The organism is uncultured Roseobacter sp., from assembly GCF_947499265.1.
GTDB lineage: Bacteria > Pseudomonadota > Alphaproteobacteria > Rhodobacterales > Rhodobacteraceae > Roseobacter.
In genome coordinates this window covers 57082-169918 of the sequence record NZ_CANMNK010000004.1, presented here as the reverse complement: position 1 = coordinate 169918, position 112837 = coordinate 57082, and the positions used below count along the sequence as shown (strand labels likewise).

Genomic DNA, 112837 nt, shown 5'->3' with positions numbered 1-112837 from the left:
CCTGATTGATCTCCAGAACCTGGCCGTCATCAAACCCGGCCGCGCGCAAGCTTTGAACGTCCGTGATTTCCATGTCACCGGGCGTGCACGTCAGCTTTTGTGCATAGCGCAGCGCGGCCCGCTGGCCTGTATCAAGCGGCGCGGCCTCAACATCAGCTGCGGAAATCGCTGACCGGATCGCATCTGCGCGCGCATCATCGCCCAGCAAGCGCTTCATGCCCGCAAAATGGTGGTTTTCGCAGTAGTCGCACTTGTTCAGCGCGGAGACCCAGACCCCCAGCACTTCCAGAAACCATTTTGGGACCGTATTGCCCGAATGGTGCAGCACATGTTTGTAGATCGCCATATGCCCCTCCATCGTGTGGGGCCGCAGGCTATGCGCCATCATGATGTTGTCCACGTTGTTGCCCGGCCCGGTGATGCGCTCATAAAGCCGCTTCAGTTTGCCGGTGGCCTGCTCAAAGGGAACGGTTGCGATCCAGGTCATTTCTTCACACTTCGTTAAGGGATGTCACCCTGCATGAGAGCCCAGGTGGCCAGGAAAGGAAAGAGGCACACGCCATGCGCGCAGCCCTTTCCCCGCCCTGCCCGCTCTGCCATACTCAGGCGCAATCAAGACAAAGAGGTTCGAGCACGATGCCCAATGATCTGCTGTCCAATACCGATGCCCCCGCCTATGACGCCTCTTCCATCGAGGTGCTCGAAGGGCTTGAGCCCGTGCGCAAACGCCCCGGCATGTACATCGGCGGCACCGACGAGCGCGCCCTGCACCACCTCGTGGCGGAGGTTCTCGACAATTCCATGGACGAGGCCGTTGCCGGTCACGCCAACAGGATCGAGGTGGAACTGCATGAGGATTACGCCATCACCATCCGCGACAACGGGCGCGGCATCCCCATTGATCCGCACCCGAAATTCCCTGACAAATCAGCGCTGGAGGTGATCCTCTGCACCCTGCACGCGGGCGGCAAATTCTCCGGCAAAGCCTATGAAACCTCGGGCGGTCTGCACGGCGTTGGCGCCTCGGTGGTCAATGCGCTGTCGGATTCCATGGTCGTGCAGGTCGCGCGCGACAGGCAGGTCTTCGAACAACGCTTCTCGCGCGGGATCCCGCTGGGTCCGGTCGAAAAGGTCGGCAGCGCCCCCAACCGTCGCGGCACCACCGTGACCTTCCACGCCGATGCGGAAATCTTCGGCTCGCACCGCTTCAAACCCGCGCGGCTTTTCAAATCCATCCGCTCCAAGGCCTACCTCTTCTCCGGCGTCGAAATCCGCTGGAAATCCGCGATTGCCGATGGCGAAACCCCACAGGAAGCGACCTTCCACTTCCCCGGCGGCCTGTCGGACTACCTGCGCGAAACACTGGGGTCGGCAACCACCTACGCAGACAACCCTTTCTCCGGCTCGGTTGATTTCAAAGAGAAATTCGGCGCAGCGGGCAAGGTGGAATGGGCCATTAACTGGACCCCTTCACGCGACGGTTTCATCCAGTCCTATTGCAACACCGTGCCCACGCCCGAGGGCGGCACCCATGTGGCAGGTTTCTGGGCGGCGATCCTCAAGGGCATCAAGGCTTACGGCGAGTTGGCGAACAACAAGAAAGCCGGCCAGATCACACGGGAAGACCTGATCTCAGGCGGCTGTGCACTGGTGTCCTGTTTCATCGCGGAGCCCGCCTTCGTCGGTCAGACCAAGGACCGCCTCTCAACCGAGGCGGCGGCAAAGATGACCGAAGGTGCGGTGCGCGACCACTTTGACAACTGGCTGGCGGCGGATACGAAATCCGCGGGCGCCATCCTCGATTTCCTCGTGTTGCGCGCCGAGGAGCGCCTGCGCCGCCGTCAGGAAAAGGAAACGGCCCGCAAATCAGCCACCAAGAAACTGCGCCTGCCCGGCAAACTGACCGACTGCACGTCGAAGTCCCGCGAAGGCACTGAGCTTTTCATCGTGGAGGGCGATTCCGCTGGCGGTTCCGGCAAGGGCGCGCGCAACCGCAACACGCAGGCCCTGCTGCCCCTCAAGGGCAAAATCCTCAATGTGCTGGGGGCTGCCTCGTCCAAACTGGGCACAAACGCGGAGATCAGCGATCTCTGCGAGGCGCTTGGCTGCGGCATGGGCACCAAGTTCAACCTTGACGATCTGCGCTATGACAAGATCATCATCATGACCGACGCCGACGTGGACGGCGCGCATATCGCCTCGCTGCTGATGACGTTTTTCTTCACCCAGATGCGGCCCTTGATCGACGCAGGGCACCTCTATCTGGCCTGCCCGCCGCTCTTCCGCCTGACCCAGGGCGCCAAACGGGTCTATTGCCTCGATGAGATCGAGAAGAACGAGTGGCTCGAAAAAGGTTTGGGCGGCAAGGGCAAGATTGACGTGTCGCGGTTCAAGGGTCTGGGCGAAATGGACGCGAAGGACCTCAAAGAGACCACCATGGACCCGGCAACACGCAAGCTGATCCGCGTGTCGATTGATGAGGACATGCCCGGTGAGACGGGGGATCTGGTCGAACGGTTGATGGGAAAAAAGCCCGAGCTGCGCTATCAATACATTCAGGAGAACGCGAAGTTCGTGGAGGAGTTGGATGTTTGAGTGAAAATGCCAATACTTCGGTCTCCAATCTTCAAAATGCCGTCGAAGAAATTATCACTCCCACGGCGAATGGAAGACTTACCAGAAGAGAATCCAGAACCTTAGAATTCAAGGAACAATTCAACTTCGCGGCCTTGGCCGATTACTTCAGAGATTTCGCAGCATTCGCAAACAACGTGGGTGGATTGTTGGTTTTTGGGGTTACTGATAGCCCACGAACACCCGCAGGACTTTCCCAAAAATCTCTAAACAGTTTCGAAACCCTCGACGCGGAAAAAATCACCGGATTCTTAAACGATTGCTTTTCTTGCGAAATCGCTTGGGAAGCCGTCTGTTTTCAAAAGGATGCAAAAAGCTTTGCCGCTTTTAGCGTGGAGATTGCCAACGAAAAACCAGTGATTTGCACCAAAGACGAGGGCAAAGACCAAGTACTGAAAAACGGAGCGATCTATTATCGCTATGGGGGGCGCACTCAAGTGGTTAGAGCTCCGGAGCTTCAAGCAATTATTAACTCTCGAATCGAGCAAACGAATGCGGCATGGATTGAACACGTCCAGCAGGTTGGAGTTGCAGGTCCAAACAAGGCAGTTTTGCTGAATGAAGCTGAATTGGCAGCCACCGACGCCGGTTCTCGTTTCGTAGTGGATCGCGATTTGGCAGCAAGGATTAAGTTCGTGAAAGAGGGACATTTAAAGAAAATGCAAGTGCGCAAGCGATGCGACTAATTGGCGAAGTTACTCCTGTTGAAGCGGTCGAAATTGAGAGACTGGTAGAGGAGAATCTTTTCGAGAAATATCCTTACACTGCCAGAGTCTTGGCCTCAGAAGTCGCTGGTCGTGTTCCAGGCGCAACGCAGAATAAGATCTGGAAGGCAATCGCAGACAACGGACTGAAAGGTGATCAAGCCTACTCTGTATACAACTTCCTAAATCCAGCACAAAGAAAGAGGTTTAACGAAACAGGTCAGGTGTCATCTACCGTGCCGGTTCTGTACAATGACACGGCAATAGATTTTTTGGTTACACATTTTTCCGAGTGAATGCCGCCCGAGGCCCCGCCTCGGGCCGCGCCCGACCCTCCCCCCGGGAGGGCGCACTGCGTTTGCCCTGGGCTGCCGCCCGCTCCGGCCTCAAACTGTCCACTGGACAGTTTGCAAGACGGCCTCCGCCCCAGGGTCGGGCGCGGCCCAACTCAACGGTTTCGCATAGGCCTTATAGCGCCCATCCGGGGCTCCGCCCGTTCAGCCCTCAAACTCTCTCCCAGAGAGTTTGCAAGACGGGCTTCACCCTCGTCCACGGGGAGGGCGCGTCCCCTAGCAACTGTTGGGGCAAAAGCCACTGCCTCTGAGACGCCACCCGCGATCACATTTCCAACCCTGCGCAAAAAGTGGCTTGATCCCACCCGAGGATTCAGGCCCACTTAACTCATGCGTCTTGTTCTGATTTCCCTGTTGCTGCTGGCCGCCTGCGGGCGTCCTCTCACCCCCAACGAGACCGCCTTTGCGCGCGCCATTCATGGGGACACGCTCGACACCAGCAAAGTGCGTCTTGTCGACGGCGCGCCTACCCGGGCCGTCACCTTTGAGCGCAAGCCACGTCCGCGCACCACCTGTCGCGAGCGCATCCTGCCGCCGATCAAATCGGAAACCGTCACCTCGAAGCCCGCCGCCGTCGCCGTCTACAACCACATCCTGTTTGATCGGGATTGGTATCTGGACGACTACCTGCCGGAGTATCCCGATAGCATCGGTCTGGTGGCGGCGATGCTATTCGCCCATGAGGTCGTGCACGTCTGGCAATGGCAGAACCGCAAGGAGACGGGATATACGCCGCTGCGCGCGGCCTTCGAGCATGATGGGGCCAGCGACCCCTATCTGTTCGAGCTGGACGCGGACCCGCAGTTCAGCGATTTCGGGTATGAACAGCAGGGCGCGATCATGGAGGAATTTGTCTGCTGCCGGGCGCTCGATCCGACCGCGTCGCGGACACAACGCCTGCATGATCTGATCTCTCAGGCGATGCCCGTCGCCCCCTTGCCAAAGGCGCGCGAATACTCGGTTGGGTTGCCTTGGGACGGTGTTGAGCTGGAAGGCATTTGCAGCTGATCAGGGCCGTTGCAACGCCTGCAGATACAGCAGCAATTCCGCCAGCGGCTCGGTGGTCCGCAAGCGGCCCTCTTCCAATTTGACGCGCCTTTTCTGATCACTCTGAAGTCCGGAAAACCCCGTCATCTGCCGCCCGCGCATCCCGCCCGTGGCGTAGCCTTGCAGCGCCTCCAGCGTGTCGTTGGCCGGAAAGGTGCCACCGTTGCGCGCGCTCAACCGCGTCAGATCTGGCGGCGTTTTGCTGAGCCCCGCGACGCCCGCACCGCCACCGCCCTGCGCATCGCCACCGTGGCACACGGCACAATTGGCCGCATAAAGCGCGGCACCTGTTGCGGCATCGTCACGGCCAAACCCACCGCAGCCCGCGAGCAGCAGAGACATTGCAAAAGCTATCAAACACATACGGTTCACAACGAACCCCTCACGATTTTGACACTACGGCATCATCCCGGGCTCATCAGGCTTGCCGATCACACGGCACATCGCCATGGTCCCGATATGCCTGCGCGACCATAAAGGAGATGTATGAATGGCTCATTACGCCGCGATCATGTTGCTGGCCGGGATCGGCATCCCCCTGCTTGCTGCCCTGAATGCAGCTTTGGGCGTTCGGATCGGTTCCCCCGCTGCGGCGGCAACTGTGCTCTTCGCCGTCGCTTTTCTGACCTGCGCCGTGGTGATGGTACTGACCGGGCCGCAGGCGCTGGTCAAAGTTGCCGCGGCGCCGCGCCATCTCTTCCTTGCCGGGGTCTTGATTGCGTTCTACGTGCTGACAATCACCTATATTGCCCCCACTTTCGGCGTCGGCAACGCGGTGTTTTTCGTCTTGCTGGGGCAATTGATCAGCACCGCCGCGATTGATCACTTCGGCCTCTTCGGCGCGCGCGTCACGCCGATGGAAGCAACAAGGGCGCTTGGCATTGCGCTGATGGCAGCGGGCGTTTTTGTGACCCAAAAAGCCTAAGGGGCGTCGTTGGCAAGCTCCAGCAAGCGCGCCCAGGTCGGCTCGCTCACTTCAACCTCCTCCGCCATACGCCGGTACTGACCGGGCATGCGCGCCCCTTCATCCTGCCCGGCGACGCTGGCCAGGGCGACCAGCCGTGCCCGAAACTCTGTCGATGCGTCGGGATCGATCAGGATGTAATATTGGCCAAGATCATGGGGCGGACCCTGCGGCGCCTTCAACGGTTTGACGTTTTGTGACAGTACCGAGCCGGTCATGCCCGCAGCCAATATCTCCGCCATCAGGCCAAACCCCCAGCCTTTCGCGCCCCCGACGGATTCCAGTGACCCCTGTAAGGCCGCATCCGGATCCGTGGTCGGATTGCCATTTGCATCAAGCGCCCAGCCCAGGGGGATTTTCTCCCCCAGCGCCTTGGCCATCGTGATTTTACCCAGAGCAACCGCGCTGGTGGATTGATCAAACTGCATCGCAAGGCCGCCCTCGCCATCCGGCACGGAGAACGCAATCGGATTGGTGCCGATCACACGGCTCTTGCCACCGGGGGCCGCGACAATCGGCGATGCGTTGGTAAATCCGATCCCGATGCAGCCCGCCTGAGCAATCTGTTCGGTAAAGTATCCCAGGGATGTGCAGGTATGTGCATGACCAACGGCCAGGGTCGCGGTGCCATACTGACGCGCCGCATCGAGCGCCGGAACCAACCCATGTGCAAAAGCCGGTTGCGCAAAACCAAAGCCCGCATCGACATGAACAACCGCGGGGCGGGGCGTCGTAACGACGGGGGTGACATCGCCCTTGACCCGGCCCGACCCCAATTGCAGGCAATAGCTTTCCACGTAGTAGAGACCGCAGATCTTGTTGCCGTATCCTTCCGCAACCCGCACGGCACGGGCGACTTCGGCAGCTGGAAAGGGCGCTGCGCCATGGTTCAACAATGCTTTTTTGGTGAGCGCTTCAATTTCGTCCAGCGTATGGTGAGCCATAAATATCGATCCGAATGTTCATTGCAGATCAGGTTGTTCGATAAAATCGCACGCCGTCAAGCGCGGCTTTCGCATCAGACGGGGACGAGACCGCCCGCATCCAGACGAATCTGACGATCCATGCGCGCGGCAAGCTGCAGGTTATGCGTCGCAATCAAAGCAGAGAGCCCGGTACCGCGCACAAGCTCCATCAACGTCTCAAAGACCTGATCCGATGTTCCGGGGTCGAGGTTGCCGGTGGGCTCATCCGCCAACAACAGTTTCGGTGCATTGGCAAGCGCGCGGCAAAAGGCCACGCGTTGCTGTTCACCACCAGAGAGCGCGGCAGGGCGATGGCTGGCGCGATCTGCCACACCAACACGGCCCAGCAGATCCATTGCGCGGTCCTGCGCCGCGCCCCGCGCCACACCATTGGCAAGCTGGGGCAGCACGATGTTCTCCAGCGCTGAGAATTCCGGCAGCAGGTGATGGAACTGGTAGACGAACCCTACGTCCGAGCGGCGCGCCGCCGTGCGTTTGTTATCGGACAGGTTCGTCATATCCTGACCAGCGATTTCAACCTTGCCCGAATCCGCCGTGTCGAGCAGCCCGGCAATATGCAAAAGCGTGGATTTGCCCGCACCCGACGGGGCCACCAATGCCACTACCTCACCGCGCTGCACCGTCAGATCAACGCCGCGCAAGACGGTGACCTCACTGGCCAAGCCACGGTTGTAGGATTTCTCAATCGCGTTCAACGCCAGCACAGTCTCACTCATACCGCAGCGCCTCAACCGGGTTCATGCGCGCCGCCCGGCGGGCGGGAAAGATGGTCACGACAAAGGACAGCCCCAGCGACAAGGCCATGGCTGAGAGCACATCGCTCAGATGCAATTCGGCGGGCAGCGCGTAGATTCCGCGGATGGATGGGTCCCAGACCCCGCCCCCCATGGCCATGTTCACGAAGCCAAAGATCGGATCAATGTAGAGCGCGAAGAGCGAGCCCAGGATGACACCAAAAAAGGTGCCGAGAATGCCCGTAAACGCGCCGCAGATGAAGAAGACCCGCAGAATGGATCCCTGGCTGAGCCCCATGGTGCGCAGGATGCCAATGTCGCGCCCCTTGTTCTTGACCAGCATGATCAGGCCGGAGACGATGTTCATCGCTGCAATCAGCACAAGGATCGACAGGATGATGAACATCACATTGTCCTCCACCTCCAGCGCCCGCAAAAACCCGCCCGAGGCGTCCTGCCATGTCCAGACCTGCGCCCGCTCTCCCGCCGCCTGCAACAGAGATGGGGACATCGAGCGCACGTTCTCGGGTTCCTCAACCATCACTTCAATTTCATCTGCTATACCCTCGCGGTTAAAGAAGGATTGCGCATCGGAGAATGGCAGATAGGCACGTGTCCGGTCGATGTCATACCGCCCGGCGGTAAAGACATAGGTGACATCATAGGCGTTCACCCGGGGGGAGGTGCCAAAGGCCGTTTTTACCCCGTTGGGGGAGATCAGTTTGATCTTGTCACCGACGCCTACGCCCAACTCGCGGGCAACGCCTGACCCCAAGGCGATGCCCTTTTCAAAGTCGTTGATGTCCCCACGGGCGGTTTCGGGATCGGCAATCCGTGGCAGGGACAACAGGTCCTCAGGCGCGATGCCGTAGATTTCCACGCCGGCGTTTCGCCCCTGATATGCGGCCATGACCTGGCCCCGGACCAGCGGCGCGGCGCGGATTACCCCGGGCACCTCACCGACGCGCTCCGCCAGCGCTTCATAGCCGCTGATGCTGCGATCCACCTGTCCGTTTTCGGCGACCTGCCCAATGGCATAGACCGTCACATGCGCGTTTGAGCCCAGGATGGTGTCAACGAATTCCGCGCGAAACCCCGAGCGCACGGCCAGCGTGGCGATCAGGGCAAAAACGGCGAGCGTGATCCCGATGAGACTGATCCAGGTCATCACGCTGACGCCCCCTTCGGCCCGGCGGGCACGCAGATACCGCCAGGCGATCATCCATTCAAAGGGAGCAAAAGGAGCGGTCGAACGGGCCATGCAGGTTCCTTCTTGAGGCATTGCGCGCAACCTGAGGCTTTGATCCCGGAGGGTCAAGCAGGCAATGATTTACGTCGCAACAGGCCGCGCAGCGCCGCCAGGAACAGGCTGGCACCAGAGGCTGAGAGCAGGAAACCCACCCCGGCAAAAAGCGCGGTAGCGAAGGTCAGCGGCAGCGCGGGTTGAAACGCCTGCCAAGCCCGTTTTGCGATTTCCCCGTCGGTCAAATGGCTGGCATGATAGGCGCGCATGAAGGGCCCGTGCCCCTGCAACGCCAGGAGATCAGCCCGCAAGGCATCATAGCGCCCGATGGCGCGAGTCATATCGGCGCGCCGACGCTCCACAAAGGCGGTGCCCCGCATCTGCGCCAGCGCCTCCTGCCGCGTCAGCCCCACCGCTGCCGCCGAGGCGTCAAAATCGGCGACAACCTGATGCAAGGCGTCCACCGCGCCGCCAAGGCGCTGCATGTATTGCTGTGAATAAGCCGGGAACTGGGCGGCGCCGAAGGCCCCTGCCAGCCCGACGGCCAGCGTAATTGCGCGAAAGATCATACCTGCGCTCCTGCTCGCCCCCCGGCGGCATGGCGCAGACCCTAACAGACTGCGACTTCGCCGCAAAGCCTTAGATATATGTGTGGAACGACCTGTTGCCCATCATCTGAACGTGCTCGCTGGTGTGATGGCCGCTGTAGATTTCTGCGATCTTCTTGACGGCCTGCTCAGGCGGCAGCTCTTCGCTCTCCCCCGTGCGTCGGCTGGTCAGCTCCACGACACCGTTCTTCAGGCCACGCGGGCCGACCGTGATGCGCCACGGTAGCCCGATCAAGTCCATCGTTGCGAATTTACCGCCAGCGCGTTCGTCGCGATCATCATAGAGCGGCTCAAGCCCCAGCGCCTGCAAACCGGCATAGAGGCTTTCGCAGGCAGCATCCGCCTCGGCGTCGCCCTGTTTCAGGTTCACGATCCCGCAGTGATAGGGCGTCACCCCCTCGGGCCAGATGATCCCCTTGTCATCATGGCTGGCCTCGATGATGGCGCCGACAAGGCGACTGACCCCAATGCCGTGGCTGCCCATGTGTACGGGCGTTGGCTTGCCGTCGGGGCCCTGCACCGTGGCGCCCATCGCATCGGAATATTTGGTGCCAAAGTAGAAGATCTGGCCCACCTCAATCCCGCGGGCGGTGCGGCGGCGCTCTTCGGGGACCTGATTGAACAGCGCTTCATCATGGGTCTCATCCGTGCGCGCATATCTGGACGTGAACTCCTCCAGCACGCCTGCGCATTGCTCCACGCTGTCATAGTCAATTTCCCGATCCCCGAACGTCAGATCGGTCACGGCGCTGTCATAGAAGACCTCAGATTCGCCGGTGTCGGCCAGAACCAGAAACTCATGCGTGTCATCCCCGCCAATGGGGCCACTGTCCGCCCGCATTGGGATCGCCTGCAGCCCCATGCGCTCATAGGTGCGCAGATAGCTGACCAGATGCCGGTTGTAGGCGTGCAGCGCGTCTTCCTTTGTCAGATCAAAGTTATACCCGTCTTTCATGAAGAACTCGCGGCCTCGCATCACACCAAACCGCGGGCGCATCTCATCGCGGAATTTCCACTGGATGTGATAGAGCGTCAGCGGCAGATCCTTGTAGCTGCTCACATGGCTGCGGAAGATGTCGGTGATCATCTCCTCATTGGTGGGCCCGTAGAGCATATCGCGGTCCTGCCGGTCCCGGACGCGCAGCAGCTCATCGCCATAGGCATCATAGCGCCCGCTTTCACGCCAGAGGTCAGCCGATTGCAGCGTGGGCATCAACATCCCGATGTGGCCCGCGCGCGCCTGTTCCTCATGCACGATGTTTTCCAGCTTGCGCAGCACTTTGAACCCCAGCGGCAGCCACGAATAGATCCCCGCGGCATTCTGCTTGATCATGCCCGCACGCAGCATCAGCCGGTGGCTCACAATCTGCGCCTCCGCTGGGTTTTCGCGCAGCACGGGCAGGAAATAACGGGTCAAACGCATGGGACGTCCTCTCGAGTTTCGATCCAGCCCTGATTAGGCCAAAGCAAAGGGACCCGCAATCGCGAAACCGGCCCCTTCCAAATCCCCAAGCGGCCAGAAGCGGGCGGCAATTCATGACGTGTGCAAATATTACACGTTTCTCACAAAGCCGCGAGGGCGCTGATCCGGGGGCCCCAACCTGCCGTAAGCTTCACATGTCAGACAGGCATGTATGAACTTCAGCAAAGGGACCACCCATGACACATTTTCGTAAAATCGCAGCCGCCGCTGCAATCGCATTGACCCTCGGCACCGCCGCTCAGGCCGCCGACATTGTTGAGATTGCTTCCGGCGACGAGCGCTTCTCCACGCTGGTGGCAGCGGTTTCCGCAGCAGGTCTGGTGGAAACGCTTCAGGGTCCCGGCCCCTTCACCGTTTACGCGCCGGTCAACGATGCCTTCGCAGCGCTGCCAGAGGGCACGGTTGAAACCCTGCTCAAGCCCGAAAACAAGGGGCAACTAACAGACGTCCTGCTCTACCACGTTGATGACCGCAAGCTGACGGCAGAGATGATCCCGAACGGCTCCACCTACTTCAAACCGGTCTTGGCCTCCCAGCGTCTGTGCATCTCCAAAGGGGCGGATGGCGTCTCCATCGCTGATGGCACAGGCGAAACCGCCACGGTGGTTGTGGCCAACATCGAAGCAGACAACGGTGTGATCCACGTCGTGGACAAGGTGCTGCTGCCAGGGACACGTCCCGACTGCCACTGACCCCAAGGCACAGAAACACATAGGCCTCGCAATGTGCGGGGCCTTTTTCATGCGTTTTAGCGGTGCAGTGATCGCGGGGCCGCAAGCGGCCTGTTCCTTTATTGGCTTGAAACACCCGCACGCATGGGCGATGTCACCAGTATCCCGATCCATGGAGCGCTTATGGCCCTGCCCGTACACAAACAGCTGACCTATTGGGGGATCGCCATGGCGGTCTTTCTGGTGTTGATGTGGTCGCTTGGGCATGTGTTGCTGCCCTTCGTTCTGGGCGGTGCCATCGCCTATTTCCTGGACCCGGTTGCGGACCGGCTGGAAGGTCTGGGACTGAGCCGTATCGCTGCGACAGGTATTATCACCATCGCCTGTATCCTGGTCTTTGTGATGATGGCCCTGCTGGTGATCCCGACACTGACAAATCAGGCGCTGCAGCTGTTCAACGTGGCCCCGGAATACGCCAGAAGCATCAGCACGTTCCTCATCGAACGTTTCCCATCGCTTTTGGACGCAGGCTCGACCCTGCGCCAATCCATCGATACCGTCGGTGAGACCATCAAGAGCCGGGGTGCGGAACTGCTGGAAACCGCTCTTGGGTCGGTCGCGTCGATCCTCAATGTGGTGGTGCTGTTGGTCATCGTTCCTGTGGTCTCGGTCTATCTGCTGCTGGATTGGGACCGCATGGTGGCCCGCATCGATGAGCTTTTGCCGCGCGATCATGCGGCAACGATCCGCCAACTCGCCGGAGAAATCGACAGGACGCTGGCCTCTTTCATCCGCGGCATGGGCACCGTCTGCCTGATCCTCGGCACCTATTATGCGGTCGCCCTGATGATCGTCGGGCTGCAATTCGGGTTGGTTGTGGGCTTCATTGCCGGGTTGGTGACCTTCATCCCCTACCTTGGCGCGCTGATCGGCGGGGCGCTCGCCATCGGGCTTGCGCTCTTCCAGTTCTGGGGGGACTGGCTGTCCATCGGGATGGTCGCCGGGATTTTCGCGATCGGTCAGGTGGTCGAAGGCAATATCCTGACCCCGAAGCTGGTCGGCAATTCCGTCGGGCTGCACCCGGTCTGGCTGATCCTCGCGCTTTCGGTTTTCGGGGCTTTGTTCGGGTTCGTGGGCATGCTGGTGGCGGTGCCCGTCGCCGCCGCAATCGGCGTGATCGCACGGTTTGCGGTCGATCAATACAAGCAATCCCTGCTCTACCGCGGCCTCTCCGGACGCGACGAGGACTGACATGCCTGAGCAACTCGGATTTGATCTGCCAAGCGTCCCGGCGCTGGGGCGCGCCGACTTTATGGTCGCGCCATCAAACGCGATGGCTCTGGCCATGGTCGAAAGCCTGCAGCGCGGCAAGCTGGTGCTGACCGGGCCGGAAGGAGCTGGCAAAACCCACTTGGTTCATGTCTGGGCCAGCCGCATGAACGCCACGATCAGAGCTGCAAAAGACATCCGTGATGAAGACGTACCGCTTTTGTCCCAGAGTGCCGTTGCGGTGGAAGATGTGCCCTTGATCGCCAATGATCCTGCGGCCCAAACCGCGCTTTTTCACCTGCACAATCTGGCGCTGGCAGAAGGCCACGCGCTTTTGTTCACCGGTCGGGCGCCGGTACGTGACTGGGGCCTCACCCTGCCCGATCTGGCAAGCCGCATCGCCGCCGCCCCCACCGCCGCGCTGGAGGCTCCCGATGACACCTTGTTGAGCGCGGTACTGGCCAAACTCTTTGCGGATCGGCAACTCACCCCAAAAGCAGACCTCATTCCCTATCTGATCCGCCGCATGCCCCGGTCTTTTGCCGATGCCCGTGCGCTGGTCGATCAGCTCGACGCAGCCTCATTGGCACAAAAACGCCCAGTATCACGGGCACTTGCAGCCCAGTTGCTGGACAATGACAAGGGGGCCGGTTGATAAATGTCACACAAGTTTCACACAGCACCCCCTAAAAGGCCTGCATGACACAAGCCGATTTTCTGACTGCCGATTTCCCCGCCGCCACCGAGATGCCAGATCTTGATGCCAGCGGACCCGCCCGTTTTTTCAACCGAGAACTCAGTTGGCTGGGGTTCAACTGGCGGGTGGTGCAGGAGGCCGAAAATCCCCGCGTTCCCTTGCTGGAACGGCTGCGGTTTCTGTCGATTTCAGCCACCAATCTGGACGAATTCTATACGGTGCGCGTCGCCGGTCTGCGCGAGCTTGCCCATGCCGGGAACACCACCCCGGCGGCAGACGGGTTGAGCCCGACAGAGCAATTGGCCTTGATTGATGAAAACGCTCGCCAGCTGCTGGAAACACAGCAACGCGTGCTGGTCGCCCTGCTGAAAGAGATGGAAGGCGAAGGCATTTCGCTGCTGCGCAGCGCTGATCTCTCGGCAAAGGATCGCAAATACCTCGAAGAGGTTTTCCTGACGCAGGTTTTTGCAGTCCTGTCACCGCTGGCAATTGATCCCGCGCATCCCTTCCCTTTCATCCCCAACACCGGCTACGCGTTGGCGCTGCAGCTCGAACGCACCTCTGACAAACGCCCGCTGCAGGCGCTTTTGCCGATCCCAGCGCAGATTGACCGTTTCATTGCCCTGCCTGCCGAAGACGGGAACAGCCGCTTTCTACCTCTCGAAGAACTTCTGGTATTGAACATTTCCGGCCTGTTTCCGGGCTACAAGCTCAAGGATTATTTCGAATTCCGCGTCCTTCGGGACAGCGATCTGGAAGTGGAAGAAGAGGCCGAAGACCTCGTGCGGGAGTTCGAAGTGGCCCTGAAACGCCGCCGACGTGGGGAGGTCGTACGGCTGACCCATTCCCCGGGCGCGCCGGAAAAGCTCAAGGCCGTGATCATGGAAGAGCTCGGTGTGGAGCAGAGCGAGGTCATCGAGATCAATGGCATGATCGGCGCGGCGGATCTCAAGGAGCTTGTTCTGGACAGTCGCCCCGATCTTTTGTGGTCGCTGTTCACGCCGCGCGTGCCTGAAAGGGTGACCGACCACGAAGGGGATCTGCTCGCGGCCATCCGATCAAAGGACATGCTGCTGCATCACCCCTATGAAACCTTCGATATGGTGGTGCGGTTTTTGCAGCAAGCCGCCCGGGACCCCAAGGTCGTTGCGATCAAACAGACGCTCTATCGCACCTCACGCGACAGCCCGATTGTCGAGGCGCTCTGCGAGGCGGCGGAGGACGGCAAATCCGTGACCGCGCTGGTAGAACTGAAGGCCCGCTTTGACGAGGCCGCGAACATTCGCCAGTCCCGCAGGTTGGAGCGCGCGGGCGCGCATGTGGTCTACGGCTTTCTCGACCTGAAAACGCACGCCAAGATTTCCACCGTGGTGCGGCGTGAGGGCAACCAGCTTGTCACCTACACCCACTATGGCACCGGCAACTACCACCCGATCACGGCACGGATTTATACCGATCTGTCGCTTTTCACCTGCGACCCGCGTCTGGGGCGGGATGCGACCAAGGTCTTCAACTATCTCTCTGGCTATGCGCTGCCCGAAAGCCTCGACAACCTCGCGATCTCTCCGACGACTCTGAAACCACGTTTGCTGGAGCTGATTGCGGCGGAGGCCGAGCACGCACGCGCAGGCAAACCCGCGGTGATCTGGGCCAAGATGAACTCGCTGATCGACAGCGAAGTCATCGACGCGCTTTATGCCGCCAGCCAGGCGGGGGTGAAAATCAGCCTGGTGATCCGCGGGATTTGCGGCTTGCGGCCCGGTGTCAAAGGTCTGAGCGACAATATCCGGGTGAAATCGATTGTCGGGCGCTTTCTGGAGCATTCCCGCATTGTCTGTTTTGGCAATGGCCACGGTTTGCCGCACAAAAAAGCGCGCGTTTTCATCTCATCCGCGGATTGGATGGGGCGCAACCTGAACCGCCGCGTCGAAACCCTGGTTGAGATCGAAAACGCCACGGTCAAAGCGCAGATTGTCAGCCAGATCATGGCCGCCAACCTCGCCGATGTCGCGCAAAGCTGGGTCATGGGGCCTGATGGTGTCTTCGACCGCCCACCGGTGCCTGAGGGTGCTTTTGCTTTCAACTGCCACCGGTTCTTCATGGAGAACCCCTCGCTTTCCGGGCGGGGGTCTGCGGGCGCGTCCGATGTGCCCAAATTGACCCACACCGAAGACTGATCCGACATCGCCCCTTTGGCGCGGGGTCAGGAACATTGACCCAAGCGCGATTATTGAACAGGGTGTCCCTGCAAAATACCGGATGTCTGCATGACTGAAACCACCACACTTCCCGGACGCGCGGCGTCGCAGACAGACCACCCGGACATGGGATTTTTCGGCAGACCCCTTTTTGATGATCCTAGTGCACGGGCGCTGTCGCGTGTGGGTGTTGTCGATGTCGGATCGAACTCTGTGCGCTTGGTGGTGTTTGATGGCGCGGCGCGGTCGCCAGCCTATTTCTACAACGAAAAGATCATGTGTGCGCTGGGTGCCGGTCTGTCGGAAAGCGGCAAACTGAACCCCGAGGGGCGCGTGCGCGCGCTCAGCGCCCTGCGCCGCTTTCAGCATCTGGCCCAGGGCATGGGCCTGCCGGAGCTGACGGTTGTGGCCACCGCCGCGGTGCGCGACGCCAGCGATGGCGCTGATTTTCGGGAGGAGGTCAGGCGCGAAACCGGGCTGCGGATCTGGGTCATCGACGGTGAAGAAGAAGCGCGCCTGTCCGCGCAAGGCGTCTTGCTGGGCTGGCCCGGCTCCTACGGGCTGGTCTGCGACATCGGCGGATCGTCGATGGAATTGGCCGAAATCTCCGACGGGCGCGTCGGGCGGCGGGTGACATCGTCGCTTGGCCCCTTGAAACTGCGCGAGTTGAAGGGCGGCAAGAAAGGCCGTGCAGCCCATATCAAACAGACCATGACGCAGCTTCAGGATGTCATGGGCAAGCAACGTGACAGGCTGTTTCTGGTGGGGGGCTCCTGGCGCGCCATCGCCCGGATTGACATGTATCGGCGCGGCTACCCCCTGCAAGTTCTGCATGAATACCGCATGACGGCGCGCACGGTTAGCGAGACCGTCAATTTCATCCAAAAGGCCGATCTGGAAGAGCTGCGCAGCGCCTGCGGCATCTCCTCGGCACGGATGAGCCTGGTCCCACTCGCGACCGAAGTTCTGGGGCGCCTGATCAAGAGCTTTCGGCCCAAGGACATCGCGATTTCCAGCTACGGCATCCGTGAGGGCATGCTCTATGAACAAATGCCTCAACGCCTGCGCGACCGGGACCCCCTGATCGAAGCCTGCCGTTTCGCCGAGGCCAAGGACGCGCGCATGCCCGGGTTTGGCAAATCGCTTTATGCCTTCATCCACCCGATTTTCAAATCGGTGCCCCTGCCGCGCCGCCGGTTGATCAAGGCCGCCTGTCTGCTGCATGATGTCAGTTGGCGGGCGCATCCCGATTACCGGGCGGAAACCTGTTTTGACAATGCCACCCGCGCCAATCTGGGCGGTCTGAAACACTCGGAACGGGTCTTTCTCGGGCTGGCGCTGCTGCACCGCTATTCCAACAAACGCGAAGGCACCCGTTTTGCGGATCTCTATGATTTGATTGACGAAAAGTCTCAGCTCGAAGCGGAGATTCTGGGCAAGGCCATGCGGTTCGGCGCGATGTTGTGGATGACGCAGGATGCGGAACGCGGCACGTTGCGCTGGTTTCCCAAGAAAAAGGAACTGCACCTGCGGCTGACACCTGACATGGTGCCGCTTTTCGGGGAGGTCGCCGAGGCAAGGCTGATGTCGCTGGCGTCATCTCTCGGAGCGGACGTTCAGATCAAGAAAGTGCGCTCGGCGCGGAGCTAAAGCTCAATCTGCGGTGGCTCTTCTTCTGGCGATATCTCTTCCGGTTTGCGACGGATGATGATGTCGCCGTTGTCCAATATCTCCGGCGCTTCATAGGCGGACCAGTCTTCGATCTGTCCCATCAGGTCCGCAAAGGCGGGCCCCATTTCATCCATAAAACCACGCATGCTCTCAAATGCCGGTTCCATTTCAAGCAGCAATCCTTCGAGGAATTGCTGCGCCCCGCGTTCCATCATTGACGGCGCGTCCTTGTCCTCTGCCCGCACGGGGTGGACAGCGAAATGCAACACAGCAAGGGCAATTAGAACCTGTTTCATGCGGCCAATATAGCCACCCATGGGCGATTCTTCGAGGTCAGATGTCCAAATCCATCGTGACGGGGAAGTGGTCCGATGCCATGACCAGCGCCTCGCGCAGCTCAACATCGGCCCAGCAGGCTGGATCATCCAGCGGATGCCAGATGCGCCAGGCAGCGCCCCGCTGCCGCAGATCGGGTGTGATCATGATGTAGTCCAACAGCGCTTGCAAATAGCGCTTCTCCGGCTTGATCCAGAAACGCGCGGTCGTCGGCACGGGCCCCAGCCGCGTGGTCAGCGCCCGGCTGGCATGCGGATCAAAAAGCGCGCCCGCCGGCCCGTCCATGACAATTTCAACGGAAGAGCGGCCAAAAAGCCCCTCGAACTCATCCAACCCCGGGCCGTCATTCAGATCGCCCAAAACCACCAGCGGTGTTTTTTCGTTCAGATGTCGGTCGATCCGGGCGCGCAGCCAGACCGCCTGCGCCAATTGTTTGCGTCTGTTGGCAATCGCCAGCTTCATCGCGTGGGCTGGGTTGCGCGCGCCGTGGGGGGCTTTCGATTTCAGATGCGCGCCAATCATCTGAAAGGTGAAACCGGCATTTGTTGTCACCTCCAACTCCAACGGCGGTTTGGAAAACGTGACACTGTCGCGCGTGGCATCGATGTCGAGATCAATCTCGAAGGTGCCATCAAACCGCGGGACATCCGCGGTGCCGGATCGCGGCGCGTGTTTTGCCGTCAGGGCCTCCGGGTCATAGAGCAGCGCAATCTCCTGCTGCGTATCATTCATGAACCCCATCACCGCAGCACGGGTGCGCAACCCGAAATGCGCTGCAAAATCTTCCAGCGCGGGCACGGTTTGTCGTTTGCCACTCGCATCCGGCGCTTCGATGATCATGATCGCATCCGCATCCATCGCGCGGAAAACAACCCCCAGGGCTTCGGCCTGCTCGGCCCGTGTCACGTTATGGCGCGCAGACCATTCACCATTGGGTTCAAGCCGGTTTTCCCGGTCAAAAAGCGTGGTGAACCACTCGACATTATACGTCGCCAGCCGCATCAGCTCATGACACCGGCGATCTCATCCCAGGCGCGGTTGATGTCCGCCATGCGCTTTTGTGCAAGGTGCACAGCCTCTTCAGGCACTCCGCGCGCGATCATCGCGTCCGGGTGATTTTCGCGGACCAGCTTGCGCCAGACTTTACGAATTTCATCGGGTGGCGTGTCCGGCGTCACGCCCAGAACGGTGTAAGGATCCTGATGTGTTTCGGGAGCAAACCGCATGCGCAAGGCCTTGAACTCCGCCTGCGGCAACTCAAAAATTTCGGTCACACGTTCCAGAAAGGCGTCTTCGTTGGGGTGGTAAAACCCATCCGCCATCGCAATGTGAAAAAGCCCTTCCAGCAAATCGCGCAACGTTTCCGGCTCCCCCGAGAACATCGCCTTGATGCGCGCGGCATAGACCTCGAACCCCGCGACGTCCTGACGTGCCAAATTGAAAACCTTTGCGGCGCCCGCTTCGTCCTGGGCGGCAATATGGAAAACCTCGCGAAAGGCCGTGACTTCGTCGCGCGTGACCTGTCCGTCCGCCTTGGCCATCTTGGCCCCCAAGGCAATGACCGCGATGGCAAATGCGACTGATCGTTCACGCGGGCTGCGCAAACGATCAAAGACCTGCGACAGGCTTTCACCCGCAGCAAGGGCCGACAACGCGTCAGAGATGCGGGACCAGATGGACATGGGGCGACCATACCCGTTACCCCGCAGCATGTCAGGTGGCGAAGCGTCGCGTCAGAGAATTTTCTGCATCAAAACAAGATCGAGCCATTGCCCGGCCTTCTGACCGACTTGCGGCATCCGGCCGACTTCGGTGAAACCGAGACGTTTATGAAACTTTTGCGCGCCCGTGTTGGTATTGCTGATCCCGGCAACCATCACGTGACACCCAAACTGGCGCGCAGCCGCCTCAAGCCCTGCCATCAACATCCGCCCGACACCCGCGCCCTGCTGACGCGCATCCACCAGCACGGTGTGCTCCACCGTCGCGATATAGCCGGGACCGGAACGGAACGGGCCAAATGTTGCAAAACCGGCGAATTGCCCCGCCTTTTCAGCAACAAATGAGGTCGCCGCTCTGGTCTCGATCAACGCCTGAACCTCGGCGCGGGATTTTTCGACCGTTGTGAAGGTTGAGAGCGTCTCCCGGATCATGACGTTCCAAAGCGCCGCCACGACGGCAGCGTCCTCCGGAATTGCCGCCCGAACCTTCACGCAATCAGGCGCACGCCATGGGGCGTGTCAAATTCTGCGACCAGACCTTTTTCCCCGGTTTCATATGACACCCGGTCGTCTTGCAACATCGGAGCAAAGAGGTTGTTGATCGCCTCCGCATCGGGGTGCTGAACGGTCAAGCGGCGCAGGCGCACGCCTGAAGCGGGCAGCATCTTAGCGGGATGCAGCGACGTGTCCCACTGAATGAGCGCCGGCGCGCAATTGTCGAAGGGCAGAATGCCATCATCCGGCACAGACATGCGCCATTGCAAGTCGCCACGTTGCAAAGCCACAGGATTTCCCATCTGATCCGGTAGTTTCTCCAGCTCCTCCAACATGTTGTCAGATCGGCAAATCCAGTTTGTCAGGCGGGCGGGACCCACAAAACGGTCCAGATCGAACCAGCGCGCACGAGAGGGCGTCGGCGCATCAGGGTCGATCGCAATCGCCTCTAGGTAGAGGCCATCCTCCAGACCCAGGAGCGCGTTATGGGTTGAAAAGACATCATGCTGACCTCCCGGTTGGAGGCTCATCCCCAGTGCAGCTTCAGCATGCTCTCTCGCCTCTTCCAGTGTTTCACCGGCTATCGCAATGTGATCAAAGTCCACGATATTCTTCTCTTTTCAACTATGAATGCGATCAGGCGCAGCCGCAGCATTGCAAGCCTGATGGCGCAAACATGCGCCGCAAACCCAAGCATGCGCAAGACAGAAGATCGACCAAATTCGAAATAGCTACCCCCGCGAGCGGGCTCGGTCAGGACCGTGCAGCAGAGATGAGTTTGAGAATGTCCTGGGCCGCTTTCGGAATGTTTGTCCCTGGGCCAAAGATCGCCTTCACCCCGGCATCGTAGAGAAACTGGTAATCCTGCTGGGGGATCACCCCACCGCAAATCACCAGAATATCTTCAGCACCGGCGTCTTTCAGCGCCTGAACAAGCTGCGGGGCCAGCGTTTTATGCCCTGCGGCCTGCGAACTGATGCCGATCACATGCACGTCGTTATCGACGGCATCCTGAGCCGCTTCTGCCGGGGTCTGGAACAAAGGCCCGACATCCACATCGAACCCGATATCGGCGAAGGCGGTTGCGATCACCTTGGCGCCCCGGTCGTGCCCATCCTGGCCCATTTTCACGACCAGCATACGGGGCCTGCGGCCTTCTTCCTCGGCAAAGGCTTCGACGGATTTTTGAATGGTCGCAAACCCTTCGTCGCCCTCATAGGCGGCGCCATAGACACCGGCGAGCGTTTTGACTTCCGCACGGTGGCGGCCAAAGGCTTTTTCCATTGCCATACTGATCTCTCCAACTGTCGCACGCGCGCGCGCCGCCTCTACCGCAGCCGCCAGCAAATTGCCGTCCTCTGCCGCGCATTTGGACAGCGCCGCCAAGGCCGCCTCACACGCGGCCTCATCTCGTGTCGCCCGGATTTTGTCCAATCGTGCGATCTGGCTGCCCCGGACGGCGGCATTGTCGATGTCGAGAATGTCGATCGGATCTTCGCTGTCGCGCCGGTATTTATTGACCCCAACAATCACCTCGGTGCCGCGGTCGATCCCCGCCTGGCGCATCGCTGCTGCCTCTTCGATCCGCAGTTTTGGCATGCCTGAGGCCACCGCCTTGGTCATGCCGCCCATCTCTTCAACCTCTTCGATGAGCTTCCAAGCGGCATCGGCCAGATCCGCGGTCAGCTTTTCCACGTAGTAAGACCCAGCCAATGGATCGACCACATTGGTCACCCCGGTTTCTTCCTGCAAAATCAGCTGCGTATTCCGCGCGATGCGGCTGGAATTTTCCGTGGGCAGCGCAATCGCCTCATCCAGGGCATTGGTGTGCAACGACTGGGTGCCGCCCAGAACCGCGCTCATCGCCTCGTAGGCCGTGCGGATCACATTGTTGTAAGGGTCCTGCTCCTGCAGGCTGACGCCGGAGGTCTGGCAATGGGTGCGCAGCATCGAGGATTTGGGGTTCTTCGGCTCGAACTCCTCCATGATCCGGCTCCAAAGCAGCCGTGCCGCGCGCAGCTTGGCCGCTTCCATGAAAAAATTCATGCCGATGGCAAAGAAGAACGACAGCCGCCCGGCGAATTTATCCACATCCATACCGCGCGCGATGGCGGCCCGCACGTATTCGCGCCCATCGGCCAAGGTAAAGGCCAGCTCCTGCACCAGGTTCGCGCCCGCTTCCTGCATGTGATAGCCGGAGATTGAGATCGAATTGAATTTCGGCATGTGATCGGAGGTGTATTCGATGATGTCCGCGATGATCCGCATCGACGGCTCCGGCGGGTAGACATAGGTGTTGCGCACCATGAATTCCTTGAGGATGTCGTTCTGGATCGTGCCCGAAAGCACCGATTTATCGTGCCCCTGCTCTTCTCCTGTCACGATGAAATTCGCAAGGATCGGGATCACCGCGCCGTTCATCGTCATGGAGACGGATACTTTATCCAGAGGAATGCCGTCAAAGAGGATTTTCATATCCTCGACGCTGTCGATGGCAACGCCGGCCTTGCCGACATCACCCTCCACACGGGGATGATCGCTGTCGTATCCCCGGTGGGTGGCCAGATCGAAGGCAACGGAAACCCCCTGTTGTCCGGCCGCAAGCGCCCGGCGGTAAAACGCATTGCTTTCTTCGGCGGTAGAAAAGCCTGCGTATTGACGAATGGTCCAGGGGCGACCGGCATACATGGTCGCTTTGACACCCCGGGTGTAGGGGGCCTCGCCCGGAATCGTACCAAGATGGTCAAGGCCTGCCACATCCTCCGCCGTGTAAAGCGGTTGCACCGCAATCCCCTCAAGGGTCTGCCATGTCAGGTCCTGCAAAGGCTTGCCGCGCAACTCGGCCTCAGCCAGGTCGCGCCACTTGTCTTTCTTCGTGCTCATCTCCATGTCCTTCCGTCTGTGCACCGGCTGGCAGGATTTGTCCTGCTCTTGTCCGGGCGTGATCCTCTGTCAGTGTGGCGATGCCGTCTGCACCGGCGGTGAGCCACATCATGTCGTCTGCATATGTTTCGCGCAGGGCGGCGTGTTCATCGGGGGTAAAGGGGTTCCAGCGTTCCATGCCAAAGGGCAAGACCGCGCCTAACGTGCCACGATCCGCCAGAACACGGCGCAATTCCGGCAAGGTGGGCGTCCGGTTCAACCACGCGCGATCACTGTCTCTGGGCGCCTCGACCCCCGCACCGCGTTCCAGCAGCACTTCAGGTCGACCCGCGTAGTATTCAAACGGCAGCACCTTGATGTCTGCGTCAGGTACCGCACATCCCAGATCGGTGATCACGTCGCGCCAGCCACGGCGCGCGTAGGCAATGCTGCGCAACTTGTCCCGTTCCGGTACCGCGTGTCCACGCGCCACGCCATAAGACAGCGCGGAACTCCAGTAGAGCTCAAGGCTGCGCGGGCTGAACATTAACGTTGTCACCTGCCCCTCGAAGGCGCGTGCAAAGCGGGCCATACGCTCGCCAATCCCGGCATAAAGACTGCCCGCGCTGATGTTGTCGCGCACGGAACCGATCATGCTCTCGTCACTCACCACCAGCGTCTTGAGCCCGCGCGCGCGGGCCGCCGTGAGCTGCAATTGCACCCGCCCCTCGGCGCGCCGCCGCAGATCCCGTCCCTTGGCCACCTCGGGTTTTGGCACGATGCCCGCGAACAACCCGCGCCGCGTGCGACCCGGGCCCCAATAACCGATACCCGCCTCTGCCAAGGGTTCGGCATGGCGATGCATGTAATCCTGAAATGTCTTTGTCCCGGTGCGATGTGCACCTACGTGAAGAATAACGTCCATGACGCGCGTGACCCAATGTTTAACGACCGCCCCTGCCGGTCCGAAGGTTGGGGTGAGCGTCATCATTACACGCAATCCCTTGCCGCAGATTTAATGGTAAATTTGCGTGTATTACCCATCGCATATCCTGCACGCAGCCCTATATTGGTCGTAACAGGAGATACGATGAAACCGATATTACCCCTTGTTTTAGCGTGCTTTTTTGCGACCGGTACGGCAGCGCAGACAGCCGAGGCAGAGCCCCCGAAAACACTGTTTACGACGATGGAAGAGGTGGATTTGAACCAATTTAAGTGGAAAAATCGCCCCATCGTTGTTTTTTCCGACAGTGAAAACAACCCTGCCTTCATCGAACAGATGCGATTGCTGGAGGAGCGTCCCGGCGAATTGCTGGAACGCGACGTGGTTGTGATCACCGATACCGACCCTGACGCGCAATCCGATTTGCGGCGCAGATTGCGCCCACGCGAATTCATGCTTGTCATTCTTGGCAAGGACGGTGAGGTCAAACTGCGCAAACCTTTCCCCTGGGACGTGCGCGAGATCACCCGCAGCATTGACAAGATGCCAATGCGCCAACGCGAAATCCGCGAACAGAAAGAACGCGCCATCACGCGCTGATCCTGCCCTGGGGTATCGCATTCACGCCTGATCATCGGATCATTCGAACTCCATGATGACATCGTCCACGGCCAGGCTATCGCCCGCGGCAGCGTTGATCTTGGACACAACGCCCTTGCGCTCGGCGCGCAGGATGTTCTCCATCTTCATCGCCTCGATTGTGCAGAGCGCCTGCCCGTCCTGCACCTCGTCGCCCACGGCCACGTCCAGTTTCACAACCAGGCCAGGCATTGGGCAGAGCAGCATTTTCGAGGTATCGGGGGGCAGTTTTTCGGGCATTTTGCGCGCCAGTTCCGCCTGAAGCGGCGTGCGCACATGCACTTTCAGGTCGGCCCCGCGCGTTCTGATGCGAAACCCGCCGCTGACCTTTCCCACTTTCAAAACCAATGGCGCATCGGCCACCGTCATCTCTGCTAATTGGTCGCCCGGTGTCCAGGCGCCGCTGACGCGCAATTCCGGGCCATCCTCGAACCGCACGGTCGAGCCCTCCTGATCCGCATCGATGCAGACGTCATAGGATTGCCCCTGCAGGCGTACATTCCAATCGCTGCCAACTTTGCGTTCGTGGTTGTCCATGCGGCCCGACACCCGCGCGCGGCGAATTTCAGCAACCCGGTGCATTGCCGCACAGGCCGCCGCAATCCGGTGCAGCTCACCTTCCACCAGGGTCACGCCCTCGAACCCGTCGGGGTATTCCTCGGCGATGAAGGCCGTTGTCATGTCGCCCGAAACAAATTTGGGGTGATCCATGACCGCCGAGAGGAATGGCAGGTTGTGCCCGATCCCCTCCACCTCGAAGCTGTCCAGCGCCACCCGCATCCGTTCGATCGCTTCGCCCCGCGTCGGCGCCCAGGTGCAGAGCTTGGCGATCATCGGGTCGTAATACATGCTGATCTCGCCGCCCTCGTAAACGCCGGTGTCGTTGCGCACCACATGGCTGGCCTCGGCGACCTCGGCGGGGGGGCGGTACCGGGTCAGGCGGCCAATGGAAGGCAGGAACCCACGGTATGGGTCTTCGGCATAGAGCCGGTTTTCAATCGCCCAGCCGTTCAGTTTCACATCCGCCTGTTCGAGGGTCAGCGCCTCGCCATTGGCAACGCGGATCATCTGTTCCACGAGATCAACGCCGGTGATCAGTTCGGTCACCGGATGCTCCACCTGCAGCCGCGTGTTCATTTCGAGGAAATAGAAATTCTTTTCGCCATCGACGATGAATTCGACCGTACCGGCAGAGGTGTAGCCCACGGCCTGTGCCAGCGCGACCGCCTGTTCACCCATTGCCTTGCGAGTCGCCTCATCCAGAAACGGGCTCGGCGCTTCTTCGACCACCTTCTGGTTCCGGCGCTGGATCGAACACTCACGTTCCCCCAGATAGATTCCATTGCCATGCGCATCACACAGCACCTGGATTTCAATGTGCCGCGGCTGAGTGACGAATTTCTCAATGAAAATACGATCATCGCCAAAGGAATTCGCCGCCTCGTTCTTGGAGGACTGGAAACCTTCGCGCGCTTCCTCATCGTTCCAGGCAATCCGCATGCCCTTGCCGCCACCGCCAGCGGAGGCCTTGAGCATCACCGGATATCCGATTTCATTGGAAATCTTCACGGCTTCATCCGCGTCCTCGATCAGCCCCATATATCCCGGCACCGTGCTGACACCCGCCTCCTGCGCGATTTTCTTGGAGGTGATCTTGTCCCCCATCTTTTCGATCGCACCCTTGGGCGGGCCGACAAAGGCAACACCAGCCTGCGCAAGCGCCTCTGCAAATTTCGCGTTCTCAGACAGAAAGCCATATCCGGGATGGACAGCCTCGGCCCCTGAGGACTTGATCGCCGCCATGACGTTATCAATCACGATGTAGGACTGGTTGGCTGGTGGTGGCCCGATGTGTACGGCCTCATCTGCCATTTGCACATGCAGCGCCTGTTTGTCGGCGTCCGAATAGATCGCAACGGTTTTAATTCCCATCTTCCGGGCAGTCTTGATGACACGGCAGGCGATTTCGCCCCGGTTGGCGACCAGGATCTTGTTAAACATGGGATGTCCTTTTGACTTTCAGGGAATCTGATTGGGTTCCAAAACAAAACCCCCGCAACAGCCATCGCTGTGCGGGAGGTTTGTAGATATATCCGGGAGGATGCACCGTCTGGGCACAAGGCGCCCATGTGCTTTGGGCGCGGTTAGCAATCCGCGAGGTCAGTTTGGCAGGCAAGCACGTTTGCCCCTGCACCGAGGGCCGCGCCGCTGAGCACGCTGCCGCCGGTAAGCACAGATGCGCCCGCGCCGACGGCTGCTCCGCCGACCGCTTGCTGACCCAATGTCGCGCCGCATGCAGCAAGGCTTGCACAGGCTCCCAGTGTAAGAAGTAACTTTTTGACAGGCATGATCTACGTCCTTTCAGGTTCACCGCTGACACCTGAAGAACGTGGGTTGATCCGGTTTGTTCCGAAGGCCCCCACCAGCCCAAGAAAAAGGCGGGCAGTTTAGGCGTATAACCGCCGTACTGCCCGCCAGGGGAAGGGGTACGAATAGTGTATGCAGACACACTGCGGGGATATTCGCGAGTGCCTACCCGAGCACCATTACTCGCAGGGGTTGAACTATCTACCCTTTTAAACCCGCATCGGTGTGAATGAGCCATCTGCCGCCGGTTTGGCGTTGTCACAAGCAAAAAAGCGCCGATCATAGTTCAAATGCCTCAGGAAAGGACTGCCGCGCGACACGTTCGTCGATCCTCAAAATGGCTTCATAATCAGCAGGATCAAAAGGATCGGTCGCAGGTACCACCTCCCGCCCGAACAACCAGGACAAACGGCCAGCGTCCAGATTGCCGCGTTCAAAGGGTTCGGCGCCAAAATGCTCCCATAGGGCTTTGAAAAAGGCGGCATCCGCCCGGCGATCCGCAGGTTTGCGATCCTTGAAACGGGCACGCTCCGTCAGCGGCGTCACGCCACGTGGGTTAAATCTGCGCAGGGTGAAATGGTAGTCTGTGCCCGGCAAGCGGCCCGGGAAACCGCGGTGTTTCAACATGATAGCCCCCTTTGCAGCGGGCGGCCATCTGTCAGGGCAGGCCCGAAAGCCCGCCCTGTAACAGGTTTAGTTGTATTTGCCGGTATAGGTCGGCTCGGTCGAGATCGGCTCGGGATCGACCACAACGAATTCTTCTTGCTGCTCGTTTGCACAAGCGGCCACCAGGGCAACAAAGCCCAGTGTCGCCAGCAATTTGATGCTCTTTGACATCTGTATCTCCTGTCACAATTTCCGCCCGCCAGAAGCATCTGGCCTGAACGGATCTCTGTTTTTTGTGTGAGCCCGCCGAGCGGCGATCCCGCGCGGAGCATAGGCGCCCGCGCTGCGAATGGAAACGCGCGCGGCGCCAATCCGCCGTTCTGTGACGCCAATGCCGCAGGGCGTGTACGCCAGTCGCTTGGCCGCAAAAAGTGATGAGCCGGCATTAAAACCCCTCCCAGACACAAGCGCCGGAGGTGACCCGGAAAAGATCGATGAATTGCGTGGCATCAGGATTGGTGACCCCGAATTCAACAGGCCGGTCCAGCAAGGTCACCGCCACAATCTCCGGGCTGAGATTGAATTCCGCCAGGTAGGGCAAAGCCACCTGCACGCACAAATGCTCCAGATCTGGTTCAGCCTGCGCAAAATCGACGGTACCGGTGTCACGCGCAATCTCCGGTGCCAGAAAACGAAACCGCAGCCATGTTTCAGCGCCGACCTCGTCGATCAATACCTCATAAAGCTCGATTGGTTGGCCGGACGGCACCTCCAGCACGGGCAATGCCACCATATGCGTGGCAAACGCGATGGTGGCCAGCAGGCTCATGGCGCGGCCTCGTCATGGGTGTCAAAACCGGCGGGCGAGATTACCTCCAGCAATTCCAGATCGTCGGAATGGCGCACTTCACGATGCTTGATCCCGGGGGGCTGCAGCACACAGGATCCCGCACGCAGAATGTGCTCGCCCGTGCCTTCATACTCATAGACCACCCAGCCGCGGGTGACATAGACCATCTGAAAATCCAGATCGTGGCTGTGCCAGACAGCAGGGCTTTCCATGCCCGGCACGGCGCGGATGACATGCGCCCCATAGGCGCCTTTGGTCGCCGCGTTTATCCCCAGATCGCGATATTCAAAGAAAGCCCGCAGCCCTGCGCCTTCGAACTTACCCTCATCCGCATGGGCAATTGTGAATGCCTGATTTTTCCAGAGCCGGGTCATTCCGCACCCCTTCGTCGGGCCAGGCAATCGATCTCGACCAACGCCCCTACCGCCAATGCCGTCACGCCAATGGTCGTGCGGGCTGGCAGGCGATCCGCCGGGAAGTAGCTTTTGTAGGCGCTGTTGAAAATATCATAGTCCCGCTCGAATTCGGTCAGATAGCACCGACATTGCACCACATCGCTCAGATCAAGTGCCACGCCTGCGAGCACCGTTTTCAGGTTTTCCATTACTTGCCGCGTCTGCGCCTCGATCCCATCAATCAACGGCGCGTCCGGCGCCCCCGGCACCGTGGGCATCTGCCCGGTCAGCATCACCCAACCGCCCGCCTCCACCGCATGCGAAAAGGGCGCAACATGTGTCGGGGCATCGTCAATGTTATGAAAAACGGGCATTACCGGCGTCGCCTAAAGCGGGATGTTGTTGTGCTTTTTCCACGGCATCTGCGCCTGCTTGTTGCGCAGGGAGGCAAAAGCACGGGCGATCCGTTTGCGGGTGGTGCGCGGCATGATCACCTCGTCCACGAACCCACGTTCCGCCGCCACAAAGGGATTGGCGAAGCGGTCTTCGTAATCCGCGGTGTGTTTGGCGATCTTGTCGGCATCGCCTAGATCGGCACGGTGGATGATTTCCGTGGCGCCCTTGGCCCCCATCACCGCCACCTCGGCCGTGGGCCAGGCATAGTTGAAATCAGCGCGCAGATGCTTGGACGACATCACCACATAGGCACCACCATAGGCCTTGCGCGTGATCACCGTGACCATCGGCACAGTCGCCTCACCATAGGCAAAGAGCAGTTTCGCCCCGTGCTTGATGACACCGCCATATTCCTGGCTGGTACCGGGCAGGAACCCCGGCACGTCGATCAGCGTCAGCAGTGGGATCTCAAAAGCGTCGCAAAAGCGCACAAACCGCGCCGCCTTGCGCGAGCTGTCAATATCCAGACACCCGGCCAATACCATCGGCTGGTTGGCCACCACACCCACCGTGCGCCCCTCAAGGCGGATGAAGCCGGTGATGATGTTCTTGGCAAAATCTTCCTGAATTTCGTAGAAATCGCCCTCATCCGCCAGCTTGAGGATCAACTCCTTCATGTCGTAAGGCGTGTTCGGGTTTTCCGGCACCAAGGTATCCAGGGAGGATTCCACCCGGTTCGGGTCGTCAAAGAACGGGCGCACGGGCGGCCTTTCACGATTGTTCGCGGGCAGGAAATCCACCAGGCGGCGCACTTCGGCCAGCGCTTCGACATCATTTTCGAAGGCGGCATCTGCCACGGAGCTTTTACGGGTATGCGTTGTTGCCCCGCCCAACTCCTCCGCGCTGACCTGTTCGTTGGTCACGGTTTTGACCACATCCGGGCCGGTCACGAACATGTAAGAGCTGTCTTTCACCATGAAGATGAAATCGGTCATTGCCGGGGAGTAAACAGCGCCACCGGCACAGGGGCCCATGATCACGCTGATCTGCGGCACCACGCCGGAGGCCGTGATGTTGCGCTGGAACACCTCGCCATATCCAGCAAGTGAATCCACGCCTTCCTGAATGCGGGCACCGCCTGAATCGTTGATCCCGATCACCGGTGCACCGTTTTGCACCGCCATATCCATGATCTTGCAGATCTTGCGAGCGTGGGTTTCAGAGACCGATCCGCCCAGCACGGTGAAATCCTGGCTGAACACATAGACCAGACGCCCGTTGATCGTGCCCCATCCAGCGACAACCCCATCACCCGCAGGTTTTTGCTGTTCCATGTCAAAGTCGGTGCAGCGGTGGGTCACGAACATATCGAATTCTTCGAAGCTGCCTTCGTCCAACAGCAGGGTCACGCGTTCCCGGGCAGTGAGCTTGCCACGACCATGTTGGGCATCGATCCGTTTCTGACCGCCGCCCATGCGGGCGGTTTCACGGCGTTCTTCCAGCTGCTGCAGAATATCTTTCATGGTGACCCCATTGGTAATTTTGCGCGACCATATCGTTATGTTGCGTCGGATCGAAGGGGAATCTCGCAAATTTGCAAACTCTTTTCAGTAAAGCAGTCGCAAATTGCAAAACTGCAAAATTGCAGTCAGCGCATACCGGCTATGCGTGGACAACAAGGCGGCAAGCACTTACTTCTCGGGGATGCAAAACCCTCCGGTCATTCGATTTCTGGATCGCACGACACCCCCACATATCGTGACGCTGATCCTGCTTGCTGGCATGTCGGCGATGGTCATGAACATGTTCTTGCCCAGTCTGCCCAATATGACCGAGTATTTCCAGGCCGACTACGGATTGATGCAGCTCTCTGTTGGCCTCTATCTCGGGGTCAGCGCGGGGCTGCAAATCCTGATTGGACCAATTTCGGACAAATACGGACGACGTCCAATTGTTCTATGGGGATTGGTCATCTTTTTGGTCGCGACAGTGGGCTGCATCTTTGCACCCACAGCAGAGATTTTCCTGGCGTTCCGGGTCTGTCAGGCGGTCGTGGCCAGCGCCATGGTGCTGAGCCGCGCCGCAGTCCGCGATATGTTCGATCAGGATCAGGCGGCTTCGATGATCGGATATGTCACCATGGGCATGGCAGTCGTCCCGATGATCAGCCCGATGCTGGGGGGGGTGCTGGATGAGCTTTTTGGCTGGCACGCGAATTTCTGGGCGCTTTTCGTGCTCGGCGCAATGACCCTCTGGCTGGCCTGGGCCGACCAGGGTGAAACCGCGCGCAAGAGCGGCAAGACGCTGCCGCAGCAATTCGCTGAATATCCGGCCCTCCTCGTTTCGCCCCGGTTTTGGGGCTACTCGCTGGCGGCCGGGTTCTGTTCTGGCGCGTTTTTTGCCTATCTCGGCGGGGGCCCCTTCGTCGGATCCGTTGTCTTCGGCATGTCCCCCTTCTGGGTCGGCATCTACTTCGGCGCACCGGCACTGGGCTATTTCTTTGGCAACATGGCCACCGGCATGCTGGCGCAACGCGTCGGCATCAACAAGCTGGTGCTCATTGGCAGCCTGATCAACGCCAGCGGTGTGCTGCTGTCGCTGCTGATTTTTGTCGCGGGACACGGATCCGCGTTCAGTTTCTTTGGCCTGATGACATTCGTCGGGTTGGGCAATGGCCTTGTGATCCCGAATGCAACGGCTGGCATGCTCTCGGTGCGCCCGCATCTGGCGGGCTCTGCATCGGGACTTGGGGGCGCGATCATGATTGGCGGTGGCGCCGCGCTCAGCGTGCTGGCAGGCGCCTCGCTCAGCGAAGCGACGGGCGCCTTTCCGCTGCTTTATATCATGCTGGCGACCTCCACTGCCGCCGTGGTCTCGATTTTGATGGTCTACCGGCGCGAACGTCGGATTGCCTTGCAAAACCCCACCATCTGACAGGGACGTTAGGACCGCGTTAACCAAGACCCGGCACCTTGCCCCAGCGGGTTTGCAAAGATAGCGTTTGCGAATCTGCAAAGTTGCAAAGCAACCTGGAAAGGGCGCGGGGGATGGCCACACAAAAACTCTATGCCGGGGCGAAACTGCGCGAATTACGTACCCGGTTGGGTCATACGCAAAAGGATTTCGCGGCCAAGCTTGGCGTGTCCCTGCCTTATCTCAACCAGATGGAAAACAACAACCGCCCGGTTTCGACAACGGTTGTGCTGGCGCTGGCGCAGGAATTCGGGCTCGACGTGACTGAATTGAGCGCGGGTGACAGTGAGCGTCTGGTCAGCGATATGCGCGAGGCCATGGCCGATCCGCTCTTTGCCGACGCGCTGCCCCCCATCGCCGATTTGCGATTGGCGGCCTCAAACGCACCGGCCTTTGCCCATGCCTTTCTGGAACTGCACCGCAGCTACCGGCAAATGCAGGAACGTCTTGCGTCCCTGGACGAGGCGCTTGGCCGAGAAGACGCGCGCGCAACCCCCAGCCCCTGGGAGGAAGTGCGCGACTTCTTTCACTACTGCGACAACTACATCGACGCGGTGGATCGTGCGGCGGAACACTTTGCCAATAAGGAAGGCGGCCACCGCAACATCCGTGTCGCCGCAGTTTCCGCTTTGGGCAACAGCGGAGTGACGGTGGATTTTGCGGATACCGACAAATTGCGAAGGCTGGATCCAGACACGAAGACCCTCACCCTGTCGCGCCGCGCGCCGCCGGAAAGCCAGACCTTTCAATTGCTATTGCAAGTCGCACTGGTCAAGCAGGAGGCCCTGTTGGAGGCAACGCTTGATCTGGCGCGGTTCCACACCGCAGAAGCACGCGCCATCGCAAAGATTGGCCTGGCCAATTACTTCGCCGGGGCCGCCCTCATGCCCTATGGCGCCTTTCAACAAGAGGCCCGCGCCTGCCGACATGACGTAGAAGCCCTGGCCGGACACTTCGGCGCGTCAATCGAACAGGTTGCGCACCGGCTCTCGACCCTGCAACGCCCCGGCGCAAAGGGCATCCCGTTTTTCTTTGTGCGCGTCGATCAGGCCGGAACCATCACCAAACGCCATTCTGCCACCCGCCTGCAATTTGCCCGTTTCGGGGGCGCATGCCCTTTGTGGAATGTGCACCGCGCCTTTGAGCTGCCCGGCCGGTTTTTGCGCCAGCTGGCGGAAACACCCGATGGGGTACGCTACATCAATCTGGCGCGTGACGTCTCAAAACCCGCTGGCCGTTTCGGGGCCCCGGTGCGGCGCTACGCGATTGCACTGGGGTGCGAAGTGCGGCATGCGCGCGATCTGGTTTACGCCGATGGCATGGACCTGGGCCGCGATGGGGCCTTTGAGCCGATTGGCATTTCATGTCGCATTTGCGAGCGCGCCAATTGCCATCAACGGGCGGTCCCGCCTTTGGAGCGCAAACTGCGTGTCGACCCGAACCTGCGTGACCTCCTGCCCTATCAGGTGGACTAACGCTTGGCCGCGCGCCAACCCGCGGATTGCGCGTCTGATATCGTGCAAAACCAGCGTTCGCCTGTTTCGGGGCGTATCCCCGTGCGCTCATAATACAGCTGACCGGGCACATGAAAAATGCGCGTGCCCTTGCTGGAAATGTTGCCTTTGATCTTGCAATTGCGATCAGGTGGGATCCGCCCCACCGCACGGGTCTGGCGAAACTGCGACGGGTTTTGCACGCGGCTCGCGTGTAGGCCGACATCGCGCACAGCAGCTCCTTTTTCGGCAAAGACATAGCGGTCCGAATACTTGCGATAGGCGAAAGCCAGACCAGCGCTCACAATGGCCTCGCCCATATCCCGCCCCCGGACCTCGCACTGCGCAACGATGCGGCCATAGCGGTCCGTGTCCACTGGGACGCAGTGCGCCTGTCTGCCAGCAAAAAGTGTGATGACCTGATCGCTCACCCAGGCGCCACAGGCCCAGGACTGTCCCTGCTCCGTGGTACACATCTGATCCGCCTCTGGCGCGTCGATACCAAAGAGCCTGACACGCGCCCCACCCACATCAAGGGTATCACCGTCAATCACACGCACCGTTCCGGACAAGCCGGGCGCTGCAAACGAAACATTGGGCAGGGCAAGCGCTGCCGCCCATAAACAAAACATGAATACTCGCATGCCCGCGATATGGCCTGATCCATCGGACCACACAAGCGAAATTGTTAACCAAGGTTACCAAGAGGTTAACGTTGCGAGGTCGCCCAGGCCGGATGCACCCAGGGCACGTCATTGGAGCGCGCCAACGGATCGCGGCCCAGCAAATGATCAGAAACCTTTTCGCCAACCATGATCGACGGCGCGTTCAGGTTACCATTGGTGATGCGCGGGAAAATACTGCTGTCGGCGACGCGTAACCCGTCAACACCAATCACCCGCGCCTCCGGATCGACCACGGCATTGGGATCATCCGCGCGGCCCATGCGGCAGGTGCCACAGGGGTGATAGGCGCTCTCCGCATGTTCTTTGATGAAGGCGTCGAGCTCATCATCCGTCTGCACCGCTTGGCCCGGTTGGATCTCACTTTTGACAAAGGGCTTGAAAGCATCCTGCGCGAAAATCTCGCGGGTCAGACGGATGCAGCGCCTGAAATCGACCCAATCTTCCTCCGTGGACATGTAGTTGAAGAAGATTTTCGGCGCCGCGGCGGGATCATTCGATGCCAGCGAAACGGCCCCCCGAGAGGGCGAACGCATCGGCCCCACATGCGCCTGAAACCCGTGACCTTCCGCCGCCACCTTGCCGTCATAGCGCACCGCAATGGGCAGGAAATGGTATTGAATGTCCGGATAGGGCACACCCGGCTGTGAGCGAATGAAAGCGGTGCTTTCAAACTGGTTCGACGCCCCCATACCGGTTTTGGTAAAGAGCCATTGCGCCCCGATCATCGCCTTAGAGATCAGGTTCCAGTGCTTGTAAAGCGTGATCGGCTGGCTGGCCGCCATCTGCAGGTAAAGCTCCAGATGGTCCTGCAGGTTCTGCCCGACGCCTGGGCGATTTGCGGCAATCTCGATCCCATGTTCCGCCAGATGCGCTGCGGGTCCGATGCCTGACAACATCAGCAGTTTGGGCGAGTTGATGGAAGAGGCTGCCAGAACCACTTCGCGGCGCGCCGTGACAATCTCCACACGACCGCCCCGGCGGATTTCCACGCCAGTGGCGCGGCCCTCTTCAATCACGATACGCTGCGCCAACCCGTTGATTAGTTCACAATTTTCGCGTTTCAGTGCCGGACGCAAGTAAGCGTTGGCCGCGGACCACCGCCGACCCTCCCAGACCGTCTGCTCCATCGGTCCGAAACCTTCTTGCTTCTCGCCATTGTAGTCGTCGGTCGCCTCATACCCAGCCTGACGCCCGGCATTCACGAAAGCCTGGTAAAGCGGGTTCTTGCGCGGGCCCCGGCTAACATGCAGCGGGCCATCCGTCCCGCGCCACGCAGGATCACCACCATGGCCACCATCATGCCAGCTCTCCAGGCGCTTGTAATAGGGCAGCACATCCGCATAGGCCCAGCCGTCTGCGCCCTGCTCCGCCCAATGGTCAAAATCCATCGCATGGCCACGCACATAGACCATGCCGTTGATGCTGGAGGATCCCCCGATCACCTTGCCGCGTGGACAGGCAAGACGGCGGTTGTTCAAATGCGGTTCAGGCTCCGATGAAAACCCCCAGTCATACCGCTTCATGTTCATCGGATAGGACAGCGCCGCTGGCATCTGGATGAATGGCCCCACATCGGTACCACCGTGCTCAATGACGATCACGGAGGATCCGGCCTCGGCCAGCCGGTACGCCATCGCGCAGCCCGCGCTTCCCGCGCCCACAATTACAAAATCTGCTTGCATAACTCGTCTCACTTGTCTGGAATGCGCCGCGCGGCACGCGCGTAAATCATGGCGTGCGCGTCAGCGCTCCTTTGGATCACATCTGTTCAGAAGGGGGCTTCCAGATCGCCCATGCGCACGTAAACCGATTTCAACTGGCTATAGTATGCAATTGCGGCCTTGGAGTTTTCCCGCCCGACGCCTGAGGCTTTCGATCCCCCAAAGGGGGCCTCCACCGGTGCGTCATTGTAGGTGTTGATGTAACAGGTGCCCGCCTCAAATCCCGCGGCCACGCGGTGCGCCCGTGCCAGATCCCGGGTGAAAACACCGGCCGCTAGACCAAACTCCGTATCATTTGCACGGGCCATCACCTCCGCCTCATCTGTGAAGTCGAGCACCGCCATCACCGGACCAAAGATTTCCTCGCGGGCGATGATCATCTCATCCTGCACATCCGCAAAAACCGTGGGCTGCAGATAGAAACCCTCGCGGTCCAGGCGTTCACCGCCATAAACCAACCGCGCGCCTTCGGATTTCCCCTTTTCGATGTAGTCCAACACGATGTTCATCTGCCGCTCCGACACCATCGGGCCAAAGCTGGTCTCGGGCTGCATCGGATCGCCGATCACGGCCTTATCCAGCCGGGCGCTCAAGCGCTCCAGGAACGCCTCCTTGATGTCTGCATGCACAAAAACGCGCGTTCCGTTCGAGCAGACCTGACCGGAGGAATAGAAGTTCCCCAGGATCGCGCCACTGACCGCATTTTCGATGTCCGCATCTTCGAAAACGATCATCGGGGATTTGCCCCCCAACTCCATCGTCACATGTTTGATGCCTTGCGCCGCTGCCGCGTAGACCTTGCGGCCCGTGGGCACTGAGCCCGTCAGAGACACCTTGTCCACCCGCGGATCTGTGACCAGCGCGCTGCCAACCTCACCTAGCCCCTGCAACACATTATAAACGCCTGCGGGCAGTCCGGCTTCATGCAGGATCTCTGCAACTTTCAGCGCGCAGAGCGGCGTCGTCTCGGACGGTTTGAAGATCATCGTGTTGCCGCAGGCCAGCGCCGGCGCACCCTTCCAACACGCGATCTGTGTTGGATAGTTCCACGCGCCGATGCCCACACAAAGGCCCAGGGGTTCGCGGCGGGTGTAGACCCAATCTTCGCCCAGTTGAATGTGCTCCCCCGTCAGGGTCGCCGCCATGCCGCCGAAATATTCAAGCGCGTCGGCCCCGCTGGTGGCATCGGCCACACTGGTTTCCTGATAGGGCTTGCCCGTGTCATAGGTTTCCAGCACCGAAAGATCATGGTTGCGCGCGCGCATCATATCCGCCGCGCGCCGCAGAATACGACCCCGTTCCGTGCCGGTCATCGCGGCCCAAGCGGCCTGCGCGGCCTGCGCACTTTCGATGGCGCGCTCAATCAACGCAGGCGTCGCCGCATGCACGGTCGCGATTTTCTCGCCCGTTGCCGGGTAGATCACATCGATCGGGGTGCCGCCCGTGTCTTCGACATATTGCCCGTTGATGAAATGGCTGGCGGTGGGTTGGGTGGGATAGGTCATGTGGGCCTCCGGCGACAAATATGAAGAGGATGAAGGGGGTCAGTCCCCACGGGGGAAACGCTTGGTCTCTTCCAGAACGTTCAGGTCCATGTGGTTGCGCATATATTGCTCGGACGCATCGCGCAGAGGCTGATAATCCCAGGGGTAATAGCCACCCTGCCGCAGCGCATCATAGACAACCCAGCGCCGCGCCTGGCTCTTGCGCACATCTGCGTCAAAGCTTTCGAGATCCCAGCGCGCCTCGGACTTGGCCTTGAGCTGTGCCAGGGTTCCCTGATGGGCCAGCACCTCGGCAAGATTGGTCAATTCATGCGGATCGGCATCCAGATCAAAGAGCTGGTCGGGGTCCAGCACACAGCGGTTGTACTTCCACTTGCCATAACGCAGGGACACCATCGGCGCGTAGGAAGCCTCAGCGGCATATTCCATCGCAACCGGTTCGGTGCGCGCCACCCCCTGCCCTATGGGCACCAGTGAGACGCCCGTTGTCCAGTCCATCACCTCCGCCATGGAGACGCCAGCGAGGTCACAAAGCGTCGGGCAGACGTCGATGTTGGAGACGGGCGTGGTTTGCAGCCCGGGTGTCATTTGCGGTGCTGCGATCATCAAAGGCACGCGCGCAGAGCCTTCAAAAAAGGACATTTTGAACCAGAGCCCGCGCTCACCCAGCATGTCACCATGGTCAGAGACAAAGAGGATGATGGCCTCCTGCCGGGTGTCTTCGAGGGTCTGCAGGATCTCACCGATCTTGTCATCGAGATAGCTGATGTTGGCGAAATAGGCCTGGCGGGACCGGCGAATATCCTCTTCGCTGATGTCAAAACTGCGCCAGTCATTTGCGTCGAAAATGCGCTTGCTGTGCGGGTCCTGGTCGTCGTAGTCGAAGGCGGGCACCTCGGGCAGCAGGTGGTCGCAATCTTCATAGAGGTCCCAGTATTTCTTGCGCGCCACGTAAGGATCATGCGGATGGGTAAAGCTGACCGTCAGGCACCACGGGCGATCATCCGCGCCCCGCGACAGATCATAAAGCTTGCGCGAGGCGTTGAACGCGACCTCATCGTCGTATTCCATCTGATTGGAAATCTCGGCCACACCGGCGCCCGTCACGGACCCCATGTTGTGATACCACCAGTCGATGCGCTCACCCGGTTTGCGATAATCCGGCGTCCAGCCGAAATCGGCGGGGTAGATATCGGTTGTCAGGCGCTCCTCAAAACCGTGCAACTGGTCGGGGCCAACAAAATGCATCTTGCCGGAGAGACAGGTCTGATAGCCAGCGCGGCGCAGGTGGTGGGCGTAGGTGGGCACCGACGATGGGAATTCCGCGGCGTTGTCGTAAACGCCGGTGGCCGAGGGCAGTTGCCCGGACATGAAAGCCGCCCGCCCCGGCGCGCAGAGCGGCGAGGCGGTGTAGGCATTGCGGAACCGCGTCGAACGCGCCGCCAGTTTCTTTAGATTGGGCGCGTGCAACCACTCCGCCGGCCCATCGGGAAAGAGCGTCCCGTTCAGCTGATCCACCATCAGGATGAGAATGTTCGGGCGGCTCATGAGCGGGTCTCCAACAGAATATTCAACGTGTCGAGCGCGGTGCGACGCGCCGCATCCGGGCTTTGCGACCGCGACAGCGCCGCGCGCAGATAGAGCCCATCGATCAGCGCCGCCAGGGTTTCGGCAGCCGTTTCCGGCTGACCCATCAGCGGGCGCAACGCGTGGGTGAGGTTGGAGGCGAGACGCCGCTGGTAGAGCTGCAACAGGCGCAGCATCTCGCGGTTGGTCTGGGCCTGCGCATAAAGTGTCATCCAGGCGCTGACCGTATCGGGCGCAAAGCAGGTCGGTGAAAAGCTCGCCTCGATCAAAGCCACCGCACGGTCCTTGGGGGTGGCCGCATTGGCCAGCCCGCGCCGGACCTCCGCCCCGAAGTCCCGCAGGATCTGGCGCATGGCGGCGAGGAAAATCTGGTCCTTGCCGCCGAAATAGTGATGCGCCAGGGCGGTCGACATGCCCGCGCGTTTGGCGATCTGACCCACGGTGATATCCATGGATCCCTTGGAGGCAAGCTCTGCAATCGTCGCCTCGACCAAGGCCGATCGGCGGATCGGTTCCATTCCAACTTTTGGCACGCGACTCTCCTCTGGCTGCATCGCAGGCCAGATATCGGGTTTTTTATTGATCAGTCAATCAATAAAAAACCCGGCGCTGCACTCACACCTTGGTGGCGTGCACGGTTGGGGTGGTTTCGCCGCGTTTCAGCGCAGCCTCGCGCCAGGTGATGAAGACAACCGAACTCAGGATCACAATGCCGCCCAGAACCACCCAGATGTCGACGGCTTCATCAAAGATCAGATAGCCCAGCAGCACCGCCCAGACGAGTTGGGTGAAGGTCACGGGCTGGGTCACCGTCAGCGGGGCCGCCGCAAAGGCAAGCGTCATCGTGTAGTGTCCAGCGACGGCAAAGCAGGCCACACAGAACAGTAAAACCAGATCACCCGGCGTGGGCGTCACCCACTGCATGATCGCGAAGGGTGCCAGGACGAGGGTCACAAAAATCGACAGCATGGCGACAACGACCGAGGGTTTGACCTCATCCGCCATCACCTTTGCCGTCAGGTAGGATCCGCCAAAGACGATGGCCGCAAAGAGCATCGCCAGATGGCCGCTGCTGACCTCGCGAAACCCCGGGCGCAGGATGATCAGCGCGCCGATCAGAGCAGCGATCACCGCCAAAATGCGCCGGAACGCCAGCTTTTCGCCCAGAAACAGCGCCGCCCCGATGGTCACATAGACCGGCGCGAGGTAGTTCATCGCCGTAACATCGGCGATGGGAATGCGCACCATCGCGTAAAACCACAACATGACACCGCAGCCGTGCACCAGCCCGCGCACCCCAAAAAGCCCCCACTGGCGCTTTGTCAGCCGGGCGTCGCGCAGCGCGCCAATCGCCGGGATCAGAAACACAAGCCCCAGCAGATAGCGCAGAAAGGCCATCTCCACCGGGGGCAACCGTGGCCCCATATATTTGACGAGGGCGGTGACCGCGACAAAACACAGGCCCGTCACCAACATCCAGAAGATGCCAACAACCGGACGATGGGGAGTGCGGGTGACCATGCGCCATAGACACCGCGTTTTACCCCAAACCGCAAGGGGTTATGCCCACAATAATCCCGCCGCGATGGCCCACATGGTGCAGGCGATCAACCCGTCCAACACGCGCCAGCTGGAAGGCCGCGCGAAAAGGGGGGCGAGGACCCGCGCACCATATCCCAAGGCAAAGAAAAAGCTGATGCTGGCCAGAACCGCGCCTGTACCGAAGACCAGCCGATTGTCATATTGCGCGGAGATCGACCCGATCAGGACAACCGTGTCCAGATAGACATGCGGGTTGAACCAGGTGAGCGCCAGCAAGGTCAACAAGGTGGGCATCAACGGTCTGCGCGCGCCTGCATCCGCCTGCAGGGCATGCCCGCCCGCCCAGGCAGAGCGCGCATTGCGCCATCCGTACCACAGCAAGAATAGGGCCCCGCCGTAGCGCATCGCGGTCTCGAACCACGGGACGCGCTCGGCCAATGTGCCGAAACCCGCAACACCCGCCGCAATCAGGATAGCGTCTGAGACCCCGCAGGTCAGGCAGACCCAGAAGACATGCTCACGCCGCAGCCCCTGCCGCAGCACAAAGGCGTTTTGCGCGCCAATGGCCACGATCAGCGAGAGGCTCAGAAAGTAGCCGGGAAGAAAGGTATCAAGCACGCCGTATCTCCGCGAAGGGTGACGCATTGACTAGAGAGGGTCAGATGATTACTCAAATTAAATAAACTGAGGATGATTAAGCATAGCTAATGTCGATTGACCCCAGTCAACTGGCCGCTTTGTCGGCAATCGTGCGTCACGGCAGCTTTGATGCGGCGGCGGCACACCTGAACGTGACGCCCTCTGCCATTTCGCAACGCATCAAGGCGCTGGAAGAACGAATGGGTACCGCACTTGTCAACCGTGGCCAGCCCTGCACCCCGACCGCCGCCGGAACCAAGCTTGCCCGGCATGCGGAGGATATCGCGTTGCTGGAGTCCCATGTCCTGGCCGACATCGCGCCCGGATCGGCCAAGGCCGCGCCGCGTGTGCGCCTTGCGGTGAATGCCGACAGCCTTGCAACATGGTTCGTGCCGGGCCTGATGGGCGCTGGCGACATGCTCTTTGACCTGGTGATTGATGATCAGGACACGTCAACCGACTGGCTGTTGCGGGGGGCGGTCAGCGCGGCGGTGACGGGTGCGGCACAGGCGGTGTCCGGGTGCAATTGTCATCCCTTGGGCGCATTGCGATACATCGCAACCGCAAGCCCCGCGTTTATGTCAACGTGGTTTGGGCAGGGCGTGAACGCCGCCACATTGGCGCGCGCACCAGTGCTGACCTTCAACGCCAAGGACGCACTGCAACATCGGTGGATCACGCAAATCACCGGGGAAAAGCTGACACCGCCGGCGCATCAGCTGCCCTCCACCCACGCGTTCATCGATGCGGCCCGTGCCGGACTGGGGTGGGGGCTCAACCCGCTCCCCCTCGTGCAACAGCAGCTCGATCATGGCACGCTTTGCCCCTTGCTGCCGGATAAACCCTTGGATGTAGACCTTTTTTGGCAAACCAGCCGGCTGATGTCAGACGCTCTTGCGCCCCTCAGCCGCGGCATCCGAGCGGCGGCGGCGAAACACCTTGTTAAAAATTCTCACGCAACTGTTACGAAAGAAATTTAATTCACAGAAATCTTATCCGGGATGATTGGCGTATACCGTTTTACACCCCATATGATGGGAATGGTAAAAAGGATGCGTTTCGAATGTTGGATAACTTGCACAAATTGGGGCTCTCGGAAAAAGACATCGAGTTGATCGAGTCCGCCCTGCACACACAAAAGAAAATTCTGTCGGTTCAAAGTGAAGCGGGCGGCAGTGGCGCGCACCAGAAATTGGTAGATCTCAAGCACCTGATCAAACGCATCAATCGCAGCACGATACGCAAACCTGCGGAGCCGTCACAAAGCTGGTCGAACTTCCTCCGCATGTTGTTTTGCACCGAGTGTAATCAGACCCGTTAAGCGCCCGTCCTCTGACACATCCAAAAGCCGCCCGCGCATCCGGGGCGGCTTTTGCATTTTTAGGCATATCCGGAATTGCCTGCTACGTCTTTTATCCCTTAACGCGCTGAAGCCTATGATTTCCGGCAGCGACAGGTGAGCAAGGTTGTTTTGAAACCGCTATCGCCAAGTCTGCGATTACAGTTCTGCCATAACCTCGTCGGTCGCCTCGAAATTGGTGGTGACGCGCTGCACGTCGTCGTCATCCTCTAGCGCATCGATCAGCTTCATCAGCTTTTGCATGCTGTCGAGGTCCATCTCCGTCGTGGTTGTGGGCCGCCACACCAGCTTGGTGCTCTCGGATTCGCCCAGTTCCGCTTCAAGGGACGTCGCAACTTCATTGAGGTCAGTGTCCGCGCACCAGATCACATGCCCGTCCTCGGTGCTTTCAACGTCCTCTGCGCCCGCCTCGATGGCCGCCATCATAACCGTATCGGCATCGCCGACCTCCGCAGGGTACGTGACCTCACCCTTGCGGTCGAACATGAACCCGACACTGCCCGTTTCGCCCAGATTGCCGCCGTTCTTGGTGAAGGTTGAGCGCACGGTCGATGCCGTCCGGTTCCGGTTGTCCGTCATCGCCTCGACGATGACCGCAACACCGTTGGGACCATAGCCTTCGTAGCGGATTTCTTCGTATTCATCGCCCTCCCCGGCCTGCGACTTCTTGATCGCACGGTCGATATTGTCCTTGGGCATGGATTGCGACTTGGCTTCCTTGACCGCCAGCCGCAACCGCGGGTTCTTATCGGGATCGGGGTCGCCCATCTTGGCGGCCACCGTGATCTCCTTGCTCAGCTTGGAGAAGAGTTTCGCCCGCACGGCGTCCTGGCGCCCTTTGCGGTGCTGGATGTTTGCCCATTTTGAGTGTCCGGCCATTGGCACCCTCCATTCTTTGATTTTGGCGATGTGTATCCGCGACGCGCGGGACGCTCAACCCCTCTGCCTAGCCCGTAAGCATTGCACTCAGGATGAGAAAAGCCCGGATCGCGAGGCCGAGGGTCAGAGCCGCAAGCATGTAGTTGGGCATGACACGGGCAAAATCCTGATAATACCGCGCCTCTTCGCGTTTCAACTGAACTGTGTGATCGTCGACGCCTTGCTCAAGCAGGCGGTCCGCCTCGCGTTCATACCAGCGTGACCGCAACAGAAAGGAACACGCCCAGATGGCCGGGGCCAGGATCAGCGCATCGGAAACCAGACCCGCCTTCGTCACTTTTTAACGGCGTTCAGCTCAATCCGGTACCCAAGCGCCTCGGCAAGGGCAAAAACCTTCCACAAGGTGGGGCCGGTTTTGGACGACCCCCGCGCAATGCGCGACAATGCGGTGTGGTCGAACCCGGATTGCGCGCCAATTTCCCGCATGCTGAGCTCTGATCCATTCAGCATCTGCGCAATCACCTGCGCCCCCAGCGTGCGGGCCAACTCCTCCCCCACATTCCGGAACACCGCGTGTTTCTCCGCCGGGTCCAGCCCATCGAATGCAGCGTCAAATGCGGTTTCATCAAGCGCCGCCAGCGGTGCTTCAGGAGTGGGCGAAGTCCGCGCAGCCTGCCGCGAAACAGCCCGCTTGGATGTTTTGGCCTCCGCGCCTGCGTTGATCTGTACATCAGTCATGGGTCACCGTTCAGGGTTAGCGGTTAAGAAAACTGTTGTCTTGCAAAGCAACACTTAGGTGATAAAACCCCTTCTGTCAAGATTTCACCGTGCGGTGCGCTTGGGCTTTGGCAAGGCGCGCAGGTCAGAAATGACCCGTCTTGCATGGGTTGCCTCCTTCAGCGCCGCCAGCTTCTTGTTGCACTCCGCTAGGGTGCCCACCAACACAAAAGCCAACCGGCGATCTGGCTGTTCAGTGTAGAGAATCACACAGGCCAATTCAAACTTCCGGGACCGAAACCGCGCGAAATACCCCTCTGGATCCGGGTCCTTCAGCCCTTCAATCGACTGAAAAACAAGCGGTTTCTCGATCTCGCAGAGAAACGCGCCGAATTCAGGGGGCGGATATGCCTTTTTGATGTGACGCGCTTCATCCACATGGCTCCAACGCAGATGATCCGGGTCACGCCAGCTGTACTCGATCCCATCGAGATACTTCTTCAGACCAAAAATCCGGGATTTGGACCTTGCTGCCGCGCGCGGTGCCAGCTTGCCGGCCCGGTCCAATGCGTCCAGAAATACATTGGTGGTAAAAAACTTCAAATCAGACATAACGGCAGTTGAGGTAAAACAACTCGCAAAATCAAGAGCGCGGAGCAGGCCCCGGTGACAACAGATCAAATCATTCTTTTCACGCTCTTTGGCGCGGTCTTCGGGCTGCTGCTCTGGGGACGTTTTCGCTATGACATCGTGGCCTTCACCGCCCTGATGATCGGGGTTGTGCTGGGCGTGGTGCCGACCGAAGAGGCCTTCTCCGGATTTGGGCACCCCGCCACCCTTGTTGTGGCGCTGGTTCTGGTCGTTTCTGCCGGGCTGGTGCGGTCGGGGGCGGTTTTCCTGATCACCCGCACGCTGGTGGATGCTTCGCGTTCCTTGGGCGCGCATATCGCCCTGATGGGGGCGATTGGTGGCGTGCTGTCTGCCTTCATGAACAATGTCGCGGCGCTCGCCCTGCTGATGCCCGTGGACATCCAAACCGCCCGCAAGGCCGGACGCCCCCCCGGGCTCAGCCTGATGCCACTCAGCTTTGCAACCATCCTTGGCGGCATGGCCACGTTGATCGGCACACCGCCCAATATCATCATCGCCTCGATCCGGGAGGATGCGCTGGGCGCCCCCTTTGCGATGTTCGATTTCGCACCGGTGGGTGGTGCGGCGGCGCTGGCGGGGATGGTCTTTGTCGCGCTGATCGGCTGGCGACTGATCCCCCAAAGCGCCGAGGCGGGCGCGACCCCGCAAGACATCTCTCAATACATCGCGGAATTGATCATCCCCGATGACAGCAAACAGATTGGCAAACGGGTCGCGGAGTTGGACGACGCCGCAGACAAGGCCGATGTGGCAATCCTTGGCCTGATCCGGGATGGCAAACGGCGCTACGGACAGTCCCGCAATACACCGCTGAAAGCCGGGGACGCCCTTGTGATCGAAGCCTCGCCCGAGGCCTTGGACGAATTCCGCACCAGTCTCAATCTGGCTGTCGCCGACACCCAACGCGAAGAAGCCCTGCGCGCCGACGGCGAAGGCGTCGAAATCATCGAAGTGGTGGTGCCGGATGGCGCACGCATCAACGGTAAAACCGCGCAATCGATTGGCCTGGCATGGCGGCAGCGCTCAGTTTTGCTCGGCGTTTCACGACAAGGCAAGCGGATCACAAAACATCTGCGCAAGACAGAGATCAAGACCGGCGACATCCTGTTGCTGCTGGTGCCCCGCGATACCGGGCCGGATGTCACCGACTGGCTGGGGTGTCTGCCGCTTGCGGATCGCGGCCTGGCGGTCACGGAAAACAGCAAGGTCTGGCTGGCCATCGGTCTTTTTGCTGGTGCGGTCGCGGCGGCAAGTGTTGGGCTGCTCTATCTGCCCATCGCGCTCGGCCTTGTGGTTGTGGCCTATGTCCTGACCCGCATTGTGCCGCTGGGTGAACTCTATGATCACATCAACTGGCCCGTGGTGGTCTTGCTGGGCTCGATGATCCCGCTGGGTGCCGCATTGGAAAGCTCGGGCGGCACGGAGCTGATCGCAGGCGCATTGGTGTCCTGGACCGGTGGACTGCCCGCTTGGGCGGTGCTGACCGTGCTGATGGTGGTGACCATGACTTTGTCAGATGTGCTCAACAACACCGCCACGACAATCGTTGCAGCCCCGGTGGGCATCCAAATGGCGCAGTCCCTTGAGGTCTCGCCCGACCCCTTCCTGATGGCCGTCGCCGTTGCCGCCTCCAGCGCGTTTCTGACCCCGATCGGGCATAAGAACAACACGCTGATCCTGGGCCCCGGGGGATATAAATTCGGCGATTACTGGCGTATGGGCCTGCCCCTGGAAATCATTGTGGTCGCCGTCTCAATCCCGGTCATCCTGATTGTTTGGCCACTTTAGCCCATCACATTAAAAACCCGCGCCCGTCATGCCCAAAATGGACGACGGCGCGGGTTTGGGAATTTCGAGGGCGCCGGGGTGACGCCCGTTTGCCTCAGCGTCCGTAGACGTGAGAATAGGCCACTTGATATGCGTCTTCCGGGAACATCCCCAGATCAATCGCTGTTGCGCGTGGCATATACCGCAGCTCGTGATAGGTGCGGTTGAACTCGGCACGTTTCGCGGCCGCGTTTTTCAGTTGTGTCATGATACTGTTCATATGACTCTCCATTCATCAAAACCAGATGTTCTGATAGCGCCAACATGATATCGAAAAGCTTAACGGACAACGTTCAAAAGTGAAAAGCAGACCTGCAAATGCTGCATAGCGGCATGAGCCTCAGAGCGGCCAGATCAGCGGGATCATCATCGACACGATCACAGCGGTGGACAGGTTCAACGGAATGCCAAGCCGCATGAAATCCGTGAACCGATACCCGCCGGGGCCATAGACCAGCGTATTGGTCTGATAGCCGATGGGCGTGGCAAAAGCGCAGGAGGCCGCGATCATCACCGCCACCACAAGCGGGCGCGGGTCGAGCCCCAGCGCCGCGCCCAACCCGATGGCCAGTGGCGTCATGATCACGGCGACTGCGTTGTTGGACACAACTTCCGTGAGCGTGGAGGTCATCACAAAGACCACCAGCACCACCAGCGTTGGCGGCAGCGTCATCAGCGTCGGCGACACCGCATCGACGATCAGCGCTACGGCCCCGGAGTTTTGCAGGGCTGCGCCCACCGCCAACATGGCAAAGATGAGCGCAAGCAGGCGCCCTTCGACAAAGGAAAACGCCTCATCCGCGTCGATGCAGCCGGTGACAAGAACCAAGGCGACGGCCAGCACTGCCAAGAGTAGGATCGGGGCCACGTTGAACGCCGCTAGCACCACGATGCCCACAAGCGCCAGAATGGCGATCGGGGCATGACTGCGCCGGAAGGCCCGCGCAGAGGGCGTAGAGACGTCGACCATATCCATATCCGCCGCGAGGCGTTGAATGTCCTCGGGCGCGCCTTCGAGCAGCAGGGTATCGCCGATTTTCACTTCCAGATCATCGAGTTGCCGCCCGATGTTCTGATTGCGCCGGTGCACCGCCAGCGGATAGACCCCATACCGCCGCCGCAACCGCATGGCACCCAGCAGCCGCCCCACCATGCGGCAACCGGGCGTGATCAACACTTCCACGGTCGTGGTTTCCACGGCAGAAACCTGATCGACCCGTTTCAGCTCTTTAGTCGCCTGCAGGCTGAGGAGTTCGGTCATCTGCGTGCGCAGGACAACCCGGTCGCCCAGCTGCAGGGTCACACCCTGCAGGTTGCGGCGCAATGAGGCATCGCCGCGGATCACATCAACCAGCCGCACGCCTTCGCGTTTAAACAACTGCACGCTCAGCACTTCGCGCCCGATCAGGTTGCTCTCCGGCGGGATCACCGCTTCGGTGAAGAATTTCATCTTGGACCGATCCGAGAGCATATTCGCCATGCTGTCGCGTTCCGGCAGCAGACGCGGCGCAAGGACGGCCATGTACAACAAGCCCCAAAGGCAGACGACAAGCCCGATGGGCATGATTTCGAAAATCGTGAAAGGGGCAAGCCCCTGTCCGCGCGCCACACCATCGACGAGCAGGTTGGTCGAGGTCCCGATCAGTGTCAGCGAGCCGCCCATAATCGCGGCGTAGCTCAGTGGGATCAGGAATTTGGACGCCTTTGCCCCCAGCGTCTTGCTCAATTGCACCACCACCGGAATCATCACTACGACAACCGGCGTGTTGTTCATAATCGCCGATGCCCCCATCACCGACAGGATCACCCCCACGACAGCAGATTTGGGGTGGGTTTTGGCATAGCGCTCGGCCAGCTGCGTCAACACCTCAAGCGCGCCGGTGCGTACCAGCGCCCCCATCACGATGAACATCGCCGCGATGGTCCAGGGCGCCGGGTTGGACAGCACCGCGAGGGCGTTATCGTAGGGCAATACGCCCAGCAGCAGCATGAGCGCCGCACCGGCGATGGCCACAACCTCCGTCGGGAAAACCTCCCGCACAAAGAGGATGAACATCACGGCGACCACCCCGAGGGTCAGCAGGGCGCCGATGGTTGGTGAAAATTCTATGAAAGGTATCACGGGACGGCAGCCTGTTCCTTGCATTCAACCAGAGGTGAGTGTCGCCGATTGCTCAGGCCGGGGCAAGCGCCGCTTTGGGGCGCGGCTGCACCAGATACATGCCTGCAAACATCAGTAGCAACGCTGCCCAAATCCCCGCCGGATAGGATTCGTCCAGAATGAGTTTCGCCCAGAGCACCCCAAAGCCGGTGACCAGATAGCTGACCTGTACCGCAAAAACCGAACCGGCCCGCCCGACAAGCCAGACGTACCCGGTGTAGACCAGCACATGGATGATGGAGGCCAGTATCAGGGCCTGCCCTTCGGTTGTGAAAGCGGCATCAACTGCAATCCATTGCCCCGAGAGAAGCGCCACAGGCAGCATGATGATCCCGCCCATCAGCGAGGCCCCATAAAGCACTTGAAACGGATCCATGCCAGCGGTGCCGAATTTGGCCACCAGGTTGCCTTCCAACCCATAGCAAATGCCGCTAACCAGCGCGACGAGCACCCAGAAAACGGCCAGATCCATGGCTGACGCACCAGGCGCTGCAATCAGCAAGACGCCGAAAAGCCCGAGCGCCAGACCCATGAACCGCCGCCAAGAGAAGCGATCCAACCCCATCAGCAGCGCAATGGGAAAGGCCCACATCGGCACCATTGACAACAAGATCGACAAGATCCCGGCGGGCAAATGTACGGCGGCCTGATAGGAGGTCGAGTTGGGGATCATTGTACCGATCATCGCGACCATCAGACAAATGCCGATCTGGCGGCGTCCCCGGGGCAGCCTCGTGCCCCGCGCCCAGCAAAATAGGGCCATCAAGGCCGCCCCGATGAAGAGCTGCCAGAAGATCAGACCAAAATGCTTATACCCGGTGGAGACCGCGATTTTCGTCAGCGGCTGGGTCATGCCCCACCCCGCGCCCATGACCACAAGCATGGCGGTCAAGAAGAACACCTCGCGGCGTGACAGGGGGCTCACGGTGCAGCGGCCTGCAACAGCCCCCCGTCGCGCACCATTGCCACTTTGGTCGCGCGCCCTGTGCGGTCATCGGTTTCGATATACACGCCCGACAGCGTCGCCTCCCCATTGGCGGGCGTAAAGCGCTCGCGAGGCATTCCGGTGATGAAACGCCGCAAAGGTTCTGCCTTATCCATCCCGATGACGGAATTATAATCACCACACATGCCTGCGTCCGTTAGATAGGCCGTGCCCCCCGGCAGCACCATTGCATCGGCGGTAGGCACATGGGTGTGGGTGCCGACAACCAGACTGGCGCGCCCATCACAAAAATGGCCCATGGCCATTTTCTCCGACGTCGCCTCACAATGCATGTCCACGATCACCGCCTGGGCCATGCCGCCCAGCGGATGTGCCTTCAACACTGGATCAATGGCGGAAAACGGGTCATCAAACGGGCGTTTCATGAAGACCTGCCCCAGCGCCTGCGCCACCAGCACCTTGCGCCCGCTTTTGGAGGTAAAGAGCCGCGCGCCCTTGCCGGGTGCGGATTTGGAAAAGTTCAGCGGGCGGATAACGCGGGGCTCCTGCTCGATGAACTGAAGCATATCCTTTTGATCAAACGCATGATCGCCGAGGGTCAGACAATCGACGCCCGCGTCAAGGAGGGTCCTGGCATGTGCCCCGGACAGCCCTGCCCCAGAGGTTGCGTTTTCGCCGTTGACCACCACGAAATCCAGTTTCCACGCCTCGCGCAAGCGAGAGAGGTTTTCCGTGATGGCGCGCCGTCCGGCCCGCCCCATGACATCGCCCAGGAACAAGATTTTCATGTTCTTTGGGTAGGGTGCGGGACCGTTCAGGGCAAGGGGGAGCACCAATAAATTTGGCGCGCATTGCAATAGCCCGATCCGCAATGTCGGGCTATTCTGACCAGATACAACAGCGAGGGCGGCATCATGGCGTGGGAAGAGATCAGATCAGCAGGCGGCCTTGCCGTGATCACAGGGGCGGCCAGCGGTGTTGGCTTGGCAGCTGCCCATCACCTGGCGCGTGACGGGTTCGAGATTCTGCTTGCGGATGTCGCCAAAGAAGATCTGGCAAAAGCCGCCGATGACCTGCACGGCGTGGGCGCAAAAGTGCACACAAGGCTCACGGATGTGTCGGACGCCGATGCCGTCACGTCGCTGGCGGAGACGGCATTCGCCATCGGACCTGTGGCCGTGGTGATGAACAACGCAGGCGTCGGGATCGGCTCCTCGACCTGGGAGGCGCCAGAGGTCTGGCGCAAAACATTCGATGTGAATTTCTTTGGGGTTCTGAATGGCGTGCAGGCCTTTGTACCGGGCCTGATCGAAGCCGGACGACCTGCGGCGGTGATCAACACCGGCTCGAAACAGGGGATCACGACGCCCCCCGGCAACCCAGCGTATAACGCATCCAAAGCCGCCGTGAAGGTGTTGACAGAGCAATTGGCCCATGAACTGCGGCAGGCCGGTGCGCCCATCGACGCCCATCTCTTTGTCCCCGGCTTCACCTATACCGGTATGATTGCCGCCGTCATACCGGAAAAACCAGCGGGGGCCTGGACGAGCGAAGAATGCGTTGACTATCTCTTTGGCCGTGTGGCGCGGGGAGATTTTTACATCCTCTGCCCGGATAACATGGTCGATGAAGCGGTCGATGCGCGCCGTGTGCTGTGGGCGGCGGGCGATATTGCAGAAAATCGCCCGGCCCTGTCGCGCTGGCATCCTGACTGGTCGGATGCTTTCACGGCTTTTGAAAAAGGCGAAACCGGTCCTTAGGCGCGCCGACGCGCCGACGCACTCGTTTGACAAAGCGCCAAGGCGCTATCGAGATCCGCAGGCCGCCCCAGAAGATACCCCTGGATCAGCTCCACCCCGAGATCCAGCAGGATACCCAGTTCGCCTTCGGTTTCGACACCCTCTGCCACGATTTTCGCGCCCGTTTCCTCGGCAAATCCAACCATCGCGGAGGCCAGCGAGCGCTTCACCACGTCCTGATCGATGCCTGATGTCAGCGACATATCGAGCTTGATGATATCCGCACAAAGTTTGACGATATGTTGCAGACCGGCATAGCCCGCGCCAGCGTCATCAATGGCAATCCGCACCCCGATATAGCGCAGCCGCTCCACTTCCTTAAGCAGCGCGTCATAATTGCCGATAATCGAATGCTCGGTGATTTCGAGCACGATACGCTCCGGCGCAAACTTGGCAAATACATCCCGCAGCTTGCCTTCGGCGACCGTTTCAGGCGACGCGTTCACGGAGAGGTAGAGATGCGGCGGGAGAACCTCCAGAGCCTGCAGTGCCTTTTCGATGACGCAGACTTCCAGCTCTGCCTGCAGGCCAACGCTATGGGCTTCGGCAAACCACAGATCCGGCGAGCGGTAGGGCTCGCTTTTGAAACGGCACAAGGCTTCAAAACCCGCTGGCTTGCGCGCCTCACCCACCATGATCGGCTGATAGGCGATGTCAAAACCCGCCTCGTCCATCACTTTTGTCAGCTTTTCGCGCAGTTCGTCCTTGAATGCCTGTTCGGTCAGGCCGCTGTTGATCGTTTCGCTCGACAGCGTGGCAAAGGCGCGCATGACATCCAGATCGCGTCCGTTCAGCGTCGGTCTTGCTTCACGGCTCAGACAGCAAAACATGCCGTAGGGCGAACCGTCGCGTTTGCGGATCGGGATGCTGACATGCGACCTGATGGGCAATGCCTGGGTGAGCGGGATGGTCTGCGCGAAGGGCTCCTGATCGGTGTCCGGGATCAGTTCCGGCAGGCGGCCCGCCAGAATATGCGGGCAATAGACCTGATCGAGCGGCATGCTGTCACCCACCGCGATCATCTCTTCCAGACCCGGAGCACTGACCCTTCGGAAGGTCAGATTGTCGCCAACGAACTCGGACAGATAGGCAACCTCCATGTCCATATGACTGCGCACGAATTCAAGCGCTTCCTGAATAACGTCCCCAGCATCATCCTCAATCATTGCGGCGGCAATCAAGTCGTTGGTATCGGTCATGACGGGTTCCACGCATCAGTTTCGTAGAATGCGTAGCTACGCGCATTTCCTCAACAGAAGCCTTACGGCGCGCGAAATTCCTGTGCGAAACACTTCAAAATGTTCAGATCGGCAAGGCGCGCAGGTCGATCACCTCATGCTCATTCACGATGATGTCCAGTTTTTGATCGGTCTCTTCAAGCGGCAAACGGTCAGCCATTTGCGCGCGGTAGGCAAAACCAATGGCAAGCGTCGGGCGCCTGGCGCGCAGCCGTTCCAGCGTGCGATCATAAAAGCCGCCACCATACCCCAGTCTTCCGCCCGCAGCGTCAAAGGCAACCAGGGGCACGATCAGGATCTCCGGTTCGAAAAACCTCGGGGTTTCGGGGATGCGCGCGCCGAAGGCCCCCTCGACAAGCGTCATATCCGGCTCCCATTGCGCGAATTTCAACGGCTGCCCTGCCCCGATGATGACCGGGATGCCAACAGGGCCATGCGCGGCGGCTTCGGCCATGGCAGGCAGGGGGTCGATTTCGGTGCGGATGGGCATGTAGCCCGACAAAGGGACGCCGCGGTAACCCGCAAGCACCTCTGACAACACCCCCGCCCCAGTACCCGGATCGGCGGCATGGGCCTGTTTGCGTCGTGCAAACCCGGCCTTGCGCGCTGCGGCCTTGATCTCAACCAGATCGCTCACAGCAGCGCCAGCGCGGCCAGTCCGAGAAAAGCGAAAAAGCCAACCACATCGGTCACCGTCGTGACGAAGGCTCCGGAGGCCAGCGCCGGGTCAACACCCACACGTTCCAGCACAACCGGGATCGCCGTCCCGGCAAGTCCCGCCACCACGAGGTTGATCACCATCGCCGCGGCGATCACGTAGCCCAGCGCGGGCGATCCGAACCAGATCACACCGACAATACCCATCACCACCGCGAAAATCACGCCATTCACCAGGCCCACCAACACCTCGCGCCGGATCACGCGCCAGACGTTGGCACCGGTCAGATCCTTGGTGGCAATGGCGCGCACCGCCACGGTCAGGGATTGCGTGCCGGCATTGCCCCCCATCGAGGCGACGATGGGCATCAGCACCGCAAGCGCCACGATCTGTGCAATCGCCATCTCGAACTGCGCAATCACCAGGCTGGCGGCAATGGCCGTGACGAGATTGACCGCCAACCAAGGCAAGCGTTGTTTCGTGGTCTCGATCACCCGGTCGGACAGTGATCCTTCGCCAACGCCCGCGAGGCGCAGAATGTCCTCCTCATGTTCCTCGTCGAGCACGACCATAGCGTCATCAATGGTGATCACCCCGATCAGACGATCCTCATCATCCACCACCGGGGCGGAGATCAAATGGTACTGGTTAAACGCATAGGCCACATCGGATTCGTCCTGTAGCGCCGGAATGACCTGAAAGGTTTCCTCCTTGATGTCGATCAGCCGGGTTTCCCGTTTGGACCGCATCAGCTTGCCCAGGGTCACGTTGCCAATCGGGTGCAGGCGCGGATCGACGATGACGATATGATAGAATTGCGCGGGCAGCTCTTCTTCGGGCGTGCCGCGCAGATGATCAATCGCCTGCCCCACCGTCCAATGCTCGGGCGCCATGACCACTTCGCGCTGCATCAGACGGCCCGCGGAATATTCCGGATATCCCAGCGCCTGCTGTACGGCGACACGGTCCGCGTCTTCGAGCGCCTCGAGAATGGCCTCCTGCTGGTGGTCCTCCAGATCCTCGACCAGATCGACAACATCGTCGCTGTCCATGTCGCGCACGGCCTGCGTCAGCACGTGTGGGGTCAGGACACCGATCACCTCTTCGCGCAGGGATTCGTCCAGTTCAGACAGGATTTCGCCATCGAACTCACGACCATAAAGGCGGATCAGCCGTGAGCGGTCAAAAGCGTTGATCTGTTCCAGCAGGTCCGCAATATCCGCCGGGTGCAGCGGGTCCATCAGCTCGGTGAGCTTTACGGCATCGTCAATATCAACCGCATAAAGGATGGCGGCAATCGCCTTCGGACCCAGCACATAGGCGTCGTCGTCGGTCTCTGTCTCCAGCTCTGCGATCTGATCGGACATTGGCGCGCCTCCCCTGCTCTTGCGCGGACCATAAGCGGGCACCGGATCGGATACAATGCTGTGCCAGACCCTCACACGCCTGCCAGTTGTCGCCGCGCGCGCAAGCGCCTAGACAGAAGGCATGAACACCAAAACACTTCTGTTGGGTCAGACCTTTGAGGCCCGTGGCAACCCTTTGACGCACCCCTGGCAGGACGTCACTTTCGTCAATTCATCGGGCGGCGTTTTGATCCAGGGCACCACGATCACCGAGGTGGGCGACGCCGGGGTTCTGCGCAAAAACCACCCCGACGCGGAGGTCCAAGATTACGGACAGCATCTGATCTGCCCGGGCTTTGTCGATGCCCATGTGCATTACCCACAGACGGCAATCATTGCCAGCTGGGGCAAGCAACTGATCGACTGGCTGAACACCTATACCTTCCCCGAGGAAATGCGCCTGAGCGATCCGGATTACGCCCGAACCATTGCCGAACGCTACCTTGATCTGGCGCTGGATCATGGCACCACGACCATGTGTTCCTACGCCACGATCCATCCCGCCAGCGTGGATGCGTTTTTCGAACAGGCCGCGTTGCGCAATATGCGCACCGTGGCGGGAAAGACCTGCATGGACCGCAACGCGCCCGATGGGCTGCGCGACACGCCGCACTCCGCCTACGATGATAGCAAGGCACTGCTGCGTAAATGGCATGGCAAAGGGCGCGCGCACTACGCGATCACCCCGCGATTTTCGCCGACATCAACCCCGGAACAACTGAGTGCGCTCGGCGCTCTCTGGGCGGAGCACCCCGACTGCCTGATGCAGACACATATCAGCGAGCAATTGCCCGAGATCGCCTGGGTGCAGGAACTTTACCCGGCGGCGCGCGACTATCTGGATACCTATGAAAGCCACGGGCTGATCGGCGCGCGCGCGGTTTTCGGTCATGCCATCCACCTGGAGCCCCGCGAGATTGACCGGATCGCGGAGACAGGTGCCGCGCTGATCCACTGCCCGACCTCCAACAGCTTCATCGGATCCGGTCTGATGGATCTGGCGGGCCTTGCTGCCCGCGCCATTCCGCTGGGGCTGGCGACCGATACGGGCGGCGGTTCCTCTTTTTCGATGCTGCGCACCATGGCCGCAGCCTATGAAATCGCGCAGCTGCGTGGGACCGCCCTGCACCCCGCGCAATTGCTGTGGCTCGCCACGGCCGGGTCCGCGCACAGCCTGCATCTAGAAAATCGGATCGGCACCCTCGCACCCGGCAGGGAGGCGGACATCGCCGTGCTTGATCTGGCCGCCACCCCTGCAATTGCGCAACGTACCGACGAAGCGGAGACGATCTGGGAAGCCCTCTTTCCCACCATCATGATGGGGGACGACCGCGCCATTGCAGATGTCTGGATCGCCGGATCAAAACGCGGCCCTGTTTCTTCTGGCTAAAAATATCCCCCCCCGGAGGGCCGATTTCAGCACGGGAAACCGCCTCAGCAGCCCGGGGCCGCCAAAACCATCACCCAAATACGCGCAGGTCCTTCAACCAAAGCGAACTCCGTTGCCTGACGCGACAGCATATTGCGCCGATGCCCGCGTGAATCCGCCCAACCTTGCATGACCTCTGCCAAAGATCGCTGCCCCTGCGCGATATTCTCCGCCACAAAGCACCACCCGTAGCCCTGTCGCGTGACGCGCTGGCCGACGGTTGAGCCATCGCTGCCGGTGTGATCGAAGAACCCAACGCGGGCCATGTCCTGCGCATGCGCGCGCGCCGCAGCTTCGAGCGCCGGTGAGTAGCCCAGAGCAGCACGGCCTTGGCCCGCACGGTAATCTTTCAACGCCTGAACCGCTGCTTCATTGGCCGACACGCCCCCGGCAATGACCATGACACAGAAGGCACAAAGCAACCGGCTCATAGCGCGCCCCGAAGGTCGCGCGCCATCCGGTTTTGCCGCGCCACAAGTGCGCTCATATCCACCGATGTCACCTGACCGTTCTGCACAACCCTGCGCCCCTCCACGATCAAATCCCGAACCGTCGTCGGCCCCGCGAGCAGAACCGCCGCAGGGTCCCAACTGCCCGCGCTTTCAATGCCCGAGACATCCCAGACCGCAATATCGGCCCGACACTCCACCGCAATTCGCCCGCACTCCGGCCGACCCAGCACATCCGCGCCGCCGCGTGTGGCGATCTCCAGCGCCGCCCGTGCACTCATCGCATCGGCCCCCTGCGCCACCCGCTGCAACAGCATCGCCTGCCGCGCCTCGGCCACCAGGTTGCCCGCATCATTGCTGGCCGAGCCGTCCACGCCCAGCCCAACCGGCACCCCCGCGGCACGCATCGCTTTTACCGGCGCGATGCCGCTGCCAAGACGGCAATTGGAACAGGGGCAATGCGCAACGCCGGTCTGCGTCTCGGCAAAAAGGGCAATTTCCGCCGCGTCGAGCTTCACACAATGCGCATGCCAGACATCCGGCCCAACCCAACCCAGATCCTGCGCGTATTGCCCGGGCCGGCAGCCGAATTTCTCCAGCGAATAGGCGATGTCTTCGTCGTTTTCCGCCAGATGCGTGTGCATCATCACCGCTTTGTCCCGCGCGAGATGTGCCGCTTCGCGCATCAGATCCCGGCTGACGGAAAAAGGCGAACAGGGAGCAACGCCCACCCGGCACATCGACTCCGGCGAAGGATCGTGGAAAGCGTCGATCACCCGGATGCAGTCTTGCAGGATCGCCGCTTCGGTTTCGACCAGACCGTCGGGCGGCAGCCCCCCATCCGATATCCCGATGCTCATGGCGCCCCGGGTGGGCTGAAACCGCACGCCGATCTCGGCTGCGGCGTGAATGGTATCCTCCAACCGCGTTCCGTTCGGATAGAGATAAAGATGGTCACTGCTGAGCGTACAGCCTGAAAGCGCCAGTTCCGCCAGCCCGACCTGCGCCGAGGTGAAGACATGATCCGGCGTGAACCGCGCCCAGATTGGATAGAGCGTCTGCAACCAGCCAAAGAGCAGCGCGTCCTGCCCCCCCGGCACCGCGCGGGTCAGCGACTGATAGAGATGATGATGCGTGTTTACGAGACCCGGCGTAATGACGCAGCCGCTCACATCCAACACCGGCGCGTCACTTTGCAAAGAGACTCCAACCGCAGCGATCTGCCCATCCGCAATCAGGATATCTGCGCCCTCAAGCTCGCGCCGCGTATCATCCATTGTCAAGATATGCGCAGCGCCCCGAAGCAGCAGCTTTGTCATGACATCGCGTCTTTCAAAATCGCAAGCGCCTGCGCGTGAATTTCGGTATTAGCCGCTGCAATCGCGCGCCCACCCTGATGCGCAGGCTCACCTTGCCAATCGGTGACGATGCCGCCCGCCGCCTCGACCAATGCAAGGGGCGCCTGAATATCATAGGCTTGCAACCCGGCCTCGATCACCAGATCCACCTGCCCGGCGGCCAGCAAAGCATAGGCGTAGCAATCCATCCCATAACGCGTCAGCTTCGCGTGTTTCGCAACCGCGTGAAAGGCGGCCCCCTCCTTTGTCGTGCCAACTTCAGGAAAGGTGGTGAACACGACGGCATCGCCCAGCATGCTGGTTGTCCGAGTACGCAGCGTCGCCTGCCCATGGGGCCCAGTCATCTGTGCGTGCCCGTGATGGCCAATGAATCGCTCGCCGATGTAGGGTTGATCGACCAGCCCGTAGAATGGCCCCAGATCATCCGAGATGGCGATAAGCACCCCCCAGGTCGGCGTGCCGCTGACAAACCCGCGTGTTCCGTCAATGGGATCAAGCACCCATGTCAGCCCGCTGGTCCCTGCTGTTGACCCGTATTCCTCGCCCAGGATCGCATCCTCCGGGCGCTCCTGGGCCAGAATATCTCGCATCGCCCGCTCCGCGGCGCGATCGGCTTCGGTGACCGGATCATAGCCGCCGGCAAGCTTGTTGTGCTCGGAGAGGTCCGGGCGCCGAAAATACGGCAGGATCACGTTTCGGGCGGCATCCGCCATACGCTGTGCCGTCGCATCCAGTGCTGCGGTATCGTGGGTGTGATTTCGGGGCATATTGGTCATTCACAAGACGTGCCAGCCCCATCCAAAAGAGGCAAGGGCCGCGCTCCTTATTCCAAAGCGCCGCCCCAAATTTAGCGTCTTATATGTTTTTGGTGATCAAGCGACGTCGCTGAGGACGCGCGCCAATTCAAACAACCGGCGACGCTGGTTTTCCGGAATTGCATAGTAGGAGCGCACCAGATCCATCGCTTCCTTGTCACCCATCATATCGGCAGGGATGGACTCGCTTGCTGCTTCGACATCCGTCTCGGATTTAAGGCCCTCGAAGAAGAATGCCACATCAACGTCAAGCGCATCCGCAATATCCCACAAGCGAGAGGCGCTGACCCGGTTCGCGCCTGTTTCATATTTCTGGATCTGCTGGAACTTGATGCCCACACACTCCGCAAGCTTCTGCTGTGTCATGCCAACCAGCCAGCGGCGCTGGCGGATGCGCTTTCCAACATGAACGTCTACGACATGTACCATCTGATTATTCCTCGCATTTACCTTGTCAAAAGGTGGTCAATCGACCGGACTGCTTCTTGGCACAACCTAGCCGCGATCACCACAAAACCGTTACGAGGTCAAACAATAATCAAAATCGGGTTGCAATCAATAACAAACCCATCCCATTGACGTGAGCGTAAACAGCGTCGAAACAGTTTCAGGCCGTCTTCTTCAAGGTTTTCAGACGCTTTGCCAATTCAGGCCTTTCGGCGTCTATTATATAAAAAATTTTACTAAACACTAAAATTTAGCGCATTGATAACCACCATAGGTTGCAGGACGCATTTTGAAATTTGGAAAATCGAGCCAAAAAATGCACTTTAGTGCCACTTGTTCCGAATAATTTCGTGAGCGCAGGCATCGGCAAAAAACGCCCATCCGAGTCGCAATCCGGCGGATACCCGCCGAACCAACGGTTATTTGCATCGCACTTGTCGGTCGGAGACACAGGAAATTCCGCTATTTGGCGGAGCCGCTTGCTCAAATCACACAGCTTTGAGCCGCACCGGATCTGCCCCGGCGAACGCCCGGCGCAGGAAGTCGCCAAGCGTATCCTGAACCACCCCCTTTTTGGATTGAGCGCCATAAAGATTGATCAACTGCATGGGCAGGTCGGGCAAGGCGCCGCCGTGCTCAATCCTTTCCAAGTGCGGTGGTTCGGTGCCTTCGATCATCGTATGCACTGCCAAATCGGCACTCACCGTTGCCTCGATCGTCCGGTCACTTTCTGTTTCCACGATCACGTCCCACGGGATCTCCGCTGCATCCAGGGCTTCAACCACACGGGGACGGAAAGTGCACAATCGCCCGAAGGCGAGTTTGAGTGGTTTTTGTCGCCAGGCAGCGCCCCCTGGCGCCCCAATCCACCGCAAGGGCTTGCGGCAGAGCGTCTCTGAACCGGGCTCCACATTGTTTTCGGTTGTGAGGATGAGATCGCATTCACCCCGGCCAAACTGCTCTTTGAGCGCGCGCGTATATGACGAGACCAGATGCACCTTCACGCGGGGAAACGCGGCGTGAAACTGTTTCAGCACCTGCGGAATGGCGGGGTAGACGATGTCATGCGGCACCCCCAGAACAATCTCGCCCTCATAGGCCTGATCGGTGAGACGGCTGATCACCTCATCGTTCAACGCCACCATCCGGCGCGCGTAGACAAGCAACTGTTCGCCGGAAGCCGTCAACGCGATGGTGCGCCCTGACCGGTCCAGCAATTCGAGGCCCAGAAGCTCCTCAAGCCGCTTGAGCTGCATCGAAACTGCGGATTGCGTCAGATGCAGGAACCCGGCCGCACGGGTCACCCCCCCGGCATCCGCAACAGCAACAAACGAGCGCAGCGTGGTGACGTCCAGATTTCTCATATCAACAATCCTGATGCATAGCTTCACAAACATTCGCTTTAACAATGATACACGTCCTGCCATATACATCAAGAGAATTGATAAAAGAGATCGAATACATCACGAAAGGAACTGACGATGGCACTGATTGATCACTTCTTCACCACTTCACGGGGTGCAAACCGCTCCCGTCGCACCGGTCTGATGACCTACCTGGCACTTTGGCGATCCCGCCGGGCTCTTGCGCGGCTTGACGCAAGAGCGCTCGAAGACATCGGCGTAACCCGCGATGCCGCCGATCTCGAGGCCAACCGCAACCTGTGGGATGTGCCGAACACATGGAAAAACCAGTAATTTCGCAGCATTTTGCGACCGTTTGAGCGAATTGGTAACACTTTATTATCCAATTCCGCTCAAACCGGCACATTCCCGACCGAAAAACCTTGAAATACACCCGTTAGGGACCGATATTCTTGACAGAGCGCGCAGAAGGTCTGCCGCGCGATCAAAGAAGTATTATTTGGAGGTCTCAATGGCTGACGTGAATACAATCCGGTCATCGGCCGGATCCCGCGCCGCCCAGATTGATGAGGGTCTGCGCGCCCATATGAACAAAGTCTACGGCACGATGTCCGTGGGCATGTTGATCACATTTGCCGTGGCTTGGGCCGTGGGTACCGCGCCTGCGCTGCTGTCAGTTTTCCGTGATCCAATCACCTTGCAACCCAATATTCTGGGCTGGATCGTGATGTTCGCACCGCTGGGCATGGTCTTTGCCTTTGGTGCAGCCATCAATCGGCTGTCGGCAGCTGGTGCGCAGCTGTTCTTCTACGCCTTTGCTGGCGTGATGGGCCTGTCCCTCGCCTGGATCTTTGTTGCCTTCACCGGTTTCTCGATTGCGCAGATCTTCCTGATCACATCGATTGCCTTTGCCGGTCTGTCGCTCTGGGGCTACACCACCAAGAAAGATATCTCCGGTTGGGGTAGTTTCCTGATCATGGGTGTGATTGGTCTGGTTGTGGCGTCGATCGTGAACCTCTTCCTTGGTAGCCCCGCGATCATGTTTGCGATCTCTGCTATCGGTGTTCTGATCTTCGCGGGGCTGACCGCCTACGACACGCAGAACATCAAGAACACCTATCTGGCGCACGCCCATCACGGCGACCAGGAATGGCTGCAAAAATCGGGTATCATGGGCGCATTGAGCCTGTATCTGAACTTCATCAACATGTTCATGATGCTGCTGCAGCTCTTCGGAAACAGAGAGTAAAACTTCACCAACACGAAGTGCTCGACAGGTCCCGCTTAACTGTTTGTTAAGCGGGGCTTTTTTTGTTCCATCACGTGTCATGCTAACATTAGTTGGCTCAGAAACACCTGCCAGACTGAGGTGTCAACCTGATGAATTCCGAAAACGGCTACATTTCAAACCCTTACCCTTTACGAGAATTTACACGCTAAAGTTCAGCTGCCGCACGGTTTCGAAATCCACAAACGAGTATGTCGCCATGATCGCTGATGTCTCGATTGAGCGCGACACTCCGCATGTGCACAAGGTCTGGGCGACCGTCGATTGTGGCATCGCGATTAACCCGTCTATCATCGAAACCCAGACGACCGGCGGTCTCGGCTTTGGCCTGTCCGCCGCGATGTTCGAGGAAATCACGCTGTTGGAAGGTGGTGAGGTTGATCAGTGGAATTATGACGCCTACCGGATTATGCGCAATGCTGAGATGCCGGAAGTCGAGATCGCTATCATAGAGAGCCAAATCGAACCGACTGGCATCGGGGAGCCTGGTACGCCGCCCATCGCGCCCGCTGTCGGTGACGCTCTGCGGACACTAACCGGAGAGACCCCGAGGCGACTGCCGTTTGTTGCGGCTTAATTGTTCAAGGGACTAACGTCTTTTCAGAAAGGGCATTCGACAGCGGATTATTCGGAAATTCTGAAAATCAAAGGTCTGGCTTAAGATAAGCAACTAGCTATGGAGATCATCCGGCGTAGTCTTTGGCATGCGGAACACTTCTACTGTCGTTCTTCATATTGAGTGACGCGATCGCGCCAATACAATCTCGCGTCAGCAGTATGTAAAGGCAGTCGACAATATCTGCATTGGACGCAGTGTTGGAGGAGCGCAACTGGACCTCGCGAGCAGCTCCATGGCATGGCCCTTCCTTCTCGCGACCCGGTCATGGCTTGAGCAAGAATTCTGGGTGATTGACTAACGTCCGCGTTTTCGACGCCGCTTCGCAGCAATGGTTGATTAGCTGAGTGGCGGCTTTGGGCCGTCCTCATCACAGCGCGACCGGCTTTCCAAGAAGATGCTGGGCTTGTCCTGAGGTCGGCAATGAGCCCAGCATTCCGGCATGTTGCATCGCGGCGAACGGCAGCTTCAGCGCGCCTGAGTTGTCAGATGAGCACCGCACACGATCACTCCTGCGCCAAAGTACGTCCATCCCCAAAGCCACGTTCAAAGGCGTCGAGACCTTCCGCGCCATTCGCAAGCGCCATTTTGCCGGATGTGAGCGCGGCGTCACCAACGAGATCAGCTTCGTCCGAGATCTGTTCGACGCATGCAAGAAGACAAGCTGAAAAGCCGTGATACCGAGCTTTCCTAATACGCTCAAATCAATGCAGCGGACCCCTCAGAAGTGGCAGCCGTCGAGCTCCTCCATGAGCACTTTGAAAGTCTGACTTTCACGCAAAGCCGCGAAATCCAAATCCGTTGCGATCCAAGCGATCAAACGACGTCTTACCAGGTTTGACGTCTTTGACAGACGCGCCAAGCGTTCTACCGCGTCGTCGGGTTGACCCATCAGTACGAATGCCCGGGCAAGGTTGTAGTTGAATTGCACCAGACCATCGCCATCTCCGAGGATCATTGCCCAGCGACACCATTCTTGGGCCTGATCGATCCGACCAAGCTCAGCGTAGACAGATGCCCCAAACGCAAGGGCGTCAGTGTTGTCTGGATGTCGCTCCACCGCCGCCTCGAGCCGGCGCGATGTCTCATCAAGCGCCTCGATTGCCTGATCGTTGCGGCCCAAGGCACGGAGCTCTTCTGCAAGCAGACCCGAAGACCGATAGTCTTCCCGTCGCAAAGATGCCGCTTGCGCGTAAAGACGGGCCGCCTCGGCACGGTCGCCACGAACACGGTGATTTCGGGCGAGGAAAAACGGTGGCTCAAAGAGGTCAGGATCCATCCGCGCCGCGATGGCGAGCTGCCGCTCGGCGGCGCCATAATTGCCTTTGGCGTAATGACCAAGGCCCACTGCGGCTCTGACCTCCGCCAAATCCGCATCCAATCCGAAGGCCGTGTGCGCCAGGTCACCGCAGCGAGAGCAGCCAGGGTCGCCTGCTCCACGGATCGACAGGTAGAATTCGCATAGCGACAGAAGCGCAAAGGCTTGTGCATATCCGGGATCACGCTCAACCGCCTGCGTCAGCAGAAGCTGTGCCGTGCCAAGACTGCGGTGGTCCAATCCACGTAGGTAAAAGGAGCGTGCCTTGAGGAAGAGCTTGTAGGCCTCTATATCTTTCGTGCCCCTTTTGAACTCGGTATCGACGTCCGGAAACAGGGCTCCACGCAGCTCTTCGACGACACGGCGTGCGAGCCGGTCTTGCAACACGAAGATGTCGGTCAGGGGATGGTCGAACCGATCCGCCCAGAGTTGGTCTCCGGACCCTCCCACGATGAGCCGCGCGGTCACGCGCACCGATTGTTCATCCTGTCGAACGCTGCCCTGCAGGATGTGGCTCGCGCCCAGGCTTTTCGCGACCTTGATCGCACAGGTGTTTTCCCTCTTAAGTGCAAAGGCCACACTGCGTGCTGTCACACCAATTCCGCGAACCTTGCCCAGATCTGTAATGATGTCCTCGGTCAACCCATCCGCAAAGTAGTCTTGCGTCGGATCGCCCCCTATCGCAACGAACGGCAGGACAGCGATCAATATGCCGTTCGAAGGTGCGACGACAGTATTGGGCGCCACTGTGTCAGCCGCTCTGATCTGGTCTGCCATCTCGGTGGTTTCTTGGTCGGGCTCTATGCCGAGGTTTTCGGCAAGCAGTTCGCGCGCCGACTCGTAGCATCGCAAGGCAAGGCTTCGCTCGCCCCGTTCGATGTGTCCCTGCATGAGTGTCCGCACCGCTTCTTCATTGAACGGATCAACCGAAAGCAGACGGCGCGCCGCATAAGAGGTAGCGTTGGACTGCTTGCTGACCTTGCCACGCCGCATAAGGCGCAAAGCCAGATCCGTGAAAACGGCATCGAGCCGCGCGCGTTCTCCGAGAAGCCAGTCTCGAAAAAGCGGATCAGATATCTGCAGGCGTTCCAGCAGCGGGCCACGGCGCAACCCCAAAACATCCTCTGAAGGATCGTCCGCCGCCTCCAGAAGCTCAAATACGTCAACTGACAACTCGGGCCCGAGCCTGACCGACTGGCGATCCGCCTCTATCAGGCAAATCCCTGCCTCTTCAGACAGCAACTTCAACCGGCGCAAGGCCTGTTTCAGGCTGTCCCGGGCATGTGTTTCGCTGCTCTCGCTCCAGAGAATACCGGCGAGTTGGCTGCGCAGCATGCACTTGCCAGCCGAGAGGGCAAGGAGACCCAGCAGTCCACGATCTTTGCGCGCCGAAACAGGTAGAAACTGATCGCCGCGGCGCAATTCGAAGGGTCCGAACAGATTGAGACGGATGCCATGTTCCACCAGAAATCCGTTCATGCGGCCTTCAGTTCGCTCAGTGATGATCTTTGAATTCACGTTTTTTTCCCAAACGAGTTCCCGAATCAATTCCCTCGAGGCGTGCACACTACCACGAATCAGGACCGTTGATCTGTGATGCAGAACCCACCGCAGGGGTTCGGCAGTAATTTGTAAGAGGTTATTTTAATGCGAGATAGATACCCCGCCAGTTGTCACTCCCTTTGGCCCGCACACCCGGCCACTGTCTTTTGGACCCATCCGCAATTGACCCATCCGCCGATACGACATCGCACCCACAGGATGGGTCCTGGTCGGCGGTCGTATTGGAGCGTTGTTGGCTTTGTGGTCGCTGCAGCCCTCGTGCAAAGCGTTGCACCGCCGCAAGAGCAGGCCGCTGCCCGCTCCGATGATCCAGATCGGATCGTGATGCTGACACCGGGCACAGCAAACTGAGCACTTCTTTTCCGACACGTGAGGATCGCCGAAATGTCAGAGACCACCCTTGAATTCATTACACTGAGACAGCCCGAACGTATCCGGCAAAAACTGAAGCGCCTGCGCTATATCCGTGACCTCAGAACGGATGCCCAAGCTCCATTCCGCCAACAACTCATCGGGACGGACAATTATTTACAGAAGGTGGTTCTTGCCAGAACCATGATAGAAGGCCCTCTCTTCTTCAGCGCCGAACGATATTATCAACTGCAATTTGAGACAGTGACCGATACCCTGCGTTCTGAGTTGCGGGGTCCGGTTCACAACCGGGACGGCAGCACTACGGAGGGCGTAGAGCTGGCAAGCATCATCGCTCTGCTCGAAGACCGCATACCCGCCCTGGCGACTTCGAACTTCTTCCATGATCCGGTGCTGCCGCCGCCTGCGCTTTTGGTCCTCTTCCTGGAATACTCTGTGATCTGGGAGTCGCTTTATGCGGTCTGTGTCATGGCGGGTATCCATCAGGTCGAAACCAACCATCACATAGACGCCATTCGCGGGATGCATCTTCTGACCCTTTTACGTCTCGAAAATCTGAAACCCGCACCGCCGATCACATGGCCTTACTACGATTTCGATGCCTACGAGGCGACATTGCCCAAAGATCTCTTGAGCTACGACAACCTAGCTTAGCAGCCGATGAAGCGGAGAGCCAAAATGAAACGTACGAAGACATCACAATCCGGACCCTCGGATACCGCCGCCAACAAGACTGCTGCAACACCGACTGCTGCAGAAGATGCCGCAACCGACAAGCCACTGGCATCACTGAACACAATTCTACCGATTTTCGGAGGCGATGACGACCTGCTGCAACCGATCAAATCATGTATTCATTTCCGCCCCTTGCGGCAAAGCTGTCTTGCGCCCGTGACCGTCGGCGACCTGCTGGCCGTTGAGCAAAACCTCTGCGGTTACAAGATGGGTGAGATCGCGCAGATCGAAAATGTCATGGCGCGAGAGCGCCGCGAATTCAGCAGCCGCGATCTCAACAGCATCACGGATACCACCGAAAGTTCCTTTGAACGTGAGGTCGAGGAAACCCAGACTTCCGGGTTCGAGGAGCGGTTTTCCCTGTCGGTCCAATCGCAAGAGGCGCAAAGCCAGCAGACATCTGTCAGCGGCAATATCAGCGCGTCCTACAATGCGCCTGCCTTCTCGGCGACCATCGGTGCGAATGCTTCCTATACATCCTCCAAGGACGCATCGCTCACCACGTCGCAGGAATACGCGAAGACGGTGACGGAAGAAGCAACCAAGCGCGTGCGCGAAGCAGTCAGTGAATCCAAAAAGGTCACCATTGTGACCGAGTCGGTAAAAACCACGTTGCAGGGCTTCGACAACACTGAAAGCGATACTCATATCACCGGCATCTACCGCTGGATCGACAAATACTACAACGCGCAGCTTTTCGATTACGGCAAACGACTGTTCCTGCAATTCCATGTGCCTGAACCGGCCTTCTTTCTGCGCGACCTGGCAAAATTGATCGACCGTCAGGAACTTGCGGACATCGACCCGCCGACACATCCGCGTGACCTCTCCCCGCCCATCAAAAGCTATGAGGACGTGACCGAGGCCAACTATGCCAGCCTGGCGGCAACCTATGACGCCACGGATATCGCGCCGCCACCGCCCCTGACGCTTGTGAAGGGCAAAGGCATTTCGCACCCCGAAGCCGATCCCGGCACGTCTGACAACGGCGTGCAGGACCACAACGAACCAACCCTCGCCAAGACGATCGACACGGTCATTGTTGATCAAGGATATCACCTGGTGGAGTGGCAGGCCAATATCCCCATGACCCAGATCGGTCGACCCGACAAGAACGGCACGAACACGGACGTCAAATACGGGTACTACACGACCATCGGCTTTTCCGACACGTCGTCGGACGTCAATATGCTGCTGGTCAATGTGATGGGTGTGACCTGTTATTACCTGACCCACAACGATGGTGCCGACAACGACAAGGACATCATGGTCAGCACCAATCGTTTCGACGAATGGCACGCGTCGCCTGATCCGCTGGAAGGCGAAATTCCGATCACCATCGGGGCGGAATTCGAGGGCAAGTTCTACTTCAATCTGCTCTACAAAATGGAGCGCAACGACGAGACGTTGCAGCAATGGCAGATCGACACCTATGCCAAAATTCTGCAGGCCTATACCAACAAGCAAACCGCCTACGAGCAAGATCTGCAGCAGGCAGAAACGTCTCGTGACAGTCAGGTGGGCGCGCTTAAGGCCCAGCCACGTGAGGAGACCTACAGGCGGATCGAGGCCGAAGAATTGCGCAAGCACTGCATCGACATTCTGACCCGGCACACCGCCTTTGCAGAGCAACCGCGAAAGCTGAACGAACTGCCCGACGGGCGGATGGAAATCAATCTGTCGGGTCTCTTCGGCATTCCCAATTGGCAGGCCAATAACGTCAACGGCGTCACCGCGGCCTTTGCTGAGGAAGCGTTTGAATGGGAAATGATCACTTACAAGCTCTATCCCTACTTCTGGACAGATCGCCAGAGGTGGGATGAGCTCTTCCGCGAGGAGGAAACCGGCGACGCGCTCTTTGATCAGTTTCTCAAATCCGGCTTTGCTCGGGTCGTCGTCCCACTTCGTCCGAATTACGAACGGTCGGTTTTATACTTCTTGCGCACAAACATGATCTGGGCGGGTGGTGAGGTGCCAGCCTTTGACGACGACACGCATCTTTCGCTTCTCGAAGAGCTGCACGACTCGGTGCAGATCGGCAAGGGTGACGGGATGCCCGTGGATGCGCCTTGGGAGGTCAAGGTACCGACCAGCTTCGTATATCTTCAGGAGGGATCAGACCTGCCCGAGTTCGACTGTTCCTTCGGCGCCGATACGGATGGCGCGGTCGAATTGCCCAGCGAGGAAGAGATCGAGGAGCAGGAGACCGCCATGGCGGCCCTGATGACATCGACCGAAAAGGCCGGTGCCGATGGATGATGCAACAGGGAGTGGCGAAGATTTTGCCTATGATATGTATGCCGAGCTTTTCGGCGCTCTCAACGAAGCGCCGGAAAAGGATCAGGCGCGGATACTGAAGACGTTCCTGATCGGGAACATCGATACGATGCGCGAACACACGGTGTTTCAACTCGACCTGATCGAAAAGCTGGCATCGATCGCACTCAACAATGTGCAGGATGTCAGGCTTCATAGCCTGGAGGCGCGGGTGCGGGGGATCGAACAGGGAGAACCCGTCACCTTTGGACAGATCATGGGTGAGTTGTTTTTTGCGCTCGCCGTCGAAGTCACCCTTCTGGCTGGAGTGACGGGCGCCGCGCCGGTGTTAGCCGGTGCCAGTGCGCTCCTGTTGACCAGCATCAAGACATCGGCTCGGTCCAAGGTGATGATGCGACGCATCGCAACATTACCAGGGCGCAAAGCTGCGGTGTTGGACCGCATGCGCTCAGAACTGGTAGGGCAAGAGGTACGGCTGCTCAACCGACTGCATATGCGCGGTCCGCCCAAATCCCGAAAACGCGCGTGGCGAAAACGACAGAAGCTAAATCTGGTGACGAAAGAAGAACTGGCCCGCGTCCGGCACGATATCGAATACCTCGATCAGAATCGAGGCTTCGCGATCGAAGCGATGGAAAGCGGTTTGCCATCAACAGACGCGCTGGCAGTGCGATATCAGGACATCACCGAGCGGAAAATCAACAACAAGATACAGGGTCTGATCGACGACTATGCTCATCACATCGATGCAGGAAAATCGGAATTCCGCGCCTTTTCGCAGGTGGCCTTGCAAAGATACCCGGAGGCCTTCCCAGCTGAGGCATTGGCCGAGAGAGACAGCACGTCAAATGAGCGATCTTTCACGACGACTGGCGCGATTGTCGAACTGACCACCGAATGCGAGTCCCTCAAATTGGACGTCATCGAACACTACGCTCAGATGCGCGCCATTCTTGAGGCTGTAGAAGACGATGATGTCTTCTCGTCATTTGAAACGGTGTTGGTCATGGAGGAGATCGAAAGCAACCTCTTTGATCTGATTGATCTGTCCGATACCATGCTCGCCGATCTGGATGCTTTCATAGTCCCCATGGAGCTGGCCGTATGGCTGCTTTATCTCGAAGCAAACAACGTCCTTGAGCGCGAGAAAACCCCAAGCGGTAAGTCCGTGAGGGCGGGAGGATATTCGCCTGCGGAAACCCGCTTTATCGACGACAATTTTGTCGATCAGATCCTGAGTTCGACCAGCGGTCTCACGGATTCTCCAAATACACTTTATGAAGGTCGGCAGTATCCCGGCCTGCGGCTGCTTGATGAACACCAAGCCTACTACTTGTTCCACAGGTTTGCGAAACCCGCTTTTGATCAAATATCCGAGCGGGTGCCGGTCAGTGCGACCAAAGAGCTTTCGGATTTCATCCACAGAGATGTGGCCGAAGGTGCATTCGACAATGCACTCTCCTTGGAAAAGGTCTTTTTCTGGAGCGGCGAAAATGAACGGCGGCGGGATTTGATCAATGAGATGCGCGTGGTCGTCATCGAGTATTTCAACATTGTGTGCGAAAAAGTGGAACGGCGAGAGACGGTTGGTTTTTCGCAGGCCGTGCCCGAGGGCTCTATGATCGGGCAATTGCTTGGCAGTATCGAAAAACCGGTGCTTCCTGAGGTTCCCTCCCAGGAAGAGCAGCCCAAACTGACGACCCAAGACATTTTGCTCGAGTTGGACACGGCACAGTTGATGGCTTGGGAAGAGCGCACGCTTGCCATGCTGGATAATCTCGACACCGCTTACGAAAGGGCGCTTGAATTCCTTGCGCACAATGAGGCGATGAAAGAGAAATACAAAGAAGACTTTCCGGAAACGACCTTCAATGACCTTTTCTTGTCTCAAGCGGAGGCCCAGTTGCTTTCGACCCGAACGGCCATCGAAGGGCAGATCGGTATGATCCAGACCGATCGGAAGCATAGCTCGAGTAAGGTTGACAACCGAGCAGACGCGCTCATGCGAAAGTTAATGCAATCGCCGGTTAAGAAAGAAATGTTCAGCACATTCGAACATTAAGATACTTTCGAAAACCGGAACTGTAGATTTGCCATTACCGGCGGGACATTTCCTTTAAACTCCCTGTTTTGGAAAGAAGAAGATGCTGACAAAGCTGATCGAATAACACGCATGGCTGGATGCCGGTGCGCAAGCACCTTCCAACTCAGTCGATGCGATGTCAGCCAGATCCAGAACTGGCAAGTCTTTTAGTCCTGGGATTGAGATCAGGATCAACGCGCAAATGATGGTCCCAACCGTAGAAACCTCGACTGCGAGGTAAAACAGGAACGATGGGACATCCCCCTATGCAGGCGGCACCGGAAAATACATCGGTACCGCCTGCGAAACCGACGGCATAACCAGTAACTCGCGTTTTCGGGCTATTGCCCTGCGCGCTGTTTTTATGAAGGCCAGCGATATGACCACCGCCCCGGAAATTCTCGTCGATGCCTTTATCACCAACACGACCCAAGGCGTGAGCAACCCCAGAACCGTCACCTTGACGGACGGCCGCTTGCTTGTGGCCTATGCGACCGAGGAGGGCGGCAGTCCGGGGGTCGATATCCGCGGCCAGCCTTTTGAGGCCAACGGTACGCTGATCGGCAGTGAGTTTGGGTTCGACATTTTCAATGAGGTCGATGAGCGCACCTTCGACATTCTGGCGGTTGGTGTTAACCGCGTTGCCCTTGTCACGGAAACCGACGGCGGGGCCGCTGGAGCCCAGATAGAGACAACCCTCTTTTTCGCGAGTGATTTTGGTGCTCTAGTTGTAGACCGTGGAACATCCCACACCAATATTGGCGGCGGTTTACAGTTCCTCAATCCGACGATCGCAGACGTGGGCGGTGACCGATGATTATCGGTACTTCTTCGTTCGTCGGAACTCGACGAGTTAGATTGTTGAGATGCACGGACTGGAGAATGGTGACGCCTTCTTTGACATCGCGGAGATCGACTTCGCAGGCAACAGCAATGCCGAGCTTACCTCGACTACGCTGGAAAACGGCAACATCGTTCTTGTCATCGATCCCGACGGCCCCGGCGGCAACCGCGACGGTCGACTTCTCGCCTCCATCTTGCGCCCGGATGGCTCGATCGTGCAGCAAAGGGACGTCGGCAACCGCGACGACCGGGCCTTTGAGCCGGCGATCACCGCGCTCAAGGGCGGCGGTTTTATCATGGCCTGGACCGAGTTCGATGGCGACCGGGACGTGCTCTATCAGGTCTTTGATGCCAATTTCAATTCCGTGCCCCCCTTCCGCGGCACGGGGTTCAACCTCGGCAGCGACAACACCAACAACAACGAGCCGGTGATTGCCGCGCTGGACGATGGCGGGTTCGTTATCTTCTACGACCAGGACAATGGCGCGACACAGGTCCGCGGCCAGCGTTTCGACAGCGCGGGCGACGCGGCGGGCGAGGATTTTGTTCTCGCGGACGAGGCGGCCAACCAGATCGACGCCACGCTGCTGCCCAACGGTCTGGTGGTGGTTAGCTACCGCACGGCTGACAGCGCGATCAAGACCGTGATCCTCAACGGCATGCCTGAAGCGGTCCGCGGCACCGAGGGCGATGACACATTGGCTGGGGGGCGAGATGACGATGTGATGTTTGGCTTTGACGGCGACGGCACGATGAGCGGCGAAAACGGCGACGATACGATAGACGGCGGCGCGGGCAATGACCGGCTGATCGGCAACCGGGGCAATGACACCCTGCGTGGCGGGGAGGGCAACGACCGGCTGCAAGGCTTTGGGGGGAGGGACATCCTTGAGGGCGGCAGAGGCAATGACGAGCTGAGCGGCGGCACCTAGGCCGATACGTTTGTCTTTCGCGATGGCGATGGCATCAATACAATCACCGATTTCGATGCCTTTGATGCGCATGAGAAAATCGATCTCTCAGGCGTTTCCACGATCACCAGCTTCGTCGATTTGCAGGCCGACCATCTGTTGCAGAACGGCTCAGACGTGCTGATCACTGACCGCAACGTGCTGGTGAACGGAGACGGACAGCCGGTCATCACGCTGGAAGACGTGAACATCGCTGATATCGACGCATCTGATTTCATTTTCTGAGACGCCGCGTCGGTTCCACAACGGCCATGCATGGCCACGTCCTGTTGGTTAAACGGCGGAATGAACCGGATGCTGGCCTCTGGGGCTTTCCGGGTGGGCACGTGAACTTTGGCGAAACCGCGATGGAGGCCGCCGCGCGCGAGCTGCGCGAAGAAACAGGCGTTATCGGGCATCCGGTTCGCTATCTGACAAATGTGGATGTGATCGAGCATGACGAGGACGGTGGGGTCCGGTTCCATTTCCTGCTTGCGGCAGTGCTTTGCGACTACCTCTCAGGCGAGCCTGTCGCAGAGGATGATGTGAGCGAAGCGCGGTGGTGGAAAATCGAAGATGTGATACGCAGCGCGATAATCAGTATTGACGAGCTAGCAAATCGGAACACCTAAAGATGAAGAACAGGCTGACGGGGTTCAAATGCGCAAGGGGTTGACGTTTTTACTGATAATGGTCGCGACATTTCCCGCGGCAGCCCTGGATTTGAAAGAAACAGGCCGGTACGATCTGAACCGCCCGGCCAGCTTGGATTATGATCCGACATTTTGCGGCCTGTGGATCGCCAATGAGGGGCCCGATGCGGTGCTGGTCACATTGCAGGGCGAGGAGTTGCGACGCGTCGGCAGTGACCTGCTTCGGATTAAGGCAATTTCACTGGAAGGCGATAATCTGCTCGTCGGGGATGGGTTTGGCAAGCTGCAACGGCTGACAAAGAATGGCGAAACCTTGGGGCCGCCTTTCACCTTGGACGGCGGATTTTCGGACACCGAAGGCATTGCGATTGCCGCGAATGGCGACATCGTAACAGTGGAGGACGATCCAGAACGCCTGTCCTGGTTTAGCCCGACTGGCCAGCTGAAAACACAGATGAACACGATGAAGTTGTCCCCACCGTTGAGCGAGGCGCAGGGGATCGCGATCGACCCTCGCACAGGTCATCTCCTGATCGTCGACGATTGGGAAGGATCGAACAGCCTATATGAATTTTCCTCCGATGGAGAACTTCTCGCACAGGCTAGCTTGTTGGAGTACGGCAATGATCCGGAAGGGATAGCCATCAGGCCGGGCTCCGATCAGTTATTCATCGCGTTCGACGGTGGCGCGCAAATCGTGACATTCGACTACACACCCACGCTGCAGCCGGGTTCCGCGCCGTTGCCACCGGGCGCAGATTGCATGATGTTTTGAGCGCATCAATGTTGTGCCAGATCAGGCGGCCGCGCTTCGTGTTGCAGCAAACCTTCCCTGTGCTTGAGACCGTTGATATTGCGGACTGCATGATCGGCAGCTTTCGGAATCTCCACAGCGGGTTGTAAAAGTCGGCAATGGGCCGATCTGTCGAGTTTGCTGCCCGAATGAAGCGCAATTGTCGCGGCATGTGGGGTGCCGAATGGGCCAGGGTCGAATTCGATCCAAGTGGCATCAGCTTCAATCTGACAACCTCTTGTTGGTTCAGGCTCTTCAATCAGATCGAATTCGTGGTGCAGAATTTCCAAGAACTCTATGCGCCTGAGGAGGCGCGCCATGTCAGAGCCGGCTTTCCATCTGAATGGGCCAAAAACCTACCCGGTTGAACACGTGAGGTATCTATCAAAGACAACCGGATGACTTGGATCACTATGGTCGGATCTGAAACCAATGTCCTGTGTGTCTTATCGTGCTGGGGCAAAACACTCAGCACAGGCACGGCGTCGGCAAACTCAGTCTCAACCAGGCTTGGTTGGTTGGACAGGCGGATCCTGAGCTTCCAACAGTGCTGCAAAATCCTGCAGCCCCAGCGTCGCGGCCGTTGTATTGTCCGGCCCCAGGATTTCGTAGATCATCCCATCGGTCCCCCAATTGCTAAAAAATGCGATGCAATCGACATCACCGCCACCTTCCGTATGCGCGGCACCACCCGCTGATTTCTCCACAAAGCTGGCCGTTGGTCGGATCTCTTTGATCTGTCCGTCTTCATCGTAGATCCGCAGCTCTCCTTGAATAATAAACGTGCTGTAATCAGCGTGGTGCTTGTGCAGGACAATTTTTTCGTTGGCAGCAAACTTCAGCAAAAGATCGACAATCTTCGCGTCAGGATCGACCTTCAGAATGTGGTACCAAACATGGTCGATACCCGGCAGCGTGTTCCACCTCACGTTGCTTTCGTCAAAGCCTATCGGCGATGCGGCCGGGCTGGCGCTGGCCACGCCCGCGGCGGCAGCTGCTCCTATTCCGACGAGTCCCTGACGGCGTGTGATCGGTGGTGTCTTCATTGTCTTCCCTCCATTGAAGCGATGTGTCTTCGTTTGAAAGGGAGCCGAAAGCAGTGTGGCGTGTGTGAATTTTGTGCAAAGTCTTCGCAAAAAAAGTGCAAAAAATCGCTCAGGTGGAGAGGCGATACCCAACACCTCTTACGGTTTCGATGATCCTGGGCAACTTCCGATCTGGGTCCAGCTTTTTGCGCAAGTTGATAATGTGCTGATCGAGTGCTCTTGAGTTGGGCATGAAATCACGCCCCCATCCCACATCGTAAAGCTCATCTTTCGTGACCACCGAACCTTGTCTGTCAATGAGCAGCTTCAGGAGTTTTAAGTCTCTGGGTGTAAGAGCAATCTCAAGATCGCCACGCCTTGCGCTGTACCTGTCCGGAACGAGTTCGAGATCAGTGCCAACCGAGTGTTGACACAGCTTGCTCCAGGCGGCGAATGCGACCAACGCCATAGAGACAACACCCAGCACGACGTTCAACCAGTTGAACACACCAGGATTTTTCAACGCACCAGTACGAAGACCAAACAACTCTTCCAAAGCGACGCGGTCATAGACCAGGCAAATCGCATCTTCCTTACGACAGTTGAGCAACTTCTGGCCATCGCGATCAAACCGCAGCCACTGGGATTCGGCGGTCTGCGCGTAGATTTCCATCAGATCTCTCAACTGAGTTTCTGATAACGTGAACCGCACGGGTACGAAGCCGTCTTTTTCTGGATAGATTGGTATTTGGTTGACATCAAACAGTACGAGATGCCGGATTGTTTCATCCTGAATCAGCGCAAACCCAATGCGATCAGGCCTCTCGGCAACCGATGCAAAGAGTAGAGCATCCTGTCGTGCTTTGTCCTCGACCTCCCTCCACCGGTCAGGGCGCAACATGGACAAAGAGAGAAGAAACACGCACAAAATCGCCAATATCATTGAATACTTGGCCATGACATACCTTAGCTTGGGTGACAGATTTCGCAAATCAGTCTTTTGTCGGAGTATCGCCGCCGCGCCACCCGCCCTAACGCTCACAATTATCCATACATGGCGAAAGCTCGGAAGTCCGGCCTCGCCCAAGCGCTAGCTTCGGCGGGGTTTCTAATTTGTAAGTCCTGAAATCTCTTTTTCGGAAAAGATGGGATGGTAAGACTTTCAACAAGGCGAACGGAGTGCCATAGAGCCTCCATGACCGTTGCCCGTTATCTCTCGCATCCTCAGGTGCAGATCGATCCTCAGAAAGAGATCCAACTCTGGTCGCTCAACGACATCGGTACTGCAAGGGTTGCGCGTCTGGCCCAATCGAATGCCCTTGCCACCACCCGGCGTATCGTCACAAGCGCCGAGGTCAAAGCGGTTGAAACGGCACGCCTCTTGGCCGACGCATTGGGCTGCGCCCTTGAGGTCAGAGAGCGCATGCACGAGAATGACCGCAGCGCGACGGGGTTTCTGCCGCCGCAGGAATTTGAGCAGGTGGCGGATCAGTTCTTTGCCGAGCCGGAGACCAGTGTGAGAGGCTGGGAAACCGCCCGCGCGGCGCAATCGCGTATCGTTTTCGAAGTACGAGCCTGCCTGCGGGACCACGGTGAGGGCGATGTGCTGTTTGTCGGGCATGGCGGTGTTGGCACCCTTCTCTATTGCCACCTGGCCGGGCTGGCTATCGATCGCGCGCACGATCAGGGACCCGGTGGTGGGGGCTGTTACTTCGCATTCTCCGCGGAGATGGGGCCACCAGCCCATGCATGGCGCCCGATGGAACAGCTCGACCCATCGCCCCTGTGATCCTTCCGCCGGCGGCCTCACGCGCGCTCTAAATCGCGCGCCTTTTTCTCATAATGCGCCAGCGCCAGATGATCGGTCTTGCAATAGGGCTGCGACGCGAGAAAGCTCCGTTTAAAGAGCTCATCATAGGTCAGCCGTGGACCGAGGTGGTATTTCCCTGCGCCCGCGTCACCCAAACCTTGCTGATAATTCTGTGCCGTTTTCAATGCGTTGTGCATCCAGTTCAGGCAGTTGATCGCGGTGAACGGATCATTCACCCCGGGCGATAGTGCGCGGGCCAGCATCTCCACCAGTTCATCCACCAGAAACAGAACATTCTGATGTTCGGTACGGCTCACCCCGACCGCAAAACAGGCGCGCAGTTCCGCAATCGCATCTTGCGAGATGTCATCTTTGGTCCAGACGGCCAGCGCCGGGGTGAAGGGCGTGACAAAATCTCCCGGCACCTTCTCGATCCGGATGTGCCAATCTGCCTCCGCCGTCAGTTCCTCGATGCGGGTGTAATTCAGTGTCTGGATATACCCTGCCGCCTCCAGCGTGAAGAGATGATCGGGATCTCTCTGGGGATAACGGACCTTTGATTTGGGATCCAAAGCCGCATCTGCCTCGATGATATTAATGATCTCACGTTCAAGCCGCCGGCCCAGGTTGGCCGTGATGTTTGACACGTTGATAGTTTCGGGCACGTGATGCACAAAATAGATCATCGTGAAAACGGCCACGATACTGCCGAGCATGGCAATTAACATCGAGTATTGCGGCACGAAGGCCTCGACGCCTGCAGCCTCTGAGGGGTCCTGCACGGCACGCAGGATCGACAGCGCATAGACGAATGTGGCGATCAGGACGCCCAGGCTGATCTGATTGCCCCGGTCGCGCATGAAATTCCCGATCAGGCGCGGGCCGTAGTTCCCGGCGGCAAAAGACACCGCGACAATCGTCATGGAGAACATCACCCCGGTCACCCCGATCACCGCAGTCGCAATCGTGGACAGCGTGCTGCGCGCGCCATCGACCTGTGTGTCGGTCAAGGCGTCGGGCAACTGCAACGGGATCAGTGCGACGTTGCGATCCAACCACTCTGATCCATGGGCCAAGGCCAATGCGACCAGCACCAGAGTGGCCGGGATGAACCAGTAACTGGCCCGCAAATCCTGCGCTATTTTGAGTAACAGAGCCCGTTTGCTCATCGCCCTTCCCTTCACGCGCGGTTGCGCAAACTTGCTGATCCCACGGCCTCGTTTTCATCACGTCATTCGGCAGAAAACCAACTTCATCTAAACCTCGCACGACGTTCTTTTACAACTGCTCCTGCGGTCAGATCACGGCTCTGGTCGCGTTTGTGCCTCTGCCGCCCCCAAAAAGTTGCCGATGACCTTCAAACTATCGATCTTGTCGCAAATGACTTTGAACACCAGCAAAAACGGCACGGCGACAAGAGCACCCGCAACACCCCACAACCACGCCCATAGGACCACGGTCAGGAAGACCGCAACCGTGTTCAGTTCCAACCGTTTACTGACCAGATAGGGGGTGACGAACTGGGCCTCGAAAGCCGTCAGTGCCTGATACAAGAGCGGAGCAAGCAGCGCATAGGAAAAGCTGTCGAAATAGATGATGGCGTGCACCGCGACGAGCAGCGTACCAATCAGCCCGCCGAGGATCGGCAGATAGTTCAGCAAGAAGGCCGCGATCCCCCAGATGTAGGCATATTCCAGCCCCACCAGCCAGAGCGCTGATGCGATGATCACACCCAGCCCCGCGTTGATCAGCGTGATCGTCAGCAGATAGCCCGACACGCGCCGCTCGATGTCATAGACCATGGTCAATGCATGCTTTTTCGCGCTGAAAGTAGGGAATGCTTGAACCAGCTTCACGTAGAAGAGATCCCCCGAGGCAAGCAGGAAAAGCGCCAGAATGAGGGCGACGCTGATGGAGGTCGCACTACTGGCCGCGAGGGTCACGGCGGAATTCAGTAAACCGGGTTGCTGCACGACAACGGCTTGTGGTCCGCCTGCAGACGCCGCTGTCATTTCCTCCACCTGCGACGAGGCGTCTTTTACCGCGTCAATCGCTTCGGTGACGCCACTCAGCTTATATTTGAGCTCTCTGGCGATGTTGGGAGCATCGTCTGACCAGGTCCGCACCGTGTCACCAGCGAAGAAGATGATCGCCGCAATGGACCCGGCGGCCAGCAGGATCAGCGTTACCGCTGAGACCGCCGCAGGCAGCCCCTGCTTTTGCAGGTAGCGATTGATCGGGCTTAGGGTCAGCGCGATCAGGCAGCCCAGCATCACCGGCAGAATCAAATCGCGGGCAAAATAGGCGATCACAAAAATTGTGATTGTGGTTAAAGTGCTTACGCTCCGCCGGAGGGCTTTAATGTCTTCGCGCATGGGCTTTTTTGTATCCAGTTTTTGGGATCAGTAATCGGTTCGGGTTTGAGGGGTGCGGGGTTGCGACGGAGCCGTCGCTCAGATGCTCTGAAGAGATCTGGAAGTCTGGCGGAACTGTCGTTGGCGTGACCTCACGCCGCCGACCGAAGCTTGGCAACGGGCTTTGCCTCATGCGTTAAAGGTTTCCGATTTGGGAGCGGAGCATCACCGCGACATGTGAACCCGCCGCCCCTTCTGAACAGTCACCTAAGGGTTGCGATGGAAAATCACCAGTATGAGCGCATCACCCTTCACCGCAGCCCGAGAAACGACAGGATTGCCAGAATGACGACTATCAGGCCGATGATATAGATAATGCGGTTCATGGAGTTACTCCTGTTTTCTGATCTTTGATTTCGGCGCCCCATTTTAATCGGTGCGTCGATGTCACAACAAAGCAACAAGCGGCAGCTTGATTTTGTTCCGCATTGCTTTGCCCTATCCCCCGCAACTTGGATATTTTCAGGCTACGTGCTGTGTAATTTTTAGACAGAGCATGGGACAGTTCGGACCCGATTTACGCGCGGGCGGAACAAATATGCCGAAAGCCCAATTGCGGCCTTGTTAGGAAATCAAAAATCACCGAAGCTGCGGTAATGACGCAGGTTAGGGCGGTCCATCACGCAGGGTGTCACGTTTGCTGGTTCCGGTCTTTGTCCTTGATCCTGAGACGTATAATCCTAACTCCCGTCCAAGACGGTCTGGGCCTTCGCCCAGCGATCAAAAAGGCACTCCCCAAATGAAAAATACACTTGCATGGGTCGGAACCTTCTTTGCCATTCTGATCGGCAGCGCCGCTTTGGCGCAACAGGGGCCGCCCCCGGTCACGGTTGCCAACCCGGTGGTGAAGACCATCGTGGAGGACGATGAATTTGTCGGCCGTTTCGAGGCGCGTGCCGAGGTCATCGTCAGGGCACGGGTATCGGGGTATCTGCAGGACATCCATTTCGAAGACGGAAACATCGTCGAAAAGGACCAATTGCTCTTTACCATTGATCAACGTCAGTTCCAGACCGCTTTCCGGCAGGCCCAGGCGCAGATTGATGTGGCGCAGGCAACCTATGATTTTGCGCAGGAACAGCTGGAACGCGCGCAATCGCTTGTATCAAACGGCAACATTGCACAAAGCGTTGTGGACGAACGACGCGAGGCATACCTTTCCGCACAGGGCGCACGCGAACAGGCGCGCGCAGACCTTGAGCTGGCCCAGCTGGATGTGGAGTATTCGCAGATCACCGCCCCCATGTCGGGCCGCATTGACCGCTCACAGGTGGACCCGGGCAACCTGGTTTCAGCCAATGACACGGTGCTGACATCGATTGTGTCCTCCGATCCGATCTATTTCTATTTCGACATCGATGAGCGTTATTTTCTTGCCTATGCGCGGGATGCGCGGGCGCGCGGCGCCTCGCTGCAGGAGGGCGGCGGCGGGCTGGAGGTCAAGGTTTCACTGTCAGACGACAGCATCCCACCGCAGACCGGCATATTGGATTTCTCCGAAAACAGAATTGATGCTGATACCGGCACCATGCGGGTCCGCGCCGTTCTGGACAACCCAGATGAGGTCCTGACCCCCGGTCTTTTTGGCCGCGTCAATGTGCCGGGCTCCCTGCCCTACGAGGGCATTCTGATCCCTGATTCCGCCATCGTTTCGGACCAGAATCGCCGACTGGTGATGTCTGTGGACGCGGAAGGCAACGTCACCCCGATCCCGGTACGTCCCGGTCCACGCATCGACGGATACCGGGTGATCCGGGATGGGCTGGATGGCTCTGAGGTGATCGTGATCGAAGGGATCGTGCGCGCCCGACCGGGCAGCGTCGTGACCCCCGAAATGGTCGAGCTGCCGCTGATTGCGGAAAACTGAGATGGGCCGGTTTTTCGTCAACCGTCCGATCTTTGCCATTGTGATCGCCGTCATCACGACGATTGTGGGCCTGATCTCCTATACACAACTGCCGATTGAACAATATCCTGAGATCGCGCCCCCCTCGATCGTGGTGCGCGCCTCTTATCCCGGTGCGGATGCAGAGACGATTGCGGCCACTGTGGCCACACCGCTGGAGCAGGAAATCAACGGTGTCGAGGACATGTTGTACCTGTCCTCCTATTCGACCGCCGATGGCTCCATGAGCCTCACGATCACGTTCGAGCTGGGCACGGATCTCGATGCCGCCCAGGTTCTGGTGCAGAACAGGGTGGCGATTGCCGAGCCACGCTTGCCGCAGGAAGTGCGCGCGCTTGGTGTGACCACAACCAAATCCTCCCCGGATCTGATGATGGTTGTGCATATGCTGTCGCCGGACGAAAGTTTCGACCAGCTTTACGTGTCGAACTATGCCCGCTCGCGCGTGCGGGACAGGCTGGTGCGGCTGGATGGTGTCGGCGATTTGCTGATCTTCGGCGAACGCGAGTTTTCGGCACGGGTCTGGCTGGACCCTGACAAACTTTCATCGCTGAGCCTGACAGCCGCAGATGTGGTCGACGCTCTGCGTGAACAGAATGTCCAGGTGTCGGGTGGCTCGCTCGGTGCGCCCCCCAACGACAGCGACAGTGCCTTTCAGGTCACGATCACAACCCAAGGACGCCTGCAAAGCCCGCGCGAATTTGGCCGCGTCATCGTCAAGGCTTCCGAGGACGGGCGTGTCGTAAGGGTGCGAGATGTTGCCCGTGTGGAAATCGGCGCGCGCTCTTACGTCAACAACTCCTATCTGAACAACAAACCGGCGGTGGCGCTTGGCATCTTCCAACGCCCCGGCTCCAACGCCCTAGCTTCCGCTGATGAGATCATCGCGGTCATGGACGAGCTATCCGAAGACTTCCCCGACGGGTTGGAATACCGCGTGGTCTACAACCCAACCGAATTCATCGCCGCCTCTGTCAACGCCGTCTATGAGACGCTCTTCGAAGCGGTGTTGCTGGTGGTGGTGGTCATCATCGTCTTTTTGCAAAGCTGGCGCACAGCGATCATTCCTCTGCTTGCCATTCCGGTGTCCCTGATCGGCACTTTCGCCGTCATGCTGGCCCTTGGCTACACGCTGAACCTGCTGACGCTCTTTGGTCTGATCCTTGCCATTGGCATCGTGGTGGACGACGCCATTGTGGTGGTGGAGAATGTCGAGCGGAATATTTCCCGCGGCATGTCCCCGCGCGAAGCATCCGCTCGCACCATGGATGAGGTTCAAAGCGCGGTCATTGGTACCTCGCTGGTGCTGATTGCAGTCTTTGTGCCCGCCGCACTGGTGCCCGGGATCACCGGACAGTTTTACAAACAATTCGCCGTGACGATCTCGGTCGCGACCGTCATCTCCACCATCAACTCGCTCAGCCTGTCGCCCGCGATGGCCGCCGCCATTCTCAAACCGGCCCGCACCGCCCCCTCAAGAAATCCACTGACGATGATCACCACCCCCCTGGCCAACGGGTTCAACAAGGGATTCGACAAAATGTCGAACGGGTACAGCAGCATCGTGAGTTTCCTGGTCAGTTCCAGAGCGACCATCGCCGCCTCGCTTGTCGTCTTTGCCGGCCTTTTGGCAACCAGCTATTGGATCAACCAGAAGGTGCCGACAGGGTTCATCCCGGATGCGGATCAGGGCTACGCGATTGTGGTGGTCCAACTGCCCGATGGTGCCTCGCTGGAGCGCACCGACGCAGTGATCCGGCAGGCCACGGAAGTGGCGCTCGAAACACCTGGCGTGACAAACGCGGTGGCCTTTGCAGGGTTTTCCGGCGCGACATTTACCAATGCCAGCAATCAGGGCGTCATCTTCACCACCTTTGACAGTTTCGAGGCACGGGCAGAAAGCGGGCTGAATGCAGGTGCCATCGTCGGACAACTCTTTGGCCGGATGCAGTCGCTGCGCGAGGCCTTCATCATTGCCATTGCCCCTCCTGCGGTGCGCGGCGTCGGTACTGGCGGCGGCTTCAAGCTGCAACTGAGGGAGAATGAAAGCGCCGATATGTCCCGCGTGCTGGGCAGCGCCTATGCGATCATGGGGGCATCGGCGCAATCGGATGCGGTGCAGGGGGTCTTCACCACCTTCTCCGCAGGCTCGCCACAGGTCTATCTGGAGATCGACCGTGTGCGCGCGCAGATGCTGAATGTCCCCATCGGCGAGATATTCGAGACCCTCTCGATCAACCTCGGATCGGCCTACGTGAACGACTTCAACGCCTTTGGCCGGTTGTTTCAGGTGCGCGCGCAAGCAGATGAACAGTTCCGGCTCGAAGAGGAAGACATCACCGCCCTCAGGGTCCGATCGGCCACCGGCGCGCTGGTGCCCCTTGGCACACTTGTTTCGGTCGTGGATACGGCAGGGCCTTCGCTGGTGCAGCGCTACAACCAGCAGGTCTCCGTACCTGTGCAGGGCTCAGCCGCGCCCGGCATCTCCACCGGCGAAGCACTGATCGCGATGGAAGAGCTTGCCGCCTCCATCGCACCGCCAGGTGTCGATTTCGAATGGACCGAACTTGCGCTGCAGGAACGCAATCAGGGGAACACGGCAGCCTATATCTTTGCCTTCTCGATCCTCTTTGCCTTTCTGTTTCTGGCGGCTCTCTACGAAAGCTGGGCCTTGCCTGTGGCGATCATCTTGATCGTGCCCCTTTCCGTCCTCGGCGCGCTGGCCGGGGTCATGTTCCGCGGCATGGACAACAACATCCTGACGCAGGTCGGGCTGATCGTGCTGGTCGGGTTGGCGGCGAAAAACGCCATCCTGATCGTGGAATTTGCCAAGCAAGCGCAGGAGGAGCGCGGGATGTCACCGGTTGAGGCCGCGATTGACGCCAGCCGTTTGCGCCTGCGCCCCATCCTGATGACGGCCTTTGCTTTCATCCTCGGGGTATTGCCGCTCCTAATTGCGACGGGACCGGGGTCCGAGATGCGTCAGGCTCTGGGCACAGCCGTCTTCTTTGGCATGTCCGGTGTGACGTTCCTGGGGCTGTTCTTCACACCCGTCTTCTATGTTGCAATCAAAAGCGTCTTTCCGGGAAGGCCCCGCGAGGCATCGTAGGCCCCTCGCGGGTATCCACACCCGGTGTTGACCCGGAGAGGACCGCCCCAAGCCGTAGAACAAAAAAAGCCGCGCATATTGCGCGGCTTTTTATTCTTCTGACAAAGGAGCGATCTTACTTGATCTTGCCTTCTTTGTATTCAACGTGCTTGCGCGCCACCGGGTCATACTTCCGCACAACCATTTTTTCGGTCATGGTGCGGGCGTTTTTCTTGGTGACGTAGAAATGGCCTGTCCCCGCCGAGGAGTTCAGACGAATCTTGATCGTGGTTGGCTTGGCCATGTTTCTTCTCCTGCTGCAGCGCTCCTCCGGTGAGGGACTGCGTGAATCCTGAAGCCCGGCTTTTAACCGGATGGCCCCCCGAGTCAACCGCAAAAGGCAGGATTTCGGGCTTTGCGACCAGCCGGCAGTCAAAAGGCCAGCACACATATGTGCGCTGGCCGGAACTGCTCGATTATTCGATCGTTCTAGGACGTGATGTCGTAGGCCCGTTCGCCATGCGCAGAGAGATCGAGCCCATTGGTCTCGTCTTCCTCGCTGACGCGCAGCGGCATGACCGCACGCACCACCAGAATGATCAGCACGGTGATGACCAGCGTCCAGATACCGACGACCGCCAGCCCGCCCAGCTGTGCTGTCCAGGACGCGTGGCCAAAGGCCGCCAGCATGATGATGCCGAACATGCCGCCCACGCCGTGCACAGCAAAGACATCCAGCGTGTCGTCGATCTTGAGCAGGTTTTTTACCACGCCGCAGAGTTCCTGACACATGATGCCTGCAACGGCCCCGATAAACAGCGCCTCAACCGGACCGACGGAGCCAGAGGCCGGGGTGATGGAGGCGAGGCCCGCGATGGTGCCCGTGACCATGCCCACGAGGGACGCCTTGCCATAGCGGAATTTCTCCCAGCCAGCCCATGTCAGCGACGCAGTTGCCGCAGAGATATGCGTGACCGTCAGCGCCATGGCGGCCCCACCGTCTGCGGCCAGTTGCGAGCCGCCGTTGAAGCCGAACCAGCCGACCCAGAGCATCGCGGCGCCGATCATCACCATGCCCGGGTTGTGCGGCGGCTGGTGTTTCCCTTTGCGCGGCCCCAGCATCGCCGCCAGCACCAGCGCTGCGATCCCGGCGGTCTGGTGCACCACGATGCCACCGGCGAAATCATTCACCCCTTCGGAGAAGAGCGACCATTCCGCGCCTGCCAGCAATCCGCCGCCCCAGATCCAATGCGCCACCGGCGCGTAGCAGATCAGCATCCACAGACTGGAGAAGAGCAGCACAAATCCATATCCGATGCGCTCGACATAAGCACCGACGATCAGCGCCGGTGTGATGATCGCAAAGGTCATCTGGAAGGCAAAGAACAGCACTTCGGGGATGGTGCCCGAGAGGCTGTCCGCGTCGACCCCGTTCAGAAAGGCTTTGCCCAGACCGCCCCAATAGGCGTTGCCGTCGCCAAAAGCGATGGAATACCCCGCAGCAAGCCACAGAATGCTCATCAGGCAGGCAATCGAAAAGCACTGCATGAAAACGCTGAGCACATTACGCGCGCGTACAAGTCCGCCGTAAAAAAGCGCTAGGCCCGGCAGTGTCATAAAGAGCACCAGTGCCGTGGCCACGATGATCCAGGCGGTATCCGCTCCGTTCATGTCTTTGATCCTTCCCCATATTCAAGTGCGCAACGGGGTGGTGCAAAGACCTGCTGAAATAAACAGCAAAAGGGCGATATGCCGCTCAATAAGAGAGCGTTTTACAAATCGCTATAAAATTAGGCGGCATAGGATGCAATGTGACCTATATTTAAGCGAAGTGCGTTTGCGCCTATCGCGCCTTACAACTCCACACGCACCTCATGCATCCAGAGCTTCGCCGGGCGCGACAGCATGAAAACCACAACATCGGCCAGATCATCCGGTTCGGTGAAGATGTGGTTCGGCACCTCTTCGCCCGCCTTTGCGAACATGCCGGTGTTCGTGCCCGACTGATAGAGCCCGGCAATGCGCACGCCGCTTTCCTGCTCATCCTCTTTCAACACATCGGTGAAGCCGCGCATGCCGTATTTCGTCGCGGTGTAGACCGATTGTCCCGCCTGCGCCACGACACCGGATTTGGAGATGACGTTGAGCACGGCTGCCTCAGGCTGCGCGCGTAACGTCGGCAAAAGCGCGCGGGTCAATTGGATGGTGCCCGTCAGATTGGTCTGGATCGTGGCCTCGATCATCGCGTCGTCAATGCTGTCCAGCGGGCCCGTCTTGTGCCAGATACCTGCGTTGTTGATCAGGATGTCTGGCGCGCCCTGCCCGTCCAGAATGGCCTGAACGGTGGCTGCAATCGCCGCCGGGTTCTGCATGTCGCAAGAGTAGCTCTGCGCCTCTGGCGCGCCTGCCTCGCGCGCATCCGCCTCGGCGCTGGCCAGTCGTTTCGCGTTGCGGCCCAGGATGGCCAGACGGCAACCCGCCGCTGCCAGCTTCAGGCAAATGTGCCGACCAATTCCGTCGCTGCCGCCCGTGACGACCACCAGTTTGTTGTCCAGTTGCATGATTTCTGTCCCTCAAATGTCTATGCGCGGAAGGCCTGTAAGCCGGATTCTGTTCCCCGGATCGCTCCGGTTCGATGACCATTCCTCTTGCCCGCCGGTTGCCCGGCGGGCTCTAGCTGCCAACCCGGATCTGCTGGGGCAAAAGCGGCCCTGTCTTGCGACGCGCGATCCCTATTTGGCATTGCTCCCGGTGGGGCTTGCCGTACCGCCCCTGTTGCCAGCGGCGCGGTGGGCTCTTACCCCACCGTTTCACCCTTGCCTGCGGGCGGTTTCGGTTGCCCGACCTCTCCGCTGGCGGTTTCATTTCTGTGGCGCTTTCCGTCAGGTCGCCCTGCCCGGGCGTTACCCGGCACCGTTGCTTTTTGGAGTCCGGACTTTCCTCGACACCGGTTACCCGATGCCGCGGCCATCCGGCCTTCCGCGCAAATTGCAGCTACGCCGGACGCGCATCGGGGTCAATCCAAATCGCGTCACACCAGATCGTGTGCCCACCGGCGATTGTGCACGAGAGGCGCTGCATGATACGCTTGCGCCAAGATCGAACCCACCGCGCAACCGGCATGTTCAAACTGTTTCAACACCATAGGAGACCGAGAATGCAGAACAGACGCAGGTTTTCCATCACGGCACTGGCGACCCTTTTCGGGGTCGGGACGGGCATGGTGCCTGCCGCAGCCAGCACCCGGAACAGGTTCAACCGCGGCATCAACCTGCCAACCTCGCTCAAGCTCAAATATCTCCCTCAGGTCGACATAAGGACGCTGCCCCCCGTGCTCAGCACCGTGCCGGGGCGGCCAGGCGGGGCCACCCTTGACGGTTTGGTGCGCTGGCCCGCAGGGGGCCGCCCAGCCGAGCTTTATGATCTGACCTTGCCTTTACCTGTTTCTTACGAAGATCGATCGCACCTGCTTACGCCAACCGTGTCCAAGGCCTTCAGCGGGGCTATGAAAGTGGGATCATTGTACCTCACTGGTGATCCGGCGATCATCTACGTTGAGGAAGAGCCCGGCCTTCCCGGCCCCGAGCTTCTGGCCCATAAAAACTATTCCTATGAATTGACATCCACGCCAAAGGCGGTGGCATTGCCGGTTCCAAACGTTTCGAACTTGCATGTTGTCGGGTCTCTTTACCTCAAAAAGGAAGACGCCGAACCGCCCAGGGTTCTGGTTCTGCTGACACCGACCATCGTGCAGATCACGTAGCGCAGGCAGAAGCGCACCCGGCGGCGATTTTCATGTCCTGCGCATCCAGCGGACCGGACGCCGACGGGCGATGTCGCAGGCGAAACGCTTCCAGCAGGCTCTGATCATCGACTGCCGCCGTGAAGCCCGCGGCATTTACAATCGCACGAAACGCCGCTGTATCGGGGTCACCTGCGGGCGACATCTGCGTCGGGGCGGCAAGCTGTGCTTTCGCCAGGCGCATCCAATCGAACCGGGGACCAGGATCCCCCTTTCGCCCCGGTGCCATGTCGGAATGCCCGATGACATCACAAGGCCGGATCGCCCAGCGCTTCAGGATCCCGGCCAGCAGGGTTTCCAAGGCGGCCATTTGCGGTTCTGGAAACGGATGGGTGCCCGCGTTATCGAGCTCGATACCGATGGAGCGTGAGTTGATGTCGGTCTGGCCGCGCCACTCGCCCGCCCCCGCGTGCCACGCCCGAAGCACCTCTGGAACCAGCTGCGTGACCTCTCCGGTGCGTGCGATTACGTAATGCGCGGAAACTTCAGCCGATGGGTCGCACAGTCGTTCGATGGCAGCCTCGGCGCTCTGCATCGCGGTGTAGTGGATCACGACAATGGACGGTGTCAGCCCGTCCCGCCGCGGGCCGCAATTTGGCGACGAAACCTGCTGCATGGGCGTCAGCCCTGCGACGCCTTACGGAAAGGTGCCGGGTCCCAATCACACGCGTAGCCGTCCCCGTCCGGGTCAAGGCCCTTGCGATCCCGCACCGGGCCGCCGCGCTCCAGAAAGTCGATCTGCGCCTGATCAGAGGACGCATAAGCCGCACAATTGCGCGCCGCCCGTGCCTCGCCTCCGAACCCGGCCCGCGCATAGACGCTTTGGCCTTTGGGGTGTTTGGTCTCCAACGCGAAGGCTACGATATTGGGCTGCTCGCCACCGGAACGGGTCGGCAGCGCTTCGGGCTGCACCACCTCATATTGCGCGCGATTGTTGGCGATGCGCTCAGCGTCACTTTCAATGGTCTGACGTTCGGACACCGCATCAAAATTGTTCTCGTCAGAGATGCCGGGATTGTCCAGCGCAAGGGGGGCTGCATTCGTCGGGCTGGCCTGCACCGGCGCCACTCCGGAATTCAACGCGGCGCTATCGGCAGCACCCGGACGTGTCTCATTCAGGATGCGCGTGGTTTCTGCGGCTGTGGCTTCGGCAGATCCGGGCGCGGGTGTCGACGCGGGCGGCAACACAGTATCCGGCACCCGGTATTGCGGGCCCGCCAAGGCAGCGTCACGTTGGCGCTGCGCTTCCAATGAGTTGTCGAACCCGATCCCTTGCCCGCTATCGGGAACCTGCGGAGCGCAAGCGGCCATCGCTGCCAGAGCGAGACCCGCGAAATACACACGTGGCGTCATCAGAAAACATGCCTGTCGTTGCTTTTGTTGGCGCGAGATTACCACCATTTTCCGGGCTTGGCCACAAAGCCTGCGGCAGTTTCCAGCGCATAGGCTGCGCTGAGCAGATCGGCCTCGGCCCATGGCCGCCCGATCAGTTGCAGCGCCAGCGGCAGCCCTTTCTTGTCCAAACCGGTGGGCACCGCAATCCCCGGCAGTCCGGCGAGGTTCACCGTGACGGTGAAAACATCGTTAAGGTACATGGCAACCGGATCCGCATCCGTCATCTCCCCCAAGCCGAAGGCCGCAGAGGGGGTCGCAGGGGTCAGAATCGCATCAATGCCCTGATCAAAGACCTGTTCAAAGTCGCGCTTGATCAGCGTCCGCACCCGGCGGGCACGGTTGTAATAGGCGTCATAGAACCCCGCAGAGAGCACATAGGTGCCGATCATCACACGGCGCTGCACCTCTGGCCCGAACCCTTCAGCACGGGTCTTTTCGTACATCTCGGTGATGCCATCGCCCTGATCGAGCTTGGCACGGTGGCCATAGCGCACACCGTCATAGCGCGCGAGGTTCGAGGAGGCCTCGGCAGGCGCAATCACGTAGTAGGCAGGCAGCGCGTATTTTGTGTGCGGCAAGGAAATGTCGATGATCTCAGCGCCCGCATCCTTCATCATTGCAATACCTTCGGCCCAGAGCGTTTCGATCTCATCGGGCATGCCGTCCATACGGTATTCCTTGGGAATGCCGATTTTTTTGCCACGCACATCGCCTGTCAGGGCCGCTTCGAAATCGGGCACGGGAAGATCGGCAGAAGTGCTGTCCTTGGGGTCATGACCCGCCATCGCTTCGAGCATGATGGCGGCGTCGCGCACCGATTTGGTCATGGGGCCCGCCTGATCCAATGACGATGCAAAAGCCACAATACCCCAACGCGAACACCGCCCGTAGGTCGGCTTGATGCCCACCGTCCCGGTAAACGCCGCAGGTTGACGGATAGAGCCACCGGTGTCGGTACCCGTTGCGGCCAGACAGAGATCCGCTGCGACGGCCGAGGCCGAGCCGCCCGAAGACCCCCCAGGCGTCAACGGCGTTTCATCATTGCCGCGCCGCCACGGATTGACCGCATTGCCATAAACCGAGGTTTCGTTGCTGCTACCCATGGCGAATTCATCCATATTGAGCTTGCCCAGCATCACCGCCCCGGCATCCGCCAGGTTTTGGCTGACCGTGGATTCATATTCCGGCAGAAACCCTTCCAGGATGCGCGATCCGGCCTGACTGGGCACCCCTTGGGTACAAAACAGATCCTTGATCCCGATCGGCAGCCCGCACATCGACGGGGCATCGCCCTGCGCAATCCGCGCATCTGCCGCCGCTGCACGCTCCAGCGCCAGTTCCGGCGTCTTATGCACAAATGCGTTCAGAACACCGGCGGCATCGATTGCCGTCAGGCAGGCTTCGGTCAGGTCCCTGGATGTCGTCTCACCCGCGCGCAGCGCATCCCGGGCAGCACTCAAGGAAAGCTCGTTCAGCTTGCTCATTATTCGACCACCTTCGGCACCGCAAAAAATCCCTCGCGCGCATCCGGCGCATTCGACAGAATTTTGTCCTGCTGCCCCCCTTCACGCACCTCGTCCACCCGGCGCTTCAGCACCTGGGGCGTTACCGAGGTCATCGGATCGACGCCCTCAATGTCCACCTCATTCAATTGTTCGATAAACCCCAGAATGGTGTTGAATTCCCCCGCCAGCGCTGGCAGCGCTTCAGGCTCAACCTTGATCCGGGCCAGCTTGGCCACGCGGGCGGCTGTGGTCTCGTCAATGGACATCACGTTTCCTCATCTGCTTGGCATTGGCGTTTAGCGTCATGCGCGCGCCTTGCCAAGACGTGCACGGCGGTAAACCTCGATCATCCAACCCAGCATCAGCCCATTCAGCACATGCCAGGCAAAATGAGTGCCCAACGGCAAATGCGCGCAGAGCGGCAAATCCAGCGTCCTGAAGGTCAGTGAGAGCACAAGCAGCCCCGCACCCAGCGCCAATCCCCGGGCCAGATCAGGGTCTCGGCGCCTCAGCAAGAAAGCGTAGGCCAGGATCAGCACAGGCACCGGCGCATATCCCGCCGACGACCCCAGACCCGGGACCAATTGGAAGATCGGCACGGTCACCGCAGCGTAGGGTATGAACAGACATGTCACAGCAAAAGCAGGCCAAAACGACAGGCGCCATCCCACCCGATTGATTGCAAAGATATAGATCAGGATAAAAAGACCGATGGGCAAGACATCCGCCATCCCGGCCCAGACCTGTGCATGCGTATGAAACAGATAGCTGCCCACGCCGATGGCAAAAAGAACGATGCAAAGCAGCCGTGCCAGCAGATCGTTCCCGCAACGACGCCACATGTAAAGCGCCGCCAGCACAAAGGCCAGATTGGTCACCGCGTTGATCGGCTCCGCCCAATACGCGGGCCCGATCCGCTCACAATACCCATCTACCGCACGTGTCCAATCCACACCCACCCCACTTTCTTCTGGCCCACAATATCCCCGCCGGAGGCTCCCCTCGTCCGCAAAACCCCGCTAAACTCGAGATATGGCACAAAGGGAGAGGATCAATGGACATCATCTGGTTGGGACACGGCAGTTTTCGCATCGAAATGGCGGATCAGGTCCTGCTGGTCGATCCCTGGCTGACCGGCAACCCGATGCTGGGCGACACCCAGCACGGCGCCGCAACCGAAGGGGCCACCCATATCCTGATCACGCACGGTCATTTTGACCACACGGCAGATGTCGTCGTCCTTGCCAAATCACTATCGGTCCCGGTCGTCGGCATCTATGAGCTGATGAGCCATTTCGAAGAGGCCGACGGCCTCACCACGATCGGTTACAACATGGGCGGCACGGTGCACCTGGGTGAGGTTGCTGTCTCTCTGGTGCCTGCGCTGCACTCCAGCACCCTTTCCAGTGCGCCTACGGTTTCCGCCGGTCGCGAGGCTGGTTTCATCCTGAAAGCCGAAGGGCACACACTCTATCTCTCCGGTGACACCGGCATCATGGCCGACATGGACTGGATCGGGGATTACTACAAACCCGACATCGGCATTCTCAGCGCAGGGGGCCATTTCACCATGGATATGGCGGGGGCGGCCTATGCCGCCAAACGATACTTCGATTTCAAAACGGTGATCCCCTGCCACTACCGCACCTTCGATTTGCTGGAACAATCAGCGCAGGTGTTGGTCGACGGGCTGCCGGGCGTGAATGTGATCGAACCTCAGGTGATGCAGCCCATTTCGTTCTAGGTGTTCAAGATCTGCCGTGATGTGTCACCGCCCGGCGTAAAACTTGGCACGGGTGTCAGGCCATCACTACCTGCGCTGCGCGAAGAAGGCCCGCAGATATGCCTCGGACTCCACCGCTGCAATACCGTCGAACACCTCCGGCGCATGGTGACATTGCGGATGAGAAAAAACCCGCGCACCCTGTGCCACCCCACCTGACTTGGGATCGCTGGCACCGTAGTAGAGCCGCGCAATGCGGGCCGCTGAAATCGCCCCCGCGCACATCGCGCAGGGCTCCAGCGTCACGTAGAGCGCGTGATCAACGAGCCGCTCAGTCCCCCGCGCCGCACAGGCCTCCCGCAGCGCCAGCATCTCCGCATGGGCGGTCGGATCCTTCAACTCGCGGGTCCGGTTGCCCGCTGCTGCAACGACATCGCCGCGCGGGTCCACAACCACCGCGCCCACGGGCACTTCACCACGCTTGCCCGCCGCGCGGGCTTCCGACAGCGCAAGCTGCATATGCGAATTGAACTCCATGCGCGCCAAATGCCCGCAAACCGTCCCCTTTCGCAAGCCCCGCAAACAAGGTAAGGCCAGCCCATGTCAGACATTTCCCAGAACACACCGGCAGGCGACCGCATCGCCAAAGTCCTCAGCCGCGCCGGTGTCGCCAGCCGCCGCGAGGCCGAACGCATGATCGAAGCCGGGCGGGTTCGCGTGAACGGGTCACAGATCAGCTCGCCCGCGCTCAACGTCACGGACAAAGACACCATCACCGTGGACGGCAAACCCATTGCCGCACCGGAACCGCCGCGCCTTTGGCTTTTTCACAAACCCATCGGTCTGGTCAGCACCGACAGCGATGAAAAGGGGCGCGACACAATCTATTCCGTCCTGCCCGAGGACATGCCGCGGGTGATGAGCGTCGGCCGTCTCGACATCAACTCCGAAGGGTTGCTGTTGCTGACCAATGACGGTGGCGTCAAACGCAAGCTGGAATTGCCTGCGACGGGCTGGCTGCGCCGCTACCGCGTGCGGGTGAATGGCCGCCCGACGGATGCGGCCCTCGACCCGCTGCGCAAGGGCGTGACCGTTGACGGCGAAGCCTTTCAACCGATGACCGTGACGCTGGACCGTCAGCAGGGCGCCAACGCCTGGCTGACAATTGGTCTGCGCGAAGGGCGTAACCGTGAGATTCGCCGCGCGCTGGCGGAGGTGAACCTGTCGGTGAACCGCCTCATTCGCATCAGCTACGGTCCCTTTCAGCTTGGCGAGCTGAAACAGGGGGATGTGGAAGAGGTCCGGCGCAAAATCGTGCGTGACCAATTGGGGCTGGAGCTGGAAGACCCCAGCGGCACAGCCACAAAGAAACCCGCCAAGGTGGCGCGCCAACGCAAGGCCCGCCCGCCCCAGGGCATCCGCAAAACGCCGCCCAACCGCACCGGGCGCAAGCCTCGCTAGATACAATTGTGATAAAACCTGTTGTAAATTCCCCCTCACGATCCCACCCCATCGACCTCAAATATGTAAAATCCAAGGCGTGAGGCACATTTATGACAGTCCGGAGGTTCAATGCCCGGCGACGCGATACTAGAACTGGCCAGCCACGCCGCATGAACCTATATTCCGCATAACGTCTGTCTGGGGAGACAACATGACGCCAACAGCATTTCAAAAGGTCGCATATGTCGCGCTCCTTCTCCTGATGACCGGTGTGGCCGCGGGCCTGCTGGGCGGGCTTTAAGTCATGGCAAAACGGTTCGGCGGAAAATACAGCCCGCAAGGGGCTTCGGATACGGAAAAATCCGCGCCACGCGGGGCCTTTACCGGCGCAAAAGTCGATCCGGTTGGGGCACGCGCCAACCTGATGTTTTTGCCGGCCATTGTGCTGGTGTTCATGTCACTGGTTCAGGGCGCACTTGGTCTGACGTTCGGATTGCTGGGCGCTGCTGCGATGAGCCTTGGGGCCTGGCTTTTGCGCTGGGGTCTGATCGCGGAAGCTGCATATCACAGCCGAAAGGTCGCACGCCGCCCCGCCTTGCCGCGCAAGTGTTTTGCCGCCGCGCTGGCGGGCATTGGTACCGCTCTTGCCGCCCTCAGCCATGACGGTGGCCTGATCGCCGCTGTTCTTTTTGGCGCGGCGGCCACCGGACTGCATCTGGCGGCCTTTGGCATTGATCCACTGAAGAGCAAAGGCATGGAGGGGATCGATACGTTCCAGCAGGACCGGGTCGCCAAGGTCGTCGATGAGGCCGAAGCGCACATGGCCGCGATGAACGACGCACTCAAACGCTCCGGCAACCTGCGCGTGATGACTCGGATGCAGCAGTTCCAGACCGTCGTGCGCGACCTTATCCGCACCGTCGAGGATGACCCGCGCGACCTGACTGCCGCCCGCAAATATCTCGGGGTCTATCTGCTGGGCGCACGCGACGCCTCGGTGAAATTTGCTGACATCTATGCCCGCACACAAGACACCCAGGCCCGCGATGATTACTTGTCGCTGCTGGATGATCTGGAACGTAATTTCACCGACCGCACCAAGAAGATGCTGCTGGACGATCACAGCGATCTGACGGTCGAAATCGAGGTCCTTCGGGACCGTCTGCAACGCGAAGGCGTGCGTCTGGACTGACGCGCCGACAACAAAAGGATCAACCAGTATGACCGAGACGACACGCGCAAAAGCAACCGAGGCGCTCAAGATGGTGGAGGAAGTGACCGCCGTCGTGCTGCCAGACCCTGTCGAGGCCAATGCCATCGTGCCCCTGGCGGATGCCGATGAACCCGTCAGCGCGGAAATCTCGAAACGCATGGCCGAGATCGATATGTCGAACACACAGTCGATCGTCTCTTTTGGATCGCGCGCGCAAGTGGAACTGCAGGAAATCAGCCAGGCCATGTTGGGCGGCGTGCGCAATAAGGATGTGGGCCCTGCGGGGGATAGCCTGCGCAACATCGTCACCACCATCCGTGGCTTTTCCATCTCCGAGCTCGATGTCCGCCGCGACCGCAGCTGGTGGGAAAAGCTGTTGGGCAAAGCCGCACCTTTCGCCAAATTCACCGCCCGGTTTGAAGAAGTGCAGGGCCAGATCGACCGGATCACAGATGATCTGCTGACCCATGAGCATACCCTGCTCAAGGACATCAAGTCGCTCGACATGCTCTATGAAAAGACGCTGCAATTCTACGATGAGCTGGCGCTCTACATCGCTGCGGGTGAGGAAAAGCTGCGCGATCTCGATGAAAACGTGATCCCGGCAAAGGCCGCTGAAGTCGATAAGGCCGCGGAGAACGATCAGGTGATGGTTGCGCAAGAGCTGCGCGACCTGCGGGCGGCACGTGATGATCTGGAGCGCCGGGTGCACGACCTGAAACTGACCCGTCAGGTGACGATGCAGTCGCTGCCCTCTATCCGGCTGGTGCAGGAGAATGATAAATCGCTCGTCACCAAGATCAACTCGACACTGGTCAACACCGTACCGCTTTGGGAAACCCAGCTGGCACAGGCGGTCACCATCCAACGGAGCGCCGAGGCCGCTAAGGCCGTACGGCAAGCCAATGATCTGACCAATGAGCTGCTGACCGCCAATGCCAAGAACCTGCGTGACAGCAACAAGATCATCCGCGAAGAGATGGAGCGCGGCGTCTTTGACATCGAAGCGGTGAAACAGGCCAACGCCGACCTCATTGGCACCATCGAAGAAAGCCTGCAGATCGCGGACGAAGGCAAAGCGCGCCGCGCGGCCGCCGAAACCGAGCTGCAGGAGATGGAGACGAAGTTGCGCGACACCCTCGCCAGCGCCAAATCGCGCGGCGACGGCGTTGGAGATACGGCCAGCACCTCCGTGCCGAATTGATCTGACGTGGCGCTGGGGCGGAGACTTTTGCGTGCAAGCGCTTTGATTGTGGCAGGCGCCGCCTTGGTCGCCTGCGACATGGCGCAGCCCGTTGCCGCAGTCAAAACGCCCCGCGCCCGGCCCACCGATCTGGCGGAAACACAGCTGCGCCCGACCTCCGAGGCCAGCGCCGCATTGCGCAGTTACCTGGTGCAGGTGCAAGCCGCGCAGCTGAACCAGGGGTTGTTGCGCGAGGACGGCGGTGGGCCAGATACGCCCTTCACCGCCGATATGCTGGCGCGCAACTTTGAACGGATCGTGTTTTTCAATGAATATGCGCAGGCGCTGCAGGGACGTGGCGGGGAAAGCCCCTTGCGCCGTTGGGACACGCCTGTGCGCGTCGGCATCGTCTTTGGACAAAGTGTGCCCCCCTCGCAACGCGCCAGTGACGGCGCGGCCATTCGCAGCTATGCGCGCAGGTTGGGGCAGATTTCCGGGCATCCGATCAGCACCTTCGGCAACCCGAATTTCATCGTGATCGTGGCCAGCGAAGATGACAGAAGCGATGCCCTGGACGCGGCTGCCGCGCGGGTGCCCGGGATCACGCCGGAAAGCCTGAATGCGCTGCGCAGCCTCTCGCGCGATACCTATTGTGCGGTTGCGGCCTATGCCGCAGGGTCAGATGCCAATACCTATACCGCCGCCGTGGCGATCATCCGCGCGGAAAATCCGAGCCTCTTGCGGCTCAGCTGCATTCACGAGGAAATGGCGCAGGGCCTTGGCCTGGCCAATGACAGCCGCGACGCGCGCCCGTCGATCTTCAACGATGACGACGAATTTGCATTGCTCACCAAACATGACGCATTGCTGCTCAAAATGCTCTACGACCCCCGGCTTGAGGCCGGTATGAGCGCCGCCGAAGCGGCCCCCATCACGCGGATCATCGCGCGCGAACTCAAAAGCGGCCCGCTCTGAGGCCACTAGGTAAAGGACTGACGGATATGGGTATTTTTGATTTTCTCTCGGGCGAATTCATCGATGTCATCCATTGGACGGATGACACCCGCGACACAATGGTCTGGCGGTTCGAACGTGAGGGGCACGAGATCAAATACGGCGCTAAGCTGACGGTGCGCGAAGGGCAAGCGGCGGTTTTTGTGCATGAAGGGCAACTCGCGGATGTCTTTACCCCCGGTCTCTATATGCTGGAGACCAACAACATGCCGATCATGACCACGCTACAGCACTGGGACCATGGCTTCCGCTCGCCGTTCAAATCGGAAATCTACTTTGTTAACACCACGCGGTTCAACGATCTGAAATGGGGCACGAAGAACCCCATCATCTGCCGCGATCCGGAGTTCGGTCCGGTGCGGCTGCGCGCCTTCGGCACCTATTCAATCAAGGTCTCGGACCCGGCAAAATTCCTTGTGGAGATTGTCGGCACAGATGGCGAATTCACCATGGATGAGATCAGCTTTCAGATCCGCAATATCCTGGTGCAGGAGTTCTCCCGCACCCTCGCACGGGCGGGCATTCCGGTGATGGATATGGCCGCAAATACCCGCGAATTGGGCAAGCTGGTGGGCGGCGAGATCACGGCACAGCTGGCCGAATACGGGCTCTCCATGCCGGAGCTTTACATCGAAAACATCTCGCTGCCCCCTGCGGTCGAGGAGGTCATGGACAAGCGATCCTCCATGGGGGTCATCGGCAATTTGAACGAATATATGCAGTTCCAGGCCGCCGAGGCCCTGGGCCGCGAAGGCGCCGGGGCCGCTGCCATACAGGCAGGCCTTGGCGCAGGTCTGGGCATGCAAATCGGACATGCCGCCGCGGCTCAAGGTCCATGGGGCGCGCGCGCCGGGACCCCGGCTGCCGTTCCACCGCCGCCCCCCGTCGAGCACGTCTGGCACGTGGCCGAAAACGGCCAAACCAAGGGCCCTTTTTCCAAGGCCGCCTTGGGCCGCATGGCCACAGAAGGCGCGTTAACCCGCGAAAGCATGGTCTGGACCCCCGGTCAGGATGGGTGGCTGCGTGCCGAAGACGTGGCCGAACTGGCACAGCTCTTTACCGTTCTGCCGCCCCCACCCCCGCCACCTGGAGCCTGATCCATGAGGCCCAGCTTCGGACCACCGCCCCCTGTTTATCGCAGCATCGTCAAGGTTTTACACTGGACGGCACTGGCGTTTGTGGTGGCCGCGCTGTTTTACGGCAATGTGCCGGTGATCAAATGGGGCCTATTGGCCACTGCCGTGCTGTGGTCGGTTGGCTATGGCAGCTTTGGCCTGCTGTGTACGCCGGGCCCGGTTCTGACGGGGATTTTGCGCAAGGGCTTTGTACCACTGCATATTGTCATGCTGATCCTGCTGGATGTCACCGCCCTGATGCTCTTGAATGCCGAGCCCGGGCCATTGACCGGCGCTCTGCGCACGGTGACGCTGCTGACCCTCGGCGCGGGCCTCTTGCACGGGATTTTTCACCTATGGCGTCATACCGCTCTGGGCGATGGTGCCCTGCGCAATATGACGCCGCGCTTCATGCACAATATGCTTTGAATGATGACAACTGCGCCCTCTGCCCCTCTGGCCGACCACCATTTCCCCTGCGACAATTGCGGTGCCGATCTGCGATTTGACCCAAAGGCTCGGCAACTGACCTGCGATCACTGCGGCAATCATCAATCGCTCGACGGCGGCCCGTGGGGCACCCCGCAGATCAGGGAGCTGGATTTCAACAATGCCCTGCGCGACAATTTACCGGCGGTGGAGATGGAGGAGACGCGTGTCTCCAAATGTCCGAACTGTGCCGCTGAGGTCGCATTTGACGCCGAGCTTCATGCCACGGAGTGCCCGTTCTGCGCCACCCCCGTGGTCACCGACACCGGCAGCCACCGCCATATCAAACCACGCGGCGTGCTGCCCTTTGCGCTGGACGAGGAAACCGCGCGCGAGGCCATGACCGATTGGCTGGGGGGCCTGTGGTTTGCGCCGGGCGGGTTGCAGGAATACGCCCGTAAAGGTCGGAAAATGCAGGGTATTTACGTCCCTTACTGGACCTTTGATGCGGATACGAAATCCTCCTACACCGGCGAACGCGGCACGATCTACTATGAAACCCGCACTGTCATGCGGGGCGAGCGGCAGCAAAAGGTCCGTGTGCCAAAGGTGCGCTGGCGCGCGGCGCGGGGCCGGGTTGCGCGGTTTTTCGATGACGTTCTCGTGCTGGCCTCACGCTCCCTGCCCAAACGGTTCACCGATGCGCTGGAACCCTGGGACCTGGGCGGGTTGGAGCCCTATGCGCCCGAATTCCTCGCCGGTTTCAGGGCCGAAGGCTACGCGGTGGCGCTGGAGGACGGGTTTGGTGAGGCACGTCAGAAGATGGACCAGGTGATCGCCCGCGACATCCGCTTCGACATCGGCGGCGACCGCCAGCGCATTCATCAGGTGCAGACCGATGTGCGCGATGTGACCTTCAAGCACATCTTGCTGCCGGTCTGGCTTGCCGCCTACAAGTATCGCGGCGAGACCTACCGGTTTGTGGTCAACGGCAGCACCGGAAAGGTGCAGGGTGAACGCCCCTGGTCGACCATCAAGATCGCCTTTGCAATCCTGATCGGAGCCATCATTGCAGCGGGTGTGGGATACGGGGTCGCGATGAACCAATGACGGATATTGAAACGCTCCAGAACCTGCTGAGCACCCGCTATTCCTGCCGCGCCTTCCGCTCTGATCCCGTGCCGGGCGAGACAATCCATCAGATCATCGATGCGGCACGTCATGTACCCTCATGGTGCAACGCGCAGCCTTGGCAGGTCATTGTCACAGAGCCAAAGGCGACAGAAAAGTTCCGCAAGGCGCTGCAAGAAGAGGCTGCAAAGGGGTCCCCCCGGCTCGATCTGCAAGGTCCCGACGGCTACCCCGGCGTTTATGGCGATCGTCGTCGCACCTGCGGCTGGCAGCTTTACGATGCGGTGGGTGTGCAAAAAGGGGATCGCGCGGCATCCGGCGCGCAGATGATGCGAAATTTTGCCCTTTTTGACGCACCACATGTGGCCATCATTTCCAGCCCACGCGCATTGAGGGGATATGGTGCCATGGACACCGGCCGATTTGTCACCGCCTTCACCCTGGCCGCGCGGGCGCTTGGAGTGGACAGCATCGCACAGGCGGCTGTGGCCTCCTACGCGGATTTTGTGCGCAGGCATTTCGAAATTTCAGACGACAGAATGATCCTCTGCGCGATCTCCTTTGGCTACGCTGATCCCGACCACCCCGCCAACGGCTTCAAGACCGAGCGCGCATCGCTCAAAGAAATTATGGAGGTCCGCTCGTGAGAGCCCTGATCCAGCGGGTGACGCACGCAAGCGTCACGGTCGAGGGTACAAGCGTTGGAGAGATCGGCCCCGGTCTGCTGATCCTCGTCTGCGCCATGCCGGGGGATAATTTTGACACCGCCAGGGCTTTGGCTGCAAAGGTCTCCAAGCTACGCATCTTCCATGACGCCGCGGGAAAGATGAACCTGTCGCTGGCGCAGACCGGGGGTGCCGCGCTTGTCGTCAGCCAGTTTACGCTCGCCGCCGACACGTCTCGCGGGAACAGGCCCGGCTTTTCCGGCGCGGCCAAACCCGATGAGGCAGAGACGCATTACCTGCATTTCGCCCATTGCCTGCGCGAGTTGAACATCCCCACCGAAACCGGCCGCTTTGGCGCCGAGATGAAAGTGGCCCTCATCAATGACGGACCCGTCACCATCTGGCTCGACACCAACGCCCCCTGAACAGGAAGAAGAAATGCCCTCCGACGACTTCTTACTCCCCCTTTTTGCGGCAGGTGTTCAGGCTGTGCGCGGTGACAGTGCCGTCAGTACCGCATTGCGCGACGCACCTTGCCCGGTGCCCGATCAGATCATCGCCGTGGGCAAGGCCGCGACGGCAATGGCCCTTGCCGCCCACGCGCGTTTTCCCGACACACCCTTGTTGATTGTCACCAAATACGGCCACAGCGCGGGTGCGCCGGACGGCGCGGAGATCATCGAAGCGGCGCATCCGGTGCTGGACGAGATGAGCCTCAAAGCAGGCGCGCGCGTCGGCACAGTGGTGCGTAGCATGGCGCCAGGCAGCCATCTGTTGATGCTGGTTTCGGGCGGGGCCTCCGCGCTTGTCGAAGACCCAGCAAGTCCCCTGACCCTGACCGATCTCACCGCGCGCGCCGAAAAGATGCTCGCGTCCGGCGCGGATATCCATGAGATGAATGCCGCCCGCAAGGACATGAGCCGCGTCAAGGGCGGCAAACTGCTGGCCGCTTTCAAGGGGGCCTCTGTCACCACGCTGGCAATCTCGGATGTGGAAGGCGACAGCCTCGACGTGATCGGGTCGGGCATTGGCGCAGCGCCCAAACCTGCAAACTTCATGTTTGACCCTCGCATCGTGGCCAGCAACGCCATCGCGCGCAGCGCTGTGGCCCGGGCCGCGGCGGCGCAAGGCATCCCGGTGCAGACCAACGAAGAGACGCTTTATGAAGACATCAACGTCGTGGCGCCCCGCATCGCCAAGGTTCTGACCTCGGGTGCCTCGGGGCTGCATCTTTTTGGCGGGGAACCCACCGTGGTCTTGCCACCGAACCCCGGCGAAGGCGGCCGCAATCAGGCACTGGCCCTGCTGATCGCGCGCGAAATCGCTGGCGTACAAGATCTGCGCGTGCTTGTTGCGGGCACCGACGGCACCGACGGACCAACGGATGCGGCGGGTGCGATTGTGGATGGGGCGTTGTGGGAGCGCTCTGGACAGGGGGCACTGGAGCGTGCTGACGCAGGTACCTGGCTGGGCGCGCGCAATGCGTTGCTCAAAACGGGGCCGACGGGCACAAATGTGATGGATCTGGTCATCGCGCTGAAATCCTGACGCCAGCGCTTGACAGCAGCCACGGTCGCGGCAAACGTCTGCGCATGACCCGACCCAATGCCCTGCGCGACATCGAAGAACTGCCCGATTACGGAATTACCCTCGAAGATGGCTGCAGGCTTTCGGCCCGCATCTGGCGGCCAAAAGATGCCGGCGACGACCCGGTGCCGGTCATTCTCGAATATCTGCCCTACCGCAAAAGAGATGGTACCACGGCGCGCGACGCGCTGACCCACCCGTGGTTCGCCGAACGCGGCTATGCCTGCGTGCGTGTTGACATGCGCGGCAATGGCGACAGTGAAGGGCTGATGGCGGACGAATACACCACCCAGGAACTCAGCGATGCGGTCGAGGTGATCACCCAGCTTGCGGCACAACCCTGGTGCAACGGCAATGTCGGCATGATGGGCATCAGCTGGGGTGGGTTCAACGGGTTGCAGGTGGCAGCCCTGGCGCCTGATCCGCTGAAAGCTGTGATCACGCTCTGCTCCACCGTCGATCGTTTTGCAGATGATATCCATTACAAGGGCGGCTGCCTGCTCAACGAAAACCTCGGTTGGGGCGCGACCATGTGGTCCTATTCCAGCCGCGCGCCGGACCCGGCCCTGCGCGAGAACTGGCGCGAGATGTGGCTGGAGCGCCTGGAAAACGAACCCTTTCTGCCCTCGGTCTGGCTGCGCCACCAGCGGCGCGATGCTTATTGGCAGCATGGGTCAGTGATCGAAAACTACGCGGCGATCAAGGCCAAGGTTCTGGCCATCGGTGGCTGGGGGGACGCTTACAAAAACGCCGTGCCGCAGCTGGTGGAGGCCTTGCCGGGTGCTAAAGGCATCGTTGGGCCCTGGGTGCACAAATACCCGCATTTTGCGGTACCGGAACCCCGCATCGGGTTTTTGCAGGAAGCCCTGCGCTGGTGGGACAGGTGGCTCAAGGACGCGGACACAGGGGTCGAGGAAGACCCTGACTACCGCGCCTACCTCATGCACAGCATCCCACCCGCACGCTGGTACACCGAACGCCCGGGCCAATGGATCGCCGAAGAATACGGGGCCGCGTCGCATATCCCGCACCGCAAACTCTACCTGACCGATCGCGGCCTGTCGGACACTTCCGGCTGGCTTTCGGCCAGCATCGCCTCGCCACAGGATTGCGGTGCGGAAAGCGGTGAATACTGCGCCATCTGGCTGGGTCCGGAAATGGCGGGCGACCAGCGCCGGGATGATGCGATGTCCGCCTGCTTTGAAACGGCCCCTTTGGACGTGGACACGGATATCGTGGGCGCGCCGCAGGTGAAACTGCAATTGACCTCAGACGCGGAGCAGGGGCAGATCGCCGTGCGCCTCTGCGATGTGCACCCGGATGGCGCGACCAGTCGTATCACCTATGGCGTTCTGAACCTGTCGCACCGCAAGGATCCCGCCGCCCCCATTCCGCTGACGCCCGGTGAACCAACGCAAGTTATGGTGAACCTGGACCACATCGCCTATCGCATCCGCGAAGGCCACCGGCTGCGCGTGGCCATCTCAAACAGCTATTGGCCGCTTCTCTGGCCCGCCCCAACGCCCAGCACCCTGACACTGGACCGCGGCGAAATCATCTTGCCGATGCGGCGCACCAGCAGGCGGGAGGAGCACAGCTTTCCACCGCCAACCGCCGCAACGCCCTGGCAAGTTGAAACGCTCAGGGAGGCCAAGAACAGCCGGACACGCGAAATTGATATGACCACCGGTGTGGTCTGCCTGCGGATCGAGGATGATTTCGGCAAGCTGCGCGATGCCGACCACGGGTTGATCTCCGGCTCGGTCGCGCGAGAGGAATGGTCGATCCATCCGGACGATCCGCTTTCCGCCAAGGGCCGTTGTCATTGGACGGATGAGCTAGAACGCAACGGGATCAGATTGCGCACGGAAGCGCATTGCGCCATGTGGTCGGACGCGACCCATTTCTACCTGAGCGCGCGGATGGAAGCCTATGAAAACGATCAGCTGATCTTTGAACGCGATCATTCGGACCAGATTGAGCGCGATCACCTGTGAAACTGGCCCTATGGAATATCTTCAAAAGCCCTTGCGACAGGCCCCGAAATGCGCAAGCCTGCCCGCATCACTGATAAGAATGCGCAAGAGACGCACCATCCAACTGGGAGAAACCAATGAACGATCAACTCAAACATCTGTCCGAACGCGTGACAAAGGGCCTGATGACACGCCGCGAATTTGTCGGACGTGCCGCGGCCCTGGGCGTGACGGCAGCCGTCGCGAACTCGATGCTGGCGACCGCCGCCAAGGCAGAAGGCCCGGTCAAGGGCGGCACGATCAAGATCGGCGCCTCGGGGGGTGAAAGCACGAACACGCAAGACCCCGCGCTGACGGCCTCCGAAGTACCGCTCTACAACCTGCGCCATTGGGGTGAGACGCTGGTGGATGTGGGTGCGGACGGTAGCCTTGAGATGCGCATGGCGGAAAGCGTCGAAGGCACCGCTGACGCCAAGAAATGGGTCTTCAAGATCCGCAAGGGCATCCCCTTTTCCAACGGCAAGGACATGACGCCGGACGACGTGCTGATGACCATGCAGCGCCACTCTAACGAAGACAGCCAGTCCGGTGCTCTGGGGATCATGCGTGGGATCGAGAATATGGCCGTGGACGGCGACAATTTTGTCGTCGAGCTGTCCACCGGCAACGCCGACCTGCCCTATCTGATGGCCGACTACCACCTGATGATCCAGCCCGGCGGCGGCATGGACAACCCCGGTGCGGGCATCGGCACGGGCCCCTACACCATCGAATTCGATGAGCCCGGCGTGCGCCACGGCTTCAAGCGCCGCGACGACTACTGGGATTCCGAAAACCGCGGCCACGCAGAATTCTCCGAACAACTGGTGTTGAACGACGCCACCGCTCGGACCGCTGCCCTGCAATCCGGCCAAGTGCACATGATCAACCGGGTTGACCCCAAGGTTGCCGGTCTGCTGGATCGTGCGCCAAATCTGACGGTGAAATCCGTCGCGGGCCGTGGACACTACGTGTTCATCATGCATGTGGACACCGCACCCTTTGACAACAATGAGCTGCGTCTGGCGCTGAAATACGCGATCAACCGCGAGGAAATGGTCGACAAGATCCTGCGGGGCTATGGCTCCATCGGGAACGACATGCCAATCAACGGATCCTATCCGCTCTTTGACGACACCATCCCGCAGCGTGAGTTTTCACTGGAGAAAGCAGCGGAGCACTATAAGAAATCCGGCCACGATGGCTCACCGATCATCCTGCGCACAGCGGATGGTGCCTTCCCGGGCGCGGTTGATGCCGCAGCGCTCTTCCAGCAATCGGCGCAAGCTGCTGGTATTCCACTGGAAATCAAGCGTGAGCCAAATGATGGCTATTGGTCCGAGGTCTGGAATGTGCAGCCCTTCTGTGCCTCCTACTGGGGTGGCCGTCCGGTGCAGGATCAGATGTACTCCACCGCCTATCTGTCCACAGCCGACTGGAACGACACCCGTTTCAAAGTGCCGGAATTCGATGAGATGCTGTTGGCCGCACGTGCAGAAATCGATGAGGCCAAGCGCAAGGATATCTATTCCAAGATGGGCCGGATGCTGCGTGACGAAGGCGGCCTGATCCTGCCGATGTTCAACGATTTTGTCGGTGCCATCGGCAATAACGTGGGCGGCTACTATGACGACCCCAACGGCCCGTTGATGAACAACAAGGCCCCAATCAAGTGCTGGCTGACTGACGCATAAGGCGGTCTGCAGATGCATCCCATCGTAAAACTGGTTGCCCAACGCCTCGCGTTGGGCCTCCTGTTGCTTTTCGCCGCCTCAATCCTGATCTTTGCAGGGACGTCCATCCTGCCTGGAGATGTGGCCCAACAAATCCTCGGACAAGCCGCCACCCCGGAAGCGCTGGAAAACCTGCGCCGTGAACTGGGCCTGAACGAGCCCGCCGTCACCCGGTATTTCAGCTGGCTTGGTGGCATCCTGCAGGGCGACCTCGGCACCGCGCTCACCAATGGCCGCGACATCGCCGAAAGCCTCAGCAGCCGACTTTCCAACACGCTTTTCCTCGCCTTCTGGGCCGCGGTCATCGCGGTGCCGCTGGCGATTTTCCTGGGCCTGTTGGCCGTACGCTACAAAGACCGCTGGCCGGACAAGATCATCTCTGGCGTCACGCTGACAACAATCTCAATCCCGGAATTCATGATCGGCTATGTTCTGATCTACTGGGTGTCGATCAAGTGGGGCATGTTCTCCTCCGTTGCCATCATCAACGACAGCATGACATTGGGTCAGAAACTCAACGCAATCGCCATCCCGGTGATGGTGCTGACGCTGGTGGTGCTGGCCCATATGATGCGCATGACACGGGCCGCGATCCTGAATGTCATGCAATCGGCCTATATCGAGACGGCGGAACTCAAGGGCCTCGGCATGCTCAAGATCATCCGCAAACACGCCTTCCCGAACGCCATCGCTCCCATCGTGAACGTGGTGATGCTGAACCTCGCCTATCTGGTGGTGGGCGTTGTGGTGGTCGAGGTGGTCTTTGCCTACCCCGGCATGGGGCAATATCTGGTCGACCATGTGTCCAAACGCGACGTGCCGGTGGTACAGGCCTGCGGCCTGATTTTCGCCGCCGTTTACATCGGGCTGAACCTGATCGCTGACATCGTGTCGATCCTCGCCAATCCAAGACTGAGGCATCCAAAATGAGGATACCGATTTCCGCCCTCATCGGCCTGTTTTTTACCGGGCTTTTCTTTGTCATGGCGATTATTGCACCGCTCATCGCCCCCTACGGCATGGCCGAGGTGGTCGGCGATGTTTGGGAAGCGCCTTCCGACAAGTTTCTGCTGGGGACCGACAGCATTGGCCGCGACCTGCTCAGCCGGATGATCTATGGCGGACAAACGACGATCTTCATCGCCACGGCGGCCACCATCCTCAGCTTTGTCACAGGTTCGGTGCTTGGCTTTTTCGCTGCCGTGTCCGGAGGCTGGGTAGATCAGGTGATCAGCCGCTTTGTCGATCTGATCATGTCGATCCCCTCGCTGATCTTTGCGCTGGTGGTCTTGTCGGTCATGCCCACCACGATCCCAATCCTGATTATCCTGATGGGGCTGCTGGACAGCACCCGCGTCTACCGGCTGGCCCGCGCGGTCGCGGTGGACATCACTGTGATGGATTATGTCGAGGCCGCGCGTCTGCGGGGCGAGAAAATCGGCTGGATCATCTTCCGCGAAACCCTGCCCAATGCGCTCTCGCCGCTGGTGGCGGAAATGGGGCTGCGGTTCATCTTCATGGTGCTCTTTGTCTCCACCCTGTCGTTCCTGGGCCTTGGCGTGCAGCCACCGCAGGCCGATTGGGGCGGGATCGTGAAGGAGAACAAGGAAGGGATCAATTACGGCATCTCCGCAGCACTCTATCCGGCCTATGCCATCGCGATCCTGTGTATCTCGATCAACCTCGTGGCAGATTGGGTTCTGAACCGAACCACCTCGCTGAAAGGAGGTCGTGGATGACCGAGCCCTTGCTTAAGGTCCGCGGCCTGAAGATCGGCGCCACAATCTATCCGCCCGGCGAAAAGTCCCGTGAGATTGAAATCGTGCACGGGGTCGATTTCGATCTGGCACCGGGTAAGGTGCTGGGGTTGATCGGCGAATCCGGTGCCGGCAAATCCACCATCGGTCTGGCCTCTATGGCCTATGGCCGGGGCGGAGTGGAAATCACCGGCGGCACGGTTGAGGTTAACGGGCGAGACATCCTGTCGTCCGGCCTGCGCGATGTGCGCCGTTTGCGCGGGGCCGAGGTGACCTATGTGTCGCAATCTGCGGCTGCATCGTTCAACCCGGCCAAGCAGATCATGGAACAGGTGACCGAAGCCGCGATTTTCCAGAACAAGTTCTCCAAGAAAGAGGCCGAAGAACGCGCGGTGGAGCTTTTCCGCAAATTGGGCCTGCCCGATCCGGAAAACATCGGTAGCCGCTATCCGCATCAGGTCTCCGGGGGTCAGTTGCAGCGCTGTATGACCGCGCTGGCGCTGTGTCCGCAGCCTGATCTTGTGGTTTTTGACGAGCCCACCACGGCACTGGATGTCACCACCCAGATTGACGTGCTGGCCGCGATCAAGGAAGCGATCCGCGATACCGGTGTGGCGGCGCTCTACATCACCCACGACCTCGCGGTTGTGGCGCAGGTAAGCGACCACATCATGGTGCTGCAACAGGGCGCCACGGTGGAATACGGCACCACCGATCAGATCATCAACCACCCCAAGGAGGACTACACCAAGGCATTGGTGTCCGTCCGCTCGATCCAGCATGAGGAGAAGCAGCCAACCGAGACGCCCGTGCTGAGGGTCGAAGGCATTACCGCGCGTTATAAAGGCACGAATTTCGACGTGCTCAAGAACATCAATGTGGAGCTACACCCCGGTCAGACGCTGGCGGTGGTCGGTGAATCCGGGTCCGGCAAATCGACGCTGGCGCGGGTGATCACCGGTTTGCTGCCGCCCTCGTCGGGCAAGATCACCTTTGACGGTCGGGAACTCACGCCGGATCTACCGACGCGCCCGTTGGAAGACCTGCGTGAATTGCAGATGATCTACCAGATGGCGGATACGGCGATGAACCCGCGGCAGACCGTCGGCACCATCATCGGACGGCCCTTGGAATTCTATTTCGGCCTCAAAGGCGCGGAGAAGCAGAAGCGCATTCAGGAGCTGCTGGACGAGATCGAGCTTGGCGACGGGTTTCAGGACCGCTATCCAGCGGAGCTTTCAGGCGGGCAGAAACAACGTGTCTGCATCGCCCGCGCACTTGCCGCTAAGCCCAAGCTCATCATCTGCGACGAGGTGACCTCAGCGCTTGATCCACTCGTGGCTGACGGCATCCTCAAACTGCTGCTGAACCTGCAGAAGATCGAAGATGTGGCTTATCTCTTCATCACCCATGACCTCGCGACGGTGCGCGCCATTGCCGACAGCATCGCCGTGATGTTCCAAGGGGAAGTCGTGCGCTACGGTCCGAAATCCCAGGTACTCTCGCCGCCCTTTGACGATTACACCGACCTGTTGCTCAGCTCGGTACCGGAGATGAAACTGGGCTGGCTGGAAGAGGTGATTGCCAACCGCAAGATGGAAAGCGCGGGGAACTGATCCTGAGCCGCGACGGGGGCCAGACAGTCAGGCTTGCGCCGATAATCCTTCGGTGTTTAGGCGTCTTGGCGCACAGCCCCATGGTGTGCCTTGAATATCGCATCGAGCTGATCGCTGTTGTGCAGCCCTTGCACGGTCTGGTGCAATCCGCCCGCGCCATCAAAGAGCAACAGGGTCACGTTACCGACCCCGTGCTGCACAGCGAAGGCGCGACCTTCGGGCGTGGTGATATCCGCGATCAAATACACCAAATCACATTCGCCAAACTCCTTGAGCGCCTTGCGCGCCTGCTTTTGCAGCGCCGTGCAGGTCGGGCATTGCGGATCATGCACCTGCACCACCACCGGCTTGCCCTGCCCCAAACGGGTCAGGTCGTGCTCGGCGGCATAGGCACGAAACGACCCAACCGCGAAATACCCCCCACCTGCGACCGCGGCCGCGGCAATCGCACCATTCCGGGCGAGCTTGAACACGTCGCGGCGCGTCGGCTCAGGCGTCGCGGCGGCGGCCTTGGACTTGCGGGACTTGGTCTTGCGGGGTTTGCTCATCACGTGCTCCAGTGCCTATCTCAAACGCACCCTAGCTTTGGCCTGCTGGAACCGGCAAAGGCTTTCACTCCCGGCCTTTGTCACGTTTTTGTCAACGGATCGTGAGACTGCAACCGGCGGAGCGGTCAAACCATACCCCTGAAAACCAATTGCGACCCTCATTCAGCTGCCTCGCGACCGCGGGCCCAGGCCGTCGCAGAAAAGCCGGCCTACGTCGATTTCGCAGTTGTGCATGTGCGTTTCTTTCCGTCAGATACCTGCGAGAAAAGGAGCATCAGGTATGGAACCCAAACTGCTGTTGATCATCCTCGACGGGGTGCCCTGGCGCAATTGGCGGCGTCTGTTCGGGAATCTCGAGGGCTGGGTCGACAGCGGCGATGCCCGGGTCTGGAAAATCCGCTCCGTGCTGCCGTCGATCTCTGCCAGTTGCTACGCATCGATCCACACCGGCGTCACCCCGGCGGCGCACGGCTGCACCGGCAACGCCAATGTGTTCCGTCTGAAGCAGCCGGACGTCTTTTCCCAGATCCGCGCGGTGGGCGGCATCACGGGTGCCGTGGCACATTCCTTCTGGTCGGAGTTTTTCAACCGCGCGCCCTTCGATCTGGTGCGCGACATCGAATATGACGAACCCGACAGCAAGACCATCAACCACGGCCGTTTTCATACCATGAGCGGTTATGGTCAGACCAATCAGATGACACCTTCGGATGCGGATCTCTTTGCGACCCTCACGGGGCTTTGCGAGCGGTTTCACCTCAACTACGGGATGTCGCACACCTGTACCCTCGACAGCATGGGCCATCGGTTTTTCCATGATTGTCAGGAAATGGATCACGCCTGTTTCGTGATGGATGAAATGCTGGCCCCCTTCATCATCCGGTGGCGCGATGCCGGGTATGAGGTAATTGTGACGGCAGATCATGGTCAGGACGCGCGCGGCCACCACGGCGGGCGCGATCCCCTGCAACAGGAAGCCGCCCTTTACTACTTCGGCCCCGCAGACGGGCCCCAAAAAGACGATGTGATCGACCAGTTGCAACTGGCCCCGACAATCCTGTCGCGGCTTGGGGCGCCCATCGCGCAAACGATGAAAGCGCCCGTTTTCCTGAGCTGATTACTCGGCGGCAACCACGCTGCTGGCCAATTCCCAAGGCCGGACAAAAGCGCTCAACGCATGGGCAATCGCATCCGTGCCGGCGCCATTGGGTTCAATCTGCGCGACAAGGCCGCGCTTCTTGTCATCCACAACCATCACCACACGGGCGGCAACGCCATCCTTTTCCAGCGCGGCATTGTAGATACGGGTAATCGCCATCTTGCGCAGCTCCGGTTTGAAGATTTTACCCACAGCCGTCTTTGGCAATTCCGGCATGATCGTCATGTGCTTCGGTTGTGCGGCACGTTCGTGCACATGCTCCTTGCAGAAGGCCAGCAGCTCCTCTTCGGAAACGCTTGCCCCCTCCACCAACTCGACAAAGGCGCAAGGCACTTCACCGGAATGCGCATCAGGCTGCCCGATGGCCCCGGCGAAGGCCACGGCCTCGTGGTGCAGCAGCGCTTCCTCGATCTCCGCCGGGTCAATATTGTGTCCCCCGCGAATGATCAGGTCCTTGGCGCGCCCGGTGATCCACAAATACCCATCGGGATCGACCCGGCCCAGATCGCCGGTGCGCAGGTGATCGCCGTAGTAAAGGTCCTTGTTCTTATCCGCCTCCGTGTAGGTATGGTCGACAAAAACACCTGGATTGGAGACGCAAATCTCTCCGATTTCGTCGACATCGGCCTCGATCGGCCCACTGTTGGTCGCCTTGAAGATCTTGACGGTGCAATAGGGAAAGGGGATGCCGATGCTACCCACTTTCTTCTCCCCATCCACCGGATTGCAGGACACCAGGCAGGTTGCTTCCGTCAGCCCATAGCCTTCGACCAATTTCACGCCTGTCGCCTGTTCGAACCGACGAAACAGCTCAAGCGGCAGCGGCGCGGAGCCGGAAAACGCGGTTTTGACCGTGCTGACATCCGCGTTGATCGGGCGTTGCATCTTGGCCGAGATCGCCGTCGGCACGGTGATGATAAAGGTGATCTTCCAGCGCTCCACCAGCTTCCAGAAATTATCCATGACCCCTTCGCCGCGATAGCCCTGTGGCGTCGGGAATATCACATGCGCCCCGGAGGTGACCGCCGCCATTAGGATCACGTGGCAGGCAAAAACATGAAAGAGTGGCAGCGGACAGATGATGTTGTCTTCCTCGGAAAACAGCAGCTCGGTGCCAATCCAGCCATTGTAGATCAATCCGGAATAGCGATGTTGCGCCACTTTCGGCATGCCGGTGGTGCCGCCGGTGTGGAAATAACAGGCGACCCGGTCCTCGGTGCCGTCCTCAAAGCTCAGCACTTTGGGTTGCTTGGCCAGTTCCGCGTTGAAGTTCATGTATTTCGCGTGGTTCTGAACCGTGCGCTTCGGGCGGACCAGCGGCACGATCCAGGATTTTGGCGGGGTCAGATAGCGCAGAAGGTCAACCTCCAGCACCGTCTTGACGCTGGGCGCCAGCGCCACGGCTTCGGCGGTCTTATCCGCCACATCAGTTTTGGGAAACGGGCGCAGGGTGACCACAACCTTGGCGTTGGTTTCGCGCAGGATGGAGCCGATTTGTTCCGCATCCAGCAGTGGGTTGATCGGGTTCACAATACCCGCCACCGC

Annotated in this window: 112 protein-coding genes and 1 other RNA gene (2 of these 113 running past the window's edge); 51 read left to right on the top strand and 62 right to left on the bottom strand. The window is 59.7% G+C overall.

What is annotated here, in order from left to right; translation table 11 throughout:
• Positions 1-487, bottom strand: partial view of a peroxidase-related enzyme gene (locus tag Q1A63_RS11765; protein WP_298972081.1) — the 5' portion only. The gene continues 122 nt to the left of window position 1, outside the view; only the first 487 of its 609 coding nucleotides appear in the window; its start codon is at positions 485-487; its stop codon lies off the left edge, out of view.
• A gap of 149 nt (positions 488-636) precedes the next feature.
• Between Q1A63_RS11765 and parE the strand changes: the two genes are divergently transcribed.
• From parE to Q1A63_RS11745, 4 genes are all read left to right on the top strand, one after another.
• Entirely contained in the window at positions 637-2595 is a 1959-nt protein-coding gene (gene parE / locus Q1A63_RS11760) for a DNA topoisomerase IV subunit B (protein WP_298972079.1), read from the top strand.
• Entirely contained in the window at positions 2592-3320 is a 729-nt protein-coding gene (locus tag Q1A63_RS11755; RefSeq protein WP_299631671.1) for an ATP-binding protein, read from the top strand. Before parE ends, Q1A63_RS11755 begins: the two co-directional genes overlap by 4 nt.
• Positions 3311-3634, top strand: a complete 324-nt coding sequence (locus Q1A63_RS11750; protein ID WP_299631669.1) for a hypothetical protein — start codon at positions 3311-3313, stop codon at positions 3632-3634. The genes Q1A63_RS11755 and Q1A63_RS11750 overlap by 10 nt, the downstream gene beginning before the upstream one ends.
• Positions 3635-4021: 387 nt before the next feature.
• A complete protein-coding gene (locus Q1A63_RS11745; RefSeq protein WP_298972077.1) occupies positions 4022-4699 on the top strand; it encodes a hypothetical protein in 678 nt (225 codons plus the stop codon).
• On the opposite strand, the gene Q1A63_RS11740 is transcribed toward Q1A63_RS11745, so the two are convergent.
• Positions 4700-5080 (bottom strand): c-type cytochrome, encoded by a 381-nt coding sequence (locus Q1A63_RS11740; RefSeq protein ID WP_298972076.1) that lies wholly within the window; start codon positions 5078-5080, stop codon positions 4700-4702. It abuts the gene before it with no gap.
• Positions 5081-5228: 148 nt separating this feature from the next.
• Here Q1A63_RS11740 and Q1A63_RS11735 point away from each other — a divergent pair, with 148 nt between their 5' ends.
• Positions 5229-5663: a DMT family transporter gene (locus Q1A63_RS11735; protein ID WP_299631666.1), complete on the top strand. Its 435-nt coding sequence runs from the start codon at positions 5229-5231 to the stop codon at positions 5661-5663.
• Here the strand turns inward: Q1A63_RS11735 and Q1A63_RS11730 are convergent.
• From Q1A63_RS11730 to proS, 5 genes are all read right to left on the bottom strand, one after another.
• Positions 5660-6646 (bottom strand): Ldh family oxidoreductase, encoded by a 987-nt coding sequence (locus Q1A63_RS11730; RefSeq protein WP_299631664.1) that lies wholly within the window; start codon positions 6644-6646, stop codon positions 5660-5662. The two genes, Q1A63_RS11735 and Q1A63_RS11730, sit on opposite strands and share 4 nt — an antisense overlap.
• Before the next feature lie 74 nt (positions 6647-6720).
• A complete protein-coding gene (locus Q1A63_RS11725; protein ID WP_299631662.1) occupies positions 6721-7404 on the bottom strand; it encodes an ABC transporter ATP-binding protein in 684 nt (227 codons plus the stop codon).
• Complete coding sequence (locus Q1A63_RS11720; protein ID WP_299631660.1) at positions 7397-8683, bottom strand: lipoprotein-releasing ABC transporter permease subunit; 1287 nt, start codon at positions 8681-8683, stop codon at positions 7397-7399. The genes Q1A63_RS11725 and Q1A63_RS11720 overlap by 8 nt, the downstream gene beginning before the upstream one ends.
• 53 nt (positions 8684-8736) lie before the next feature.
• Entirely contained in the window at positions 8737-9234 is a 498-nt protein-coding gene (locus Q1A63_RS11715; protein ID WP_298972069.1) for a DUF2937 family protein, read from the bottom strand.
• Between the two features lie 70 nt (positions 9235-9304).
• Positions 9305-10696, bottom strand: coding sequence for a proline--tRNA ligase (proS, locus tag Q1A63_RS11710; protein WP_298972068.1), 1392 nt, complete (start codon positions 10694-10696; stop codon positions 9305-9307).
• A 236-nt stretch (positions 10697-10932) separates the two neighbouring features.
• Here proS and Q1A63_RS11705 point away from each other — a divergent pair, with 236 nt between their 5' ends.
• From Q1A63_RS11705 to Q1A63_RS11685, 5 genes are all read left to right on the top strand, one after another.
• Positions 10933-11448, top strand: a complete 516-nt coding sequence (locus Q1A63_RS11705) for a fasciclin domain-containing protein (protein ID WP_298972066.1) — start codon at positions 10933-10935, stop codon at positions 11446-11448.
• A gap of 162 nt (positions 11449-11610) precedes the next feature.
• On the top strand, positions 11611-12678 hold the full coding sequence (locus Q1A63_RS11700) for an AI-2E family transporter (RefSeq protein WP_298972605.1): 1068 nt from the start codon (positions 11611-11613) through the stop codon (positions 12676-12678).
• A 1-nt stretch (position 12679) separates the two neighbouring features.
• On the top strand, positions 12680-13351 hold the full coding sequence (locus Q1A63_RS11695) for a chromosomal replication initiator DnaA (RefSeq protein ID WP_298972064.1): 672 nt from the start codon (positions 12680-12682) through the stop codon (positions 13349-13351).
• Positions 13352-13395: 44 nt separating this feature from the next.
• The gene (locus Q1A63_RS11690) at positions 13396-15570 is read left to right on the top strand and encodes an RNA degradosome polyphosphate kinase (protein WP_298972062.1); all 2175 of its coding nucleotides are present in this window, start codon (positions 13396-13398) and stop codon (positions 15568-15570) included.
• Between the two features lie 90 nt (positions 15571-15660).
• On the top strand, positions 15661-17241 hold the full coding sequence (locus tag Q1A63_RS11685) for a Ppx/GppA family phosphatase (protein ID WP_298972060.1): 1581 nt from the start codon (positions 15661-15663) through the stop codon (positions 17239-17241).
• On the opposite strand, the gene Q1A63_RS11680 is transcribed toward Q1A63_RS11685, so the two are convergent.
• The 7 genes from Q1A63_RS11680 to Q1A63_RS11650 all read right to left on the bottom strand — a co-directional run bounded on the left by Q1A63_RS11680 (position 17238) and on the right by Q1A63_RS11650 (position 23667).
• On the bottom strand, positions 17238-17558 hold the full coding sequence (locus Q1A63_RS11680; protein ID WP_298972056.1) for a hypothetical protein: 321 nt from the start codon (positions 17556-17558) through the stop codon (positions 17238-17240). The two genes, Q1A63_RS11685 and Q1A63_RS11680, sit on opposite strands and share 4 nt — an antisense overlap.
• 37 nt (positions 17559-17595) lie before the next feature.
• Complete coding sequence (locus Q1A63_RS11675) at positions 17596-18600, bottom strand: endonuclease/exonuclease/phosphatase family protein (protein ID WP_299631655.1); 1005 nt, start codon at positions 18598-18600, stop codon at positions 17596-17598.
• Positions 18600-19280, bottom strand: coding sequence for a molecular chaperone DjiA (locus Q1A63_RS11670; RefSeq protein ID WP_299406385.1), 681 nt, complete (start codon positions 19278-19280; stop codon positions 18600-18602). The genes Q1A63_RS11675 and Q1A63_RS11670 overlap by 1 nt, the downstream gene beginning before the upstream one ends.
• A gap of 51 nt (positions 19281-19331) precedes the next feature.
• Complete coding sequence (locus Q1A63_RS11665; RefSeq protein WP_299631653.1) at positions 19332-19811, bottom strand: GNAT family N-acetyltransferase; 480 nt, start codon at positions 19809-19811, stop codon at positions 19332-19334.
• A complete protein-coding gene (locus Q1A63_RS11660) occupies positions 19808-20422 on the bottom strand; it encodes a VOC family protein (protein ID WP_299632098.1) in 615 nt (204 codons plus the stop codon). Before Q1A63_RS11660 ends, Q1A63_RS11665 begins: the two co-directional genes overlap by 4 nt.
• 145 nt (positions 20423-20567) lie before the next feature.
• Positions 20568-22697: a methylmalonyl-CoA mutase gene (gene scpA / locus Q1A63_RS11655; protein WP_299631651.1), complete on the bottom strand. Its 2130-nt coding sequence runs from the start codon at positions 22695-22697 to the stop codon at positions 20568-20570.
• Positions 22660-23667, bottom strand: a complete 1008-nt coding sequence (locus tag Q1A63_RS11650) for a hypothetical protein (protein WP_298972048.1) — start codon at positions 23665-23667, stop codon at positions 22660-22662. The genes scpA and Q1A63_RS11650 overlap by 38 nt, the downstream gene beginning before the upstream one ends.
• 99 nt (positions 23668-23766) lie before the next feature.
• Here Q1A63_RS11650 and Q1A63_RS11645 point away from each other — a divergent pair, with 99 nt between their 5' ends.
• Positions 23767-24222 carry a DUF4174 domain-containing protein gene (locus Q1A63_RS11645; RefSeq protein WP_298972046.1) on the top strand — a complete coding sequence of 152 codons (456 nt, stop codon included), beginning with the start codon at positions 23767-23769 and terminating at the stop codon, positions 24220-24222.
• A 39-nt stretch (positions 24223-24261) separates the two neighbouring features.
• Here Q1A63_RS11645 and Q1A63_RS11640 read toward each other — a convergent pair whose 3' ends face one another.
• The 7 genes from Q1A63_RS11640 to Q1A63_RS11605 form a co-directional block, all read right to left on the bottom strand.
• Complete coding sequence (locus Q1A63_RS11640; RefSeq protein WP_298972044.1) at positions 24262-26262, bottom strand: acetyl/propionyl/methylcrotonyl-CoA carboxylase subunit alpha; 2001 nt, start codon at positions 26260-26262, stop codon at positions 24262-24264.
• A 645-nt stretch (positions 26263-26907) separates the two neighbouring features.
• The gene (locus Q1A63_RS11630) at positions 26908-27255 is read right to left on the bottom strand and encodes a hypothetical protein (protein ID WP_298972038.1); all 348 of its coding nucleotides are present in this window, start codon (positions 27253-27255) and stop codon (positions 26908-26910) included.
• Positions 27256-27321: 66 nt separating this feature from the next.
• Positions 27322-27465 carry a hypothetical protein gene (locus Q1A63_RS11625; RefSeq protein ID WP_298972035.1) on the bottom strand — a complete coding sequence of 48 codons (144 nt, stop codon included), beginning with the start codon at positions 27463-27465 and terminating at the stop codon, positions 27322-27324.
• A gap of 214 nt (positions 27466-27679) precedes the next feature.
• Entirely contained in the window at positions 27680-28063 is a 384-nt protein-coding gene (locus tag Q1A63_RS11620) for a DUF6497 family protein (protein ID WP_298972033.1), read from the bottom strand.
• Positions 28060-28458: a cupin domain-containing protein gene (locus Q1A63_RS11615; RefSeq protein WP_298972030.1), complete on the bottom strand. Its 399-nt coding sequence runs from the start codon at positions 28456-28458 to the stop codon at positions 28060-28062. Before Q1A63_RS11615 ends, Q1A63_RS11620 begins: the two co-directional genes overlap by 4 nt.
• Positions 28455-28853 carry a RidA family protein gene (locus Q1A63_RS11610; protein WP_298972028.1) on the bottom strand — a complete coding sequence of 133 codons (399 nt, stop codon included), beginning with the start codon at positions 28851-28853 and terminating at the stop codon, positions 28455-28457. Before Q1A63_RS11610 ends, Q1A63_RS11615 begins: the two co-directional genes overlap by 4 nt.
• A gap of 12 nt (positions 28854-28865) precedes the next feature.
• The gene (locus tag Q1A63_RS11605; RefSeq protein ID WP_298972024.1) at positions 28866-30398 is read right to left on the bottom strand and encodes an acyl-CoA carboxylase subunit beta; all 1533 of its coding nucleotides are present in this window, start codon (positions 30396-30398) and stop codon (positions 28866-28868) included.
• A gap of 181 nt (positions 30399-30579) precedes the next feature.
• On the opposite strand from Q1A63_RS11605, the gene Q1A63_RS11600 reads away from it, so the two are divergent.
• Both Q1A63_RS11600 and Q1A63_RS11595 read left to right on the top strand, forming a co-directional pair.
• Positions 30580-31809 (top strand): multidrug effflux MFS transporter, encoded by a 1230-nt coding sequence (locus Q1A63_RS11600; RefSeq protein ID WP_298972022.1) that lies wholly within the window; start codon positions 30580-30582, stop codon positions 31807-31809.
• 113 nt (positions 31810-31922) lie between these two features.
• Positions 31923-33323 carry a helix-turn-helix transcriptional regulator gene (locus Q1A63_RS11595; protein WP_298972019.1) on the top strand — a complete coding sequence of 467 codons (1401 nt, stop codon included), beginning with the start codon at positions 31923-31925 and terminating at the stop codon, positions 33321-33323.
• Here the strand turns inward: Q1A63_RS11595 and Q1A63_RS11590 are convergent.
• The 7 genes from Q1A63_RS11590 to Q1A63_RS11560 form a co-directional block, all read right to left on the bottom strand.
• Positions 33320-33913 carry a thermonuclease family protein gene (locus Q1A63_RS11590; RefSeq protein WP_299631645.1) on the bottom strand — a complete coding sequence of 198 codons (594 nt, stop codon included), beginning with the start codon at positions 33911-33913 and terminating at the stop codon, positions 33320-33322. The genes Q1A63_RS11595 and Q1A63_RS11590 overlap by 4 nt on opposite strands.
• Positions 33914-34050: 137 nt before the next feature.
• Positions 34051-35709, bottom strand: coding sequence for a choline dehydrogenase (betA, locus tag Q1A63_RS11585; protein WP_299631643.1), 1659 nt, complete (start codon positions 35707-35709; stop codon positions 34051-34053).
• Between the two features lie 86 nt (positions 35710-35795).
• Complete coding sequence (gene betB, locus Q1A63_RS11580) at positions 35796-37253, bottom strand: betaine-aldehyde dehydrogenase (RefSeq protein ID WP_298972014.1); 1458 nt, start codon at positions 37251-37253, stop codon at positions 35796-35798.
• 39 nt (positions 37254-37292) lie between these two features.
• Entirely contained in the window at positions 37293-38801 is a 1509-nt protein-coding gene (gene betC / locus Q1A63_RS11575; RefSeq protein WP_298972011.1) for a choline-sulfatase, read from the bottom strand.
• On the bottom strand, positions 38798-39373 hold the full coding sequence (gene betI / locus Q1A63_RS11570; RefSeq protein ID WP_298972009.1) for a transcriptional regulator BetI: 576 nt from the start codon (positions 39371-39373) through the stop codon (positions 38798-38800). Before betI ends, betC begins: the two co-directional genes overlap by 4 nt.
• A gap of 82 nt (positions 39374-39455) precedes the next feature.
• Positions 39456-40361, bottom strand: coding sequence for a DMT family transporter (locus tag Q1A63_RS11565; protein WP_298972007.1), 906 nt, complete (start codon positions 40359-40361; stop codon positions 39456-39458).
• Positions 40362-40400: 39 nt separating this feature from the next.
• On the bottom strand, positions 40401-41000 hold the full coding sequence (locus Q1A63_RS11560) for a LysE/ArgO family amino acid transporter (protein ID WP_298972006.1): 600 nt from the start codon (positions 40998-41000) through the stop codon (positions 40401-40403).
• Positions 41001-41089: 89 nt separating this feature from the next.
• Between Q1A63_RS11560 and Q1A63_RS11555 the strand changes: the two genes are divergently transcribed.
• Both Q1A63_RS11555 and Q1A63_RS11550 read left to right on the top strand, forming a co-directional pair.
• Complete coding sequence (locus tag Q1A63_RS11555) at positions 41090-42001, top strand: LysR family transcriptional regulator ArgP (RefSeq protein ID WP_298972004.1); 912 nt, start codon at positions 41090-41092, stop codon at positions 41999-42001.
• A gap of 83 nt (positions 42002-42084) precedes the next feature.
• Complete coding sequence (locus Q1A63_RS11550; protein WP_298972001.1) at positions 42085-42342, top strand: hypothetical protein; 258 nt, start codon at positions 42085-42087, stop codon at positions 42340-42342.
• A 177-nt stretch (positions 42343-42519) separates the two neighbouring features.
• Here the strand turns inward: Q1A63_RS11550 and Q1A63_RS11545 are convergent, their stop codons facing one another.
• From Q1A63_RS11545 to Q1A63_RS11530, 4 genes are all read right to left on the bottom strand, one after another.
• Positions 42520-43260 carry a YebC/PmpR family DNA-binding transcriptional regulator gene (locus Q1A63_RS11545; protein ID WP_298971998.1) on the bottom strand — a complete coding sequence of 247 codons (741 nt, stop codon included), beginning with the start codon at positions 43258-43260 and terminating at the stop codon, positions 42520-42522.
• Between the two features lie 67 nt (positions 43261-43327).
• Positions 43328-43597, bottom strand: a complete 270-nt coding sequence (locus Q1A63_RS11540; RefSeq protein ID WP_298971995.1) for a hypothetical protein — start codon at positions 43595-43597, stop codon at positions 43328-43330.
• A complete protein-coding gene (locus Q1A63_RS11535; protein WP_298971994.1) occupies positions 43594-43998 on the bottom strand; it encodes a helix-turn-helix transcriptional regulator in 405 nt (134 codons plus the stop codon). Before Q1A63_RS11535 ends, Q1A63_RS11540 begins: the two co-directional genes overlap by 4 nt.
• A gap of 84 nt (positions 43999-44082) precedes the next feature.
• Positions 44083-44589: a hypothetical protein gene (locus tag Q1A63_RS11530; RefSeq protein ID WP_298971992.1), complete on the bottom strand. Its 507-nt coding sequence runs from the start codon at positions 44587-44589 to the stop codon at positions 44083-44085.
• A 54-nt stretch (positions 44590-44643) separates the two neighbouring features.
• Between Q1A63_RS11530 and Q1A63_RS11525 the strand changes: the two genes are divergently transcribed.
• Complete coding sequence (locus Q1A63_RS11525) at positions 44644-46416, top strand: SLC13 family permease (RefSeq protein WP_298971989.1); 1773 nt, start codon at positions 44644-44646, stop codon at positions 46414-46416.
• Between the two features lie 94 nt (positions 46417-46510).
• On the opposite strand, the gene Q1A63_RS11520 is transcribed toward Q1A63_RS11525, so the two are convergent.
• From Q1A63_RS11520 to Q1A63_RS11505, 4 genes are all read right to left on the bottom strand, one after another.
• Entirely contained in the window at positions 46511-46675 is a 165-nt protein-coding gene (locus Q1A63_RS11520; RefSeq protein ID WP_298971987.1) for a hypothetical protein, read from the bottom strand.
• A 120-nt stretch (positions 46676-46795) separates the two neighbouring features.
• Positions 46796-48601, bottom strand: a complete 1806-nt coding sequence (locus Q1A63_RS11515; protein WP_298971985.1) for an SLC13 family permease — start codon at positions 48599-48601, stop codon at positions 46796-46798.
• 28 nt (positions 48602-48629) lie between these two features.
• Positions 48630-49541 carry a DMT family transporter gene (locus tag Q1A63_RS11510; RefSeq protein ID WP_366524339.1) on the bottom strand — a complete coding sequence of 304 codons (912 nt, stop codon included), beginning with the start codon at positions 49539-49541 and terminating at the stop codon, positions 48630-48632.
• Positions 49538-50350, bottom strand: coding sequence for a TIGR00282 family metallophosphoesterase (locus Q1A63_RS11505; protein ID WP_298971983.1), 813 nt, complete (start codon positions 50348-50350; stop codon positions 49538-49540). The genes Q1A63_RS11510 and Q1A63_RS11505 overlap by 4 nt, the downstream gene beginning before the upstream one ends.
• A 126-nt stretch (positions 50351-50476) precedes the next feature.
• Between Q1A63_RS11505 and Q1A63_RS11500 the strand changes: the two genes are divergently transcribed.
• A complete protein-coding gene (locus tag Q1A63_RS11500; protein WP_298971980.1) occupies positions 50477-51322 on the top strand; it encodes an SDR family NAD(P)-dependent oxidoreductase in 846 nt (281 codons plus the stop codon).
• Here Q1A63_RS11500 and Q1A63_RS11495 read toward each other — a convergent pair.
• The 3 genes from Q1A63_RS11495 to mgtE form a co-directional block, all read right to left on the bottom strand.
• Positions 51319-52560, bottom strand: a complete 1242-nt coding sequence (locus Q1A63_RS11495; protein WP_298971977.1) for an EAL domain-containing protein — start codon at positions 52558-52560, stop codon at positions 51319-51321. The two genes, Q1A63_RS11500 and Q1A63_RS11495, sit on opposite strands and share 4 nt — an antisense overlap.
• 103 nt (positions 52561-52663) lie before the next feature.
• The gene (locus Q1A63_RS11490; protein ID WP_298971974.1) at positions 52664-53236 is read right to left on the bottom strand and encodes a 5-formyltetrahydrofolate cyclo-ligase; all 573 of its coding nucleotides are present in this window, start codon (positions 53234-53236) and stop codon (positions 52664-52666) included.
• Positions 53233-54624: a magnesium transporter gene (gene mgtE, locus Q1A63_RS11485; RefSeq protein WP_298971972.1), complete on the bottom strand. Its 1392-nt coding sequence runs from the start codon at positions 54622-54624 to the stop codon at positions 53233-53235. Before mgtE ends, Q1A63_RS11490 begins: the two co-directional genes overlap by 4 nt.
• 121 nt (positions 54625-54745) lie before the next feature.
• On the opposite strand from mgtE, the gene guaD reads away from it, so the two are divergent.
• On the top strand, positions 54746-56053 hold the full coding sequence (guaD, locus tag Q1A63_RS11480; protein ID WP_298971970.1) for a guanine deaminase: 1308 nt from the start codon (positions 54746-54748) through the stop codon (positions 56051-56053).
• A 44-nt stretch (positions 56054-56097) separates the two neighbouring features.
• Here the strand turns inward: guaD and Q1A63_RS11475 are convergent, their stop codons facing one another.
• From Q1A63_RS11475 to Q1A63_RS11455, 5 genes are all read right to left on the bottom strand, one after another.
• Positions 56098-56523, bottom strand: coding sequence for a CAP domain-containing protein (locus Q1A63_RS11475; protein ID WP_298971968.1), 426 nt, complete (start codon positions 56521-56523; stop codon positions 56098-56100).
• Complete coding sequence (locus Q1A63_RS11470; protein ID WP_298971965.1) at positions 56520-57860, bottom strand: 8-oxoguanine deaminase; 1341 nt, start codon at positions 57858-57860, stop codon at positions 56520-56522. Before Q1A63_RS11470 ends, Q1A63_RS11475 begins: the two co-directional genes overlap by 4 nt.
• Positions 57857-58666, bottom strand: a complete 810-nt coding sequence (hisN, locus tag Q1A63_RS11465) for a histidinol-phosphatase (RefSeq protein ID WP_298972601.1) — start codon at positions 58664-58666, stop codon at positions 57857-57859. The genes Q1A63_RS11470 and hisN overlap by 4 nt, the downstream gene beginning before the upstream one ends.
• Positions 58667-58771: 105 nt before the next feature.
• A complete protein-coding gene (locus Q1A63_RS11460) occupies positions 58772-59143 on the bottom strand; it encodes a helix-turn-helix transcriptional regulator (RefSeq protein ID WP_298971962.1) in 372 nt (123 codons plus the stop codon).
• A 506-nt stretch (positions 59144-59649) separates the two neighbouring features.
• Entirely contained in the window at positions 59650-60525 is an 876-nt protein-coding gene (locus Q1A63_RS11455; protein ID WP_298971960.1) for a LysR family transcriptional regulator, read from the bottom strand.
• Positions 60526-60642: 117 nt separating this feature from the next.
• On the opposite strand from Q1A63_RS11455, the gene Q1A63_RS11450 reads away from it, so the two are divergent.
• From Q1A63_RS11450 to Q1A63_RS11435, 4 genes are all read left to right on the top strand, one after another.
• Positions 60643-60858 carry a DUF1127 domain-containing protein gene (locus Q1A63_RS11450; protein WP_298971957.1) on the top strand — a complete coding sequence of 72 codons (216 nt, stop codon included), beginning with the start codon at positions 60643-60645 and terminating at the stop codon, positions 60856-60858.
• 178 nt (positions 60859-61036) lie between these two features.
• Positions 61037-61774: a Bax inhibitor-1/YccA family protein gene (locus Q1A63_RS11445; protein WP_298971955.1), complete on the top strand. Its 738-nt coding sequence runs from the start codon at positions 61037-61039 to the stop codon at positions 61772-61774.
• 79 nt (positions 61775-61853) lie between these two features.
• Complete coding sequence (locus Q1A63_RS11440; RefSeq protein WP_299631631.1) at positions 61854-62390, top strand: molybdopterin cofactor-binding domain-containing protein; 537 nt, start codon at positions 61854-61856, stop codon at positions 62388-62390.
• Positions 62391-62776: 386 nt separating this feature from the next.
• Entirely contained in the window at positions 62777-63097 is a 321-nt protein-coding gene (locus Q1A63_RS11435; RefSeq protein ID WP_299631629.1) for a hypothetical protein, read from the top strand.
• Between the two features lie 53 nt (positions 63098-63150).
• On the opposite strand, the gene Q1A63_RS11430 is transcribed toward Q1A63_RS11435, so the two are convergent.
• Complete coding sequence (locus tag Q1A63_RS11430) at positions 63151-65226, bottom strand: BTAD domain-containing putative transcriptional regulator (RefSeq protein ID WP_299631627.1); 2076 nt, start codon at positions 65224-65226, stop codon at positions 63151-63153.
• A gap of 282 nt (positions 65227-65508) precedes the next feature.
• On the opposite strand from Q1A63_RS11430, the gene Q1A63_RS11425 reads away from it, so the two are divergent.
• The 8 genes from Q1A63_RS11425 (at position 65509) to Q1A63_RS11390 (ending at position 73998) form a co-directional block, all read left to right on the top strand.
• Positions 65509-65661, top strand: coding sequence for a hypothetical protein (locus Q1A63_RS11425; protein WP_299631625.1), 153 nt, complete (start codon positions 65509-65511; stop codon positions 65659-65661).
• Between the two features lie 33 nt (positions 65662-65694).
• The gene (locus Q1A63_RS11420) at positions 65695-66336 is read left to right on the top strand and encodes a hypothetical protein (protein ID WP_298971948.1); all 642 of its coding nucleotides are present in this window, start codon (positions 65695-65697) and stop codon (positions 66334-66336) included.
• A 24-nt stretch (positions 66337-66360) separates the two neighbouring features.
• Positions 66361-68676, top strand: a complete 2316-nt coding sequence (locus Q1A63_RS11415; RefSeq protein ID WP_299631623.1) for a hypothetical protein — start codon at positions 66361-66363, stop codon at positions 68674-68676.
• Entirely contained in the window at positions 68669-70756 is a 2088-nt protein-coding gene (locus Q1A63_RS11410; RefSeq protein WP_299631621.1) for a hypothetical protein, read from the top strand. Before Q1A63_RS11415 ends, Q1A63_RS11410 begins: the two co-directional genes overlap by 8 nt.
• A gap of 400 nt (positions 70757-71156) precedes the next feature.
• Positions 71157-71594 (top strand): hypothetical protein, encoded by a 438-nt coding sequence (locus tag Q1A63_RS11405; RefSeq protein ID WP_299631619.1) that lies wholly within the window; start codon positions 71157-71159, stop codon positions 71592-71594.
• A 49-nt stretch (positions 71595-71643) separates the two neighbouring features.
• Positions 71644-72552, top strand: coding sequence for a calcium-binding protein (locus Q1A63_RS11400; RefSeq protein ID WP_298971938.1), 909 nt, complete (start codon positions 71644-71646; stop codon positions 72550-72552).
• A gap of 290 nt (positions 72553-72842) precedes the next feature.
• Entirely contained in the window at positions 72843-73202 is a 360-nt protein-coding gene (locus Q1A63_RS11395; protein ID WP_298971937.1) for an NUDIX hydrolase, read from the top strand.
• A 58-nt stretch (positions 73203-73260) separates the two neighbouring features.
• Positions 73261-73998 carry a hypothetical protein gene (locus tag Q1A63_RS11390; RefSeq protein WP_298971934.1) on the top strand — a complete coding sequence of 246 codons (738 nt, stop codon included), beginning with the start codon at positions 73261-73263 and terminating at the stop codon, positions 73996-73998.
• 5 nt (positions 73999-74003) lie between these two features.
• On the opposite strand, the gene Q1A63_RS11385 is transcribed toward Q1A63_RS11390, so the two are convergent.
• From Q1A63_RS11385 to Q1A63_RS11375, 3 genes are all read right to left on the bottom strand, one after another.
• Positions 74004-74306 (bottom strand): hypothetical protein, encoded by a 303-nt coding sequence (locus Q1A63_RS11385; protein WP_299631617.1) that lies wholly within the window; start codon positions 74304-74306, stop codon positions 74004-74006.
• 210 nt (positions 74307-74516) lie between these two features.
• On the bottom strand, positions 74517-75062 hold the full coding sequence (locus Q1A63_RS11380) for a hypothetical protein (RefSeq protein ID WP_298971930.1): 546 nt from the start codon (positions 75060-75062) through the stop codon (positions 74517-74519).
• Positions 75063-75171: 109 nt separating this feature from the next.
• Positions 75172-75999, bottom strand: a complete 828-nt coding sequence (locus Q1A63_RS11375) for a winged helix-turn-helix transcriptional regulator (RefSeq protein WP_298971928.1) — start codon at positions 75997-75999, stop codon at positions 75172-75174.
• A gap of 237 nt (positions 76000-76236) precedes the next feature.
• On the opposite strand from Q1A63_RS11375, the gene Q1A63_RS11370 reads away from it, so the two are divergent.
• Positions 76237-76830 (top strand): histidine phosphatase family protein, encoded by a 594-nt coding sequence (locus tag Q1A63_RS11370; RefSeq protein ID WP_298971926.1) that lies wholly within the window; start codon positions 76237-76239, stop codon positions 76828-76830.
• 17 nt (positions 76831-76847) lie between these two features.
• On the opposite strand, the gene Q1A63_RS11365 is transcribed toward Q1A63_RS11370, so the two are convergent.
• Positions 76848-78020 carry a DUF2254 domain-containing protein gene (locus Q1A63_RS11365; protein WP_298971924.1) on the bottom strand — a complete coding sequence of 391 codons (1173 nt, stop codon included), beginning with the start codon at positions 78018-78020 and terminating at the stop codon, positions 76848-76850.
• Between the two features lie 132 nt (positions 78021-78152).
• Entirely contained in the window at positions 78153-79226 is a 1074-nt protein-coding gene (locus tag Q1A63_RS11360; RefSeq protein ID WP_298971922.1) for an AI-2E family transporter, read from the bottom strand.
• A 778-nt stretch (positions 79227-80004) separates the two neighbouring features.
• Between Q1A63_RS11360 and Q1A63_RS11355 the strand changes: the two genes are divergently transcribed.
• Together Q1A63_RS11355 and Q1A63_RS11350 are read left to right on the top strand one after the other, a co-directional pair.
• Complete coding sequence (locus Q1A63_RS11355) at positions 80005-81132, top strand: efflux RND transporter periplasmic adaptor subunit (RefSeq protein WP_298971921.1); 1128 nt, start codon at positions 80005-80007, stop codon at positions 81130-81132.
• A 1-nt stretch (position 81133) separates the two neighbouring features.
• Positions 81134-84280: a multidrug efflux RND transporter permease subunit gene (locus Q1A63_RS11350; protein ID WP_299631614.1), complete on the top strand. Its 3147-nt coding sequence runs from the start codon at positions 81134-81136 to the stop codon at positions 84278-84280.
• 115 nt (positions 84281-84395) lie between these two features.
• Here Q1A63_RS11350 and rpmG read toward each other — a convergent pair whose 3' ends face one another.
• The 4 genes from rpmG to rnpB all read right to left on the bottom strand — a co-directional run bounded on the left by rpmG (position 84396) and on the right by rnpB (position 87242).
• Positions 84396-84563 carry a 50S ribosomal protein L33 gene (gene rpmG, locus Q1A63_RS11345; protein ID WP_011454349.1) on the bottom strand — a complete coding sequence of 56 codons (168 nt, stop codon included), beginning with the start codon at positions 84561-84563 and terminating at the stop codon, positions 84396-84398.
• A 185-nt stretch (positions 84564-84748) separates the two neighbouring features.
• A complete protein-coding gene (locus tag Q1A63_RS11340) occupies positions 84749-85930 on the bottom strand; it encodes an ammonium transporter (RefSeq protein WP_299631612.1) in 1182 nt (393 codons plus the stop codon).
• Between the two features lie 182 nt (positions 85931-86112).
• The gene (locus Q1A63_RS11335) at positions 86113-86820 is read right to left on the bottom strand and encodes an SDR family oxidoreductase (RefSeq protein WP_298971917.1); all 708 of its coding nucleotides are present in this window, start codon (positions 86818-86820) and stop codon (positions 86113-86115) included.
• 22 nt (positions 86821-86842) lie between these two features.
• An RNA gene (gene rnpB / locus Q1A63_RS11330) (RNase P RNA component class A) lies at positions 86843-87242 on the bottom strand.
• A 174-nt stretch (positions 87243-87416) separates the two neighbouring features.
• On the opposite strand from rnpB, the gene Q1A63_RS11325 reads away from it, so the two are divergent.
• Positions 87417-88022: a hypothetical protein gene (locus tag Q1A63_RS11325; RefSeq protein ID WP_298971916.1), complete on the top strand. Its 606-nt coding sequence runs from the start codon at positions 87417-87419 to the stop codon at positions 88020-88022.
• Here Q1A63_RS11325 and Q1A63_RS11320 read toward each other — a convergent pair.
• Genes Q1A63_RS11320 through Q1A63_RS11300 form a run of 5 tightly spaced genes read right to left on the bottom strand, consistent with a single transcriptional unit; the run spans position 88015 to position 91914 of the window.
• Complete coding sequence (locus Q1A63_RS11320) at positions 88015-88677, bottom strand: N-acetylmuramoyl-L-alanine amidase (protein ID WP_298971914.1); 663 nt, start codon at positions 88675-88677, stop codon at positions 88015-88017. The two genes, Q1A63_RS11325 and Q1A63_RS11320, sit on opposite strands and share 8 nt — an antisense overlap.
• 5 nt (positions 88678-88682) lie before the next feature.
• Entirely contained in the window at positions 88683-89414 is a 732-nt protein-coding gene (locus Q1A63_RS11315) for a hypothetical protein (RefSeq protein ID WP_298971912.1), read from the bottom strand.
• 38 nt (positions 89415-89452) lie between these two features.
• Positions 89453-90940, bottom strand: a complete 1488-nt coding sequence (gene gatA / locus Q1A63_RS11310; RefSeq protein WP_298971910.1) for an Asp-tRNA(Asn)/Glu-tRNA(Gln) amidotransferase subunit GatA — start codon at positions 90938-90940, stop codon at positions 89453-89455.
• A complete protein-coding gene (gene gatC, locus Q1A63_RS11305) occupies positions 90940-91227 on the bottom strand; it encodes an Asp-tRNA(Asn)/Glu-tRNA(Gln) amidotransferase subunit GatC (protein ID WP_298971908.1) in 288 nt (95 codons plus the stop codon). Before gatC ends, gatA begins: the two co-directional genes overlap by 1 nt.
• 36 nt (positions 91228-91263) lie before the next feature.
• Positions 91264-91914, bottom strand: coding sequence for a ceramidase domain-containing protein (locus Q1A63_RS11300; protein WP_298971906.1), 651 nt, complete (start codon positions 91912-91914; stop codon positions 91264-91266).
• Between the two features lie 101 nt (positions 91915-92015).
• Between Q1A63_RS11300 and Q1A63_RS11295 the strand changes: the two genes are divergently transcribed.
• Positions 92016-92705, top strand: coding sequence for a metal-dependent hydrolase (locus Q1A63_RS11295; RefSeq protein ID WP_298971905.1), 690 nt, complete (start codon positions 92016-92018; stop codon positions 92703-92705).
• Positions 92706-92771: 66 nt separating this feature from the next.
• Here the strand turns inward: Q1A63_RS11295 and Q1A63_RS11290 are convergent, their stop codons facing one another.
• The gene (locus Q1A63_RS11290; RefSeq protein WP_298971903.1) at positions 92772-93221 is read right to left on the bottom strand and encodes a nucleoside deaminase; all 450 of its coding nucleotides are present in this window, start codon (positions 93219-93221) and stop codon (positions 92772-92774) included.
• Between the two features lie 63 nt (positions 93222-93284).
• Here Q1A63_RS11290 and Q1A63_RS11285 point away from each other — a divergent pair, with 63 nt between their 5' ends.
• The 15 genes from Q1A63_RS11285 to Q1A63_RS11215 all read left to right on the top strand — a co-directional run bounded on the left by Q1A63_RS11285 (position 93285) and on the right by Q1A63_RS11215 (position 109585).
• Positions 93285-94145: a pseudouridine synthase gene (locus Q1A63_RS11285; RefSeq protein ID WP_298971902.1), complete on the top strand. Its 861-nt coding sequence runs from the start codon at positions 93285-93287 to the stop codon at positions 94143-94145.
• A gap of 286 nt (positions 94146-94431) precedes the next feature.
• A complete protein-coding gene (locus Q1A63_RS11280) occupies positions 94432-95319 on the top strand; it encodes a 5-bromo-4-chloroindolyl phosphate hydrolysis family protein (protein WP_298971900.1) in 888 nt (295 codons plus the stop codon).
• A 28-nt stretch (positions 95320-95347) separates the two neighbouring features.
• Positions 95348-96544 (top strand): toxic anion resistance protein, encoded by a 1197-nt coding sequence (locus Q1A63_RS11275; RefSeq protein ID WP_298971899.1) that lies wholly within the window; start codon positions 95348-95350, stop codon positions 96542-96544.
• Between the two features lie 78 nt (positions 96545-96622).
• On the top strand, positions 96623-97498 hold the full coding sequence (locus tag Q1A63_RS11270) for a DUF2927 domain-containing protein (protein ID WP_298971897.1): 876 nt from the start codon (positions 96623-96625) through the stop codon (positions 97496-97498).
• Positions 97499-97524: 26 nt separating this feature from the next.
• Positions 97525-98634, top strand: coding sequence for an SPFH domain-containing protein (locus tag Q1A63_RS11265; protein ID WP_298971895.1), 1110 nt, complete (start codon positions 97525-97527; stop codon positions 98632-98634).
• A 3-nt stretch (positions 98635-98637) separates the two neighbouring features.
• Entirely contained in the window at positions 98638-99081 is a 444-nt protein-coding gene (locus Q1A63_RS11260; RefSeq protein WP_298971894.1) for a hypothetical protein, read from the top strand.
• 3 nt (positions 99082-99084) lie between these two features.
• Complete coding sequence (locus tag Q1A63_RS11255; RefSeq protein ID WP_298972600.1) at positions 99085-100191, top strand: primosomal protein N' (replication factor Y) - superfamily II helicase; 1107 nt, start codon at positions 99085-99087, stop codon at positions 100189-100191.
• The gene (locus Q1A63_RS11250) at positions 100188-100859 is read left to right on the top strand and encodes a nitroreductase (protein ID WP_299631605.1); all 672 of its coding nucleotides are present in this window, start codon (positions 100188-100190) and stop codon (positions 100857-100859) included. The genes Q1A63_RS11255 and Q1A63_RS11250 overlap by 4 nt, the downstream gene beginning before the upstream one ends.
• Positions 100856-101302: a D-aminoacyl-tRNA deacylase gene (gene dtd, locus Q1A63_RS11245; protein ID WP_298971892.1), complete on the top strand. Its 447-nt coding sequence runs from the start codon at positions 100856-100858 to the stop codon at positions 101300-101302. Before Q1A63_RS11250 ends, dtd begins: the two co-directional genes overlap by 4 nt.
• A gap of 13 nt (positions 101303-101315) precedes the next feature.
• Complete coding sequence (locus Q1A63_RS11240) at positions 101316-102425, top strand: DUF4147 domain-containing protein (protein WP_298971890.1); 1110 nt, start codon at positions 101316-101318, stop codon at positions 102423-102425.
• A 44-nt stretch (positions 102426-102469) separates the two neighbouring features.
• Entirely contained in the window at positions 102470-104461 is a 1992-nt protein-coding gene (locus tag Q1A63_RS11235; RefSeq protein WP_298971888.1) for a CocE/NonD family hydrolase, read from the top strand.
• Between the two features lie 116 nt (positions 104462-104577).
• Positions 104578-106173, top strand: a complete 1596-nt coding sequence (locus Q1A63_RS11230; protein ID WP_298971886.1) for an ABC transporter substrate-binding protein — start codon at positions 104578-104580, stop codon at positions 106171-106173.
• A gap of 12 nt (positions 106174-106185) precedes the next feature.
• Positions 106186-107142, top strand: coding sequence for an ABC transporter permease (locus Q1A63_RS11225; protein ID WP_298971884.1), 957 nt, complete (start codon positions 106186-106188; stop codon positions 107140-107142).
• Positions 107139-107951: an ABC transporter permease gene (locus tag Q1A63_RS11220; RefSeq protein WP_298971882.1), complete on the top strand. Its 813-nt coding sequence runs from the start codon at positions 107139-107141 to the stop codon at positions 107949-107951. Before Q1A63_RS11225 ends, Q1A63_RS11220 begins: the two co-directional genes overlap by 4 nt.
• The gene (locus tag Q1A63_RS11215; protein ID WP_299406567.1) at positions 107948-109585 is read left to right on the top strand and encodes an ABC transporter ATP-binding protein; all 1638 of its coding nucleotides are present in this window, start codon (positions 107948-107950) and stop codon (positions 109583-109585) included. The genes Q1A63_RS11220 and Q1A63_RS11215 overlap by 4 nt, the downstream gene beginning before the upstream one ends.
• Positions 109586-109641: 56 nt before the next feature.
• Here Q1A63_RS11215 and Q1A63_RS11210 read toward each other — a convergent pair whose 3' ends face one another.
• Entirely contained in the window at positions 109642-110133 is a 492-nt protein-coding gene (locus tag Q1A63_RS11210) for a thioredoxin family protein (RefSeq protein ID WP_298971878.1), read from the bottom strand.
• A 280-nt stretch (positions 110134-110413) separates the two neighbouring features.
• Between Q1A63_RS11210 and Q1A63_RS11205 the strand changes: the two genes are divergently transcribed.
• Positions 110414-111250 carry an alkaline phosphatase family protein gene (locus Q1A63_RS11205; RefSeq protein WP_299631600.1) on the top strand — a complete coding sequence of 279 codons (837 nt, stop codon included), beginning with the start codon at positions 110414-110416 and terminating at the stop codon, positions 111248-111250.
• Here the strand turns inward: Q1A63_RS11205 and Q1A63_RS11200 are convergent, their stop codons facing one another.
• A protein-coding gene (locus Q1A63_RS11200) for an acyl-CoA synthetase (protein WP_298971873.1) crosses the window boundary here: on the bottom strand, positions 111251-112837 show its 3' portion. The gene runs 309 nt beyond the window's last position; 1587 of the gene's 1896 nt are visible here — the last part of the coding sequence; its start codon lies off the right edge, out of view; its stop codon occupies positions 111251-111253.

Coding starts and splice junctions, on each gene's coding strand:
- Q1A63_RS11520 (WP_298971987.1), bottom strand. CDS start 46,675: ATGAACAGTATCATGACACAACTGAAAAACGCGGCCGCGAAACGTGCC.
- Q1A63_RS11295 (WP_298971905.1), top strand. CDS start 92,016: ATGGACATCATCTGGTTGGGACACGGCAGTTTTCGCATCGAAATGGCG.
- Q1A63_RS11515 (WP_298971985.1), bottom strand. CDS start 48,601: ATGCAAGGAACAGGCTGCCGTCCCGTGATACCTTTCATAGAATTTTCA.
- Q1A63_RS11260 (WP_298971894.1), top strand. CDS start 98,638: ATGAGGCCCAGCTTCGGACCACCGCCCCCTGTTTATCGCAGCATCGTC.
- gatA (WP_298971910.1), bottom strand. CDS start 90,940: ATGAGCAAGCTGAACGAGCTTTCCTTGAGTGCTGCCCGGGATGCGCTG.
- parE (WP_298972079.1), top strand. CDS start 637: ATGCCCAATGATCTGCTGTCCAATACCGATGCCCCCGCCTATGACGCC.
- Q1A63_RS11350 (WP_299631614.1), top strand. CDS start 81,134: ATGGGCCGGTTTTTCGTCAACCGTCCGATCTTTGCCATTGTGATCGCC.
- Q1A63_RS11425 (WP_299631625.1), top strand. CDS start 65,509: ATGGGTCCTGGTCGGCGGTCGTATTGGAGCGTTGTTGGCTTTGTGGTC.
- gatC (WP_298971908.1), bottom strand. CDS start 91,227: ATGTCCATTGACGAGACCACAGCCGCCCGCGTGGCCAAGCTGGCCCGG.
- Q1A63_RS11220 (WP_298971882.1), top strand. CDS start 107,139: ATGAGGATACCGATTTCCGCCCTCATCGGCCTGTTTTTTACCGGGCTT.
- Q1A63_RS11470 (WP_298971965.1), bottom strand. CDS start 57,860: ATGACAAAGCTGCTGCTTCGGGGCGCTGCGCATATCTTGACAATGGAT.
- Q1A63_RS11445 (WP_298971955.1), top strand. CDS start 61,037: ATGGCTGACGTGAATACAATCCGGTCATCGGCCGGATCCCGCGCCGCC.
- Q1A63_RS11530 (WP_298971992.1), bottom strand. CDS start 44,589: ATGTCTGATTTGAAGTTTTTTACCACCAATGTATTTCTGGACGCATTG.
- Q1A63_RS11550 (WP_298972001.1), top strand. CDS start 42,085: ATGTTGGATAACTTGCACAAATTGGGGCTCTCGGAAAAAGACATCGAG.
- Q1A63_RS11475 (WP_298971968.1), bottom strand. CDS start 56,523: ATGAGCCGGTTGCTTTGTGCCTTCTGTGTCATGGTCATTGCCGGGGGC.
- Q1A63_RS11625 (WP_298972035.1), bottom strand. CDS start 27,465: ATGTCAAAGAGCATCAAATTGCTGGCGACACTGGGCTTTGTTGCCCTG.
- proS (WP_298972068.1), bottom strand. CDS start 10,696: ATGCGTTTGACCCGTTATTTCCTGCCCGTGCTGCGCGAAAACCCAGCG.
- Q1A63_RS11430 (WP_299631627.1), bottom strand. CDS start 65,226: ATGAACGGATTTCTGGTGGAACATGGCATCCGTCTCAATCTGTTCGGA.
- Q1A63_RS11420 (WP_298971948.1), top strand. CDS start 65,695: ATGTCAGAGACCACCCTTGAATTCATTACACTGAGACAGCCCGAACGT.
- Q1A63_RS11700 (WP_298972605.1), top strand. CDS start 11,611: ATGGCCCTGCCCGTACACAAACAGCTGACCTATTGGGGGATCGCCATG.
- Q1A63_RS11695 (WP_298972064.1), top strand. CDS start 12,680: ATGCCTGAGCAACTCGGATTTGATCTGCCAAGCGTCCCGGCGCTGGGG.
- Q1A63_RS11725 (WP_299631662.1), bottom strand. CDS start 7,404: ATGAGTGAGACTGTGCTGGCGTTGAACGCGATTGAGAAATCCTACAAC.
- Q1A63_RS11340 (WP_299631612.1), bottom strand. CDS start 85,930: ATGAACGGAGCGGATACCGCCTGGATCATCGTGGCCACGGCACTGGTG.
- Q1A63_RS11230 (WP_298971886.1), top strand. CDS start 104,578: ATGAACGATCAACTCAAACATCTGTCCGAACGCGTGACAAAGGGCCTG.
- Q1A63_RS11370 (WP_298971926.1), top strand. CDS start 76,237: ATGACCGTTGCCCGTTATCTCTCGCATCCTCAGGTGCAGATCGATCCT.
- Q1A63_RS11210 (WP_298971878.1), bottom strand. CDS start 110,133: ATGAGCAAACCCCGCAAGACCAAGTCCCGCAAGTCCAAGGCCGCCGCC.
- Q1A63_RS11205 (WP_299631600.1), top strand. CDS start 110,414: ATGGAACCCAAACTGCTGTTGATCATCCTCGACGGGGTGCCCTGGCGC.
- Q1A63_RS11360 (WP_298971922.1), bottom strand. CDS start 79,226: ATGCGCGAAGACATTAAAGCCCTCCGGCGGAGCGTAAGCACTTTAACC.
- Q1A63_RS11670 (WP_299406385.1), bottom strand. CDS start 19,280: ATGTCCATCTGGTCCCGCATCTCTGACGCGTTGTCGGCCCTTGCTGCG.
- Q1A63_RS11390 (WP_298971934.1), top strand. CDS start 73,261: ATGGTCGCGACATTTCCCGCGGCAGCCCTGGATTTGAAAGAAACAGGC.
- Q1A63_RS11250 (WP_299631605.1), top strand. CDS start 100,188: ATGACGGATATTGAAACGCTCCAGAACCTGCTGAGCACCCGCTATTCC.
- Q1A63_RS11460 (WP_298971962.1), bottom strand. CDS start 59,143: ATGGTACATGTCGTAGACGTTCATGTTGGAAAGCGCATCCGCCAGCGC.
- Q1A63_RS11225 (WP_298971884.1), top strand. CDS start 106,186: ATGCATCCCATCGTAAAACTGGTTGCCCAACGCCTCGCGTTGGGCCTC.
- Q1A63_RS11690 (WP_298972062.1), top strand. CDS start 13,396: ATGACACAAGCCGATTTTCTGACTGCCGATTTCCCCGCCGCCACCGAG.
- Q1A63_RS11600 (WP_298972022.1), top strand. CDS start 30,580: ATGCAAAACCCTCCGGTCATTCGATTTCTGGATCGCACGACACCCCCA.
- Q1A63_RS11620 (WP_298972033.1), bottom strand. CDS start 28,063: ATGAGCCTGCTGGCCACCATCGCGTTTGCCACGCATATGGTGGCATTG.
- Q1A63_RS11325 (WP_298971916.1), top strand. CDS start 87,417: ATGCAGAACAGACGCAGGTTTTCCATCACGGCACTGGCGACCCTTTTC.
- Q1A63_RS11395 (WP_298971937.1), top strand. CDS start 72,843: ATGCATGGCCACGTCCTGTTGGTTAAACGGCGGAATGAACCGGATGCT.
- Q1A63_RS11335 (WP_298971917.1), bottom strand. CDS start 86,820: ATGCAACTGGACAACAAACTGGTGGTCGTCACGGGCGGCAGCGACGGA.
- Q1A63_RS11455 (WP_298971960.1), bottom strand. CDS start 60,525: ATGAGAAATCTGGACGTCACCACGCTGCGCTCGTTTGTTGCTGTTGCG.
- guaD (WP_298971970.1), top strand. CDS start 54,746: ATGAACACCAAAACACTTCTGTTGGGTCAGACCTTTGAGGCCCGTGGC.
- Q1A63_RS11410 (WP_299631621.1), top strand. CDS start 68,669: ATGGATGATGCAACAGGGAGTGGCGAAGATTTTGCCTATGATATGTAT.
- Q1A63_RS11730 (WP_299631664.1), bottom strand. CDS start 6,646: ATGGCTCACCATACGCTGGACGAAATTGAAGCGCTCACCAAAAAAGCA.
- Q1A63_RS11565 (WP_298972007.1), bottom strand. CDS start 40,361: ATGGTCACCCGCACTCCCCATCGTCCGGTTGTTGGCATCTTCTGGATG.
- Q1A63_RS11285 (WP_298971902.1), top strand. CDS start 93,285: ATGTCAGACATTTCCCAGAACACACCGGCAGGCGACCGCATCGCCAAA.
- Q1A63_RS11750 (WP_299631669.1), top strand. CDS start 3,311: ATGCGACTAATTGGCGAAGTTACTCCTGTTGAAGCGGTCGAAATTGAG.
- Q1A63_RS11545 (WP_298971998.1), bottom strand. CDS start 43,260: ATGGCCGGACACTCAAAATGGGCAAACATCCAGCACCGCAAAGGGCGC.
- Q1A63_RS11720 (WP_299631660.1), bottom strand. CDS start 8,683: ATGGCCCGTTCGACCGCTCCTTTTGCTCCCTTTGAATGGATGATCGCC.
- Q1A63_RS11415 (WP_299631623.1), top strand. CDS start 66,361: ATGAAACGTACGAAGACATCACAATCCGGACCCTCGGATACCGCCGCC.
- Q1A63_RS11400 (WP_298971938.1), top strand. CDS start 71,644: ATGCACGGACTGGAGAATGGTGACGCCTTCTTTGACATCGCGGAGATC.
- Q1A63_RS11615 (WP_298972030.1), bottom strand. CDS start 28,458: ATGACCCGGCTCTGGAAAAATCAGGCATTCACAATTGCCCATGCGGAT.
- Q1A63_RS11320 (WP_298971914.1), bottom strand. CDS start 88,677: ATGCAGCAGGTTTCGTCGCCAAATTGCGGCCCGCGGCGGGACGGGCTG.
- Q1A63_RS11235 (WP_298971888.1), top strand. CDS start 102,470: ATGACCCGACCCAATGCCCTGCGCGACATCGAAGAACTGCCCGATTAC.
- Q1A63_RS11745 (WP_298972077.1), top strand. CDS start 4,022: ATGCGTCTTGTTCTGATTTCCCTGTTGCTGCTGGCCGCCTGCGGGCGT.
- Q1A63_RS11365 (WP_298971924.1), bottom strand. CDS start 78,020: ATGAGCAAACGGGCTCTGTTACTCAAAATAGCGCAGGATTTGCGGGCC.
- betC (WP_298972011.1), bottom strand. CDS start 38,801: ATGAGCCGCCCGAACATTCTCATCCTGATGGTGGATCAGCTGAACGGG.
- Q1A63_RS11315 (WP_298971912.1), bottom strand. CDS start 89,414: ATGACGCCACGTGTGTATTTCGCGGGTCTCGCTCTGGCAGCGATGGCC.
- mgtE (WP_298971972.1), bottom strand. CDS start 54,624: ATGTCCGATCAGATCGCAGAGCTGGAGACAGAGACCGACGACGACGCC.
- Q1A63_RS11380 (WP_298971930.1), bottom strand. CDS start 75,062: ATGAAGACACCACCGATCACACGCCGTCAGGGACTCGTCGGAATAGGA.
- Q1A63_RS11495 (WP_298971977.1), bottom strand. CDS start 52,560: ATGACCGATACCAACGACTTGATTGCCGCCGCAATGATTGAGGATGAT.
- Q1A63_RS11535 (WP_298971994.1), bottom strand. CDS start 43,998: ATGACTGATGTACAGATCAACGCAGGCGCGGAGGCCAAAACATCCAAG.
- Q1A63_RS11275 (WP_298971899.1), top strand. CDS start 95,348: ATGACCGAGACGACACGCGCAAAAGCAACCGAGGCGCTCAAGATGGTG.
- Q1A63_RS11675 (WP_299631655.1), bottom strand. CDS start 18,600: ATGCGGCTGGCGACGTATAATGTCGAGTGGTTCACCACGCTTTTTGAC.
- Q1A63_RS11740 (WP_298972076.1), bottom strand. CDS start 5,080: ATGTCTCTGCTGCTCGCGGGCTGCGGTGGGTTTGGCCGTGACGATGCC.
- Q1A63_RS11280 (WP_298971900.1), top strand. CDS start 94,432: ATGGCAAAACGGTTCGGCGGAAAATACAGCCCGCAAGGGGCTTCGGAT.
- Q1A63_RS11610 (WP_298972028.1), bottom strand. CDS start 28,853: ATGCCCGTTTTTCATAACATTGACGATGCCCCGACACATGTTGCGCCC.
- Q1A63_RS11605 (WP_298972024.1), bottom strand. CDS start 30,398: ATGAAAGATATTCTGCAGCAGCTGGAAGAACGCCGTGAAACCGCCCGC.
- Q1A63_RS11555 (WP_298972004.1), top strand. CDS start 41,090: ATGTCGATTGACCCCAGTCAACTGGCCGCTTTGTCGGCAATCGTGCGT.
- Q1A63_RS11355 (WP_298971921.1), top strand. CDS start 80,005: ATGAAAAATACACTTGCATGGGTCGGAACCTTCTTTGCCATTCTGATC.
- Q1A63_RS11500 (WP_298971980.1), top strand. CDS start 50,477: ATGGCGTGGGAAGAGATCAGATCAGCAGGCGGCCTTGCCGTGATCACA.
- Q1A63_RS11630 (WP_298972038.1), bottom strand. CDS start 27,255: ATGTTGAAACACCGCGGTTTCCCGGGCCGCTTGCCGGGCACAGACTAC.
- rpmG (WP_011454349.1), bottom strand. CDS start 84,563: ATGGCCAAGCCAACCACGATCAAGATTCGTCTGAACTCCTCGGCGGGG.
- Q1A63_RS11685 (WP_298972060.1), top strand. CDS start 15,661: ATGACTGAAACCACCACACTTCCCGGACGCGCGGCGTCGCAGACAGAC.
- Q1A63_RS11240 (WP_298971890.1), top strand. CDS start 101,316: ATGCCCTCCGACGACTTCTTACTCCCCCTTTTTGCGGCAGGTGTTCAG.
- Q1A63_RS11450 (WP_298971957.1), top strand. CDS start 60,643: ATGGCACTGATTGATCACTTCTTCACCACTTCACGGGGTGCAAACCGC.
- Q1A63_RS11645 (WP_298972046.1), top strand. CDS start 23,767: ATGAAACCGATATTACCCCTTGTTTTAGCGTGCTTTTTTGCGACCGGT.
- Q1A63_RS11440 (WP_299631631.1), top strand. CDS start 61,854: ATGCTAACATTAGTTGGCTCAGAAACACCTGCCAGACTGAGGTGTCAA.
- Q1A63_RS11405 (WP_299631619.1), top strand. CDS start 71,157: ATGACCACCGCCCCGGAAATTCTCGTCGATGCCTTTATCACCAACACG.
- Q1A63_RS11505 (WP_298971983.1), bottom strand. CDS start 50,350: ATGAAAATCTTGTTCCTGGGCGATGTCATGGGGCGGGCCGGACGGCGC.
- Q1A63_RS11375 (WP_298971928.1), bottom strand. CDS start 75,999: ATGGCCAAGTATTCAATGATATTGGCGATTTTGTGCGTGTTTCTTCTC.
- Q1A63_RS11270 (WP_298971897.1), top strand. CDS start 96,623: ATGGCGCAGCCCGTTGCCGCAGTCAAAACGCCCCGCGCCCGGCCCACC.
- scpA (WP_299631651.1), bottom strand. CDS start 22,697: ATGAGCACGAAGAAAGACAAGTGGCGCGACCTGGCTGAGGCCGAGTTG.
- Q1A63_RS11640 (WP_298972044.1), bottom strand. CDS start 26,262: ATGTTTAACAAGATCCTGGTCGCCAACCGGGGCGAAATCGCCTGCCGT.
- betB (WP_298972014.1), bottom strand. CDS start 37,253: ATGACCTATCCCACCCAACCCACCGCCAGCCATTTCATCAACGGGCAA.
- Q1A63_RS11265 (WP_298971895.1), top strand. CDS start 97,525: ATGGGTATTTTTGATTTTCTCTCGGGCGAATTCATCGATGTCATCCAT.
- Q1A63_RS11215 (WP_299406567.1), top strand. CDS start 107,948: ATGACCGAGCCCTTGCTTAAGGTCCGCGGCCTGAAGATCGGCGCCACA.
- Q1A63_RS11735 (WP_299631666.1), top strand. CDS start 5,229: ATGGCTCATTACGCCGCGATCATGTTGCTGGCCGGGATCGGCATCCCC.
- betA (WP_299631643.1), bottom strand. CDS start 35,709: ATGCAAGCAGATTTTGTAATTGTGGGCGCGGGAAGCGCGGGCTGCGCG.
- hisN (WP_298972601.1), bottom strand. CDS start 58,666: ATGCCCCGAAATCACACCCACGATACCGCAGCACTGGATGCGACGGCA.
- Q1A63_RS11595 (WP_298972019.1), top strand. CDS start 31,923: ATGGCCACACAAAAACTCTATGCCGGGGCGAAACTGCGCGAATTACGT.
- Q1A63_RS11255 (WP_298972600.1), top strand. CDS start 99,085: ATGACAACTGCGCCCTCTGCCCCTCTGGCCGACCACCATTTCCCCTGC.
- Q1A63_RS11650 (WP_298972048.1), bottom strand. CDS start 23,667: ATGATGACGCTCACCCCAACCTTCGGACCGGCAGGGGCGGTCGTTAAA.
- Q1A63_RS11715 (WP_298972069.1), bottom strand. CDS start 9,234: ATGATCTTTCGCGCAATTACGCTGGCCGTCGGGCTGGCAGGGGCCTTC.
- Q1A63_RS11705 (WP_298972066.1), top strand. CDS start 10,933: ATGACACATTTTCGTAAAATCGCAGCCGCCGCTGCAATCGCATTGACC.
- Q1A63_RS11290 (WP_298971903.1), bottom strand. CDS start 93,221: ATGGAGTTCAATTCGCATATGCAGCTTGCGCTGTCGGAAGCCCGCGCG.
- Q1A63_RS11680 (WP_298972056.1), bottom strand. CDS start 17,558: ATGAAACAGGTTCTAATTGCCCTTGCTGTGTTGCATTTCGCTGTCCAC.